The organism is Amycolatopsis sp. NPDC104587, assembly GCF_055583645.1.
Map to the genome: position 1 here is coordinate 679532 of NZ_JBVJNO010000002.1, position 110675 is coordinate 790206.

Genomic DNA, 110675 nt, shown 5'->3' on the forward strand with positions numbered 1-110675 from the left:
CTCCCCCCGCCCGGGAAAAAAAAAGGAGAGGAAAAAACCCCCCCCCCCCCCCCCCCCCCCCCCCCCCCCCCCCCCCCTCCCCCCCCTCTCCCCCCCCCCCCCCCCCCCCCCCCACGACCGGGCCAGCCATTCGTCGCGGGTGATGGCGTACTCGACCTCGCCGTGCTCGCTGCCCGGCGCGCGCTCGTGCTCCGGGAACTCCTCGAAGTACGTGCGGACGAACCGCATCCCCAGTTTCTCCATCACGCGCCACGAGCGCCGGTTCACCGTCATGGTGAACGCCGTGACGCGCTTGACCCCCAGCTCGGTGAAGCCCTTCGTGAGCAGCGCCGCGGACCCTTCGGTGCCGTAGCCCTTGCCCCAGGCCTTCCGGTGCAGCCGGTACCCCAGCTCGGGCTCGTCGACCGGGTCGCCGGGCCGCGGCCGGAAATGGAACCATCCCAGGAAATCGCCGGTGCTCTTCTCGACCACGGCCCAGAAGCCGTAACCGGGGAAACGCTCGTAGTAACCGAGGAACGCGGGGAGATCCAGCGTGGCGATCTCGGCGCGGTCCGCGGGCCGGCCCCCATTGAGGTACTTCATCACGGCCGGGTCGTCGTAAAGCTCGAAGAGCGCGTCGACGTCGTTCTCGGTGAACCGGCGGAAGATCAGCCGCTCGGTTTCGAGGAATACCTGCATCGGGTGATGCTGACAGTGACCCCAGTGTGTGGCAACACGATTACGCGGCGAGCGCGTAGTCCTCGCCCAGTGCCTGCGACCCGGCTTCGGTGAGCAGCGCGGGCACGAGCTGGCCGCGCTTGCCGTCGCGGGCCGGCGCGATCAGGCCGAGCCGCGCGAGCCGGTGCGCGGTGGACTGGTCGCAGCAGCTCAGGCCGTCGATGAAGAGGTCGGGCTCGCAGCTGCAGCTGATCTCGGCGTGGCCCCCGGCCACGGCTCTCAATGTGGCCCGCTCACGATGGTTCAGTTCGGTGATCATGGCGGCGCCTCCTTCCCGTCCCGCTCATTAGACCTCCGGACACCGACATTTTCCCCCTCTCAGCGTGCGAACCCGGGTATTTCAGGGGTGCGCGTAGGGGTGCGTGTCGGGTTTTTCCGGGTGATTCCCGGATACCCCTAGCGCAGGGGCTCAAGCGTGGTCTTGCGCACGTGGCGGAAAACGATCGACGTGCGGAAGCCGACGATCTCCCGGCGCAACGCGAGCCGGTCGGTGAGGAATGCGTGCAGGCCGTCGATGTCGCGCGTGGTCACTTCGATCAGGAAATCGTCACTGCCCGCGGTCACGTATACGGAGAGTACTTCCGGCAGTTCGGCGATCGACCGCTGGAAGGAGTCGATCACCGCCCGGCTCAACGGCCGCACCTGCGCCGTGACGAGCGCCCGGACGCCGCGGTCGAGGCTCGCCAGGTCGATGTCGGCGTGGTAACCGCGGATGACGCCGCGTTCCCGCAGCAGCCGGATCCGCTCCAGGCAGGTCGACGGCGCGATGCCGACCTTCCGGGCGATGTCCCGGTTGGTCTGGCGGGCGTCCTCCTGCAGGTGGCGCACGATCGCCGAATCAAGTTCGTCCAGCACGGGGACCTCCGGTTCGGCGCCGAATTTAGTTCGGCGACAAGTCGACAACGCCGTTCATCACTCTAGCTTCGGTCGGTATGACCGCACATGAACAGCTTGTCGCCCGGCGTGGCCGTCGTTCCGGCGTCACCACGATGGTCGCGATCCACTCGAGCGCCCTCGGCCCGGCCGTCGGCGGCTGCCGCTTCAAGCCCTACGCGACGACCAACCAGGCGGTCGACGACGTCCTCCGCCTGTCGGCCGCCATGACGGCGAAGTGCGCCGTCGCGGGACTCGCCTTCGGGGGCGCCAAGAGCGTCATCGCGCCGGAGCCGGGGCGCGTGCTCTCGCCGGCGGACCGGCGGGACGTCCTGCTGGACCACGCGGACCTCGTCGCCGAGTTCGGCGGCCGCTACCTGGCCGGCCCGGACGTCGGCACCGGCCCGGCGGACATGCTCGTCCTGCGCGAGGTCTCGCCGTACGCGTTCTGCACCCCCGAGTCCGCGGGCGGCACCGGCTCCTCCAGCGGCCCTACCGCCGTCGGGGTGCTCGCCGCCCTGCGTGCCGCCGCGACCGCCGTGTTCGGCTCCCCGGACCTGGCCGGCCGGCGGGTGGTCGTGAGCGGCTACGGCTCGGTCGGGGCCCACCTGGCGGCGAGCCTGCACGACGCGGGCGCCGAAGTCGTCGTCTCGGACATCGACCCGGCGAAGCGCGCGGAAGCCGAGGAACACGGCCTGACCTGGGCCGAGCCGGAGAAAGCGCTCACCCTGACGGCCGACGTCGTGGTCCCGGCCGCCGTCGGCGGGGTCCTGAGCCCCGAGAGCGTGGCCCGGCTCGACACCCCGCTGGTGGTCGGCCCGGCCAACAACCAGCTCACTGCCGACGCCGTCGCGGACGACCTGGCCGCCCGCGGTGTCCTGTGGGTCCCGGACTACGTCGCGAGCGCCGGCGGGATCCTATACACGCTCTCGCGCGAAGCGGAGGGCCTGGACCACGAGGCCGCTCTCGGCCGCGTCGAGACGATCGAGAAGACCGTCACGGATCTCCTGCGAGCCGCGAAGGCCGGCACGACCACCCCGCTGCGGGAGGCGGCCGTGCTGGCCGAGCGGCGGCTCACTTCTGGAGCGGCGCCACGTACTCCGGAGCCTCGGACAACGGCTTGACGTACCGGACGCCGCCCTCGGGCTCAGCCGACGGCGGCTTCCCGCAGCGCGGCCAGGACCTCCGGGGACGTCGTGTGCTCGCCGAGGCGCACCGGCTTGCGGTCACCGTGGAAGTCACTGGACCCCGTCCCGAGCAGCCCCAGCTCGGCGGCGACGTCCAGCAGGCGTTCGCGGACTTCCGGCGGCTGCTCGGGGTGGTCCACCTCGATCCCCGCCAGCCCGGCCGAAGCGAGCGTGGCCAGCTGGGCGTCCGAGACCGACGCGCGACGCTTCGCCGAGCGCGGGTGGGCCAGCACCGCCACACCCCCGGCCGCGCGGACCAGCCCGATCGCGTCCGCCGTGGCCAGCACGTGCTTGGGCACGTCGGCCCGGCCGCCGTCGGCGATCCACTCCGGGGTGAACGCGTCGGGGATGCCCGCCGCGGCCAGCGCCGCCGCGATGTGCGGACGTCCGAGCGGCGCGCCCGCGGCGATCGTCTCGACCTGCGCCAGCGTGATCGGCGCGCCCAGCTCGCGGCAGCGTTCGACCATCCGCACCGCGCGGCGGGCGCGGTCGGTGCGGATCAGCTCCAGCTCGGCTGCCAGGGGCTCGTGCCCGGGGTCGACGAAGAGGCCGAGCAGGTGCACCTCGGCGTCGTCGAGCCGGCACGAGATCTCGACACCGGGGACGATCTCGACGTCGGCCGCGCTTTTTGCCGCCTCGGCCAGCCCCGCGACGGTGTCGTGGTCGGTGAGCGCGAACACGCTCAACCCGGCCTCGGCGGCCAAGCGCGGCAGGTCGGCGGGCGGCGTCGTGCCGTCCGACGCGGTGCTGTGGGTGTGCAGGTCGATCGTCACACAGCGGATCGTCGCACCGATCGACTTGAATGGGGGTGTGGAGATCCTCACCGACGCCGCCACGCTCGCCCTGTACACGACCGACGCGTCCAACTACCGCCACGTGCCCCGCGGCGTGGTGCTGCCGGAGTCCGTCGACGACGTGGTCGCCGCGGTCGCCGAGGCGCGCGCCCGGGACCTGCCGGTGATCGCCCGCGGCGGCGGCACGAGCGTGGCCGGGAACGCGTGCGGGCCGGGCCTGGTCATCGACACCTCGCGCCACGTCGGCGGAGTGCTCTCGCTGGACCCGGAAACCCGGCTCGCGCGGGTGCTGCCCGGCACGGTGCTCGACGACCTGCAGGCGCTCGCGGCGCCGCACGGGCTGCGGTTCGGCCCGGACCCGTCGACGCACAGCCGTTGCACGCTCGGCGGCATGATCGGCAACAACGCGTGCGGCTCGCACTCGGTCGCGTGGGGCCGCACGGTCGACGTCGTCCGGTCGCTGGACGTGCTGCTCTACGACGGCACGCGGCTGCGGGTCGGCCGCGACGAGCCCACCGAGGGCCGGATCTTCGACGAGCTGCGCGCGCTCGTGCGCGACAACTTGGCGTTGCTGCGCAAGGAACTCTCGACGTGGCCGCGCCGGGTGTCCGGCTACGGCCTGGAACACCTGTTGCCGGAGAACGGGTTTGACGTCGCGAAGGCGCTCGTCGGGTCCGAAGGCACCTGCGTCACGATCCTCGAAGCGACGGTCGAGCTGGCCGAGCTGCCCGCTCGCCGCGTGCTGGCGGTGCTGGGGTTCCCGTCCGACATCGCCGCGGCCGACGCCGTGCCGCGGATCCTGCCGTGGTCACCGCTGACCGTCGAAGGGGTCGACGCCGAGCTCGTCGCGATGCTGCCCGGCCGCGCGGGTGACCTGCCGCCGGGCGGGGCCTGGCTGTTCGTCGAGCTGGCCGGCGACGACCCGGCTTCGCGGGCCCGCGCGCTGGCGGCGTCGCTGGAGCTGACCGGGTTCACGATCGTCGACGACCCGGCCGCGCAACGCGGGCTGTGGCGCATCCGCGAGGAGGGAGCCGGGCTGGCGACCCGGCTCGTGGACGGTTCGGAGGCCTGGCCGGGCTGGGAGGACGCGGCCGTCCCGCCCGAGCGGCTCGGCGCGTACCTGCGCGAGTTCAAGGAGCTGATGCGGGCGCACGGGCGCCGCAGTGTCGTCTACGGCCACTACGGCGAGGGCTGCCTGCACCTGCGGCTCGACTTCGACCTGCTGTCGGCCTCCGGCGTCGCGGACTTCCGGCGGTTCCTGGAGGAGGCCGCGGACCTCGTCGCGGCGCACGGCGGTTCGCTGTCCGGTGAGCACGGCGACGGCCAGGCGCGCTCCGAGCTGCTGTCCCGGATGTACAGCCCGGAGATGATGGACCTCTTCGCCCGGTTCAAGGCGATCTTCGACCCGGCCGGGCGGATGAACCCGGGCATCCTGGTCGCGCCGCGGCCGGTCGACGCCGATCTGCGGGTACGGACCACGTCAGCGTCCTTTGAGGACAGTGTTTTCCTCGGTTACCCCGAGGACCGGGGCAGTTTCGGACAGGCGATGCGGCGTTGCGTCGGCGTGGGGAAGTGCCGCAACACCAGCGGCGGCGGGGTGATGTGCCCGAGCTACCGGGCCACTCGTGAGGAAAAGCATTCGACGCGCGGGCGGGCGCACCTGCTCGCCGAGATGATCAACGGCGAAGTGGTCACCGACGGCTGGCGATCGTCCGAAGTGCACGAAGCCCTGGACTTGTGCCTGTCCTGCAAGGGATGCCTGTCCGACTGCCCGGTCGACGTCGACATGGCGACGTACAAGGCGGAGTTCCTGCACCAGCACTACCGGCGGCGGCTGCGCCCGGCGTCGCACTACTCGATGGGCTGGCTGCCGCTGTGGTTGCGGCTCAGCGCCCGGGCGCCGCGGCTGGCCAACGCCGTGGGGCGGTCGAAGCTGGCGGGCCTGGTGAAACGGCTCGGCGGGATCGCGCCGGAACGCGCGCTGCCGTCGTTCGCTCCTTCGCCGTTCACGTCGTCACGGGCGGATCTGCGGCGCCGGGCGTCGGGGGAGCGTCGGGTGGTGTTGTGGCCGGACTCGTTCAACAACTACCTGACCCCCTCGGTGCTGGAGGCGGCTCACGAGGTCCTGACCGCGGCGGGCTACGACGTCGTGCTGCCGGACCGGGGAGTCTGTTGTGGACTGACGTGGGTGTCGACGGGCCAGCTCGGGGTCGCGCGCCGGGTGCTCACGCGGACCCTGGACGTGCTCGCGCCTTACCTCGACGACGGGTGCGAAGTGGCGGGCCTGGAACCGAGCTGCACGGCGTTGTTCCGCGGCGACCTGCCCGCGCTGCTGCCGGGTGACGCGCGGGCGGAGCTGCTGGCCTCCCGGACGTTCACGTTCGCGGAGCTGCTCGAGCGGGCGCCGATCCCGTTCGCGGCCCTCGACGTCGACACGATCACGCAGGTCCACTGCCACCAGCACGCCGTCCTGGGCTTCGGCGCCGACGAGTCGGCCCTGGCCGCGGCGGGGGTCCGCAACACGACCCTCGACTCGGGATGTTGCGGACTGGCCGGGAACTTCGGCTTCGAGCGTGGCCACTACGAGGTGTCGAAGGCGGTGGCGGAGGACCGGATGCTGCCGGCGATCCGCGCGGCGGCCCCGGAAACCGTGGTGGTGTCCGACGGGTTCAGCTGCCGGACGCAGATCGCCCAGGAGTCCGGCCGGGAAGCGGTGCACCTGGCCGAACTCCTGAGGCGTGCGCTGCCCTAACCGGAAACGCGGATCGCGGCCGCCGGGCAAGTGAGCTCCGCCTGGCGGACCGCGTCCTGCTCCGCCTCGGCCGGCTCGGCCGCGAGGAGGACGACCGTGCCGTCCTCCTCGTTCTGGTCGAACGTCTCCGGGGCGAGCAGGACGCACTGCCCGGACGCGACGCAGCTCGTGGTGTCGACGTCGACCTTCATCACCAGATCACCGGAACCGCGTCGACCCCGCCCGCGACGCGGTTGACCCGCACCGGGATGTCGTTGACGTCCACCGCCAGCCGCAGGCCGGGGAAGCGGCGGAAGAGCTTCGGGAACACCGTGCGCAGCTCGGTGCGGGCCAGGTTGGCGCCGATGCAGACGTGCGCGCCGGTGCCGAAGGCCAGGTGGACGTTCGGGGCGCGAGTGGGGTCGAACTCGTCGGGGTCGGCGAACACCGACGCGTCGCGGTTGGCCGCGTCGCTGGAGACGAGCACCGCGTCACCACGGGCGATCCGGACGCCCGCGATCTCGACGTCCTCGTGCGCGTACCGCAGCAGGCCGGTGCCGCTGGTGGCCGTCAGCCGCAGGATCTCCTCGACCGTCTGCTGCACCTGGCCGTCGGGGTCGGCCTCGAAGCGGTCGCGGCGGCTGGTGTCGGCGAGCAGGAACAGCGTGCCCATCGCGATCCGGGTGGACGTCGTCTCGTGGCCGGCGAACAGCAGGCCGGCGCCCATCCGCGCGAGGTCGTCGTCGGTGAAGGTCGGGTCGTCGGCCTGGACCGCGACCATGTCGGAGATGACGTCGGGCTGCGGGTCCGCGCGCTTGGCGTCGGCCAGCTTCGTCATGTACGCCTTGAACTCCGTCATCGCCGCCTGCGCGTCGGCGCCGCCGTCCATCATCGCGATCCGCTCGGACAGGGCGCGGAAGTGCTCACGGTCGGCATAGGGGACGCCGAGCAGTTCGCAGATCACCAGCACCGGCAAGGGGAACGCGAGGAAGTCGGTCAGGTCGACCGGCTCGCCGGGGTTGGCGTCGTGCGCGGCCTGCAGGTCGTCGAGGCAGCGGTCGGTCAGCTCCGCGATCCGGTCGCCGAGCGCGCGCATGCGGGGCGCGGAGAACGCGGGAGCGAGCATCCGGCGCATCCGCTTGTGTTCGGCTTCTTCGGTCTCGAAGTCGCCGCTCGGGCCGTCCTGGATCGCGGCGCCGGAGATCCGCGACGCCTGCTCGGGCGCGGGGTGCGAGCGGCCGAAGCGCTTGTCGCGGAAGACTTCCTTCGCCTCTTCGTACGACGTCACCAGCCACGCGGGGTCGCCCGCCGGGGTGAGCACGCGGCTGATCGGCGACCGCTGCCGCAGCACTTCGTAGTCCGAGGCGATCTCGAGCGCGTTGGCGCGGCTGAAGGGGAGGCGGGGCGCCTCTTCGGTGGTGGTCATGCGTCGCTCCTCGGTTCGGGGCCGTGGGTCTTCAGGTCGGACAGCCAGCGGTGTTCGGTGTCGAAGGTCCGGCAGACCTGCCGCAGCACCGCGCGGCTCCACGGGTCGGCCTGCTCGGCGGCGAGCCGGGTCAGCCGGTCGCGCTCGGCGGTGAGCGCGCGCTCGCGGACGTCGAGCACCCGCGCCCGTTCGTCTTCGCGCAGCCAGCCGAAGTTCCCCACGCGGGAGAGGAACTCCGTGTCGTTGAGCGCCAGGTCGGCCGGGAAGTCCGCGAGCATGTCGTGCAGCAGCTCGCGGCCGACGTCGGTGATCGTGTAGACGTGCCGCGGCGGTTTGGCCTCCTGCTCCTCCGCGCTGCGGCTCACCGCGCCCGCGTCGACGAAGCGCCGCAGCGTCGGGTACAGCGAGTTGTTCGACAGAGTGCGGCCGGTCGACGCCTCGACGGCTTTGCGCAGCTCATAGCCGTGCAGCGGCTCGCGGGCCAGCCTCGACAGCAGGAGGATTTCGATCCACACCTAGGTCACCGTAACCTAGGTTCTCGTGACCCGGCAATGGCCGACCGTGACATCCGGACGGAAACTTTCCGTTACTGTGGTGACTCTGGGTGAGTGATCTGCTCCTCGACGTGAGCGTCGATCACGGTTAGCGTTGGTAAGCGAACTGATTTACGACGTCGATTCCGGGGGTTCCCGCATGACTGTCACCCACACCGAAGCGCTCTCGTACCCCTTCAACGAAGAGGCGGGCCTCGACCTCAACGAGGCCTACACGGCCGCTCGTGAAGCCGAGGGCATGGTCCGGGTGAAGATGACCTACGGCGCGCCGGCGTGGCTGGCCACCCGCTACGCCGACGCCCGGCTGGTGCTGGGCGACCGCCGGTTTTCGCGGGCGATGGAGAAGGAGAAGGACGCGCCGCGCCGCTCGCCCGTGCAGCGCGACGGCGGCATCCTGCAGATGGATCCGCCCGACCACACGCGGCTGCGGACGCTGGTCGCGAAGGCGTTCACGATGCGGCGCGTGGAGCTGCTGCGGCCGCGCGTCGCCACGCTGGCCGGCGAGCTGATCGCGGACATGAAGGCCGCGGGCCCGCCTGCTGACCTGGTCGACCGCTACGCGTTGCCCATCCCGGTGGCGGTGATCTGCGAGCTGCTCGGCGTCCCGGTCGCCGACCGGCCGAAGTTCCGCGTCTGGAGCGACGCGGCGCTGTCCACGAGCGGCCTGACGCCCGAGGAGTTCGAGCGCAACCGCGAAGAGCTGCGCGACTACATGCGCGGGCTGATCGCCGAACACCGCGCGGCGCCCCAGGACGACCTGATGACGGCGTTGATCGAGGCGCGGGACACCCGCGACCGGCTGACCGAGCTGGAGCTGGTCGACCTGTGCGTCGGCATCCTGGTGGCCGGACACGAGACCACGGCGAGCCAGATTCCGAACTTCGTCTACGCGCTGCTGGACCGGCCCGGGCAGTGGGAGCGGCTGCGCGCCGACCCGGACCTGATCCCGGCGGCGGTCGAGGAGCTGCTGCGCTTCGTGCCCCTGGGCGCGGGAGCCGGCTTCGCCCGGTACGCCACCGAAGACGTCGAGGTCGGCGGGGTGCTGGTGCGCGCGGGCGAGCCGGTGCTGGTGGCGGTCGGCGCGGCCAACCGCGACCGGCTCCAGTTCGACGACGCGGACCAGCTGCGCTTCGACCGCGAGGAAAACCACCACCTCGGCTTCGGCCACGGCGTCCACCACTGCCTCGGCGCGCCGCTGGCCCGGCTGGAGCTGCAGGAGGCGCTGCGCGCGTTGGTCACCGAGCTGCCGGGGCTGCACCTGGCCGGCGATATCGTGTGGAAGACGCAGATGCTCGTCCGCGGACCGCGGTCGATGCCCATCGGCTGGTGACTCGGAAGGTGACCATGAGCTGGCACGTGGAGATCGACGAACACACCTGCATCGGCTCGGGGATGTGCGCGGCGCTGATGCCCGAGGTGTTCACGTTGGAGGGCGCGGTGGCCCAGACGGTGGTCTCGGAGGTGGACGGCGACGAGACGGTCCTGGACGCGGCGGACTCGTGCCCGGCGATGGCGATCACCGTGACTGATGGGGGCCGGGAGATCGGGCCGCGGCCTTAAGACCTGGTCTCGAAACTCGAGGGTGTCACTGCCGGTCCTGGTCGTCGATCGTGGCCCCGTCACCACGAGGGGCCGCCTCGTCAGAGGCGTTCGATGCGGTCGGCCTGCGGGCCCCGGTCGCTCTGACGCACCGCGTACCGGACCCGGTCACCCTTCCGCAGCGGCTCCGACCCCATGATCACGGACGCGTGGGCGAAGAGATCGTCGCCGCCTGCGTCCGGGGTGATGAAGCCGAAGCCGCGGTCGTCGTCGTAGCGCGCGACGACGCCCTCGCCGCCTCGTACGGGCACCTCCCGCGCCGCCGGTCCTGCGGCCGCGGCAGGCGCCGGCCGCTGCGGCGCCGTCTGGGGCTCGGCGCCCCGGACCAGGTGCACGTCGCGGGCCTGCGGGCCCTTGTCTCCACTGGCCACCTCGTAGGCGACGCGGTCGCCCTCCGCGAGCCACGTCAGCCCCTCGGCCAGGGCCCGGGCGTGCACGAAGACGTCCCCGGCGCCGGAGTCGGGGTTGATGAAGCCGAAGCCCTTGTCCTCGTCGTACCAGGCCACCGTGCCGTCGGCACCGTCCGCGGTACCGGCCGCGGCGGGTGAGCCGGTCCCTGCTCCCAGCGGGATCACGTGCCCGGCCTGCGGGCCGCGCTCGCCTTCGACGATCAGGAAGGCCACCCGCTGCCCCTCGGTGACCACGCCGCCGGTCACGATGGCGGAGCTGTGCACGAAGATGTCGGCGCCGCCGCCGTCCGGCGACGCGAAGCCGTACCCCTTGCCCGGCTCGTACCAGTTGATGGTGCCGAGCAGGCCCACGGCGCTGCCGGCGGCCGCATCGGCGGTGACGCGAACGCGCAGTGCCTGGGGCCCGCGGTCGTTCTCGCCGACCTCGAACACGACGGCCTGACCCTCGCGGAGCAGTTTCGCGCCGCCGTCCCCGACGATCTCGGAGGCGTGCACGAACACGTCCGGCGAGCCGTCCTCGGGCGCGAGGAAGCCGAAACCCCGTTCGGCGTCGAACCAGCGGACGGTTCCTTGCGGCATCAAAGACTCCAGGTCGAGAGGGCGGGCACTGGCCCCCAGTCTCTCTGACGGACCTCCGGTCCGTCGGGCCGGGCCCCGTAGGCGGGCGTGGTTCACCTGGCGACACGCCGGGTTTTGAGACCAGGTCTAAGGGACGAAGCGGCCGTTCTCCGTCACCACGGCGGTGATCAGCGCCGCCGGGGTGACGTCGAACGCCGGGTTGAACGCCCTTGCCTCCGGTGGGGTGATCGGTGTTCCCGCGTACTCGGTCAGCTCGCGGGCGTCGCGTTCTTCGATGACTATTCCCGTGCCGTCCGTGAGCTTGCTGTCCACTGTGGAGGATGGCGCCACCACCACGAACGGCACTTCGTGGTGGCGGGCCGCGATCGCCAGGCCGTACGTGCCGATCTTGTTCGCGACGTCGCCGTTCGCCGCTATCCGGTCGGCGCCGACGAGGACGCCGTCGACCAGGCCGCGGGACATCGCCGCGGCCGCTGCCGAGTCGGGCAGGACCCGGTACGGGACGCCGGCCTGCTCCAGCTCCCACGTCGTCAGCCGGGCGCCCTGCAGCAGCGGGCGCGTCTCGCCGACGAGGACCTCCTCGACCAGGCCGCGCTCGTGCAGGTGCCAGACGACGCCGAGCGCGCTGCCCCAGCCGACCGTCGCCAGGCGGCCCGCGTTGCAGTGGGTGAGCAGCCGCAACGGCCTGCGCGGGCACTCGGCCAGCACCAGCTCCGCGGCGTGCGCCGACGCCGTCTTGTTCAGCTCTTCGTCTTCGGTGAGCAGCGCCTGCGCTTCGGCGAGGACCGCCGCCGGGCCGCCGGGGAGCTTCGCCAGCGCCCGCTCGACACCCCAGGCCAGGTTCACCGCGGTCGGCCGGGCGTGGGCGAGCAGCGCCGCGTCCGCCCGGACGTCACCGCCGAGCCGGGCCGACAACGCGACCCCCAGCGCGCCCGCGGCGCCCAACGCCGGCGCGCCGCGGACGGCCAGCCGCTTGATCGCGTCGACCAGCTCGCCGACGGTCCGCAGCTCGAGCAGCCGGAACCCGGTCGGCAGCGCCGTCTGGTCGATGATGACGATCGCGCCGTCCGCCCAGTCGATGGTCCTGCGCATGCGCCCTCCCGCCGAATCCGCTTGCCGCCCTCGCGATGATGCGAACGTGACCATTGAACGGCAGAACCCGCCCGGCCTGCACACACCGCCCGGCTACCACCACGTCACCGTGACCGAGGCGCGCCGCACCGTGTACCTCGCCGGCCAGTGCCCGCTCGCCGCCGACGGCACCGTCGTCGACGGCGGCCTCCTCGCCCAGACCGACCAGGTCGTCGCCAACACGGCGGCCGCGCTCGCCTTCGCCGGCGCCGGCCCGGCTGACGTGGTCCGCACGGTCGTCTACGTGGCCACCGACGACCGCGAGACGCTCTCGGCCGTGTGGGACCGGCTCACCGCGTCCGGGATCGGCGCGGCCTTCACCTCGGCGAGCACCCTGCTCGGTGTCGCCCGGCTGGGGTATCCGGGGCAGCTGGTCGAGCTGGACGTGACCGCCGCCCTCGCCTGATCAGAGTCCGGCCATGAGGTCCGTTTCCGTGATCCCCGGGCCCTGGCCGGCGCGGATGAACCACTCGGTGCCGAAGGCGAAGCGGAACGCCTCGTCCGACATCGCCAGCATGAACGAGTCCTCGCTGATCTGGCTGGGGTGCGCCCGCATCGCCGCGCGCTTCACCGAGACGTACTTCGCCACGTCGACGGCCGCGGTGATCTCCGCCTCGGGCTTGCCGATCTCGAGGTTCTCCGGCCCGTCCGGCATCTCTTCGGGCGGGATCAGGCCCTGGTCGACGGCGTCCTTGAAGCCCCGCCGCATGAACTCGCGGTTGAAGGTGCCCTGGAAGACGCGCCCGGTGCCGGCCAGCTCGGCCGCGCGCAGGCCGACGCGGTGCACCTGGATGTGGTCGGGGTGGCCGTAGTCGCCGTTGTCGTCGTACACCGTGAGGACGTCGGCCGACTCCTCGCGCAGGATGACCGCGAGCTGCTCGGCGGCCCGTTCGACGTCGGCCTGCCAGAAGCAGTCCGGGTGCTCGTTCGTCTCCTCGCCCATCATCCCGGAGTCGCGGTAGCCGAGGAACTCGACGCGCTTGACCCCGAGGATCTCGGCGGCGGCGTGCGACTCCTGCACGCGCCGCTCCCAGAGCTGCTCGCCCTCGGCGAGGAACCCCTCGGGCACCTCGCCGACCTCGCCCCTGGTGGCGACGACGAGCACGACCCGGTGCCCGTCTTCGACGGCTTTGCGCATGACGCCCGCGGTGCGGAGGCATTCGTCGTCCGGGTGGGCGTGGAAGGTGACCAGTGTTGCCATGCCCGCGACGGTACCGGGTGGGTCCGACAAAAACCGCCCGCGAGTGTGCGGACCTGCCGCTAGCGTCTCCGGTCGTGGCCGACGGTGAGAAGCGGGCGTTGCTGGGGTTCCTCCAGGCCCAGCGCGACAGTGTCCTGGCGATCCTCGACGGGCTGGCCGAGACGCAGCTGCGAATGACGCCGGTGTCTCCCGGCTGGAGCCCGCTGAGCATGGTGGAACACCTCGGCGACGCCGAACGGTACTGGTTCCAGGAGATCCTCACGGGGACCGCGGACCCGTTGCCCTGGCCGGACTCGACGCGGACCCCGGAAGCGGTCTTCGCGTACTACCGCGCGCAGTGGCGGCGGTCGGACGAGATCCTCCTCGCGACGCCGTTGACGACAACGCCGGTGGGGCGCCACCCCGGGCCGCTCGGGGCGGAGACCACCGACCTGCGCGGGGTGGTGCTGCACATGATCGAGGAGACGGCCCGGCACGCGGGACACCTGGACGTGGCCCGCGAGCTCCTCGACGGCCGGACCGGGCTCGGCCCGCGCTGACTAGGCCTGCTCCCGCGAACACCACCAGGTCGAGCGGCCCCCGACCGTCCCGTGGGCCATCTCCGCGCCGCACCTCGGGCAGTGCTCGCCCGGGCGGCGGTGGCCGATGATCTCGCCCGTGTGCACCCCGCCGTGCCTGATCGCGGCGCGCAACGCCTTGCGCAGGGCCTTGTGGAGGTCCGTGAGCTCGGCTTCGGCCAGCTCGTTCACCGGCCGGGACGGGCTCAGCGCGGCCTGCCACAGCGTCTCGTCGGCCAGCAGGTTCCCGACCCCGGCGAGCACGGACTGGTCCAGCAGCCGCGCCTTCAGCGGCGCGCGCCCGCGGCCGACGCGGGCGCGGAAGTCCGCGCGCGACACCTCGCCGGCGTCCGGGCCCAGCGCGTCGAGGTCCGGGTCGAGGCGGACGCGGCTGAGACGGCGGGTGTCGAACAGGCGCAGCTGTTCGCCGTCGGCGAAGGTGATCCCGAACCGGAACCACTCGGGTTTCTCTGCGCGGCCGCGGAACCGCTTCGGCCCGGGCGGCCCGCTTTCCCCGCCGAACCGCAGCTGCCCGGCCATCCCCAGGTGCAGGCCGAGGTTCGGGCCCGGCTGCCCGTCACCGCCCTCGGTTTCGCACCACAGCGTCTTGCCCCGCCGGTGCGCTTCGGTGAGCCGCCCGCCCCGCAGCGCCGCGGCCAGGTCGCCGGGCGCGTGGGGCCGGCAGACCCAGTCGTCGTGGTCGTCGACGTCCCGGATCATCCGGCCGAGGGCACCGGCGAGGACTTGGCGGGCGAGCTCCACTTCGGGCAGTTCCGGCACGCCGACCAGTCTGCCGACTCCCGGCCCCGGCCGCCTATCGGCTCTCGTGCCGGACCGGCGTGGCGCTCTCCCAGGCGAAGCCGTCCGGGTCGGTGAACGGCTCGGCCGCGGTGTGGACGGCGATCCGGTGCGAACCGGAGCCCTCCGGGGCGACCCCGGCGTCCTTGGCCAGGGCCTTGCGCCGGTACAACGCCAGCTTGACCGAGCCCGGGCCGGACTCGAACTCGACGTACATGCGGCCGAAGCTCTTGCCGACGGTGAAGCCGTGGTCGACGTAGAACTTCTTGGTCGCGGCGACGTCCGCGACGCCCAGCAGCAGCACGATGTCGCCGATCGCCCGGCCGGCCGGGCCGGTGTTCTTCTTCGCCGAGGTCGCGATCTTCCAGAGGGTGCCGTCGGGGGCCCGGAGGGTGGCGCCGTAGCCCCACACGGACTTCGCGACGGGCTTGATCGTCGTCGCCCCGGCTTCGAGGGCGCTGCCGACCAGCGCGTCGACGTCGGCCGGCTGCGCGACGGTCAGGGAGAGGGTGAAGCCGCGGAACCCGTCGGACGGGGTTTCCGAGGTGCGGAAGCGCAGCTGGCTGTCGAGCCCGAAGGCGGTGGTGTAGAAGCGTTCGGCGGCGGCGGTGTCGGCCACCTCGAGGGTGATGCCGGTGATTGAGGTCATGGCGGTAACGCTAGGCGCGGCGCGCTGACCAGCGCTTCTCGATTCCTGATCGGTCCGCGGGCAATTCGTTGGACGCCCTCGGGCGCGCGCTGATAGCGTTCCGCCCGACCGTGAACCGGCCCGAGGAGGTGAGACCCATGAACGTTGCATCGAAGTGGGTGCTCCCCCTCGGCGTCACGGTCGGGCGACTTACGTAGCGGTTGCCGGGAGCGCCTCGAGAAGGCACTCCCGAAAGGCAGCAACCATGCACTTCACCGCGCAAAGATCGTCAGCCGGTGTCCTCGAACGCGACTTCACGGTGGGCGACGCGCCCGGCGTGCTCTGGTCGCCCGAGGGCGCCGCCGAGCCCGCGCCCCTGGTCCTCATCGGACACGGCGGCGGCCGGGACAAGAAGGCGCCGCCCGTGGCGGGCCGGGCCCGGCTTTTGGCCACCCGGCACGGATTCCACGTCGCGGCGCTGGACGCACCAGGGCACGCCGGCCGCCCGCGGACGGCGGCCGACGAGCGCGAGGTCCCCGCGATGCAGGAGGCGATGGCGACCGGCGCGGCCGTCGGCCCGATCGTCACCCGGTACAACGCCGACATCGCCGAACGCGCCGTGCCGGAGTGGCGAGCGGCCCTGGACGAGCTCGAAGAACTGCCCGAGATCGCCGGTCCGGTCGGCTACTTCGGCCTGAACATGGGCACCGCGATCGGCGTCTCGCTGACGGCGGCCGAGCCGCGGATCGCGGCCGCGGTCTTCGGCATCTTCTGGCACGACACCCTCGTCGAGACGGCGAAGCGGGTCACCGTGCCGGTCGAGTTCGTCCTCCAGTGGGACGACCAGCACATCCCGCGCGAGTCGGGGCTGGCGTTGTTCGACGCCTTCGCCTCGGCGGAAAAGACGTTGCACGCCAACGCGGGCCGGCACAAGGACGTGCCGAGGTTCGAGGCGGACAGCGCGGCCCGGTTCTTCGCCCGGCACCTCGGCGGCTGCCGATGAACCTCCTCGAAAGCCGCCGGTTCCCGTCCGGCCTGGTGGTCACGCGGGTCGGGGAACGGCACTGGCACGCCCTGGAGGACGACCGGGTGGTCGGGCGCGGCGAGGCGACCCGCCGTCCCGACGGCCGGATCTTCCTCAGCATCGACGCGTGGCACGACGAAGTCTTCGACGTGCTGGCGTCGATGATGCCGCCGGACCTGCCGCGGCCGCTGCACACCGTGGTCGATGAAGCCGACGCGCAGCTGACGTCCCTTTGGGAGCGGGCCGGGTTCACGATCCGGCGCCGCGAATGGGAGTACGTCGTGCCCACCGGTGTTTTCCCCGGTTCGCCGGACGTGATGATCGGGCCCGCGCGGGAAGCTCCGCTGCGCGAGCTGGACCGGGAGATCCGCGCCGAAGTCGCCGCGACGGTCGGCTGGCCGGAGATGCCGGCCGAAGTGGTGCTGCGGCCGGAGTTCGACCCTTCGCGGTACACGGTCGCCACGGAATCCGGCCGGTACGTCGGCCTGGTCCGGGTCATGCCGGTGCGGCAGCCGAGGATCGGCCTGATCGCGGTTCGCCGGGACTGGCAGCGTCGCGGGATCGCCCGCGCGTTGCTGGCCGACGTCCTGGGTTCGCTGCACAGCCGTGGCATCACGGCGGCGTCGGCCGAAGTGACCGAAGCCAACTCGGCGGCCATCGCGCTGTTCGAAGGCTTCGGCGCCCGCCGGGCCGGCAGCAACCTCGAGCTGGTGATGCGCTGATGGCCAAGACCGCAGGAAGCATCGAGGTGGAGGGCACCGTGCTCGAGTGCCTGCGCAACGCCACTTTCCGCGTGGAGCTGGAGAACGGGCACAAGGTGCTCGCGCACATCAGCGGCAAGATCCGGAAGAACTACATCAAGATCCTGCCGTTCGACCGGGTGCTGGTGGAGCTGAGCCCGTACGACCTGAGCCGGGGGCGGATCCTGTTCCGGTACCGGAACTAGGTCCGCGGGAGGCCGTCGCCGAATTCCGGCGACGGCCTCGGGCCGCGCATGACAGGCTGCGGTGGTGACCCACCCTTACGACCTGACCTGGCGTGCCGTCGACCCGCGGCGGCACCCGTTCGACGCCGCGACCGCGCTCGAGGTGATCCGCTCGCTCGCCCCGGCCGCCCGGGTGCCCACCCGGCCCGGCGGCCCGGCGGCCGACCCCGAGGTGATCGCCTGGTCCGGCCGCGACGGCGCCGCGTGGACCGACGAGCTGACCCAGGCCCTGACCGACCGCTTCGGCGCCTGGGCCGGCGGCTGGCGCTGGGCGCACGACGAGGGCGACGTCGGCGGCGGCCCGGTGGCGAGCTGGTGCTGTCCCCGGGACTCGATCACGACCCCGGAGGCGACGCTGGAGCGCGTCGCCGAGGCGCTGTGCGAGTGGCGGGGCTGGCTGGAGCACCTGACCGGGCAGTTCGACCGGTACCCCGTCGACGGGGAGCGGGCCTGGGAGCGCGCGACCACGGCGCTGGTGACCGCCGTCGTCGAGCGGACCGGCGCGGGGGACGCCTGGTACATCCACGCGAAGCAGGTGCTCACCTGGTACCTGACCCGCTGGGACGTCCCCGCCGCCGAAGACCTGGTCGAGCGCGCGGTTTCCGGCGAGTTCGAGAGCTGGACCGCGCCGGAGAGCGACGTCCTGGACGACGTCGCGCTCCGGCTCGCGGAGTCGGTGCGGCCCTGATGGCTCCCGATCACCTGCGGGTGTGGCTCGCGCTCCGGGATTCCGTTCCGTGGCAAGGGGTTCGTGAGGTCGCGCCCGTGGGTGTCGTTCCGCGGCGCGACGGGCCGGTGCACGACATCGGCACCCGGGACCGTCTCCGCGACCCGGCCCGCGCCGAACGTCTGCGGGCGGCGCTCGCCCGAGCTCGTGCGGACGCCGAGTCCGGGGTGGAGCTGAGCTTCGAGGTGCTCGGCGCGTGGCAGCGGCTGGTCTTGGGGGTCGCCGAGGCGCCGTTCCGGTCCCGCCCGGCGTTCGCGAAGGCCGGTCGCGAGCGGTACGGCGTGAGTCCCGGCCTGCGTGGTGAGTTCGACCGCTGTCTGGCGCAGGCCCACGCCGCCGACCTGGGTCTGCCCGCTCGTGCCGCGCGGGTCTACCTCGACGTCTGCTTCTTCCACCCGTTCGAGGACGGGAACGCCCGGGCGGCCTTCCTGGCGCTCACGTTCCTGCTGGCCGGGGTGGGGATCACGCTCGACCAGGTGGGTCCGATCCGCGCGCTCGCCCGGCGCGCCGACGATCCGGCGGACGCGGTGGCGCTGGCGGAGCTGGTGGCCGTCCTCATCACGAACACGGCGCGCCGGTCCGGCGTCAGTACTCGTTCTTGATGACGAAGTAGGAGCCGCGGATGGTGCCGGCCAGCTTCGACTTCTGGCGGGCGAACTTGAAGGCGGCGAGCTCCTCGGGAACGTCCATGCCGTCGGAGAGCTTGAACCCGACCGCTCGTTTCCCCGCGTCCTCGAGCGTGTACATGACGTTGATCGACAGGCCGCTCCGGTAGAAGACGTAGGCCATCCGGATGTTCTCGACCTGGAAGCCGGTGGCTTCGAGCGCGGGAGAGGAGACGACGATGTCGCGCTCCTCCTTGAGGATCCGGTGCACCCAGTCGACGGTCGAGGCGGCGTCGGCGGCGGGCTCGACCGTGAAGACGTGGTCGTACTTGTTCTTGAAGTACCGCGCCTCGTTCGCCCGCAGCCCGGCAAGCGCATCGGCAACCGGCGACGACTCGAGGCCGTCGGTCGACACGGTGACGAAGTCCACGGTGCGGGGCATGGTTCCTCCGGGGTCGAACTCGGCGTCTGCGCTGGTGGCGACTGTAGACGACACCGGTGTGGGATCACCGGGTCAGGAACTCGTCCGGGCGCAGGGCGTGGTCGACGATCCGGACGTCGCCGATCCAGCCGTGGAACACGTTGTCGAGCGCGCCGCCGTACTCGTGGCCGCCGAGGAGCCACGTCAAACCCAGGGACGCGATGCCGACGGAGTCCGTGAACGGGTTGTCGGCCACCGGGGAGCTCTCGACGTACACCTTCGTGTGGTGGCCGTCGTTGACGACCGCGAGGTGCCACCACTGGTCTTCGGCCAGGCCGTGGCTCCAGTTGGTCGTCGGGTAGGTCTGGCTGAGCGGGTAGCAGTTGAACTGCACCTCACGACCGTTGTTCGTGGTCATGAGCTGGGCCACCGGCTCTTTCGGGTCGGTGTTCTTCCCGTGCTTGCCCGCGTCGCCGGACGCGCCGCGGCGGACCAGGACCGGCATGTTGCCGTTGGCGCCGCCGTCCCAGTCGCGCGGGATCTTGACGAACGTCTCGATCGTGTAGCCGCGCTTGAACGTCTCGGTGTTCAACGGCGCGCGCGAGCCCGTGGTCAGGTACGCGCCGTGCAGCGGGTTCTTGCCGCCGGCGAAGCGGAGGCTGGCGTGGCCCGGCTGGTCGGGGTGGTGGTCGTCGGTCCAGGTCAGGGCATCCGGGGCGGTGCCCGCGACGGACTGCAGCGTGAGGTCGTTGCCGTGGCCCGACAGGTCGCGCACGCGCTGGCTCGCCGTGACCGCGCTGCCGTTCGCGCCAACGTTGTCAAAGCGCCAGTACGCGAGCGTGCCCGGCACGAGCACCTTGTTCGCCGGCCGCGCCGGGCGGACCGGCACCGGGATGAAACCGGCGAAGCGCTGCTCGAAGTCGAAGGGCATCGAGAACCGGTCGACGGCCGTGGTGAGCCGCGACTCCAGGACCTCCATGCGGTTGCGCTTCGCGGGGTCCTTCTCGAGGATCCACGGCGAGATCGTCTCGACGTCGATCGTGTCGCGCTCGAGGTCGAAGTGGTACAGCCGCAGCATGCCGCCGCCGCTCATGTACCGGTTCTGGTAGTTCGTGATGTGCAGGTGCACGTCGTGGCCGGCGGTGTTCTTCTTCGTCGTGCGGCCCGAGGGCCAGTAGTGGCCGTTGAGCGTGAGGAAGATCTGGTCGTTGTCCTTGATCAGCGAGTCCCACACGGTCTGGCCGTACCCGGAGAGCTCGGCGTTGTTCTCGGCGTCACCCGACTCGTACGGGTAGACCTCGTCGCCGTAGGTCGGCGCGACGATCTCGTGGCAGGTGAGGATCACCGGCAGCTGCGGGTACGTCCGGATGACATCGTTGGCAAACTCGAACCCCGCGGCCGACGTGCGCCAGTCCATGGCCAGCAGCAGCCACTCGCGCCCGCCGCCGCGGAAGACGTGCGCGGTGTTGTAACCGCTCGCGTCGGAGCCGAGGAACGACTTCTGCCGGCGGAACCGCTGCGGGCCCATCGTCTGCAGGTACGGCGTGGTGCCGCGGGTGTCGTCCCCGGACACGTCGTGGTTGCCCGCGAGCACGCTGTAGGCGATGCCGCCCGCGTCGGCGATCTTGAACGTCTTGTCGACGGCCTGGAACGACGTGACGTCGGCGTCCTGCGTCAGGTCGCCGAGGTGGGCGAGGAAGACGATGTTGCGGTCCGGTTTGCCGCTGTTCTCGATGACGTACCGCAGCGACGCTTCCTGCGGCTCCGGGTTGATGCTGTTCTGGCTGCCCCAGTAGAGGTACTGGGTGTCCGGCATCACGGCGACGGTGAACTGGCGGCTCTCACCGTCGGGGCGCCACCGGCCCCGGTCGGCGCTGGTCGCGGTGTCGGCCTCGGCCGGCGCGGCGCCGAGCGCGCTCAGCGCCGTCGCGCCGACACCGGCCAGCCCCGCGTTGCGCAGGAAGGACCGTCGGTTCGGTCCGGCCTGGTTTTCGCGCATGATCTGCCTCATTCGGTTTTCAAGGGAGTCCTCCGGCGACCGGACGGTATGCCCGCCTGCTTGAGCCGACGCGAACAGCAGGTGGCCTGCTCACGTCGGCTCCCTTACGGACGGCATGATCTCGGCATGGATCGTGAGCACGACCGGTGGACCGCGGCCGAACCCGGCCGCGGGTACCTCCGCGCCCGCCTGCGGCTCTTGACGGCGGCGGAGGGTGGCCGTCGCACCCCGATCCACTCCGGTTACCGGGCGCACTGGGTCTTCCCGCCGGATGTCCACCCGGAAAGCCACGACGCGCCTTTGACGCTGGAGTCGGTGACGACCCTTGCGCCTGGGGAAGAGGCGCTGGTGCGGCTGCACCCGCTCGTGCCCGAGCTGTGGCCGCCGGTCGTGCCCGGGTGGCGGCTGTCGATGGCCGAGGGGCCCCGGATCGTCGGTTTTGCCGAGATCGTCGAGACGGTGCCGCCGACCGAGCACCGGCAACCTTGAGGGGTACCGCTGCGCCGAAGACCAGCACCCGCGGCGGCTCCGCCGATGGGCCGCTTCGCGTGGGTCGTCGACGTCCGGCCGGGCCCGGACTGCGGGCCGGTCCCGGCCGGGGACGCGTGGCGGCGGCTGGAGGCAGCGCGACAAGATTTCGGGTGTGAGCCGCCCGCCGGACACTGCGCCAAGGCGTGGGTCGCGCAGGCCGAGGTCCCGGGCGTGCGACCGGAACTGGCTGATCCGCGACCTGCGGCCGCCACACCGGCCCCGCGAACCGCGTCGCCGGCCGGCCTTCCCCCACCGCGCTCTGCCGGCATCTCACTCCTGCGTGAGGCCCCCCGGCGTCGGCAGGGTGCGGCCCAGGAAGTCCGTCGTCAACATCCACGCCCGCGCCGCCGCTGCCGGGTGGTGGAACATCGGGGCCACGTTGTTGTGGAACGCGTGTCCCGCCTCCTCCTGGACGTGGATCTCCGCGCCCGGGTGGGCGGCCACCGCGGCCTCGACCACCGCGACGTCCGAGCGGGGAATGTACGGGTCCTGCCCGCCGAAGTGGAACTGGATCGGGCACGTGATCTTCGCCAGGTCCGCGATCTGCGCCGGCACCGTCGAGCCGTAGAACGACACCGCGACGTCCGGGTCGCCCGCGGCCGCCGCCGCGAACGCCAGTGAGCCGCCCAGGCAGAAGCCCAGCACTCCCACCCCTCCGGTGACCGAAGGGTGGGACCGGAGGTGCGCCACCGCCGTCAGGACGTCCGCGAGCCCCAGCGCCGGGTCGAACTCGCCGGCCACCGCCATCGACGCCGCCACGCCCGCTTCGTCGTGCGTGGACGACCAGCCCGGCGCCGTCCGCCAGAACAGCTCCGGGACCGTCACGACGTACCCGGCGGCGGCCAGCTCCGCCGCCACCGAGCGCAGGTAGCCGTCCAGGCCGAAGATCTCCTGGACCAGCACCAAGCCGGGCCCGCGCCCGGACGGGGGCACCCACTCCGGCAGGGGGAGACCGCTCATGCCATGACCCTTTCCAGGATGCCGGCGACCAGCGCGGCCTGGCGGCCGTCCGGGTCGAGATCGGGGTCGAACACCGTCAGCTCGAAGCCCGCCGCGCCCGGGATGGCGAGCAGGCCGCGCAGCAAGGTGACCAAAGTGGACGGATCGAGGCCGCCGGGGTCCGGGCTGTCCACTGCGGACACGAACTCGGGGTCGAGGACGTCGATGTCGACGTGGACCCAGAAGCCGTCCAGGCCCGAGAACGCCGCCGACGCCGCGGCCAGCGCGGCCGGTACCGACAGGTTTTCCGAGGTGGCGTAGGAGATCCCGGCCGCGCGCAGCTCGGCCGACTCCGCCTCGCGGACGCCCAGCACGACGACGTCGCTGTCGCGCACGTACGGGCGCAGGCCGTCGATGTCGGCGAGGTCGTCGGCGCCGCGGCCGGTCATGATCGCCAGGTCCTCGCCCGCCGCCGCGCCGACGTGGTCCGCGACGCCGAGGTGGCGGAAGTCGTCGTGGCCGTCGAGGTAGGCGATGCCGAAGCGGCCTTCGCGGCGCAGCGCCAGCATCGCGCCCAGCGAGATCGAACAGTCGCCGCCCAGCACCACCGGGAAGCCGCCGGACGACCGGACCGCCGCCACCCGCGTCGCCAGCGCCCGGGTGTAGGACGCGATCGCCGCCGAGTTGCGGACGCCGTCCCCCGGCTGCCAGGTGCCCACGTACCGCCCAGGCGTCACGACTCCGCCGTCGGAAGCGCCCAGGCGGTCGAGGATGCCGAGGTCGCGCAGCACGCCGGGAGTCTTGTAACAGCCGGGCGCCGCGCCTTCGGCGGGCGGGCGCAGGCCCAGGTTGGACGGAGCGTCGATCAGCACCAGGTTCCCCACCCGGTCACCGTACTGGCTCCGCGGGCGCGCGCGTCCTAAGTTGGGAGACCGACCAAGGAGGCGCGATGGCTGAGCAGACCAAGTACGTCCTGGACGAGGCCGATCTCCCCACCCGGTGGTACAACGTCGTCCCCGACCTTCCGGAGCCGCCACCGCCGCCGCTGCACCCGGGCACCCGCGAGCCCGTCGGGCCGGCGGACCTGGCGCCGCTGTTCCCGCAGGCGCTCATCGAGCAGGAGGTGACCGGGGAGCGCTATGTCGACATTCCGGAGGAGGTCCGGGAGGTCTACAAGCTGTGGCGCCCGTCGCCGCTGTTCCGCGCGCGACGGCTCGAGAAGGCGCTGGGCACGCCGGCGCGGATCTACTACAAGTACGAGGGTGTCAGCCCGGTCGGCTCCCACAAGCCGAACACCGCCGTGCCGCAGGCGTTCTACAACGCGCAGGAGGGTGTCGCCCGGCTGACCACCGAGACCGGCGCCGGCCAGTGGGGGAGCGCGCTCGCGTTCGCCTGCGCCCAGTTCGGGCTGGAGTGCGAGGTCTGGCAGGTCCGCGCGTCGTACGACCAGAAGCCCTACCGCAAGCTGATGATGGAGGTCTTCGGCGCGACGGTGCACCCCAGCCCGTCCGAGCTGACCGAGTCCGGCAAGGCCATCCTCGCGGAGAACCCCGGCTCGACCGGCAGCCTCGGCATCGCGATCAGCGAGGCCGTCGAGCAGGCGGCGCAGGACCCGGACACGCGGTACGCGCTGGGCAGCGTGCTCAACCACGTGCTGCTGCACCAGACGATCATCGGCGAAGAGGCGCTGAAGCAGTTCGAGCTGGCCGGCGACACCCCGGACGTCCTCGTCGGCTGCACCGGCGGCGGCTCGAACTTCGGCGGGCTCGCGTTCCCGTTCCTGCGCGAGAAGCTCGCCGGGAAGATGGACCCGGTGATCCGCGCGGTCGAGCCGGCCGCGTGCCCGTCGCTGACGCGCGGGAAGTACGCGTACGACTTCGGCGACACGGCGGGGCTCACGCCGTTGCTGAAGATGCACACGCTCGGCCACGAGTTCATCCCGGACCCGATCCACGCGGGCGGCCTGCGCTACCACGGGATGTCCCCGCTGATCTCGCACATCTACGAGCTCGGCCTGATCGAGGCGATCGCCGTCGGCCAGCAGGAGTGCTTCGCGGCGGGCGTCCGGTTCGCCCGGTCCGAGGGCATCATCCCGGCACCCGAGCCGACCCACGCGCTCGCGGCGTGCATCCAGGAAGCGTTGCGGTGCAAGGAAACCGGTGAGGAGAAGGTGATCCTCACGGCGTTGTGCGGCCACGCGCACCTGGACCTCCCGGCGTACGGCGCTTATCTCGCCGGGGACATGGTGGACAACGAGCTGTCCGAAGCCACGCTCGAAGAGTCCCTCGCCACTCTGCCCTGACCCGAGCGCCCCGAGGCGGCCTTCGGTGCGTCAGACGCAACCAAGGCCGCCTTGGGCGCTTACCGGGCGTCGGGGATTTCCGGGCGGGTCAGCTCGCTCCGGGCGTCGGCCAGGACGACCCGGTCGCGGCCCGCCGCCTTCGCTTCGAACACCGCGTCGTCCGCGGCCTGCAGCAGAATTGTGTACTCGGTGGCCGTTTCCGGGTACACCGCCGCGCCGATCGACGCGGTCAGGCCGCTGATCACCTCGGGTTTGCCCGGGCGGATCACCGGGACGCGCACCTCGACCCGGGCGATCGACGCCCGGATGCGGTCGGCGATCGACGCGATTTCGGCGCTCGTCGCGCCCGGGAGCAGGACCACGAACTCGTCGCCGCCGAAGCGGCCGACGTAGTCGCCGCCGCGGACCGAGCTCTGGATCGCCGCCGCGATCGCGCGCAGCACCTCGTCGCCGGCCAGGTGGCCGTTGCCGTCGTCGATGGCCTTGAAGTGGTCGATGTCGATCATCAGCACGCCCGCCGTCGACGACAGCTCGGCGGCGCGCGCCAGCTCGTTGTGCGCCAGCTGGACCCAGAACTCCGGCGCCAGCAGCGCCGTCTTGGAGTCCGTGCGCGCGGCGGCCTGGAACTGCGGCAGCAGCAGCCCGACGTGCAGCGCCACCGGCGTCACCATCAGCACCGGCAGCAGCCACGGCCGGACCGTCATCACCAGCGCGATACCGCACCCGACGCCGACCGCCGCCAGCACGATCAGCACGTCGGAGGGGTTGCCGAACGCCTGCCGCGGCGGCTTGCCCGGGTTGCTCAGCACGATCGCCAGGATCACCAGCACGTAGTTGAGCCCGAAGTACACGATTCCGGACACCAGCAGCGCGAGCATCCCGCCGAACCCGTCCAGATAAGGGACGTAAGGCGCGAGCTCGCCACCGGTTCCGGCGGAAAGCACGGCGCCCGCGGCCGTGCAGGCGAGGATGACAGTGGCGCCGGAGAACACTTTCCGGTGAATTACGCCACGTCGTTTGTACACCCGGACCCAGGAATGGACGTAACTGACGACGATGACGAGCGTGGCCAGCGGCGGGGGCAGCAGGAGCAGCCCGGCGAAGATCCAGATCGACTGCAGGTGCATGTGCGGCCGGCCGTCGGCGGCCAGCTCGCGGATGCGCTCGATGCGTTGCGCCGCTTCGAGATGCACGACTTCGCCGGCCAGGATCAGTCCACACCAGAGCGCGGACTGACCGGTGATCGGCACCAAGCCGGCGGTCGCCGCGATCGCGACCAAGGCCAGTGTGTCGACCACCAGGACATAACCGAACAACGGCGTGGGCAGCTTCCATACTGCCCACGTACGGAGACCTGATCGTGGACGTTCTGAGCTGGGCTTTCGCCCTTGGGACCCGGACAATCCCACGAAACGCCCCTCTTCTCAGGACGGAACTTCGCGGAAATCGTCACTGTAATCGAATGAACGCGGTGTGTCACTAGGCTGGTCGGGCTACCGATCGGTCACGCACCGTGCAAGATTCGTACGAACAGGAGAAATCATGTCGCACTTCCTGCCCAACGCCAACATCGTCCCGTCCCGCCGTCGCGCGCAGCGGCCGACCGACTGGACCCGGCAGCTCCCCACCGACTGGACCCGCGCGATCCCGACCGACTGGACCCCGCGGCAGCTGCCGACCGACTGGACCGCGCGCGAACTGCCCACCGACTGGACCGCGCACCAGCTCCCGACCGACTGGGCCGACTCCGACGTCTCGTCACGCCTGCCCGCGTGCCCGACCGACTGGACCGGGCGCCAGGGCCAGCGGCCGACCGACTGGACGCGCTTCTGAACAGCACCCGATGACCCGGCGCCCGGTGACTGCGCCCCCGTGGCGGGGCCGGTCACCGGGGGCGCCGGCTTCACGCCGGTTCGGGTCGCGGTTGCGCGCGCCGCAGCGGGCGACCACTCCGCGCGGGCGCCGGCTTCACGCCTGTTCGGGTCGCGGCTGCGCGCGCCGCCACAGCGTGGCCGCCCCCGCCGCGGCGAGCACTCCGATGGCCCCAGCCGCCGCGACAACCCCATGCGGGGCCGTGCGTTCCGCCGCGAGCCCGGCCAGCACCACACCCAGGCCCTGCGACACCCTCAGCGCCGTCAGGGCGAAGCCGAACGCCTGCGCGCGCTGGGCGTCGGGGGTCAGCTGCACGAACGTCGTGTTCGCGATGAGGTTGTACGAGCTCGCCACGCCCGACAACGTCAGCAGCACGAGCGTGCCTTCGAGGTCCGGCCGCAGCGCGCAGCCCAGCAGCGCCGCGCACGCCAGCACCGCGAGCGGCCCCAGCAGCCGGGCGCGCCGGGGCGGCGGCACCCTCGACAGGGCGGCCATTCCCAGCACGTTGCCCAGCGCGTACGACCCGAGCAGCAGCCCGACGACCACCGCGCCGCCGCCCAGCTCGGCCGCGTACGGGGCCGCGATCGCCTCGCCCGCGATGTAGATCCCGGACACGCAGCCGAGCGCGACCAGCGCGAGCCGTCGCCGGTCGCCGACGACCACCGTCCAGCCCGCCCGGACGTGCCGCCACCAGCGCACGCCGGCCTCGGCCCGTGGCGGCCGGGCGCGCACCCCGGCGGCCAGGAACACCGCCGACAGCGCAAAACTCCCCGCGTCGGCGAGCAGCGCGCCGCCGGTGCCGGCGGCGGCCACCAGCAGCCCGCCGAGCGCGAACCCGGCGACCTGGCCCGCCTGCACGAGGATCATCAGCAGGCCCATCCCGGGCACGAACGCCTCGTCCGGCAGCACCTGCGGCAGCAGCGCGGCGCGCGCCGAGTTCCACACCGGGTTGAGCAGCTGGACGCCGACGAGCAGAGCCGCCACGGCGGGCAGCGGCATCCCGGGCACGGCCATGACCGCCACCGCGCCCGCGCGCAGCAGGTCGGCGGTGACCATCACCGTCCGCGGCGGGTGGCGGTCGGCCAGCCCGGCCAGCAGGGGCCCGCCGACGAGGTCGGGCAGGAACGTCAGCGCGTAGGTCAGCGCGGCCCAGCCGGGCGAGTTCGTGCGGTCGTACACCAGGATCGACAGCGCGACCCGCGCCAGCTGGTCCCCGGTGACCGTGACCAGCTGCGCCGAGAACAGCGCCCGGAACTCCGACACTGCGAGGACGTCGCGGAAGCTGACCGCTCGTGCCGCCATGGCGCCTCCGGTGGCTCGCCGGAAGCACTCACTGTACCTGCGCGTACGCGCTGGGTGAACGGCCGTTAGGAGGGGTCGCAGGTGATTTTCGGTTGCGGGTTGTAGTGGACCGTCCGGGTCGAGCGGCCGACTTCACGGCCGGTCGCGACGTCCTTGAGCACGCGGGTGTCGCTCGTGGTGAACCCCGGCGCGCCGTTGGAGGCGTGGCAGTTCTCGGCCGGGCCCGGCTTGGCCTGCGGGTCGCTCGGGTTGGAGCGGCCGCCGGGGATCGACTCGACGGTGTAACGCTTGGTGCCCCACAGCTTCACCGTGATCGACGACGGCGACCAGATCGCCTGGATCGCGATGCCGGTCGGCGAGTCGTTGGTGAACTTGAGGTCGATCACGCTGGAGCCGTTGGGGTTCTGGAACACCGTGGCCTCGCGCGCGGCCGGGTAGCGGCTGATGTAGTAGCTGTGCTCCTTGTGCCCCGCGTCCTTCATGCCCGCGAAGTACGACGCGTTGTACAGCGTGGTCGCGAACTGCGAGATGCCGCCGCCGACCTCGCGCCCCGGGGCGCCGTCCTTGATCACACCCGCCTCGACGTACCCTTGCGGCTTGCCGCGCGGGCCGGTGAACCCGTTGAGGCTGAAGGTTTCCCCGGGCTTGACGATCGCCCCGTTGACCTTCTGCGCGACGACCTTGATGTTGGTGCCGGAGTCGGCCGCGAAGCCGCCGGTGGTGAACTCGCCGACGACCTCCTTGACGCCGAGCTGGTTCGCCTGGTCGGTCGTGACCTTCGCCGGGGCGTCCTTGTAGATCGCCGGGACCTCGCGCCCGTCGGCCTTCTTGAGGACGTCGGGCAGCGGCTTGAGGCTGGGGTCCCAGTCGATGGTGCGGCCGTCGGTCGACGGGTCCACCGTGGGCTTGCCCCCTTCGAAGACGATGGACGCCTCCTTGCCCTCCTTCTCGGTGGACTTCAGCTGCGGCCCGGCGGCTTCGACGATCTTCGTGTTGTCGATCTTCGGGGTCAGTCCGCCGCCCTCGGCGGGCTCGAAGGTGAGCGCGGCGGCGATCGCGTCCGGCTTCACGGTGGCGTCCTTGCCCTCGCCCTTGACCACCAGCGGGCCGGCGACGGCGGGGCGTGCGAACTGCTCCAGCGCCGCCTGGACGCCTTCGGGCGTGGTCCGGACCGGCGTGCTGGTCACCGGCAGCGCCAAGGTCTCCCCGCGCGCCCACTTCTCGACGACGGCGGCCTTCGCGGCCTCGACGTCGAGCTTCTGCCCGGGCTTCGGCAGGACGGCGACCGGGTTCGTGCCCTCGAACTTCACGGTGCCTTCGGCGGGCTCGCGGTCGACCTGGCCGCGGAGGCTGTCGAGCGCGGCGGCGAGCTTGGTGTCGTCGGCGTGGCTGACGACGCCGACCTCGCGGCTGGAGAACAGCGACGACAGGCGTGTGAAGGGGTTCAGGGGCTGCTCGCCGGCCTGGTCGAGGGTCTGCGCCCAGTCGAGCTTCAGCCCGGCGAGCGTCGGCGACAGCGTGCCCTGGACGTCGCCCGCGCTGACGGCCAGCGGGCGCGTGAGCCGCGGCTCGATCTCCCCGCGCAGCTGCTGCTCGGCGGCGTCGCGGTCCATGCCGCCGACGTCCACCCCGGCGACGGTCACCCCGCGCGGGACGCTGCCCTGGCTGACCAGCAGGTCGACGCCGTAGATGACGACCAGCAGGCCGAACACGCCGCCGGCGATGAGGCCGGCCTTGCGCAGGTTCGGCTTCTTGGCGGCCGGCTCGGGTTCGGTGTCGGGGCGGACGACCGGCAGGACGTCCGTCTGCTCACCGTGTGTCTCGGGCCAGCGCGGTTCGTACGGCACTTCTCCACCCCTTCAACGCGGCGACGGTTCGCGCCGGTGACGGCCTCAGCGTACGGGGCACCCGGACAAGACGTACGACTCGCCCTAACGGGGGATGAACCGGTCACGGACGGGTACCTCAGCCCGCGTCGGGCTCCGGGTTGTGGCCCGCGCGGGCCAGGAAGTCGAAGTCACAGCCTTCGTCCGCCTGCGTGATGTGGTCGCTGTAGAGCACCCCGTAACCGCGCTCGAACCGCGGGGCCGGTGCCACCCAGGCGGCGCGACGCCGTTCCAGCTCCTCATCGGACACGTCCAAGTGCAACCGTCGCGACGGGACGTCCAGGGTGATCAGGTCACCGTCGCGGACCAGCGCCAGCGGCCCGCCCACGTGGGACTCCGGGGCCACGTGCAGCACGCACGCGCCGTAGCTGGTGCCGCTCATCCGGGCGTCCGAAATCCGGACCATGTCGCGGACCCCCGCGGTCAGCAGGTGCGAAGGGATCGGCAGCATCCCGTACTCCGGCATGCCCGGGCCGCCGAGCGGGCCCGAACCCCGCAGCACCAGCACCGAATCCGCCGTGATCGACGGGTCGTCGATCCGCTTCTTGAGGTCCGGGTAGTTCTCGAACACCACCGCCGGGCCGGTGTGCGTCAGCAGGTGCGGCTCGGCCGCGATGTGCTTGATCACCGCCCCCGACGGCGCCAGGTTGCCGTGCAGCACCGCGACCCCGCCCTCGGCCGCGACAGGGTTGTCGCGCGGCCGGATGACGTCGTTGTCGTGCACCCGGGCCGCCGCGAGGTCGGCGCCCAAGGTGCGGCCGGTGACGGTGAGCCGGTCGACGTGCAGCAGGTCGGTCAGCCGCGACAGCAGGCCGGGCAGGCCGCCCGCGTAGTAGAAGTCCTCCATCAGCCAGTCGCCGCCGGGCCGGATGTTCGCCAGCACCGGGACGCGCCGCGCGATCGTGTCGAAGTCGGCGGGCGACAGCGGGATCCCGCTGCGCCCGGCCATCGCGATCAGGTGGATCACGGCGTTGGTCGAGCCGCCGAGCGCGAGCACCGTGGTGATCGCGTCCGCATACGCCCGCTTGTCGAGGATCTGCCCGATCGTCAGGTCTTCCCAGACCATGCCGACGATCCGGGCGCCGCTCGCCGCGGCCATCCGGTGGTGGGCCGAGTCGACGGCGGGGATCGACGCCGCGCCCGGCAGGGTCATCCCCAGCACCTCGGCGGCCGACGTCATCGTCGACGCCGTCCCCATCGTCATGCAGTGCCCGGGCGACCGGGCGAGACCGCGCTCCAGTTCGGACATTTCGGCGTCGCCGATCAGGCCGGCGCGCTTGTCGTCCCAGTACTTCCACATGTCGGTACCGCTGCCGAGGACCTCGTTGCGCCAGTGCCCGCGCAGCATCGGCCCGGCCGGGACGAAGATCGCGGGCAGCCCGGCGCTGGCCGCGCCCATCAGCAACGCCGGCGTGGTCTTGTCGCAGCCGCCCATCAGGACGGCGCCGTCGATCGGGTAGGACCGCAGGATCTCCTCGGTCTCCATGGCGAGGAGGTTGCGGTAGAGCATCGGGGTCGGCTTCTGGTACGTCTCCGACAGCGTCGCCACCGGGAACTCCAGCGGGAAGCCGCCGGCCTGCCAGACGCCGCGTTTGACCTGCTCGGCGCGTTCGCGCAGGTGCATGTGGCAGGGGTTGACGTCCGACCACGTGTTGAGGATCCCGATGACCGGTTTGCCGAGGTGCTCTTCCGGGTTGTAGCCGAGCTGACGGCTGCGGGCGCGGTGGCTGAAGTTGCGCAGCTCGTCGCCGCCGAACCACCGGTGGCTGCGGAGCTCCTCGGGTCGTTTCATGTCGTCAGTATGGCATCTGATATATGATCTGGTGGGCCTGGTTGAATGGTCTTCGACACGACCGAGGGAGCGCGCCATGACCGGGACGTTCAGCCTGCCCGCCTCCCGGACCGAGGTGGTCCTGGAAGAGATCCGCCGGGGCATCCTCACCCGCGAGCTGGTGCCCGGCCAGCCGCTGGTCGAAGCGGAGCTGGCCGCCCGGTTGGGGGTCTCCAAGACCCCGGTGCGCGAGGCGCTGAAGGTGCTGTCCAACTCGGGCCTGGTGACGTTCAGCCCGTACAAGGGCGCTTCGGTCTGCGTGGTCGACGCCGAGCTCGCGAAGTCCGTCTACGACGTGCGGATGGTGCTGGAGCCGGAGGCCGTCCGGCGGACGGTCGAGCGGCGCGACCCCGAACTGCTCGAAGACGCCGCCGAGGCGCTGAAGGAGGCGTCGGCGGCCATCGCCGACAAGGACCAGGCCGCGCTGAGCCTGCTCAACCGCCGGTTCCACCGCGCCCTCTACCGCGGCTGCGGCAACCCGCTGCTGGTGAGCATCCTCGACGACCTCAAGGACCGCGCCGCGCTGATCAGCGTCGTCGGCTGGGAGGCCAACCCCAGCTGGAAGAAGGAGTGGACCGAGCACAAGGCGGTGCTCGCCGCGGCCAAGAAGGGCGACGCCGAGGGTGCCGCCGCGCTGCTGCGCGACCACATCGGCGGGTTCCTGGAGCGGGTGCTCGAGGCCATCGGATGAAGCTGCTCCTGATCTCCGACACCCACCTGCCGGGGCGCGCCCGGGTGCTGCCCGAGCAGGTGTGGCGGGAGGTCGAGGCGGCGGACGTCGTGGTGCACGCCGGCGACTGGGTCGACGTCGCCGTGCTGGACGAGCTCGAGGCCCGCAGCAAGCGGCTGATCGGCGTGTACGGCAACAACGACGGCGCGGACCTGCGCGCCCGGCTGCCGGAGGTCGCCCGCGCGGACCTCGGCGGCGTCCGGCTGGCCGTGATCCACGAGACCGGCGGGAAGGACGGCCGCGCGCAGCGGTGTGACGCGCGGTTCCCGGACACCGACGTGCTCGTCTTCGGCCACAGCCACATCCCGTGGGACACGACCACCCCGGCCGGGCTGCGCCTGCTCAACCCGGGCTCGCCCACCGACCGCCGCCGCCAGCCCTTCTGCACCTACCAGACCGCCCGCGTCGACGGCGGCGCGCTGGTGGACGTCGAGCTGCACGAACTGCCCCGGAAGGGGTAGGAAGGTCCCATGGATCCGGCATGGGCGTTGCGGGAGATCGCGTTCCAGCTCGAACGCGCGGGTGAGCCGACCTACCGCGTCCGCGCGTTCCGGAAGGCCGCGACGACGGTCGAGAAGACCGACGCCGGGCACCTCGCGCAGATGGCCGCGAACGGCACGCTGACCTCGCTGCCCGGGATCGGCAAGGCGACCGCGGGGGTCATCGAGGACGCGCTGGCCGGGCGCGACCCGGCGTACCGGGAGAAGCTCGTCGAGGCGAAGCTGCCGGACGGCGAACCGCTGCGCTCGGCCCTCAAGGGGGACTGCCACACGCACTCCGACTGGTCGGACGGCGGCAGCCCGATCGGCGAGATGGCCGTCGCGGGCCGCGAGCTGGGCCACGAGTGGATGGTGCTGACCGACCACTCGCCGCGGCTGACCGTCGCGAACGGGCTCTCGCCGGACCGGCTGCGGACGCAGATGCAGATCGTGGCGAAGGCCAACGAGCTGATGGCGCCCTTCCGGCTGTTGCACGGCATCGAGGTCGACATCCTCGACGACGGCGCGCTCGACCAGGAGGAAGAGCTGCTGGCCCAGCTGGACTTCGTGGTCGCGAGCGTGCACTCGAAGCTGCGGATGCCGGCGAAGGGGATGACCCCGCGGCTGCTCGCCGCGGTCCGGAACCCGCACGTCCGCGTGCTGGGGCACTGCACCGGGCGGCTGGTCACCGGCCGCGGCCGGCCCGAGTCGGAGTTCGACGCCGAGGCCGTGTTCACCGCGTGCCGCGAGAACGGCGTCGCCGTGGAGATCAACTCGCGCCCCGAACGGCTCGACCCGCCGATGAAGCTGCTGCGCCTGGCCGCGGAGATCGGCTGCGAGTTCGCGATCGACAGCGACGCGCACGCCCCCGGCCAGCTCGACTGGCAGGGCTACGGCTGCGAGCGCGCGATCAAGGCCGGGATCGGGCCGGAGCGGATCGTCAACACCCGCACGGCCGAGGAGCTGCTCAGCCGCTGATCTTGACCTCGGGGTGCAGCGCCGGGTCGAGCCAGCGCAGCAGCGCGTCGAGGTCCGGGGCCGGGACGGACACGCAGCCCGCGGTGGGTTTGCCGTTGCCGACGTGCAGGAAGAACGCGGACCCGGCGCCGGGCACCACGGGTGAGCGGTTGTAGTCGAAGACGACGGCGTGGTCGTAGACCGGGCCCGCCTGACCCAGGTTCTCGCCGGCGGCCTCGTCGAACGGGCACGTGCCGGGTGCGCACGAGAAGTGCGTGTTGTAGTGCGGGGACCGCACGTCCGAGACCCACCAGTCCGACGTCGTCACCTGCCGGTAGGGCAGCTTGGTCGTGGCGGGCCGGATGCCGAAGGCCTCGGTCAGCGTCCAGGTCCCGGCCGGGGTGCGGGCCGCCGACTCGCTCGCCTGGCCGATGCCGTCCCGGCCGACGAACGCCGCGACCGGGCCGTACGCCTTCACCCAGTGGCCGCCGGTGCGCTGCCACGCCGTGAGGACGGCGGTGGTCGCGCCCGCCGAGTCCGCGACGACCGTGATCCGCTGCGCCGGGCCGGCGTGCTCCGGCGCGGCGGCCGCGGTGCTCAGCACGGCGGCGGTGGCCAGCAGCGCGGCCGTGGCCGACGTGGCGCCGAGGAGTCTCCGGGACATGCCCGCGACCCTAGCGGCGCCACGCCGGTGCGTGCCAGGTCAGTTGATGGTGTAGGAGTCCCCGTAGACCTTCCACTTCAGCGGGGTGTGCAGGTCGAAGTTGCCCGCGTTGAGGAACACCAGCTGCTCGGTGTCGACGCGCGAGGTGTCCGAGTGGGCCTCTTCTTCGTTCATGACGACCTTGCGCGCGGCGAAGAACGCCTTCAGGTAGGTCGTCTCGTTGCCGCCCTGGGACGGCGGCTTCGCCTTCTTGATCGCGGCCGCGCGGATGCCGCCGAAGCTGCTGTGGTCGGTGCCGGGGCCGTGCATGACGATCGCGTCGTAGTAGGCGAACTGGCCGAGGTTGCTGAGGCCGTCCGTCTTGCCCTGGGCCACCGCCGGGTTGAAGTACACGCGGTCGCGCTCGTTGTTCTGCGCGGTCTGGAACGCGGTGGTGGCCGCGGCCTGCTTCCACGCGCTTTCGAACGCCGAGCCGAGTCCGCTGTGCGAGTCGGTGCCGTTCACCTTGCGCAGCGCGGGAAGGTACTTCGCGAGCGGGTTGTCCGGCACGGCGTTCGTGTACGCCTCGACGAGGTCGAGCATGTCACCGGTGCCGGAGCAGAACCCGACGATGCCGGCGGTGTACCCCCGGCCGTCGCCGATGTCCTCGATGTACTTGTACTGCGCTTTCCAGTCCAGGGACGAGTTTTCCGCGCTGGAGACCAGCTTCATCGCGATCTCCTTCTTCGCCGCGACCGAAAGGTCGCCGGTGGCGAGGACGGAGGCGCTGTTCGCGGCCGGCGGCGCGGGGGCCGCCGAGGAAAGCGCGGGCGTGGTGATCACCAGGGCCGCGACGGAGGCCGCGCCGAGCGCGCCGACGAGGACCGGCCGCAACTTCTTGCTCATGGGAGAAAACCCTTTCCGCGGAACGAGCCGTGGGGGAGCACGGCTTTCTGGGCATGGCGGACAGCACCCGGAATTCGGTGGCCCTTCGGCCGCCGGAAACGGGTTGCTGGTGGTGCTGCGGCGTAGCGCCACGGTAGCGAAGGGTCAGCACCACCACAAGGGGGAGGAAGTTGTTGGCAAATAGGGAAAAAAGACCGGGGAGAGTAGACGGTTTCGCCGTGGTCAGCGAACCCCGGCGAAGAGGCGGATGACGTCCGGCAGGACGTTCACCGGGATCGTCGGGTCGATCGCGCGCTGGACGCCGAGGCCGATGCCGAGGCTGAGCAACGCCGTCGCGGCGTCGTCGGCCGACATCGGGAGCGTGATCCCGAACCGGTCCGCGTACCCGGTGAGCAGGCCCGCGATCGTGTCGCGGATGGCCTTGTCCCGCGCGGCGAGCTCGGCCCGCACGTGCGGGTTGCGCCGGGCGTTCGTGGCGAACTCGACCTCCAGCGCGGTCCACGCCTCGTCGCCGATGCTGCGCTCGGCCCACACCTGGAACGCCGCCAGCAGCCCGTCCATCCCGTCGGCGCCGACCAGCGCCCCGGCGACCAGCTCGACCTGCTCGTCGTGGATCCGGTCGAGCACGGCGAGGCAGAGCTCGTCCTTGTTGCGGAAGTTCGAGTACACCGCGCCCTTCGAGTACCCGGCTTCGTCGGCGACCTTCTCCAGCGACGTCACCGAGTAGCCGTCGCGCAGGAACAGCTGCTTGGCGGTCTCGATGAGCTGTTCGCGGGTGCGCGCCTGGCTTTCCGCGCGGGTGAGTCGGGCCATGGGGAGCACTCTAGTCAGTCCGGGAATCGGGGTACCGCCAGTATTGAGATACTGTTAGTCTCCGAAAATGGAACAACGCCACTTCGCGGTCCTCGTCGTCGGCGCCGGGGCGTCGGGGCTGGGTGCGGCCATCCGCCTGGGCCAGGCCGGCGTCGACGACCTCGCCGTGCTGGAGAAGGCCGGGTCGCTCGGCGGGACCTGGCGCGACAACATCTACCCCGGCTGCGCCTGCGACGTCCCGTCCGCGCTGTACTCGTACTCCTTCGCGCCCAACCCCGGGTGGACCCGCGCGTTCGCCGGGCAGGCCGAGATCCGGGCCTACCTGCGGGACACCGCCGACCGGTTCGGCGTCGCGGGGAAGATCCGGTACGGCGTCGAGGTGACGCGCGCGCAGTGGAACGAGCGTGACGCGCGCTGGGAGCTGGAGACGTCCCGGGGGCCCTACACCGCGCGGATCCTGGTCGCCGGCACCGGGCCGTGGCACGAGCCGAAGATCCCGGACCTGCCCGGCCTGGCCGGGTTTCCGGGCGAGGTCTTCCACTCCGCGCGCTGGAACCACGACCACGACCTGACGGGCCGGCGGGTCGCGGTGATCGGCACCGGCGCGTCCGCCGTGCAGTTCGTGCCCGAGATCGTCCCGCGGGCCGGGCGGCTGCACCTGTTCCAGCGCACCGCGCAGTGGGTGCTGCCGAAGCCCGACCACCACGTCCCCGGTGTCGAACGGTTCCTGCTGCGGCGGTTCCCGGCGCTGCAGCGGGCGTTGCGCAGCGCGGAGTACGGCGCGATGGAGACCCTGGGCTTCGGCTTCCGGCACCCGTGGCTGATGCGGCAGGTGCAGCAGATCGGGCTCGCCCACCTGCGCCTGATCGTGCGGGATCCCGTGCTGCGCAAGGCGTTGACCCCGGACTACACCCTCGGCTGCAAACGCCTGCTCATGTCGAACACGTACTACCGCGCGCTGACGAAGTCCACAGTGGACGTCCACCCGACGGCGGTGCGGGCCGTCGAGGGCAACCGAATCCTCGGCGCGGACGGCTCGGCGGCCGAGGTCGACACGATCATCTTCGGCACCGGTTTCCACATCCTCGACATGCCGGTGTCGGCGCGCGTGTTCGACCACGACGGCCGCAGCCTCGACGACCACTGGAAGGGCAGCCCGCAGGCCCACCTCGGGACGACGGTGGCCGGGTTCCCGAACCTCTACCTGCTGCTCGGGCCGAGCCTCGGCACCGGGCACTCGTCGGCGTTCATGATCCTCGAGGCGCAGCTGCGGCACACGGTGGCCGCGGTGACCCGCACGCTGCGTTCGAACTGGGCCTCACTCGCGGTCCGGCCCGAGGCGCAGGCGGCGTTCAACGCCGACGTCCAAGCGGCGCTGCCGGGCACGGTCTACCAGTCCGGCGGCTGCTCGAGCTACTACACCGACGTCAACGGGCGCAACAGTTTCAGCTGGCCGTTCTCGACCGGGCGGCTGCGGTCGCAGGTGGGGTCGTTCGACGAAGCCGACTACGAGATCAGGAGGGTCCATGCGGTATCCGGCGATTGAGCTCCGGGACGCGGTCGTCGCGGTCACCGGCGGCGCGCGCGGCATCGGCCGGGCAACGGCGGCGGAGTTCACCGCGCGCGGGGCGACGGTCTGCGTCGGCGACCTGGACGCGGGCGACTTCCCGCTGGACGTCACGGTCCGCGAGTCGTTCGACGCGTTCACCGCGGCGGTGACCGAGCGGCACGGGCGGCTCGACGTGCTGGTCAACAACGCCGGGGTGATGCCGCTGGGCGACTTCCTCGAGGAGCCGGACGCGGTCGGCCGGACCACGATGGACGTCAACGTGCAGGGGCTCGTGCACGGGCTGCGCTCGGTGCTGCCGGGGATGATCGCGCGCGGGCGCGGCCACGTCGTGAACGTCGCGTCGATGGCGGGGAAGATCCCGCTCCCGGGCATGGCGGTGTACAACGCGAGCAAGTTCGCGGCGGTCGGCCTGACGGCGGCGGTCCGGCGCGAGTACGCGGCGACCGGGGTCAGCGTGAGCGCGGTGCTGCCGAGCGCCGTCCGAACGGAACTGGCGTCCGGGGTCCGCCTCGGCGGCGCACTGCCCACAGTGGACGCCGAAGACGTCGCCCGCGCCATCGTGGGCACCCTGCGGACCCGGCGCGCGGAGACGGCGGTGCCCCGGTGGGTCGGCGGCTGGGACCTGCTCGCCGCAGTGACCCCGGAGCCCGTGCTGGCGCTGGCCCGGCGGCTCGTCGGGGACGACCGCGCGTTGCGGGAGCTGGATCCGGCGGCTCGCGCGGCTTATGTGGCGCGGGTTTCGGGGCAGGTCAGGGACCGCCGGGTGCCGTGACCGCCGTGCGGAGACGGCGGTGCCCGGGTGGGTCGGCGGCTGGGACCTGCTCGCCGCGGTGTCCGCCACCGGAGCCCGCACTTTCACGTGAAAGTGCGGATCCCGAGGCGGACCTTTCACGTGAAAGTGCGCCCGCGGGGGAGGCCCGCGCCCGATGACCCCGCGTCCGACCTGCTCGCCGCGGTGACCCCGGAGCCCGTGCTGGCGCTGGCCCGGCGGCTCGTCGGGGACGACCGCGCGTTGCGGGAGCTGGATCCGGCGGCTCGCGCGGCTTATGTGGCGCGGGTTTCGGGGCAGGTCAGGGACCGCCGGGTGCCGTGACCGGCGCGCTCAGTCCCACTCCCAGCTCATGCCGTACACCCCCGGCTGGGCGTCCAGCACCGCGACGTGCCCGGTCAGGCTCGGCCCCACCGGCAGCTCCGGCTCGCTCCCGGCCGCGCCGCCGTCCCGTGGCTGGTGGTAGCGGTAGCAGCGGGCCGGCACCGCCGCCGGGTCGAAGCACGCCTGCAGCACCAGCTGCCGGGCCGGGGCGCGGATGCCGAACTGGAGGAAGCTCGTCTCGGGCGGGGCGCCGTCGTAGCCGAACTCGAAGTCGAACACGTACGTCTCGCCCGCGCGCAGCGGGTAGTCGAACCGCAGCTCGAGCGCGACCAGCTCGGACGCGGCGTCCCGGCGCACGCGGCCCGGGCGGCAGCAGCGCGCCGAGCGCAGCACCGGCCGGTGGCCGCCCCCGGACTGGGGGCGGAAGAACGACACCCAGCGGTCGACGCCGTCTTCGCGGCTGGTCACCACCAGCTCCGTGTGCACCGAGCGCTCGGTGCGGTCCGGGCCCAGCACGGCCCGCTGGTGCACCGAAGCCAGCGCGAGCCGGGAGTTGCCGTCGAGGTCGATGCCGTCGCAGGAGGCCAGCTCCGTCGGCTCCGAACCGAGCGCGCTGGCCAGGCCGATCCCGCCGGGCCACCGCGGGGTGTCGCGCACCCGCGGCCGCGCGACGAGCCGGGTCAGCGTCTCGGCGGGCAGGCCCAGGCAGCCTTCCGCGACGCCCACCGCGTGCAGCGAGCGGTGGCCCTCCGGGTGCCGCCGGCCGCGGCGCCAGTAGCTCAGCGTCGCCAGGCTGACCTGGGCGCCGTGGGTGGCCATCCGCCGCTGCAAGGCCTCCAGGCTCAGCCCGCGGTGCCGGATCGCCAGGTCGAAGGCCACCTCGAACGGTCCTTCCCGGACCGCGTCGGCGACCGCGGTGTCGTCCTCGGGGAACACTTCCATCCGGGTAAGCATGAATACCGGACGCAGCCGGCGCAACGAGGCCTGCCACCAAAGTAGGGGGCAGGCCTCGTCGGGGGGATCAGCCGAGCGTGACCGCCGTGTCGTCCACGGCGAACGACGTCTGCAGCGACTGGTCCTCCGTCCCGGCGAACTTCAGCGTGATCGTCTGGCCCGCGTAGGAAGACAGGTCGAGCGTCTTCTGCGCGTACGCCGAGTTCCGGTCCAGGTTCGAGTACGTCGCCAGCGTCGTCGAACCGGCGGACACCACCAGCTTGTCGTACACGACGTTCTCGGTCTCGGCCGTCCAGACCCGCAGCCAGAACGTCAGGCTCGCCCGGCAGCCGGCGGGGACGGTGACCGCCTGCGAGAGCGTGTCCGTGTGCGCCGAACCCCAGCCGCCCAGCCACGAGTCGTAGCTGCCCGAGCGCGCCGGCGCCTGGGCGCCCCACTGGCCGATCGTCGTGTTCGGGTCGGTCCACGACGCCTTGCCGGACTCGAAGCCCGGGTTCTGCACCAGCTGGCCACTGCACCCGCCCGGGGGAGGCGTGGTGGTCGTGGGCGGGGTGGTCGTCGGCGGGGTCGTCGTCGGCGGGGTCGTCGTGGTCGGCGGGGTGCCGGTGCACGTCGGGTCGCCGGACTGCGCCGGGACGCTCACCGCGTTCCACGCCGCCTTCACGGCGTCGAACTCGGCGCAGCTGTTCGGGTACAGGTTCTTCGCCGCCTGCAGCGTCCAGGTGCGGTAGCGCAGGTAGCTGCTGCCGGACGTCTTCAGCTGCACGGCGCCGTGCATGATGTTGATCGCCTTGCGGATGCCGAGCCCGGCGACCGTGCTGTTGTTGCACGTCGAGCTGGTCGGCTGGCCGTTGGTCGGGTTGCTGCCCTCGGCCAGCAGGTAGAACCAGTGGTCACCGGGCCCGGCCGCCTTGTGCACCTCGGCGTTCGGCGTCGAGCTGGAGTAGCAGCTCGGGTCGCCGACCTTCGACGGGTCGTACATGTAGCGGATCGCGCCGGTGCCGACCAGGTTGACCTCTTCGCCGATCGCGTAGTCCGGCGGGTCGTACTGCGACGGCTCGTTCGCGTAGAACTCCGTCGCGGTGCCGAAGGTGTCGGCGATGAACTCCTGCGTGCCGCCGCCGGAGAAGCCGCCGGAGCCGGAGTAGTCGTCGACGCCGTGACCCATCTCGTGCCCGAGGATGTCGAGCGAGCCGACCCACTCACCGCTCGGGTTGTGCCCGAGGTTCACGTAGGCCGGACGGGAGTTGTAGTAGTACGCGTTCTCGTCGTCGAGGCCGACGCGGATCTTCCACGCCCCGCCGTTGCCGGTGAAGCCGTTGCGGCCCACCCACTCCGACAGCATCTTCTTCTCGGTCTGCGCGACGAACAGCGCGTCCGCGCAGCCGGTTTCGATGTTCGTGCCGGTGCCGTTGCCCCAGCTGTCGTCTCCTCCGGTGAGGACGGTGTCGCTGCTGTAGTTGCGGCAGTCGAGGTTGGGCGTGTTCGGGTCGGCCATCGAGTACGTGCTGCCGGACTTCGTGGTGTTCAGGGCCAGCGGCGACGGCCCGTTCCACTTGCCGGTCCCGGTGCCCGCGGCGACGTGCTGGACGCTGCGCAGCACGCGCCCGTCCACGGCGTCGACGTAGACGCTCAGGCTGCTCGGCTCGCCGTGTTCGTCGGTGCCTTCGACGTTGCTCTCGTACGCCAGGCGCCCGCTGCCGTCGGCGACCACGACGAGCTTCCCGCCGGGCAGGCTCTTCGGCCCGCGGACCTGCTTGCGCGCCACGGCTTCCGCTTGCGCGGCGGTGAGCTTCGCGCCGTGGACGTCGAGGTCGCCGAGCGGCTGCTGCTGCGCGACGGACGTGGTCTTGACGGCGCCCGTGGCGTCGGTGGCGATGACCAGGTCACCGCCGACCACGGGCAGGCCGTCGTAGGTGCGGTCGTAGACGACGTAGGACAGCCCGGCCGCCGAGCGCACGTCACGCTGGACGAACTTGTCGTGCGCGCCGGCGAACAGGGCGGCGGGCCGGGCGTTGACGAGGCTCGCCGCCGCGCTCGTGGCGTTGGCCTGGGCCTGCGCGGCGGACGGCGGCGGGGTGGGCGTGGGCTGCGCGGGCGCGGCGACGGCGATGCCGACCACGACCATGCCCGCCGCCGTCGCTCCGCCGAGCGCGGCGAACCGTTGGGGCACTCTCATGACGCTCCTTGCGAAAACGCGATGGGGAAGGGAGAACCCGATCGACGCTAAACGCGGCCCACGAGCGGTGAGAAGATTCATCACAGCACCGGAATTTCACGCTCGGCGCTGTGAAAGCGTGAAAGTCAGAGCGTCGAGAACCGCATTCCGGCTTTGGTGAGCCGGTCGATCAGGGCGTCACCCATCGCCGTCGCGGTGGTCACCTGGCCCGCCGTTTCCGGCAGTTCGTCGGTCGCCAGGCAGAGGGCCGACTCCGCGAGCATCTTCGCCGTTTCGTCGTAACCCGGGTCGCCGCCGGACACCTCCGTCACCACCCGCGAGCCGCCGCCTTCGCCGACGAACCGCACCGAAAACCACGAGCGGGCACGGCGTTCGGGGCTCGGGCCGTTGCCGGGCGCCATCAGCCGGGAGAGCGCCCGCCGGGCCGGCGGGACCTGCGCCGCGGCGAACAGCGCGCCCGCCCCCGCGACCCCGCCCGCCAGCACCGGCAGGTGCTTGACGGCGGCGAAGTGCCGGTAGGTGAAGTCCGGCCCGTACCGCTCGGACGCGGCCGCCGACCGGCGGACGACCTCGGGGTCGATCGTCGGCAGCGGCACCGCCCACCAGCCCGCTCCGGCGACCCGGTGCGGGCGGCCGAGCGGGGCGTGCGCGAACCGGCCGGCCGGGCGCGGCTCGGCCGCCGTGCGCTCGCGGGCCACGCGGGCGCCCGCCGGCAGCCGGGACATGATGGTCAACGCGCTGAGCAGCGTGCCGCCCGAGGGCATCCCGCTCGCGCGCACGTAACCGTCGACGCGCAGCGGCACGCCTTCGGGCAGCTGCCGCACGGTGAACCAGGCGCCGAGGTCGTGCGGGATCGAGTCGAACCCGCACGCGTGCACCAGCCGCGCCCCGGTTTCGCGGGCGCGGCGGTCGTGCCTCAGGTACATCAGGTCGACGAACTCGGCTTCGCCGGTCAGGTCGACGTAGTCGGTGCCCGCCTCCGCGCAGACCGCCACCAGCGGTTCGCCCTGGGTGAGGTACGGGCCGACGGTCGTGATCACGACCTTCGTGGCTTCGGCGACGGCGCGCAGCGAGGCGGGCTCACCCGAGTCGGCGACGAGCAGGTCGAGCGCGGCGAACCGGTCGTCGGCCTCGGCGAGCCGCGCGCGGACGGCTTCGAGCTTGCCGAGGTTGCGCCCGGCGAGGGCCCAGCGCAGGTCCGCGGGCGCGTGCCGGGCGAGGTACTCGGCGGTCAGCCCGCCGGTGAACCCGGTGGCGCCGAACAGGACGACGTCGTACGCGCGCATGTCTCCTCCAGGAGCCGGTTTCGGCGGACGCGCTCAGGTTACCCGCGAGTCACTTCCGGTCGCGGGTGGTCGTGAGTGGCAATCAGGGTTCTAACCCGAATCGCCACTCACGACTGCTGTGCCGCTCGACGGTCACTTCCGGTCGCCGGTGTAGACGACGGCCGCGGCCACCGCCGCCACCCCGCTGATCACGTCGGAGATGCGCCGCGGCAGGCCCTCGTGCGTGTCGGCCATCCAGGCCCGGACCTGCGCCCGGCCGAGCTCCGGCTCGCACAGGTCGTCGACGCCCGCGGTCCACGCGAGCAGCGCCAGGCACGTCGAATGCGGGTCGGGCCGGTCGACGCCGAACACCGCGGCCCGCGCCTTGTGCCGCGCCGTCGTCGAGACGAGCAGGTCGGCGGGCGGGTAGCGGTGCGTCCGGCGCAGGAACACCCGGTCGGGGGCCCGGCGGACCAGCCCGAGCGCCACCAGGTTGCCGGCGGTGGTCTCCGGCAGCTCCTCCCGCAGGTGCCCGACCCAGTCGCGCACGCTGTGCGCCGCCGTTTCCGCGGCGATTTCGGAAAACACCCGGTCGAGGGTCGGAATGCCCGGCGGCCGTTCGGCGATCGGGCGGACCTTCCGGTCTTCGACCGTGATCCGCTCGGTGAACAGCAGGTCGCACAGCACCGCGCCGGCCAGCCCGATACCCAGCGACGTCCGGCTGAGCACCGGGCGGCCGGTGAACTCGTCGTGCCCGAGGAAGAAGAACGAATCGACCAAGGTGAGCCGGCGCATGACGGAAATGGGCCCCCTGGGCGATTGTGGTGAGGGTGTCGAACATAGCGGTGCGGCATCGGCGGGCTTTCGGTGCCATCACGGTTACCCCCGAACGGACGTACCGTCACCCGGGTGAGACCCCCTACTCTGGGGCGCCGCCAAGATCACGAACGGCACGGGGGAAAGGTCCATGGGTACCCACACGCCGGGGCGCGGCCTCGGCAGCAGGCGGCTCGGCGCCGCCCAGATCGTCTTTTTCGTCGTCGCGGCGGCCGGTCCGCTGTACGCGATCGCCGGCGGGGTCTCGGCGACGTACGCGGTGACGGGCAGCGTCGGCGTCCCGCTGTCGTTCGTCCTGCTGGCCCCGGTGCTCGCGCTGTTCGCCGTCGGGTACGCCGCGATGAGCCGGTACATCACGAACGCCGGCGCGTTCTACCCCTATGTGGCGCACGGGATCGGGCGCTCCGCCGGCACCGCCGTCTCGTACGTCACGGTGCTCGCCTACAGCTCGATCCAGGTCGGGGTCTACGGGCTGTTCGGCCTTTCCGTGTCGACCTGGCTGGAGACGGTCTTCGGGCTGAGCGTGCCGTGGTGGCCGGTCGCGCTGCTGATGGTGCTCGTCGTCGGCGCGGGCGGCGTGCTGCGGATCGACCTCAACGCGAAGGTCCTCGGCGTCGCGCTCGGGCTCGAGGTCGCCGTGCTCGTGGTCGTCGACGTCGCGTTGCTCGGCCACCCGGCCGGCGGGTCGGTGTCGTTGGCGCCGCTCTCGCCGTCGAGCTTGTTCACCGCGGGTGTCGGCGCCGTTTTTGCCTTCTCCATCGCGGTTTTCACCGGCTTCGAGGGCGCCGCGACCTACGGCGAGGAGTGCCGCGACCCCCGCCGGACCGTCGGGCGCGCGACGTTCATCGCGATCGGCCTGACCGCGGTGCTGTACATCGCGTCGTCGCTCGCGATGGCCGTCGCGACCGGTCCGGACCACATCGTCGAGCGGGCCGCGGCCGAAGGGCCCGGCCTGCTGTTCGGGCTCGGCGCGCAGCACGTCGGCACGGTGTTCGCCGACGTGGCGTACGTGCTGTTCATGACCAGCCAGTGCGCCGCGCTGCTGAGCTTCCACAACGCCGTCGCGCGGTACTTCTTCGCGCTCGGCCGGGAAGGGCTGCTGCCCGAGGGCTTCAGCCGCACGAGCAAGCGCACCGGCGCGCCGATCGGCGGCTCGCTGGTCCAGACCACGATCGCGCTGGTCGTCGTCTCGGTGTTCGCGCTGGCCGGCCGGGACCCGTTCACCGACCTGTTCACCTGGACCGGTGTCACCGCGTCGACCGGCGTCACGATCATCATGATCGCGGTTTCGCTGTCGGTCATCGGGTTCTTCCGCCGCCACCCCGGGCGCGAGACGTGGTGGCGGCGCGTGGGCGCGCCGGCGCTCGCGGCCGTGACGCTGACCGCGGTCCTGGTGCTGATCATCGTCAACTTCGACGTCCTGCTCGGCCCGGCCGGCGCCATCCCGTGGCTGCGGTGGGGGCTGCCGGGCCTGCTCGTGCTGGCCGGCCTCGCCGGGTTCCTGCGGGCCGAGGCGCTGCGCACCCGGCGTCCGGAGGTCTACGCGGGGATCGGCGGCCCGCTGCGGGAGGACGAAGACCTGGTGAAGGCACGGTGACGCGGGTACGGACCGCCACACCGTCCGAACTGGACACCGTGCTCGGGATCCTGGTCGAGGCGTTCCAGGAAGACCCGCTCAGCCGCTGGGTGTTCCCCGGCGACGAGCGCCGCCGCACCGGCGCGCACCCGGCGTTCTTCCGCGAGCTGCTCGGCATCGGGTTCGCGGCGGGCAGCGTCGACGTGACCGACGACCATTCGGCGGCGGTGATCTGGACACCACGAGCGGGCGAGGACGCCGACGACGGCCCGGTCGCCGGGCTCGAGCCGGCGGAGCTCGAACGGCTGGGTGTGCTCCTCGGCCTGATGGCCGAGCGCGAGCCGCCGGAACCGCACTGGCACGCGCAGTTCATCGGCGTCCGGCCCGCCCGGCAGCGCGAAGGCCTCGGCGCGCGGCTGGTCGGCCACGGCCTCGCCCGGTACGACGCCGACGGGGTCTCCACCTACCTCGAGGCCAGCTCGCCGGACAGCGCGCGGCTCTACCGGCGGCTCGGGTTCCGCGACCACGGCCCCGCGTTCACCCCGCCCGGCGGCCCGCCGGTCCAGCCGATGCGGCGTGCCCCGGCTCACGTCGTTACCGGCGGGTAAAGTCCCGACTCGAACGCGAGGAGGCAGACGTGACCGAACGCTTCGGCAGCTACCAGAACGAGCTCTACCTGCAGGGTCTCGGTGGGGTGCTGCCGCCGTGCTCGACCGACGCGACGAAGCTCGAAGCGTCGGCCCGCGAGGTCATGGCGCCCGGCCCGTTCTCCTACGTCGCGGGCTCGGCCGGCTCCGGCGCGACCGCGCGCGCGAACCGCGAGGCGTTCGACCGCTGGCGCATCGTGCCGCGGATGCTGACCGGCGCCACCGACCGCGACCTCTCCACCACGGTGCTCGGCACCCGGCTGGCCGCCCCGGTGGCCGTCGCGCCCGTCGGCGTCCAGTCGATCGTCCACCCGGACGCGGAGTCGGCGACCGCCCGCGCCGCGGCTTCGGTGGGCGTGCCGTTCACGCTGTCCACAGCGTCGTCCACCGGAATCGAAGACGTAGCCGCGGCCAACGGCGACGGCCCGCGCTGGTTCCAGCTGTACTGGCCCGGCGACCCGGACGTCTGCGCGAGCCTGCTGGCCCGGGCGAAGAAGGCCGGCTTCACGGCGCTGGTCGTCACGCTCGACACGTGGACGCTGGCCTGGCGACCGTCCGATCTGGACCAGTCGTACCTGCCGTTCCTGCAGGGTGAGGGGCTGGCCGTGCCGTTCACCGACCCGGTGTTCCTCTCGCAGCTGGAGAAGACGCCGGAGGAGGACCGCGGCACGGCGATCCTGCGCTGGATCGGGATGATCACCGGCACCGACCGGACGTGGGACCAGCTGCCGTTCCTGCGGGAGCACTGGGACGGCCCGATCGTGCTGAAGGGCATCCAGCACGTCGCCGACGCGCGCCGCGCGGCCGAGGCCGGCATGGACGGGATCGTGGTGTCCAACCACGGCGGCCGCCAGGTCGACGGCGCGGTCGGCGCCCTGGAGATGCTGCCGGGCATCGTCGCGGCGGTCGGCGACCGGCTGGAGGTGCTGTTCGACTCGGGCGTCCGCACGGGAGCGGACGTGCTCAAGGCGGTGGCCCTGGGCGCCCGGGCGGTGCTGGTGGGGCGCCCGTGGGTGTACGGCCTGGCCCACGCGGGCGAGGACGGCGTCCGCCACGTGCTGCGGAGCCTCCTGGCCGACTTCGACCTCACGATGGGGCTGTCCGGCCACCGCACCCTGGCCGACCTCGGCCCGGACTCCCTCCAGCGCACCCGCTGACCCCGAGCGCCCCAAGGCGGCCTTGGGTGCGTTGGACGCACCGAAGGCCACATTGGGTGCGTTGAACGCACCGAAGGCCACATTGGGGCGCTCGGAGCCGGGTTCGGGTGCCGCCGGTCACGCGGCGGGGATATTCGGAGGCCCGCGTCGTCACCCACGGCTATCCTTGGCCCAAGTATGTCCACGCCATCCCCCCTCGAAGCGCTGCGTGCGCGCCTGCCCGAGCTGATGCCGCGCGACGAGCAGCGGCTGCGCCGGCGGCTCGACGGCGCCCGCAAGGCCCGCGATCGTGACGCCGCCTTCGCGCAGATCTCCGCCGACATCGACAAGGCCGAGCTGCGCGTCCAGTCGCGCCGCGAAAGCGTGCCCGAGATCGAGTACCCCGAAGAGCTGCCGGTCAGCAAGCTCAAGGACGAGATCGGCGCGGCCATCGCCGCGCACCAGGTCGTGATCGTCGCGGGGGAGACCGGCTCCGGCAAGACCACCCAGCTGCCGAAGATCTGCCTCGAGCTCGGCCGCGGCATCCGCGGCCAGATCGGGCACACGCAGCCGCGGCGCCTCGCCGCCCGCACGGTCGCCGACCGGATCGCGAGCGAGCTGAAGACCGAGCTGGGTGACACCGTCGGCTACAAGGTTCGGTTCACCGACCAGTCCGGGCAGGACACGCTGGTCAAGCTGATGACCGACGGCATCCTGCTGGCCGAGATCCAGACCGACCGCTCGCTGCGCCAGTACGACACGCTGATCATCGACGAGGCCCACGAGCGCAGCCTCAACATCGACTTCATCCTCGGCTACCTCAAGCAGCTGCTGCCGCGGCGTCCGGACCTCAAGGTGATCATCACCTCGGCGACCATCGACCCCGAGCGGTTCTCGAAGCACTTCGACGACGCGCCGATCGTCGAGGTCTCCGGCCGGACCTACCCGGTCGAGACGCGCTACCGGCCGCTCGTCGACCCGGACGACCCCGAAGGGGACGACGAGCGCGACCAGACGCAGGGCATCCTCGAAGCCGTCGAGGAGCTGTGCGCCGAGGGCCCGGGCGACGTCCTGGTGTTCCTCTCCGGCGAACGCGAGATCCGCGACACCGCCGACGTCCTCAACCGCGCGAACCTGCGGGGCACCGAGGTCCTCCCGCTCTACGCACGCCTGTCGGCGGCCGACCAGCACCGCGTCTTCCAGCAGCACATCGGACGCCGGGTGGTGCTCGCGACCAACGTCGCCGAGACGTCGCTGACCGTGCCGGGCATCAAGTACGTCGTCGACCCGGGCACCGCGCGCATCTCGCGCTACAGCCACCGCACCAAGGTGCAGCGGCTGCCGATCGAGCCGGTGTCGCAGGCGTCGGCGAACCAGCGCAAGGGCCGCTGCGGCCGCACGTCCGACGGCATCTGCATCCGGCTCTACTCCAAAGAGGACTTCGAGGCGCGGCCGGAGTTCACCGACCCGGAGATCCTGCGGACCAACCTCGCGTCGGTCATCCTGCAGATGACGTCGCTGGGGCTGGGCGACATCGCGGCGTTCCCGTTCGTCGAGCCGCCGGACCGCCGTCAGGTCACCGACGGGGTCGGGCTGCTGCAGGAGCTGGGCGCCTTCGACAGCGTGAGCTCGTCCGACCGGCGGCTCACCGACACCGGCCGCAAGCTCGCGCAGCTGCCCGTCGACCCGCGGATGGGCCGGATGGTGCTGGAGGCCGCGCGCAACGGGTGCGTCCGCGAAGTGATGATCATCGCCGCGGCACTGTCCATCCAGGACCCGCGCGAACGGCCGGCGGAGAAGCAGCAGGCGGCCGACCAGCAGCACGCGCGGTTCGCCGACCCGACGTCGGACTTCCTGGCCTACCTGAACCTCTGGGAGTACGTCTCGGAGCAGCAGAAGGCGTTGTCCGGCAACCAGTTCCGCCGGATGTGCCGCACCGAGTACCTCAACTACCTGCGGCTGCGCGAGTGGCAGGACATCTTCAGCCAGCTGCGTCAGCTGGCCAAGCCGCTCGGCATCTCGCTGAACACGACCCCGGCCGACCCGCAGCGCGTGCACACGTCGCTGATCGCCGGGCTGCTCTCGCACATCGGGCTCAAGGACCCGGCGAAGGGTGACTACCTCGGCGCGCGCGGCGCCCGGTTCGGCATCTTCCCGGGGTCGGCGCTGTTCAAGAAGCAGCCGCGGTTCGTGATGTCGGCCGAGCTCGTCGAGACGTCACGACTGTGGGCGCGGGTGAACGCCCGGATCGAACCCGAGTGGGTCGAGCCGCTGGCGGGGCACGTCGTCAAGCGGAACTACTCGGAGCCGCACTGGGAACGCAAGCAGGGCGCGGTGATGGCGACCGAGCGGGTGACGCTCTACGGCGTCCCGCTGATCGCCGACCGCCGCGTCAACTACGGGCGGATCGACCCGGAGATGGCGCGTGCGCTGTTCATCCGGCACGCGCTGGTCGAGGGTGACTGGCAGACGCGGCACCACTTCTTCGCCGAGAACCGCGCGCTGCTGGAGGAGGTCGAGGACCTCGAGAACCGGGCGCGGCGGCGCGACATCCTCGTCGACGACCAGACGCTGTACGAGTTCTACGACGCCCGCGTGCCGGCGGACGTGGTTTCGGTGCGTCACTTCGACACGTGGTGGAAGAAGACGCGTCACACGGACCCGGATCTGCTGTCGTTCGAGAAGTCCATGCTCATCAACGAGTCCGCGGGCGGTGTCCGCGAGGGTGACTACCCGGACTCGTGGACGCAGGGCACGCAGGTCTTCCCGCTGACCTACCAGTTCGAGCCGGGCGCGGACGCGGACGGCGTCACGGTGCACGTCCCGCTGCCGGTGCTGAACCAGGTCACCGAGGACGGCTTCGACTGGCAGGTGCCGGGGCTGCGCGCCGAGCTGGTCACGCAGCTGATCAAGTCGTTGCCGAAGGCGGTGCGGCGCAACTTCGTCCCGGCGCCCGACACGGCCCGGGACGTCCTTTCGCGAGTGTCCCCTTCGGACGGTCCGCTGCTGGAGGTGCTGGGCCGCGAGCTGCGCGCGTTGCGCGGGGTGACGGTGCCCTATGCGGACTGGGACCTTTCTTCGGTGCCGGAGCACCTGAAGATGACGTTCCGGGTGGTGGACGAGCGCGGCAAGCGCGTGGCCGAGGGCAAGGACGTTTCGGCCTTGCAGCGGCAGCTGGCCCCGAAGGTCCGGGCGACGATTTCGAAGGCGGCCAACACACTGGAGAAGGCCGGGCTGACGAAGCCGTCGTTCGGCGCGCTGCCCCGGGTGTTCGAGTCGACGCAGCGCGGCCACGACGTCAAGGCGTACCCGGCCCTGGTGGACGAAGGCGCGTCGGTGGCGGTGCGGCTGCTGGACACCCCGGCGCAGCAGGAGCACGCGATGTGGGCGGGCACGCGGCGGATGCTGCGGCTCAACCTGAGCTCGCCGATGAAGTTCATCACGCGGTCGCTGTCCAACTCGTCGAAGCTGGTGCTGAACAGGAACCCGCACGGCAGCGTGGCGGCGTTGCTCGAGGACTGCGTCGACTGCGCGGTGGACGCCCTGATGACGGCCGGCGGCGGCCCGGTGTTCGACGAGACCGGCTTCAAGGTGCTGCTGGAGAAGGTCCGGGCGGGGCTGCACCCGGAGGTCCTGGCGGTGCTGACGGACGTGGAGAAGATCCTCCGCGCGGCGAACGACGTCGAGGTGGCCCTGCCGTCGACACGCGGGCCGGCGGAGTCCCTGGCGGACATCCGAGCTCAACTGGCCGGCCTGGTGTACCCGGGCTTCGTGACGGCGACGGGTGCTTCGCGGTTGCGGAACGTGGTGCGGTATCTGCAGGGAATTTCGCGCCGGTTGGAGAAGCTGGTTTCCGAGCCGACGCGCGACCTGCAGCGCACGGCGGACGTCGCGTGGGTGACGGCGGAGTACTCGGACGCGGTGGCTTCGCTGCCGCCGGGGACGTCTTCGCCGGCGTTGCGCGAGGTGCGGTGGATGATCGAGGAGCTGCGGGTTTCGTTCTTCGCCCAGACGCTGGGGACTGCGCACCCGGTGTCGGTGAAGCGGATCACGAAGGCCATCGACGACGCGTTGGGCTAGCGGTTCACGCGAAGAGGCTGACGATGAGGGCGAACAAGGCGGAAAAGATGGCGCCGGTAGCCAGGTAGAGGGCCAGTGCACCGCGAACACCGCTGTACCGGCCGCGGGCGAGACCGGACCAGTAGCCTCGGCTGCGAACCAATGCTCGTTTTCTCGGTCCGTGAGCGGTTTCGCCGCATACCGCGAACACGCCGAAGGTGTTCTTCTCACAGAGCCCGCCGCGACTCCGTTCGGCGCAGCACCAGGTCGGCATCCGGCTGAGAACGACAACGGCGAACAACAGTGAAGCAATGGCGACGATACGCCGGTCCAGGTCGGTCCATGCCCACGACAACGCGACCAGAATAGCCCCGGCAATGATCACCGAATCGGCTTCCTTCTGCCTTTTTGTCCTCCCCATCCCCGCGACGTTAATCCGCTGGTCGACGATGAGGTAGCTCCACTCGGATGACCCATCGGCGAGCGGCGTGCGGGGCTGCGTCACCTCAGGTGACAGCAGTTTGCGCCATGTGGTGAATGATTCGTTTGAGGGTGGTCACTTCGCGTCGGCGTAGGTGTCGACCGGGGCGATGTGCAGGGGGAAACGGACCGGGCACGCCGGGCCGAACAACATCCGCGCCGCCTCCGTCACACTGTCCACAATGGACTTCGACACCTCGGGCGCCAACGACGCCGGGGTGTGCACGATGACCTCGTCGTGCTGGAAGAACACCAGGTGGGCCGGGGCCGGGAGGCGCTGCCGCAACGTCGCGAGCAGCACCGCCGTCATGTCGGCCGCGCTCGCCTGGACGACGAAGTTGCGCGTGAACCGGCCCCAGCCGCGGGACGCCCGGCGCGCCTTCAGCTCCGCCGCCTCGTCCGAAGCCAGGCCGCCGGTCAGCTCGCGCCACGCCGCCGACGGCGCCGGGGACGTCCGGCCCAGCCGAGACCGGACGCGTTCGCCGCGCTCGCCCGCCTGGGCCGCGTGCTCCACGTACGCGACCGCGTCCGGGAACCGCTGCCGCAGCAGCCCCAGCAGTGGCCCCGCCTCGCCGGACGTGCCGCCGTACATCGCCGACAGCATCGCGATCTTCGCCCGCGCCCGGTCGTCGCGGTCGTCGTCCGGGGACAACGGGACCCAGTGGGCGCCGGAGAACAGCGCCTCGCCCAGGCGGGCGTACAGGTCCGTCGCCGCTGCGACGTCGGCGAGGCGCCGGTCGCCCGACAACGCCGTGAGCACCCGGGGCTCCAGCTGCGCCGCGTCGGCGACCACCAGCTTCCAGCCCGGGTCCGCGCGCACGCACGTCCGCAGCACCTTCGGGATCTGCAGCGCCCCGCCGCCCCGGCTCGCCCAGCGCCCGGACACCACTCCGCCGACGACGTAGTGCGGGCGGAACCGGCCGTCCGCGACCCACTCGTCGAGCCACGCCCAGCCGTTCGCCGTGTACAGCCGCGAAAGCTCCTTGTACTCCAGCAGCGGCCCGACCGCGGGGTGGTCGACGCCCTTCAGGAAGTACTTCCGCGCCGAGGGCACCTCGATCCCGGCGCGCGCCAGCGCCCGCACGACGCTCGGCGGCGAGTCCGGGTTGACCGGCCGCCCGCCGAACGCCTCGCTGATCTTCGCCGCCAGCTCCACCAGCGCCTTCGGCCGCTCGCCGGGGCGCACCCGCGGGCCCAGGCGCGACGCCAGGAGCTCCTCGTGCAGGTCGGCTCGCCACGGCAGGCCGTCGGCCGACATCTCCACCGCGGCCAGCGCGCTCGCCGACTCCGCGGCCAGCAGCAGCCGCAGCCGCTCCGGGTGCTCGGCCGCGGCGACCCGCCGGTCCTGCTCCGCGAGCACCCGCTGGACCGCCGTGACGACCGTCACGCCCTCGGGCAGCGTCGGGGCCCGCGTGTCGAACAGCGTCGGCTGCGCCAGCTCGACGGCCACCGAGTCGACCGGCGCCTCCTCGCCGTTCGCCCTGGCCCAAGCCGCGAGCAGGCTCCGCGACTCGCCCTCCCGCCCCTCGTACGCCAGCAGCAGCCCCTCCGCCAGCGCGACGTCGTAACAGCGCTGCACCCGCACCCCGGCCGCCACCAGCACCGGGTACAGCAGCTCGGCCGACGGGAACACCCAGCGTGGCCGCAGGGACGCCTCCAGCTCCCGGGCCACCTCGGCGAACCGGGCCTCGTCCAGGCCGTTCACCGTCGAGGACGGCGAGCGCACGGTGAAGCTCCCGTCCTCCTCCCGCCCGGCGATCACCTGCACGAAGACATTGTGCCGACCACCACCGACAGTTTCGGAGCCGTCGCGGCTGGTGCGTTCCCGGTGGGCTTGGTTTACTCTCCAGTAGCCCCCATACCGCCGGTACGCCGTGCCGTCGGCATGGGCTCTCTTCCCGCAGCAACGGAGGTGCCTGGATGAGTCTGGTCGCGCTCGCCACGCAAGTGGCGGACAAGGTGGCCGAGACGGCCCGCAGCGTCGACGTCATGCGCCGTGCCGGCCTCGTTCCCTTCCCCAGGCTCGACGAAGGGGTCCGCTCCCTGGTCGCGCTCCGGAAGTTCGGCCCGTTCGCCGGCGCCAACCACATCTCCGCGCGCCGCGACCCGACCGCCGTCGGCATCGTCGACGAGCTCGGCCCGCTCACCTACAAGCAGCTGGACGACCAGTCGAACGCGCTCGCCAGGACCTGGTCGCAGCGTGGCATCAAGCCCGGCCAGGTCGTCGCCGCGCTCTGCCGCGACCACCGCGGCCTGGTGCTCACCATGGCCGCATCGGGCAAGCTCGGCGTCCGCCTGCTGCTGATGAACACCGGCTTCGCGAAGCCGCAGCTGGCCGACGTCGCCCAGCGCGAAGGCGTCACCGCGCTCGTGTACGACCAGGAGTTCACCGGCCTGCTCGACGCCATCCCGGCGGACGTCGACCGTTACCTCGCCTGGGTCGACGCCGACAGCGACCTGAGCGACCGGGCCGTGCCGGTGCTGTCCGAGATCATCGCCAGCACCGACGACCGGCCGTGGCCCGCGCCGGCCAAGCCGGGCGGTTTTGTGCTGCTGACCAGCGGCACCACCGGCACCCCGAAGGGCGCGCCGCGGCCGCACACCTCGGCGCTGGCCTCGGCGCAGTTCCTCGACCGGATCCCGCTGCGGTCCAACGAAGCGACGTACATGGGCGCGCCGCTGTTCCACGGCACCGGCCTGTCGCAGTTCATCCTGTCCTTCGCGCTCGGCTCGAAGGTCGTGATGCGCCGCAAGTTCAGCCCGGAAGAGACGCTGCGCGGGGTCGCCGAACACCGCTGCACCGCGCTCGTCCTGGTGCCGACGATGCTGCAACGCATCGTCGACCTGCCGAAGGAGGTCCGCGAGAAGTACGACACCTCGTCGCTGCGGATCATCTTCGTCGCCGGCTCGGCGCTGTCCCCGGACCTCGGCAACCGCGCGAACGAGGCGTTCGGCCCGGTCGTGCACAACCTCTACGGCTCGACCGAGGTCGCCGTGGCCACGGTCGCGACACCGGCGGACTGGGCGAAGGCGCCGGGCACGGTCGGCCGCGCGCCGGTCGGCTGCAAGGTGGCGCTCTACGACCAGAACGGCGGCCGCGTCACCGAGCCGAACGTGACCGGGCGGGTGTTCGTCGGCAGCGGCCTCAGCTTCGGCGGGTACACCGACGGCCGCCACAAGGAGATCATCGACGGTCTGCTCTCCAGCGGCGACGTCGGCCACTTCGACGAAGACGGCCTGCTGTTCATCGACGGCCGCGACGACGAGATGATCGTCTCCGGCGGCGAGAACGTGTTCCCCATCGAGGTGGAGAACCTGCTGGTCGAGCGCGAGGACGTGCTCGAGGCGGCGGTGGTCGGCATCGACGACCCGGAGTTCGGCCAGCGGCTCAAGGCGTTCGTGGTGCGGGCCGAGGGCTCCGACCTCGACGTCGACACGGTCCGCGAGTACGTCAAGGCGAACCTCGCGCGCTACAAGGTGCCTCGCGACGTCGAGTTCCTGGACGAGCTGCCGCGCAACGCGACCGGGAAGGTGCTGCGCACCAAGCTGTCATGAGCCGCGCTGGACGTTGACGATCCGCCAGCGTCCCTCGCGGCGCTCGGCGACGACGGTGCACGCGGCGCCGTCGCGGCGTCCGGTCGCGACGCCGACCGTCGGGGTCACCTGCAGGCGGCTCCACCGGAACGCGCCCGCCGGGGCGTGGTCCGGCCAGGTGTCCCGGTCGAGCACCACGCCGGCCGGGCCGTCCCCGCGGAAGCCGTCGGCCAGCAGGGACGCCAGTGCGCCGGGGTCACCGCGGGCTTCGGCGTCGCGCCAGCGGGCCAGCAGCTCTTCGAAGGTGTCCACGTTCCGAAGGTCGCAGCCGCGGCTTTCCGGGACATCTGCCACCTGGCCGAGATCCGCTGGCAGACTGGCCGGGCCATGACCGAACCGAACCTCTTCCCCGCCGGCACGGTGACCATCCTGTGCGCCGGCGACGCGCCCCCGCTCGCCTTCGCGACGCCCGAAGAGGCGCTCGCGGCGGTGACCGAGGGGCCGGCCGCCGTGCACACCGGCGAAGCGCTGGTCCGCGAAGACGGCACGCCGGCCGGGCCCGCCGTCCGGCGGTGCGAGCTGCTGCGCGAGCTGGCCGACGGCCGGACACTCGTCTCGGCGCGCGCCGCGGCGGCGTTCGAGGAAGCCGTCACCCTGCACGACCTCGGGGTGCACCGGCTGGCCGACCTCACCGCGCCCGAGCGGATCTTCCAGCTCGGCGGGACACCCACCCCGCTGCGCTCGCTCGACGCCGTGCCGAACAACCTGCCGGTGCAGCTGACCGGGTTCGTCGGGCGGGCGGCCGAGACCGCGGACGTCCGGCGGCGGCTGGCCGGCGGCGGGCTCGTCACGCTGGCCGGTCCGGGCGGCAGCGGCAAGACGCGGCTGGCCGCGCAGGTCGCCGCCGCGGCCGCGCCCCGGTGGCCGGACGGCGTGTGGTGGGTCGAGCTGGACACCGTCACCGGACGGGACGCCGTCGCCGAGCTGGTCGCCGCCACCCTCGGCGTGCCGGTGGAGCCGCACGCGGGCGCCGCGCGGTCGGTCGCGACCGAGCTGCGCGACCGGCGGGTGCTGCTCTGCCTCGACAACTGCGAGCAGGCTCTCGACGGTGTCGCGGACGTCGCCGTCGAACTGCTCCGGTCCTGTCCCGAGGTCGCGCTGCTGACGACCAGCCGGGAACCGCTCGGCGTGCCGGGGGAGACGGTGTGGCGGGTGCCGCCGCTGGCCGTCGAGGAGGCCGTCGCGCTGTTCGTCGAACGCGCGGGCGCGGTGCGTCCCCTGTTCACTTTGGACACTTCGAGCGCGGTCGCCGTCCGGTCGGTCTGCACCCGCCTCGACGGCATCCCGCTGGCCGTCGAGCTCGCCGCCGCGTGGCTGGGAACCCTTACCCCGCACCAGATCGACGCCGGGCTCGGCGACCGGTTCGCCCTGCTCACCCGCGGCCCGCGCGGCGTCCCCGAGCGGCAGCGGACGCTCGAAGCCTCGATCGCGTGGAGCCACGACCAGCTCGACGACGGCGACCGCGCGGTGTTCCGGCGGCTCGCGGTGTTCGCCGGCGGGTTCACCCTGGACGCGGCCGGCGGCCCGGCCGAGCTGCCCGCGCTGGGCCGGCTGGTGGACAAGTCCCTCGTGGTCGCCGAGGACGGGCGGTACCGGCTGCTGGAGACGTTGCGCGAGTACGCGGCGGTCCGCCTCGCCGAGGCGGGCGAGGCCGACGCCGTCCGCGAGCGCCACCTGGACCACTACCTCGCGCTCGCCGAGGCCGCCGAGCCCGACCTGGACCGGGACAAGGACGCCTGGCGGGCCCGGGTGGAACCCGAGCGCGACAACCTGCGTGCCGCTCTGGAATGGGGGCTGACGCGGGAAGATCCCGGCCGCGGCCGCCGGCTCGCCGCCGCCGTCGCGTGGTTGTGGAACCTGCGGGGTCGGGGGCACGAGGGCCTGGCGTACCTGAAGCGCGCGGTGGCGAGGCGCCCGGACGAGCGGTCGCCGCTGCAGGCGCGGCTGTTCACCGGCATGGGCCTGGTCGCCGACACGACCGCGCCGTTCGACCTCGAAGCCGCGCGGCAAGGCCTGGAACTGGCCACCGAACTCGGCGAAGCGAGCCTTCGCGCTCGTTGCCTTTCGCTCACCGCGCTCGGTCACCTCTACTCCGACTTCGACGCCGCTGAGGATCTCGCTGTCGAAGCGGAAAAGGTGGCCGAAGCCGCCGAAGACGGCTTCGCGCGCGACAGTGCGTTGATGCTGCGAGGAATCATCCAGTTCGCGCGCGGCCGTCACGGCGAAGCCGCGCCCCTGCTCGCCGAAGCGGCCGAAGGGCTGCTTCGCCGGGGTGACCGCGGGCTCGGCTCGACCGTCCTGAGTGTCCGGTCCGGCATCGCGCTCGCCGCGGCGGACCTGCCGCGGGCGCGGGAGTTCGCTGATCAGGCGGTGGCGGTGGCCGCGCCGCTCGGGGACTTCCACCGCGTCAACACCACACTGAGCCGGCTCGCGCTGGTGCACTGCTTCGCCGGTGACGACGAGGCCGGGTTCCGCGTGATGGAGCCGTTTCTGCGGCTGCTCGAGACCGCCGGCGACGTTTTTGTGCCCGGCATGGCGCAGGTGATGGGGGAGCTGCACTGGCGTCGCGGCGACCACGAGGAGGCTGCGAGCTGGTTCGAGCGCGAAGCCGTTCCGGGGACGTACATGGCGTCGCAGGGACTGGTCGAGCGCGGCGCCCTGCTGCGCGCGCTGGGCCGCACCGAGGAAGCCGCGGAGGTGCTGGCCACCGCCGTCGAGCTGACGCGCCGGTGGTCGCTGCCGTCGTCCCTGGCCGACGCGCTCGACCAGCAGGGGCACCTGGCCGAGCCGGAGCGGGCCGCCCAGCTGCACCACGAGGCGTTGACGCTGCGCCTCGACCACGGTCTCCGGCTGGGTGTCCTGGCGAGTCTGGACGCGCTCACCGTCTTGCTCGACCGCACCGGACGACCGGGAGACGCCGCCCGCGTGCTCGTGTCGGCGGACCGGGCCCGGGCCGAGCTGGGTTTCCCACGCCGGGCGGGAGAGCAGGCCGAGCTGACCGGGCTCGGGCTCACCACGGAAGAGGCGCCGATGAGTCTCGACGACGTCGTCGCGTTCGTGCGCCGGACGCGGGGTGCGCGCGGCCGTCCGTCGAGTGGCTGGGGCAGCCTGACGCCGACGGAGCTGGAAGTCGTGAAGCTCGCCGCGACCGGCTGCAGCAACCCCGAGATAGCCGGGCGCCTGTTCATGAGCCGCGGCACGGTGAAGACGCACCTCGCGCACGTCTACGCCAAGCTGGGCATCGCGAACCGCACGGAGCTCGCCACGGTCGCCGCGCCGCACCTGAGCTGAAGGCGGGCGCTCAGTCCCAGTCGATGCCGAAGACGCCCGGGCCGAAGTCCAGCGCCACCGCGTGCACGCCGTCCCCGCCGTCGAGCTTCAGCGGGCGGCGGCTGAGGGAGCCGGTCGAGCCGTTGCGGGAGTACTGCCAGCAGCGCTCGGGCGCGGTGCCCGGCGCGAACCGGACCTCCAGCAGGTACTCCCGCACCGGCCGCCGGAACTCGCGGTAGTGCGTGTTGCGGCACTCCGGGTACGGCGGCCCGCTGTTGGTCAGCGTGTACTCGATCAGGTGCGTCTCGCCCCGGTCGATCGGCTGGCCGAAGAGCAGTTCGGCGACGATCAGGCCGTGCGCCTCGTCGACCTCCGCACGCCCGACGCGGCAGTTGCGCACGGCGTGCAGCTCCGGCGGCCCGGCCGCCGGGTCGTCCTGGGTGTAGACGAGCAGCCAGCGGTCCTGGCCGTCCGCCGCGGCCTGGAACACCGCCCGCGCGGTGACCGCGCGCTGGCCGCCGTCCGCGGCGATCTCGCACCGGTCGTGCAGCCCGACCAGCTTCAGCGGGTGCTGGTGCTCGAGCGCGTCCGGCGCGCCGACCTTGTCCAGCAGCGGCTGCAGCACCTCACGCGGGAACGCCATCGGCTCGGCCGGGCGCTTCCCGGCGCCGCCGCGCGGCCGCGGCGGGGGCAGCAGCCCGAGCAGGGCGCCGGCGGGGACGTCGAGGATCTCTTCGAGCGTGCGCACCGCCGAGAGCGAGCTCTGCCGCTCCGGCTGCCGCTTGCCGGACTGCCAGTAGCTGAGGGCGGTGACACTGACGACCACCCCGCGGGCCCGCAGCCGCGCCTGGATCCGGTCGAGCGACAGCCCGCTGGTGGCGATGGCCGCGCGCAGCTGGGTGGCGAACGCGGTGCGCCCACCTTCGTGGCCGTCACCGGCCGTGCTGCCCGCCATTGCTGATCCGACCCGCCCCGTGCCGTCCCCCGACGATCCCCGACACGGAGCACGTTACCAATCCGACCGGAAGCAGGCGGACACAGTCCGCAGCCGATTTGCACAAAGTGCCGGTTTCCGCCGTGGCTGCTGTCGGATTGGTAACAATCGGCACAGCAGCAGGATTCACCCGGTCGACCGCGTCCCTCTTCGCCGGGGTCGCCGATGACCGCCGGACGCGCGGCCACCCGGCCGAACGGGCTAGTACTGGCAACTGTGAACCATTGCCCCGGCCTGGGCGGACGCGCTTGTATGACTTGCCTGCGCCGGTGGCACCGCCTCCCCCTCACGGCCCATCCGGGCGCCGGCGAAGAAGCCGTGGACAACGGCTCCGGCTCACCCGGCCGCGTTGTGCGACCGGCCGGGGTGGCCGCGCGATGACCGGTGGCCCGGCGACGCCCCCAGCGCCGGGCCACCGGTCTTATTACTTCCGGGTAGCCTCCGCCTTCCTCCCCACCACCACCCTCAACCGAGGCGCTTCGCGCCGCTGTAAGTTCTGGGCATGACGCTCCGCAAGAACATCCTGATCACGGGCGCGAGCAGCGGACTCGGCGAGGGCATGGCCCGCCAGTTCGCCGCGAAGGGGCGCAACCTCGCGTTGTGCGCGCGGCGCACCGACCGGCTCGAAAAGCTGGCCGCCGAGCTGACCGCGGCGCACCCCGGGATCAAGGTCGTCACGCGCAAGCTCGACGTCACCGACCACGACAGCGTCTTCACCGTTTTCGAGGAGTTCCGGGCCGAGCTGGGGTCCCTCGACCGGGTGATAGTGAACGCCGGGCTCGGCAAGGGCCAGCCCGTCGGGAAGGGCCGGTTCGACGCCAACCGGCAGACCCTCGAGGTCAACTTCGTCGCGGCCGCCGCCCAGATCGAAGCCGCCGCCGGGATCTTCCGCGCGCAGGGCGCCGGGCACCTCGCCGTCGTCTCGTCGTTCAGCGCGATCCGCGGCCTGCCGGGCAACCTCACCGCGTACGCCGCCTCGAAGGCGGGGATCTCGGCGTTCGTCGACGGCACCCGGCTGGAGCTCAGGCGCAAGGGCATCACCGTCACCGACATCCGGCCCGGGTACATCGAGTCGGAGATGAACGACCGCATCGGCCGGAACCCGCTGCTGGCCAAGGCCGAAAGCGGGGCGCGGGCGCTGGTCAAGGCGGTCGAGGCCGAGCGGGCGCGGGCCTACGTCCCGGCGTGGCCGTGGGTGCCGCTGAGCCTCGCGATGCGCGTCGTGCCGGCCTGGATCCTGAGGAAGTTCGCGTGACCACCGTCGAGGTGCGCGAGGAGGACGCCTTCGACGCCGCCGCGGTGCACGAGTGGCTGTCCGCGAAGGTCGAGGGCCTCGGCGCGGAGCCGCCGTCCGTCCGGCAGTTCCCCGGTGGTGCGTCGAACCTGACGTACCTGCTGAGCTACCCGGACCGCGAGCTGATCCTGCGCCGCCCGCCGGCCGGGCACAAAGCCGCGTCGGCGCACGACATGCGGCGCGAGTACCGCGTGCAGCACGCGCTCAAGCCGGTGTTCCCGTACGTGCCGCGGATGCTGGCCTTCGGTGACGACGCGGCCGTGCTCGGCGGCGACTTCTACGTCATGGAGAAGCTCGACGGCCTCATCCTGCGCGGCAACCTGCCCGAGGGCATGACCCTGACCCCGGAGCAGGCCCGCGAGCTGTCCGGCAAGGTGGTCGACCGGCTCGTCGACCTGCACGCCGTCGACGTCGAACGAGCCGGGCTGGCCGACCTCGGCAAGGGCTCCGGGTACGTCGAGCGGCAGATCCGCGGCTGGTCGGACCGGTACGTCGCGGCGCGCACGGACAACGTCGGCGACTTCGCCGAGGTGCGCTCGTGGCTGGCTTCGAACCAGCCCCCTGAAGTGAAGATCTGCCTGATCCACAACGACTACCGGCTCGACAACCTGGTCCTCGACGGCGCGTCGACGCTGAACATCACCGGCGTGCTCGACTGGGAGATGGCCACGCTCGGCGACCCGCTGATGGAGCTGGGCAGCATGCTGGCCTACTGGGTGCAGGCCGGCGACGACGACGTCATGCAGGCCGGCCGCCGCCAGCCGACCCACCTGCCCGGCATCTTCACGCGCGAAGAGTTCGTCGCGCGCTACGCCGAAAAGACCGGGCTCACGATCGGCGACTGGCGGTTCTACGAGGTCTACGGCCTGTTCCGGCTCGCCGCCGTGCTCCAGCAGCTCTACCGGCGCTACGTCGACGGCGCCACCCGCAACCCGGCGTTCAAGGACTTCTGGCAGTTCGTCGGCTACCTCGACTGGCGTTGCCGGGAGATCATCGCGAAGGGGAGTGTGTAGGTGGGCGCGATCTACCTGGTCCGGCACGGCCAGGCGTCGTTCGGCGCGGCCGACTACGACGCGCTGTCGCCGCAGGGCTTCGAGCAGTCCACTGTGGTCGGTGCGGAACTGCTGCGGCGCGGCGTTTCCTTCAGCCAGGTCCGGTCGGGCACGCTGGCCCGCCAACGCGACACCGCGGCGACGGCGCTGAAGGTGCTCGGCCTCGACGCCCCGGTGGTCGAGGACCCGCGCTGGAACGAGTACGACCACGTCGACATCGCGCGGCACCACGCGGGCGGCGCGCCGCAGGAGGATTCCCGGGCGTACCAAGAGGTTTTGGACGCGGCGCTGACGGCATGGACGTCGGCCGGCTCCGGCGGCCCGTGCGCCGAGACGTGGCCGGCGTTCCTCGCGCGCTGCCGGGACGCGCTCTCGGACCTCGTGGCGTCGCTGGGCAAGGGGGAGCACGCGGTCGTGTTCACCTCCGGCGGGGTGATCGCCACGCTGTGCGGGCTGCTGCTGGGGACCCCCGAAGCCGGGCTGCTCAAGCTCAACCGCGTCACGGTCAACGGCGGCATCACGAAGCTGGTTTCCGGGCGCGGCGGTGTCACCCTGCTTTCGTTCAACGAACACCCGCACTTCGAGGCGGCCGCGGCGCGGCTGCTCACCTACCGTTAGGAGCGGTTGATGCGGTTCGGCGAGGTCACGGTCATCCCGGTCAACGGGCACGGCCCGGAGGACGTCGTGGTCGACGGCGAAGGCCGGATCTACACGGGCGTCGACGACGGCCGGATCCTGCGGCTCTCCCCGGACGGCCACCGCATCGACGTCATCGCCGACACCGGCGGCCGCCCGCTCGGGCTGGAGCTGTACGGCGAAGACGAGCTGCTGATCTGCGACGCGCGGGCCGGGCTGCTGGCGGTGCCGCTGTCGGGCGGGAAGCCGTCGGTGCTGGCCACTTCGGCGCTGGGCCTGGACTTCGTGTTCTGCAACAACGCGGCGGTGGCCGCCGACGGGACGGTCTACTTCACGGACTCCTCGCGCCGCTTCGGCATCGACAACTGGCGCGACGACCTGATCGAGCAGACCGCGGGCGGCCGTCTCCTGCGACGGAACCCGGACGGCACGATCGACCTGGTCCTGGACGGCCTCCAGTTCGCGAACGGCGTCGCACTGGCCCCGGACGAGTCGTTCGTGGCGGTGGCGGAGACGGGCGGGTTCAGCGTGTCACGCGTGTGGCTGCGGGGTTCCCGCCAGGGCCGGTCCGACGTGTTCGTGGACGGGCTGTGGGGGTTCCCGGACAACATCGCGACGGGCTCGGACGGCCTGATCTGGATCACCCAGGCGTCTCCGCGCGTGGCGGCACTGGACGTGGTGCGCCGCCTCCCGGCGTTCCTGAGGGCGGGCGTCCGAGCGCTCCCGACGTCGCTCCAACCGAGCCCGGGCCGCGAGGTGGGCGTCCTGGGCGTGGCCGCGGACGGCAAGGTGGAGCGGGAGCTCCGCGGCGAGATCCCGGGCTTCCACATGCTCGTCGGGGTGCGGGAGTGGCAGGGTCGGCTGTACTTCGGTTCGCTGGAGGAGGACGCGATCGCGGTGACGGCTCGCTGAGTTTCAGGCTCGGCGGAGGAGCCGTTCCAGCGTTGTTCCGTGCCTCGAGAGCCGCGCGCCCCGCCGCGACCAGGACCGCCCGGCGGCGTCGACGAACTCGAACGAGCAGTCTTCGTGCGTCTCGAACAACACAGTGGTCTCGCCGGGTCTAGCGGCCGGTCCACCGGGGTTCGCGCCCCGCGGACCAAGCCGCGTAGAACTCCTTGTGGTCCTTCGCCGTCATCAGAAGCGCCTGGGTCATCGCCTCCAGCTCGATCGCGCTGCCCAGGTCCATGTCCAGTTCCCGCGTCAGCAGCACCTTCGTCGTCGCGTACGCCAAAGCCGGGCCGTCCGCCAAACGACGCGCCAGCGCGGTGGCCGTCGATGCCAGCGAGTCGTCCGGCACCACCTGCGTGGCCAACCCGATCTCCGAAGCCCGCGAAGACGACACCTTGTCACCCAGGATCAGCAGTTCCGTCGCCCGGCCCAAGCCCACCAGCCGCGGCAGCAGATAAGCCGACCCCATGTCGGCCCCCGCCAAGCCCACCTTGGTGAACAGGAACGCGAACTTCGCCGACTCCGCCAGCAGGCGGAAGTCGCTCGCCAGCGCGATCACCGAACCCGCGCCCGCCGCGACGCCGTTGACCGCCGCGATCACCGGCAGCGGGCATTCGCGCAGCGCCTTCACCACCGCGCCCGTCATGCGGGTGAACTCCAGCAGCTGCGCCGTCTCGAACTTCTGGAGCTCGCCGATGATCTCCTCGACGTCGCCGCCGGAGCAGAACCCGCGGCCCTGCCCGGTGATCACCAGCACCCGGACGTCTTCGTGCTGCGGCAGCTCCAGCACGAGGTCGCGCAGATCCGCGTATACGTCGAACGTCAGTGCGTTGAGCTTCTCCGGCCGGGTGAAAGTCACGGTCGCCACGCCGTCGGAAACGGTGAACTCGAAGTGTTCCCACTCCTTCGTCAGCGGTGCGGTCGCGCGGAACGGGCTCATGACTGGATTCCTCCGCCGTCGAGTACGAGGGTCTGGCCGTTGATCGCGGCGGCTTCGGGGGCCGCCAGGAAGGCGACGGCGAACGCCACCTCCGAAGGTTCCAGGAGCCGGCCGAGCGGGGACGCCGACGCCAGCGCGGCCTCGGCCTCCTCGGAAGCCCGGCCGGTGCGCTCCTGGATGCGCGCCACCGACGTCGCCGTCATGTCGGTGCGCACGAACGCGGGGCAGACCGCGTTCGCCGTGACGCCGGTGCCCGCCAGCTCCGCCGCGACCGCCCGCATCAGCCCGGCCGCCGCGTGCTTCGACGCCGTGTACCCGGCGGTGTAGCGGTAACCGACGTGCGACGCGGTCGAGGCGACCGTGACGATCCGGCCGCGGTCCCGCGAGCGCATCCCCGGCAGCACCGCGCGGGTGCACAGGAACGCGCCGGTCGCGTTGACCTCCAGCTGCGCGTGCCAGTCGGCGAGCGAAGTCCGGGAAACCGGTGCGCTGGAAGAAATCCCGGCGTTGTTCACCAGCACGTCCACCGGACCCGCCGCCTCGAAATAGGCGTTGACGGCGTCTTCGTCGGTGACGTCGCACTCCGCGCGCCCCGGCGCGAGCACGGTGTCGCCGGCCGCGGAGAACCGCGCCGCGATCGCCGCGCCGATGCCGCGGGTGCCGCCCGTGACGACGACCAGGCGGCTCACGGGCGGGCCGCCAGGGCGCGTCGGTCGAGCTTTCCGTTGGCAGTGCGGGGAAGTTCGGTCACGAAGACCACCTCACGGGGGTACTTGTGCTTGGCCAGGTGGGCTTTCGCGTGGTCCTTGAGCTCGTCCGCCGACACCGCACCGCCCGGCCGCAGCACGACGTACGCGCGCGGCACGACGAGGCCGCCGGTCTCGTGGCCGACCACCGCGCAGTCCATCACGGCGGCGTGCCCGAGCAGGCAGTCCTCGATCTCGCCGGGCGCGACGAACACCCCGCCGACCTTGAGCAGCGCGTCGGCCCGGCCGTGGTGGCGGAAGTACCCGTCGGTCCGGCTGAACAGGTCACCCGAGGTCAGCGTGTCGCCGTCGAACGTCCGCGCGGACTTCTCGGCGTCGCCGAAGTACTCCAGCGCGATCGTCGGCCCGGTCACGCGCAAGGGCCCGATTTCGCCGTCGGGCAACGGGTTCCCGAGCTCGTCGACGACCTGCGCGGTGTACCCGGGCACCGGCGTGCCGAGCGTGCCGAGCCGCGCGGCGCCCGGCCGGTTCGACAGGTAGATGTGGTAGGCCTCGGACGAGCCGATCCCGTCCACCACCGGCACCCCGAAGGTCGCGTCCCACTTCCGGTGCAGCTCCGGCGGCAAGGCTTCGCCGGCGGACGTAGTCATGCGCAGGCAGCTGAGGTCCTGCGCGGCCGCGGCCGGGTGCGCGACCATCGCGCTCATCATCGTCGGCACGTTGACCAGCACGGTCGGTCGGTGGCGGGCGATCAGCTCGAAGATGAGGTCCGCCGTGCTGCGCTCGGGGAACGCGATCCCGGCCGCGCCGACGCCGAACGGGAACAGCGCCACCAGGTCGCGCGCGTAGCCGAAGAACAGCTTGGGCACGGCGAGGACCCGGTCGTCCTCGCGCAGCCCGAGCACCTGGACGGCGTACCGCTCGAAGCTCTCTTTCGCACTGCGCAAGGGATGCACACACGCTTTGGGCGCGCCGGTGCTGCCGGTGGTGAACTTCCAGATCCCGACGTCGTCGAGGGTTGTCGGCGCGGCTTCGAGAGTGTCCGGCGCGGCGTCGACCAATGTCCGGAATGGACGCTCGCCCGGCCGCAGCTCGCTCTCCGGAACCCCGGTGACCAGCAGGTTCCGCGCACCCGCCGTCCGCAACGCGGGCAGCGTGACGGCGTCGGCGAGCACGGCGACGGCTTCGGTGTAACCGAGGTAGTACGCGTAGTCCTTGGGCTGCAGGAACGGGTAGACCTCGGCGGTGACCGCGCCGATCTTCTGGGCGCCGTACCAGGCGGCGACGAACTCCTCACCGTCGCTCAGCGCCAGCAGCACCCGATGTCCTTTTTGGACACCCGCGTCGCGCAGCACGTGGCCGGCGCGGTTGGCGAGCGCCGCCAGCGACGCGTAGCTGACCGCGCGGTCCCCGACGAACAGCGCGGTCCGGTCACCGCGGCCCTCGGCCACGTGCCGGTCGAGGAAGTGCGTGGCGAGGTTGAACGGCTCACTCACGGGCCAGCTCCCGGATCGCTTCCACCAGCAGGTCGGTCAGGGTCGAGAAGGTCGACACGCCCTCCTCCGCGGTCGCTTCGGCCGGCGCGCCGCAGTAAGCCTCCGTCATGCCCATGGCCAGGAAACCACCGTCGTCGGGCGCGGAAGCCAAGCTGACGGGCACGTGCGGCAACGTCCGCATCAACGGCTGGTCGACGAGCTCGGGCCGGTCGGCCAGCACCAGCGACGTCTCGTACCGCCCGGCGTGGCACTCGCCCGACCGGAACTCCGCGGTCAGCCGCTGCGCGTGGTTGCGCCGGACCAGGTCGAGCAGGGCGGCACGCCCGTCGTAAGCGAAGTTCAACGTCTCTACCGCGCGCCGGAGGGTGACCAGGTGCGCGGGCTCGAAGTGGTTGTTGACCAGCAGGATCCGGCGCAGGCGCTGGCCGATCAGCGCGGCCCCGATGTCGACGAGCAGCGAGTGCAGCGTCTCCTCGCCGACGTGGACACCGCCGGCGAACCCCGCGGCGAACCGCGTCACGCCGTAGGGGACCTCGGGCAGGACCAGCACGTGGACGTCGTCGTCGGCGGCCAGCCGCTCGGCCGCGCGCTCGCACATCCCGCGCGAGATCAGCGGGTCGGTGCCCAGCGGCGCGTGCGGGCCGTGCGGCTCGACCGCGCCGAGCGGGAGCAGCAGCACGGGGACGCGTGAGCCGTCCGGGAGGGCCGCGACCTGCCGCGAGCTGAGGTCCGCGAAGTACGTCACGCAAATCAAGCTACACCGCAGCGGCCTGAGGTGTATAGAGTTGTCCCCATGCCCGGAGAAGCGTTCGACGCGAGCCCTCAGGAGCTGGTCCTGACGCTGCTGGGCAGCTACGTGCACCCGCGCGAGACCCGGCGCGTGTGGTCGGGCGGCCTGGTCGCGGTGCTCGCCGAGCTGGGCTTCTCCGACGGCGCGGCGCGGATCGCGCTCACCCGCATGGTGCGCCGCGGCCTGCTGCAGCGCCACCGCGAGGGCCGCACCGTGCACTACTCGCTGACCGGCCGCACCATCGCCCTGCTCGCCGACGGTGACCACCGGATCTTCTCGCTCGGCCGCCGCGAGCGCGCCGCCGAGGAGTGGACGGTGCTCTGGCAGAGCATCCCGGAGAGCCGCCGCCAAGCACGGGAACGCCTGGTCAGGCGGCTGCGGTTCCTCGGGTTCGGGCCGTACCAGGACGGCACCTGGATCGCCCCGCACGACCGCGAGGCCGAGGTCGTCGCCCTGCTCGTCGAGCTGGGGGTCACCGAGCACGCGGCGCTGCTGCTCGGCCGGCCGTCGGCCGCGCTGGACGTCCGGCGCTTCGCCGGCCGGGCCTGGGACCTCGACGAGCTGGCCGCGCGCTACACGGTGTTCGTCGACCAGTTCGGCGGGTACGCGGGAAGGGACATCCCGGACGCCGAAGCCTTCGCCGTCCGGACGCGGCTGGTGCACACCTTCCGCGCGTTCCCGTCCTTCGACCCCGAGCTGCCCGCCGACCTGGTGCCGGCGCCCGAGCACCGGGCGGCCGCGGTCGACCTGTTCCACGATCTGTACACCGCGCTGGCCCCCGCGGCCCAGCGCCACTTCGACGAGGTGACCCAGGGATGACCGACATCAACGCCCAGACCCAGGAAGCATTGAGCTACACCTCGTACCTGGCGCTCGACGAGGTGCTCGAGGCGCAGCGCCCGCGTTCGGACGAGCACGACGAGCTGCTGTTCATCGTGATCCACCAGGTGTACGAGCTGTGGTTCAAGCAGATCCTGCACGAAGCCGCGTTCCTGCAGAAGAACCTCGAAGCGGGCAACACCGCGCACTCGATCCGGATCCTGCGGCGGATCCTGACGATCCTCAAGGTCGCCGTCGCGCAGATCGACGTGCTGGAAACCATGACCCCCAGCCAGTTCACGAGCTTTCGCACCCGGTTGGACGCTTCGAGCGGCTTCCAGTCGGCCCAGTTCCGCGAGCTGGAAGCGGTGCTCGGACGGCGCGACGAGCGGGTGTTCGCGCACTACCCCGAAGACGGCGAGCAGCGGAAGAGCATCGCCGAAGCGATGGCGCGGCCGTCGTTGTTCGACTCTTTTCTCGCGTACCTCAAGGCTTCTGGCTACCCGGTCGGGTGTGACCGAGACGTCACTCTCCCGGTGGAGCCCTCCCCGGCCCTGCAGGCGATATTGCTGGACGTGTACAGCGACGACGGCGGTCCGTCGGTCGTCGCGGAGTGTCTGGTCGATCTCGACGAAGGGATGCAGGAGTGGCGCTACCGGCACGTGAAGATGGTCGAACGCACCATCGGCGACAAGACCGGGACGGGAGGGTCGTCCGGCGCGACTTACCTGCGTACCACCCTTTTCCAGCCGATGTTCCCGGATCTCTGGGCCGTACGGAGCCGACTTTGACCACCTTGGACGATCTGCGGGCCGACGACAACGCGCTCGCCCCGCACTACACCCGGTTCTCCGTCCGGGAGCGCCTGCTGCTGTCCGGGCATTCGCACCAGGCCTGGCCGGACATCGCCGAAGAAGGGCTCCTGGAGTCCTTCGCCGACGCCGCCCGTGATGTCGACGAGAAGTGGGGCCGCGCCTTCGCGAAAGCCGACGAGCTGCGCGCGGGCTTCCGCCTGCTGCTCGGCGACCCGCACGGCGAGTACGCGCTCGGCGCGAGCACGCACGACCTCGTGCTGCGCTTCCTCTCGGCGATGGAGCTGCCCCGAAGACCGCGTCTCGTCACCACCGACGGCGAGTTCCACACGCTGCGCCGCCAGCTCGCGCGCCTCGAGGAGGAGGGCGTCGAGGTCGTCCGGGTGCCCCTGGACCCGGTGACGACGCTCGCCGAGCGGGTCGCCGGCGAAGTCGACGACAACACCGCGGCGGTGCTCGTCTCGGCCGTGCTGTTCGAGACGTCGCGGCTGGTGCCGGGGCTCGCGCACCTGGCCGACTCGTGCCGAGCCCGGTCGATCGAGCTGGTCGTGGACGCCTACCACGCGCTCGGCGTGGTGCCGTTCGCGCTGCACGACCTGGGGCTCACCAACGCGTGGGTGCTCGGCGGCGGGTACAAGTACCTGCAGCTGGGGGAGGGCAACTGCTTCCTGCGGCTGCCCGCGCACGCCCAGGAGCTGCGGCCGGTGATCACCGGCTGGTACGCCGAGTTCGGTGCGCTCGCCGACGAGCGGCACCCGGGCGCGGTGCCGTACGCGACCGGTGGTGACCGGTTCGCCGGCGCCACCTACGACCCGGCCAGCCACTACCGCGGGGCCCGCGTCCAGCGGTTCTTCGCCGAGCAGGGGCTCACGCCGGAGTTCCTGCGCGAGGTGTCGCAGCACCAGGTGGGCCTGCTCGCGGAGGTGTTCGACAAGCTCGGGCTGCCCGAGGACGTCGTCACGCGGGATCGCGAGACGCCGCTGGCCCAGCTCGGCGGGTTCCTTTCCCTGCGGGCCCCGGACGCCGCGGGCCTGCAAGCGGCGCTGGCCGCCGAGGGCGTCCGCACCGACAGCCGCGGTCACCACCTGCGGTTCGGCCCGGCGCCGTACCTTTCGGACACCCAGCTGGAAACGGCGATGGCGACCCTCGGCTCGGTGGTCCGGGGCTGATCTCCGCGTTACCAGTCCGTATCGCGAGACCTCCCCTGGTCCGCCTCGGGCGAGGGATCTAGGTTGGGTCCCGGATGGGCAATCAGGCGGACGACCTCCGCCCCGCCCGCCGGTCAACCTTGGAGCGCGTCCCGGTCACGAACCGGGCGCGGGAGACGAAGGAGTCACCACCGTGACCGAAGGAGTGTTCGCCCGGAACTCCGGGCACGAACAGGTCGTGTACTGCCACGACGAAGCCAGTGGCCTCAAGGCCATAATCGGCATCTACTCCACGGCGCTCGGACCCGCGCTGGGCGGGACGCGCTTCCACCCCTACGCCACCGAATCCGACGCGCTCGACGACGTGCTCGCGCTGTCCAAGGGCATGGCGTACAAGAACGCGCTGGCCGGGCTCGACCTCGGCGGCGGCAAGGCCGTCATCATCGGCGACCCGAAGACGCTCAAGTCCGAAGCGCTGCTGCGCGCGTACGGGCGCTTCGTGCAGTCCCTGGGCGGCCGCTACATCACGGCGTGCGACGTCGGCACGTACGTGCAGGACATGGACATCGTGGCGCGGGAGTCCCGGTACGTCACCGGCCGCTCGCCCGAGGACGGCGGCGCCGGCGACTCGTCCGTGCTGACCGCGTTCGGCGTCTTCCAGGGCATGCGGGCCTCGGTCGAGCACCTCTGGGGCAGCCCGGACCTGGCCGGCAAGCGGGTCGGCGTGGCCGGCGTCGGCAAGGTCGGGCACATCCTCGTCGGGCACCTCGTGGAGGCCGGCGCGCAGGTGACGATCACCGACGTCTACGCGCCCGCGCTCGCCCGGACCCAGTCGATCTACCCGACCGTGCAGGTCGTGTCCGATGTGGACACCCTGGTGCGTGCGGAGCTGGACGTCTTCGCGCCCTGTGCGCTCGGCGGCGCCCTGAACGACGAGACCGTGCCGGTGCTCGGCGCGAAGATCGTCTGCGGCGCGGCCAACAACCAGCTCGCGCACGCCGGGATCGACAAGCAGCTCGCCGACCGCGGGGTGCTGTACGCGCCGGACTACCTGGTCAACGCGGGCGGCGTGATCCAGGTCGACGACGAGCGGCACGGCTTCAACTTCGAGCGCGCCAAGCGCAAGACCACGGCCATCTTCGACACGACGAAGGCCGTGTTCGAGCTGGCCGTCGCCGACGGCGTGCCCCCGGCGACGGCGGCCGACCGGCTCGCCGAGCGCCGGATGGCGGAGGTCGGCCGGCTGCGGTCCATCATGGCCGGGTGACCCTTTCGGACATCTTCGCGGCGGCGGGCGTGCGGGGCTTCCTGCACGTCCGCCGTCTCGGCTCTGCCGAGTGCGTGGGGCTGGACGCCGACGAGCCGGTCGTGCTGGCGTCCGTGGTGAAGGTGCCGCTGGTGTACGAGTTCGCCCGCCAGGTGGCGGCCGGTCTGCTGGATCCCACGGACCGGGTGCGCGCGTCCGCCGCGGACCGCCTGGGCGGCAGTGGTTCGGCGGGCTTCGCGGACGACGTCTCGTACAGCCTGCGGGACGCGGCTCTGCTGGCGTTGTCGGTGTCGGACAACACGGCCGCGGACCTGCTGTTCGACCGCGTCGGTGTGGAGAACGTCCGGTCGCTGCTGGCGGAGCTGGGCCTGTCGCGGACGTCGGTCATCGGCGCGCCGCGCGACCTGCTGCGCACGATCATCGAGGACACGTCGGCGGAGGTTCCGCTGCGGGCGCTGGACCCGCTGCGGACTTCGGCGACCACGCCGCGCGAGATGACCGCCCTGCTTGCCGCGATCTGGGCCGACCCGGCGGCGGCCCGGCTCCGCGAGTGGATGACGGCGCAGGTCAGCTGGCACCGCTTGACGGCGGGCTTCCCGCCGGAGGTGGCGGTGGCCGCCAAGACGGGCACGATGCCGGGGATCCGCAACGAAATCGGCGTCGCCACCTACCCGGACGGAACCTCCTACGCCATCGCGGTGTTCACGGTCGGCGGAGCAGAGACGCTGCGACGGCCGGACATCGACCGCGCGATCGGCGACGCGGCCCGCACGGCGGTGGAGGAACTGCGCTCGGAGAACCTCGGCGCGCCACCGTGATGCCCCGCCAATCACGCATGATGCCCGCCTGGTCACGGGCGATGCCCCGCCGGTCGCGCGTGATGCCCGCTTGATCACGGGTGATGCCCCGCCGGTCACGGGTGATGCCTGTCTGGTCACGGGTGATGCCCGCCTGATCACGCGTGATGCCCCGCCAATCACGTGATGCGCCGCCAATCACGCGTGATGCCCGCCCGATCACGCGTGCGACCCCGGCCCGCCCTCAGCCGCGGTCGTAGAACACGTCCCACGGCCGCGCCCCACCCGGGTCCGGCGGCACGATCCGCGACACGCCGTCGTCGCGCAGGACCTCCGCCGCGATCTCCGCCAGCGCCGCCGCCTGCGGGTGCGGGCTCGACGACGGCCACGCGAACGCCGTCCTCGCGGGCAGCCGGTCCTCGAGCGGCCGCCACACCACGCGCGGCTCCTTGCGGGCCCTCGGCTCGAACGCGACGCCGTGCCCGGCGAGCACCAGGCCGAGCGCGAACTCCGGGTTGCGCGCGTGCCGGATCGTGGCCGGGCGGAAGCCGTGGTCCCAGCACGTGCGCAGCAGCGCGTCGTAGCTCCCGGGCGCCGCCGCGCGGGGTGCGTGCACCAGGCCTTCGCCCGCGAGGTCGGCCAGGGCCAGCGACGCGCGGCGCGCCAGCGGGGAGTCGCGGGGGAGGACCACGCCCAGCGGGGTGTCGATCGCGGGCCCGAGGTCAAGCCCGACGACGTCGACCGGCAGCTGCAGCAGCCCCGCGTCCAGCTCGCGGCCGGCCAGCAGCCGGGTCTGCTCGGCCGTCGTCAGCTCCTGGAGGTCGAGGCGGACGGCCGGATGGCGCTCGGCGAACGCCGTGAGGATCGCGGCGAGCACCCGCCCGGACAGCTCCGGCGGCACGCCCGCGCGCAGGGCGTCCAGCTCGCCGCGGTCGGCCTTCGCGACCAGCGCCGTCATGCGGTCCCAGCGGGAGAGCAGGTCCCGCGCTTCCGTGCGGAGCACTTCGCCGGCTTCGGTGAGCGTGACGCGGCGGCCGCGGTCGAACAGCTTCGCGCCCAGCTCGGCTTCGAGCCGCTTCACGCGCTGGCTCAACGGCGGCTGCGCGATGCCGAGCCGGTCGGCCGCGTGACCGAAGTGCAGTTCTTCGGCGACAACGAGGAAGTACCGCAGCGAACGGAGGTGGTCCACGCTGCGACGATACCTGTCCGCATATCGACATGCCGCCGTGCCGATCTTGGACAGCGCGGCGCGGTTCGTGGTCGGCTGCCCGGCATGGACACAGGATTCAGCAGGCGAGGGCTGTTCGGCGCGGGCGCGGTGGCGGCGACGGTCCTCGCGGGGGTGACGCCGGCGGCCGCGAGCCCCCGCGCGTCGCGGATGACCGTGCGGTGGTGGGGAAACAACGGCTGGGAGGTCCGCGTCCCGAGCGCGGACGGCGCCGGCACGAAGACCGTCCTCATCGACCCGTGGCTGACGCGCTTCAAGACCGGGACGTACACACCGGCGGGCGCGGACCCGAAAACCCCGCTGTCAGTGAACAAGACGCTCATCGACGGCCACCTCGACCGCGGCGAGCTGCGCGCGGACCACATCCTGGTGACCCACGGCCACTACGACCACCTCACCGACGTCCCCTACCTGGCCAAACGCACCGGCGCGACGGTCATCGGCACCGAGACCCATTTGAGTCTCATGGCGGCCCTGGGTGCCCCGGAGGACCAGCTGGCGATCGCGAGCGGCGGTGAGGACCTGACGTTCGACGGCTACTCGATCCGGATCCTGAGGTCCCTGCACTCGGCGACGGGCGAGCGCGCGCGGGTGCCGTTCCCGGGCTCGCGCCCGCTGTCGCGCCGCGACCGGCCGAAGGTGATCGAGGACCTGGTGGAGGGCGGCACGCTGGCGTACGCGGTCACCGGCGGCGGCGCCACGCTGCTGGACTTCGGCGGCTCCAACTACGTCGAGTCCGAGCTGGCGGGCCTGCGCCCGGACGTCGTGTGCGTGCCGGCGGGCGGCGCGAAGGTGACGCAGTACGTGCCGAGGCTGCTGCGTACGCTGGGCAACCCGAGGTACGTGGCTGCGACCCACTGGGACGACTTCGACCTGCCGCTCGGCCAGGCGAAGGACCCGAACGGCGGCCTGGAGGTGCTGCGCAAGGCGGTCGCGGCGGCGAGCCCGGCCAGCCAGTTCGTGGCGCTCGACCATCTGGGCTCGTTCACGCCCTGAACACGGTGAAGGCCCCCACCGCGCGCGGTGGGGGCCTTCACGGGCTCGGCCGGGGCTCAGCCGCTCTTGCGGCGGAACGTCCGCTTGTTGGCCGCCGGGCCGTGGGCGTGCTGGTTCTTGCCGCCGGCGTTCTCGTGGGACGCGCCCGAGCGGGCGTGCGCCTGCTTGCGCTCCAGCGCCTCCCGGAACTTGCGCTTGACGTCGTCCTCCTCCTCGCCGCTGGGCGAGGGATTCGGTTCACTCATGGTTACCTCCGGGACTGACGACGTGTGACCGCTCCAGCCTGGCAGTGGCCGGGCCGCTTGGCGAGTCGATTACGTCACCGCTTCGGTGTGGGCACTCCGCCGAACTGCACCGACTGGCGCGTCAGCGGACGGCCGCAGTGGTCGCACAGCAGGATCGGCCGCAGCCGGTTGCCGCACTCGACGTGGTTCAGCGTGATGTCCGGCTCCTGGCCGGTCACCTCGAACCCGCGCGACCACTCCGCGATGAACGCCAGCGCCGGGAAGAACGCCAGCCCCTTCGCCGTCATCCGGTAGTCGCGGGCGTCGGTGCGGGTCTTCGCCGTGCCGGTGCGCAGCACGCCGACCTCGACGAGCTTGCTCAGCCGCGCCGACAGCACGCTCGGCCCGATCCCCAGCTCACGCTCGAACTCCGAGAAGTGGTGGCAGCCGAGCAGCGCCGACACCAGCAGTCCCGTCGACCACCGGTCGCCGAGCAGCTCCATCGTGTCGGGGAAGAACATCATCGGGTCGCCGGCCAGCGACTCCGCGTCCTTGCGGCGGAAGCGCTTGGACGCCGTCGCGGCGGCGACACCGGTGCTGTCCAGCCGGGTGGCCCGCACGTCACGGGCGTCGACCCGGCGGCCGCAGGCGCCGCAGCCGAGGGGCGCTGATGTAGCCAGCTCGCAGTCGAGGTGGACGAGCGTCGGCAGCACCTCACGGCGGCCTTCGACCCACTCGCGTTCCCAGGCCCAGATCGAAATCAGCAGCGGCCACAGCTCCAGGCCGCGCTCGGTGAGCCGGTACTCGTGCCGCGTGCGCCGCGCGTCGCGGTAGGGCACGCGCGTGAGCATGCCCGCTTCCACCATGTCCCGCAGCCGCCCGGACAACGCCGTCGGCGAGATGCCCAGCCGCAGCCGCAGCTCCTCGTACCGCCGGAAGCGCAGGAAAAGGCTTTGCAGGATGAGCAGCGTCCACTGGTCGCCGACCAGTTCGAGTGCTCTCCGGAGCGGATCCCCCGCGGGCCGCATGCGTTGGGCAGTCGCCTCGGTCACCGTAATTCCCCCTGTCCAAGAACGGCCTCAGCGTACACCTGGCTACAGCAAAAGAAGCCTATTGACACCTGACTACACAAATCATAGTCTCATCCCCATCAGCCAGCGCGGTGAGCCCGACATCCAGGGAGAAGCCCGATGACCAGCACCTCCGAACAGCCGCTGATGGTGGCCCGGACGGCGGACACCGGCGAGGCGAACCCCTACCTGCTCGGCGTGTACGCCCCGGTCGACACCGAGATCGACGCGGAAGACCTGCAGGTCATCGGCGAAATCCCGAAGGACCTCAACGGCGTCTACCTGCGCAACGGCCCCAACCCGCGGTTCGCCCCGGAAGGCCGCTACCACTGGTTCGACGGCGACGGCATGATCCACGCCGTCCACCTGGAGAACGGCAAGGCGCGCTACCGCAACCGCTGGGTCCGCACGAAGGCCTTCGAGGCCGAGTCCGAAGCCGGCAAGGGCCTCTGGACCGGCGTCATGGAGAACCCGAAAGGCAACCCCTTCGGCAACCACCACGGCCTGGGCCTCAAGGACAACGCCAACACCGACGTCGTCTTCCACCGCGGCCGGATCCTCGCGACCTGGTACCTGTGCGGCTCGCCGTACGGCATCGACCCGCTCTCGCTCGAGACGCTCGGCGCCGAAGACTTCCTCGGCACGCTGGTCGGCGACATGATGGCCCACCCCAAGGTGGACGAGGCCACCGGCGAGCTCTTCTGGTTCGACTACGGCCCGCGCCCGCCGTACCTGCGCTACGGCGTCATCAGCGCGGACGGCCAGGTCGTGACCACCACCGAGATCGAGCTGCCCGGCCCGCGCCTGCCGCACGACATGGCCATCACCGAGCACCACGCGGTGCTGATGGACCTGCCGCTGGTCCAGGACCTCGAGGCGGCCAAGCTCGGCCGCCACAAGCTGCACTTCGACCGCTCGATGCCGAGCCGCTTCGGCGTCATGCCACGCTACGGAGACGGTAGCCAGATCAAGTGGTTCGAAGCTAGCCCGTGCTACATCTACCACGTCGTCAACGCCTGGGAAGAGGGCGAAGAGGTCGTCCTCGACGTCTGCCGCGTGCGCAAGCCCGCCCCGCGGGCCGACGCGCACACGCCGCTCGCGAAGATGCTCTCCTACCTGCGCCTCGACGCCCAGCTGCACCGCTACCGCTTCAACCTGCGGACCGGCGTGTGCCGCGAGGCCCCGCTCGACGACGACAACACCGAGTTCCCGACCGTCGACTCCCGTGGGGTCGGCGCCCGGAACCGGTACTCCTACGCGGTGCACATCTCGCCCGAGTCGACGCTGAAGTTCGACGGGCTCGTGCGCTACGACAATCTTGCCGGCTCCAAGACCGAATACCGGTTCGGTCCCGGCCGGTGGGGCAGTGAGGCCCCGTTCGCACCCCGCGACGGAGCAGCCGCCGATTCGGCGGACGGTTATCTGGTGACGTTCGTGCAGGACGAGCGTGAGGGACGCTCGGAACTGGACATCTTCGACGCCGCCGATCTCGCTGCCGGACCCGTGGCCAGGGTCCTGTTGCCCCAGCGTGTCCCGCTCGGTTTTCACGCGACCTGGGTCCGGGCGGACCAGCTGGAAAACCTCCGTTCATGAGATGCCATCGAGAGGGTCGCGCCCGGGACTTCCGGACGCGGGGATGGTGGAGTGCGGAGACGATCGACCGGCTCGTGAAGGAGCGGGTCAGTGCCGACCCGGAGGGTCTCGCGCTGGTCGATCCACCGAACACCACCGCACTGGTCGGACGCGACCCGGTGCGGTGGACCTGGAACCGGCTCGACGAACGTGTCGACGTCCTGGCCGCGTTCCTGCTCGCCAGAGGGGTGCGAGCAGGTGACGTCGTGGCCGTGCAGCTGCCGAACTGCTCGGCCCTGGTCCAGGCGTTCCTCGCGATCGTGCGGATCGGCGCGGTTGTCACCCCGTTCCCGGTGTCCTACCGGGAGCACGAGACGGGCCCGATGTGCCGGCGCACCGGGGCTGTCGGGGTGGTCACCGCATCCAGATACGGCGAGCACCCGCTCGCCGGGGCGGCCCTTGGGCTCATCGGCGCTACGGCGCCGTCGGTCCGGTTCGTCGTCGCCCGGGGGGACGACGAACCGGCCGGCGCCCTGGCCTGGCCCGAAGACCCACTGTCCGAAGCGGACCAATCCACTTTGGACGACTATCTGTCCACACTCGACACCGACGTCAACGACTGCGTGACGATCTGCTGGACGTCCGGCACCGAAGCCGAACCGAAGGCTGTCCCGCGCTGTCACGGCGACTGGCTCGCGACGGCGGGCGGCTGCGTCCAGGCCGCGGGGATCACCCGTGACGACGTCCTGCTCTCGCCGTTCCCCATGACGAACATGGCCGGCATCGGCGGGATGTTCCTGCCCTGGCTGCTGACCGGCGCGGTGTTCGTGCCGCACCACCCGTTCGACCTGCCGGTGTTCCTCGGCCAGCTCGCGGCCGAGCACGTGACGTACACCCTCGCGCCACCCGCGTTGCTGACCATGTTGCTGCACAACGAGAAGATCCTGTCCGGAGTGGACATTTCGAGCGTCCGGAAGATCGGGTCCGGCTCGGCGCCGCTCTCGCCGTGGCTCGTGCGGACCTGGGCGGAGCGCCACGGGATCGACCTCATCAACTTCTTCGGCTCCAACGAAGGCACCGCGCTGCTGTCCGGTCCCGTCGACATCCCGGACCCGGACCAGCGCGCGAGCTACTTCCCGAACTACGCCTCCGGCGTCACCTGGTCGACGCCCGTCGCCGGCTGGACCTCGGTGCGGCTGCACGACCCGGTCACCGGCGAGCGCGTGACCGAACCCGGGCGCCCCGGCGAGCTGCACATCGCCGGGCCGACGGTGTTCGCCGGCTACCTGACGTCGATCGGCGAGCTGCTGGACACGTCGTCGTTCGACTCCGGCGGGCACTTCCGCACCGGCGACGTCTTCGAGATCGCCGGCGACCGCGGGGAGTTCCTGAAGTACGTCGACCGCGCCAAGGACCTGGTCATCCGCGGGGGGATGAACATCTCGCCCGCCGAGGTCGAGGGCCTGCTGGCCGGGCACCCGGACGTCGCCGACGTCGGGGTGGTCGGGGTGCCCGACGACGTCATGGGTGAGCGCGTGTGCGCGGTGGTCGTGCCCGGCGACCGCAAGCCGTCGCTGGAGGACCTGGTCGAGTACCTGCGGGAGAAGAAAGTGGCCGCGTTCAAGCTCCCGGAACGGCTCGAGTACGCGGATTCCTTGCCCCGCAACCCCGTCGGGAAGATCCTGAAGCGGCAGCTGCGGGAAAGTCTGGAGTGAAACGATGACGGTGTTCGTGCTGGGCGGGGCGCAGACCGACTTCGCGCGCAACTACACGAAGGAAGGCAGCGGGATCCTCGAGCTGTTCGCCGAGGTGGTCCCGGCCGCCCTCGCCGACGCCGGGGTGACCGCCGCGGACGTCGGGGTCGCGCACGTCGGCAACCTCGCGGCGGAGCTGTTCACCGGGCAGGCGCAATTGGGCGGGCTGCTGGTGGCGGCGGTGCCCGAGCTGGACGGCGTCCCGTCGACCCGGCACGAGGCCGCGTGCGCGTCCGGCAGCACGGCGGTCCTGGCCGCCTGCGCCGACCTGGAGTCCGGCCGTTACGACCTGGCGCTGGTCGTCGGGGTCGAGCTGATGCGCAATGTCGACGGGCAGCGGGCCGCCGAGCACCTCGGGTCGGCCGCCTGGGCCGGGCACGAAGCCGTCGGCGCGAAGTTCCCGTGGCCCGCGCTCTTCGCCGACGTCGCCGATGCCTACGACGAGCGGTACGGGCTCGACTCCGAGCACCTCGGGCAGTTCGCTTCGCACGCTTTCGACCGCGCGGCACGGAATCCGCTCGCCCAGGCCCGGGACTGGCGGTTCCCGGCCGGCGCGTTCGGGCCCGACGACGAGCTGAACCCGGTCATCGAAGGGCGCCTGCGCAAGCAGGACTGCGGCCGGATCACCGACGGCGCCGCGGCGGTCCTGCTGGCCTCGCCGCGGTTCGCCGAACGGCTCGGCGGCGGCTTCCCGCGCATCGCGGGCTTCGGGCACCGCACCTCGCACCTCGGCCTGGCCGAGAAGATCGCGTCCGGTGGCGAGTACCTGTTCCCGCACCTGCGCGGCGCGGTCGTCGACGCCTACGAGCGCGCGGGCGTGGCCGGGCCGGACGCGCTCGACGTCGTCGAGCTGCACGACTGCTTCACGATCACCGGGCTCGTCGCGCTGGAGCACCTCGGCGCCGCCCCGCCCGGCGACGGCGGCAAGTTCATCACCGACGGCGGCCTCGAGACCGCCGGGATCAACCCCGGCGGCGGCCTGATCGGCCTCGGCCACCCGGTCGGCGCGACGGGTGTCCGCATGCTGCACGACGTCGCGCGGCAGGTGACGGGGAAAGCGGGCGAAACGCAGGTCGAGGGCGCGCGGACGGCGTTGACGCTGAACGTCGGCGGCTCGTTCACCACGGTCGTCACGCTGGTGGTCACCGCATGAGGCTTTCGGTGTCGCTGGGGCTCTGGCAGGACCGCCCGCCGGAGGAGGCCCTGGAAACCGCGCGCGCCGCCGAGGCCGCCGGGTACGAGGAGCTGTGGATCGGCGAGATGGCGACGTGGGACGCGTTCGCGCTGGGAACCGCGATCGGCGCGGCGACTTCGTCGCTCTCGCTGACCTTCGGGCCGCTCGCGGTGACCGTCCGGGACCCGGCGACGATCGCGATGGGCGTCGCGTCGGTCGCGGCGCTGACCGGCCGGACGACCGGCGTCGCGCTCGGGACGTCCAGTGACGTCGTGGTGCGGGGCTGGCACGGCCGGTCCCGTTCGCGGGCGGCCACCGCGCTGGAGGAGTCGGCGATCGCCGTGCGGCAGCTGGTCTCCGGGGAGAAGTCCACTGTGGACGGATCGGTGGTCGGGTCCCGGGGGTACCGGTTGCGGCTGGCCGCGCCGAAGTCGCCACTGACGATCGCGGCGTTCGGCCCGCGCGCCCTCGACGTCGCCGCGCGGCACGCCGACCGCATGGTGGTCAACCTGGTCAGCCCGGCCGCGGCCGGCGAGCTGGTGCGCGGTCTCCGGGAGGCGGCCGCGCGGGCGGGCACCGCACCGCCGCCGGTGGCCGCGTGGGTCGTCGGCGCGGTGGACCCGGGCCCGGCCGAGCTCGACCAGCTGCGTCGCGGCGTCGTCGGGTACCTCGCGGCGCCCGGCTACGGCGAGATGTTCCGCGCGGCGGGGTTCGGCGACCTGGTCGACTTCGCACGCACGCGGCCGCACCCGCGTGAGCTGCTGGCTGCCGTGCCGGAGGCGGCGATTGCCACCGTGGGCCTGCTGGGCTCGCCCGCGGAGATCGCCGCGAAGGCGCGGGAGTACGCGGAAGCGGGGATCGACGAGCTGGCGATCGTGCCCGCCACCAGCGACAACGACCCCGGCGGGAAGAAGACTCTCGCCGCGTGTCGATCCGCCGTCGGCCCGTTCGACGCGTAGGCATGACTGAGCCGACAAAAACCAAGAACCTCGACCAGAACGGGAACGCGGCACTGCCGTGGAGCCGGGCGCGCGACCTCCTCGCGACCCAGACCCCCAAGGAGGACCTGACGTTCTTCGTCGGGACCGTCCGCCCCGACGGCCGGCCGCACGCCGCCGGCGTCGGCGCGATCTGGGTCGACGACACCCTGTACTTCGTGAGCGGGGCCGGCACGCGCCGGGCCCGCAACCTCGCGGCGAACCCGGCGTGCAGCGTCTCGGTGCGCCTGAACGGCCTCGACCTCACCATGGAAGGCGAGGCCGAGCACGTCACCGACCCCGTCACCCTCGAGCGGGTGGCGGCCGTCTACCGCGACGGCGGCTGGCCCGCGACGGTCGAAAACGGCGGCTACAACGCGTCGTTCATGGCACCGAGCGCCGGACCCGCGCCGTGGCTGCTGTACCGGCTCGTGCTCACCCGGGCGATCGGGGTCGCCTCCGCCGAGCCGCACGGCGCGAGCCGCTGGGACTTCAGCCGCTGACCGCCCCGGCCACCAGCGCGCCGATGGCCCGCATGCCGTCGGCGTTCGGGTGCAACGGCGCCGCGACCGACGTCGGGATCACGCTCTCGAACCACTTGACGCCCGGCAGTTTGCAGACGTTGTGCCCGATCGACGCCGTTCGGACGTCGACGAAGTGCGCGTTGTGCGCGGCGGCCTGCCGGGCGAGGGCGGCGTTGGTCTTGTCGATGCTGCCCTGGATGTAGTTGGCGTCGCGCGGGGTCAGCGGCGCGACCGGCCAGCACCCGTTGCGCGGCAGGTAGGTGCCGTACCCGGCGACGAAGACCGCGGCGTTCGGCGCGTGCGCGTGGATCGCGTCCAGCAGCGCGCCCCACGTCGGTTCGAACGCGGCGATCTTCTCGGCCAGCTGGTCGTGCCCGCCGGCGGTGTAACGGTCGACGCAGTCGGGGGTGATGCCGGGCAGGAGGGTGATGCAGCTGGTCGCGGCGCCGACCAGGCCGACGTCGTTGCCGCCGATCGTCACCGTCACGGTCTTCGTGCTCGCGCCGAGCGCGTCCAGCTGCGGCGGGACCGCGCCGGTCTCCGTCGACTGCGGCGCGTACATGTCCGCGGTCGTCGCGCCCGAGCACGTGACGTCCTTGAGCGGCAGGCCGAGCCTCTTCGCCGCGACGTGCGGGTAGTTCACGAGCGAGCGGAGGCAGCCCGGGGACGAGAGGTCCGGGGGCAGGATCAGCGGACCGGCGGCGGCCGAGTCCCCGAGTGCCACGTACTCCCCGGCGGTGCTCGCCGCCGCCGTGCCCGCCGTCGTGACCAGGGCCGCGACCAGGATCGTGATGAACGCCGTTGTCCTCACTCGCACGCCGTCCTCCTTGACGTTGTGCTTACGGTTGGTTTCCGTGACACCATCGGCACCCAGCGTGCCCGGATTGACTGGGAGTCCGGGCAGAGAACGGGGGGATCGGTTGTGACGGAGCACAAGCCCGGCGGCGACCTCACCCTCGGCGGGCAGCGGGTGCACGAGCGGCTCACCCGGGAGGAGCCCGAGCTGATCGCCCGCGTGCTGGCGCGCATCCAGGGTGAGGTCGCGGACTACCGGCGGATGCCGGTCGAGGAGCTCGCCGGCGACATCGCGCGCATCACGCAGCAGGCGGTGCGCGCGTTCGCCCGGAGCCTGCGCGAAGACCGTGAGCTCAACAGCGCCGAGCTGCAGCAGATCGGCGCGTCCGCGGTGCGCCGGGCCGAGGAGGGTTTTCCGCTGGAGGCGGTGCTGACCGCGTACCACCTCGGCGCGCGGGAGATCTTCACCGTCGGCTCGGCGGACGCGGGCAGCGCGGACGTCGCCGACCTCCTGGACGTCGCGGACCGCGTGCTCGCGTTTGTCGGCACGGTCGCCGGCGCCGTCACGCGGGGATACCTGGAGGAGCTGCGCACCAAGGTGGGCCAGGAGCACACCGCGCGGCGCACCCTGCTGTCGGTGCTCGTCGACGGCGGTCAGGTCGACGTCGTCGCGCGCAGTGCGGGGATCACGCTGCCGGCGCGATACCTCGTGCTGAGCGTCGAGCTCGGGCCGCACGCCGACGAGGCGTCACCGGGCGTGGACGCGGAGATCGCGGTCCGTCGCAAGCTCCGCCGGTTTCTCGCGGCGTTCGAGCAGGCGTGCGGTGACGGCGTTCTGGCGTCGCTGGACGGCCCGGGCGGGTTGGTCCTGCTGCCGCTCGGCGGCCGGCTGTCGTCGCTGCCGGAGTGGCGGGCGCTGCTGGCCGCGGCGGGCCGCGCGGCGGACGTGGAGGTGCTGGCCGCGGCGGAAACCGCGGAGCCGTCCGACGTCCGTGAAGTAACGGTCCGGACGGCCGAGGTGCTGGAGGTGCTGCGCTGGTCGGGCCGCCCGCCAGGGCTCTACCGCCTCGACGACGTCCTGCTCGAGTACCAGCTGACCCGCCCGGGCGCGGCCCGCGACCGGCTGGCCGCGGTGCTGGAGCCGCTGGACGCGCACCCCGAGCTCGTCGAGACGCTCGCGGCGTACCTCGAACTGGACACGAACCGCCGCCGCACGGCGACGAAGCTGCACGTCCACCCCAACACGGTCGACTACCGCCTCCGCCGCGTCCGCGACCTCACCGGCATCGACCCCCTCCACCCGGCGGGCCTCCCGCGCATCATCGCGGCCCTCGCGGCCCGCCGGGCCTCGGCCCCTCGCGCCACCTGACGTGTCGTCCGTTCGATCACGCGTGTCGACCTCCTGATCACGCGAGTTCCGCCTTCAATCACGCGAGTTCCGGCTCCGATCACGCGAGTTCGGTTTACCGGAACGGCGAACTCGCGTGTCTGGAGGGTCGACACGCGTGATCGGAGGGTCGACACGGTGGTCAGGTCGCCGTGCCGACCGGGGTGCGGGACGCGACTTCCGCCGGAAGCCGAGGTGCGGGGACCCGCACCGCAACCGGAGCCCGGCTGACCACCGCCGCGACCGAACCCACCGCGAAAGCCGCGCCGAACACAAGAGCCGCGACGCCGGAAGCCGCGGAAAACGTCAGCTCGCCGGCGCGGCCCAGGACAAAACCGTCGTGCAGCGCCCAAGCCACCACCGCCACCCCAGCGGCAGCGAAGGCCGACGTCCGGAACGCCGCCGCCAGCACGACCACGCCCAGCGTGACCAGTGAGTACCACGGAGCCGGCCCGGCCAGGGCCGCCAGGACCACCGCCACCACCGCCGCGACGCAGCCGATCGGGAACCCGAAACCACCACTCATGCGTCCAGCAGAGCCCGGCCGGCAGCCAAAAACATGACCCAGGACACATTCCCTACACCCGGACCCCGGATCTTGACGCGCTATTGACCCGTCACGCGCCCGATCGCGTCGGCGATCCGGGGCCAGACCGCGCGCGGCAGGTTGTGGCCCATGCCCGGCACCACGACCAGCTCCGCGCCCGGGATCGCCGCCGCCGTCGCCTTGCCGCCACTGACGTTGATCAGCGGGTCGGCGTCGCCGTGCACGACCATCACCGGCAGCCGCACGTCACGCAGCCGCGACGTGCGGTCGCCCGACGCCATCACCGCCGCCGCGTGGCGCAGCGTGCCGACCGGGTGGCGGGCGCGGTCGAAGTGCAGGGTCGCCTTGGCCAGCAGGAACGCCTCGTCGTCCGGGTAACCGGGGGAGCCGAGGCTCCGGTAGCCCTCGACGCTGTCGGCGAGCGCCTGCTCGCGGGTCGTCGCGGGCGGGCGCGTCAGCACGGCCAGCGCCCACGGCTCGGCCTGCCCGACCGACGGGTCGCCGGTGGTCGACATGATCGAGGTGACCGAAAGCAGCCGGTCCGGGTGCTCGATGGCCAGCTGCTGGACGATCATCCCGCCCATCGACGCGCCGACGACGTGCGCGCGGCCGATGCCGAGCGCGTCGAACAGCCCGATGGCGTCGCGGGCCATGTCCGACAGCGTGTACGGCGCCGTCGTCAGGTCGCCGGCCGCCAAAGCGGCCAGATCCGGCGCCGGGAGGTCGTCGAGCCACGTCGAGAGCCCGACGTCCCGGTTGTCGTAGCGCACCACGAAGAACCCGCGGGCGGCGAGCAGCTCGCAGAAACCGTCCTCCCAGGTGATCATCTGGGCGCCCAGGCCCATCACCAGGACCAGCGGCGGCCGGTCCGGATCGCCGAACGTGTCGTACTCGAGCTCGAGACCGTTGGCCTGTGCGCGTGCCATGCCCCGATCTTGCCGTACCCGTGCGGAGCTGGCACCGGAACGGCCCGTGCGGTTACCGTTACCCCCCATGCCGACCTCATCCTCGGGCACCGGACAGCGCCCCCGGTCACGGGCCGCCGCGGGTCTGCCGGCGCTCACGGCCGACCGGATCGTCAGCGCGGCGACGACCCTCACCGGCGAACGCGGCCTCGACAACTGGACGCTGCGGGAGCTCGCCCGCTCGGTCGAGGCCTATCCGGCGGTGATCTACCACCACGTCGGTGACCGGGACGCGGTGGTGAACGCCGTGGTCGACCGGGTGGTCGGCCTGCTGAAGCTGCCCGACGGCGAGCTGCCGTGGCAGGAGTGGTTCACCGAGCTGCTGGCGAACCTGCGTGCGGTTCTGCGCGCCTACCCGGGCTGCGCGAGACGCCTCGCGTTGTTCGGCCCGTCCGTCGAGGCGGCGACGCGCAGCATCGACGCCGGCGTCGGGGTGCTGTTGAAGGCCGGCTTCGGCCGCGAGAGCCCGATGGCCTACAACCTGCTGCTGATGACCGCGTGCCAGTTCGTCGCGATGGAGGACGACCGCGACGGCGCGCTCGCGCTGCGGATCGACAACACCGAGGCGTACGCGGCCTACCGCCGGCGCGACGACCTGCCGGGGATGGCCGAGCTGGGCTCGGCGATGCACGACCTGATGGGCGATCCCGACCTCGCCGCGGGCTATTACGCGCAGCTCTACGACTACGCCGTCCGGCGGTGTCTCGACGGGCTCGCCTGCCGGCTGGACGAACTGCGCGAATCGGACGGCGAGGGGTTGACAGCGACTTGACAGTGCTCCGGCGTACCGTGAGCGTGCGTCGGTGGTTCGTCCATCGACCCGGAGCCCCTGGCGCCCTCCTCCCCCTCGTGGCGCCGGGGGCTTCGGTCTTTCACGCCTCGGTGCGTGGCGGCTCCTGCTGAATCGCCGGGAAGATCTCGCCGACCAGCGTCACCAGCGACTTGGACAGCAGCAGGTGCACCTGCTCGCGGGTCAGCGACCCGCGCACGAGCCACTCCCGGCCCGCCGCCTTCACCATCCCGCCGAACGCGCGCACGAGCGCGTTCAGCTCGGGGCCGTGCTCGCTCTCCCGGGACAGCCCGACGGCTTCCAGCACGCGGTCGGCGGACTCCCGGTCGGCCTCCTCGAGGATCCGCTCCACCTCGAGGTCGCGGCCGATGCCCTCGGGCGCGATCGCGGCCAGCCACATCCGCTCCTGGCTGGTGACCATGTCGAGGAACCATTCGATGGCGACGTCGGCCCGCAGTTCCAGCGGCCCGTCCGGCAGGATTTCGACGGCCAGCCGCGGCACGGTCAGCGCGCGCCGGATGATTTCCAGGTACAGCTCGCGTTTGGTGCCGAAGTAGTGGTTGATCAGCCCGCGCGCGACACCGGCCGCGGCCGCGATGTCCGAAGTGGACACTTCGGAGTAGGGCCGGTCACCGAACAGCCGCGCCGCGCAAGCGTAGATCTGTTCCCTCCGCTCGTCCGGTTCCAGTCTTCGCCATCTCGGCGCCGGCTCGGTGTTCATCCTCCCATCGTCGCATGAGCCGTTGCGCCGGGCAGTTCAGCGCGCGCGATGCCGATCGCGCGGTGCCCGGTTACCACGAAAGGGGCACGGTCAGTCCGGCAGCGTGATCGGCGCGATGTCGGCGAACCCGTCACCGGGGCCCGGGTTCGCGCCGTGCGTTTCACCGCCGAAGTGGTGCAGGACGCCCCACACCGCGTTCAGCGCCGTCTGGACCGCGCCTTCGGCCCAGCCCGCCGTCCACGAGATGTCGTCACCCGCCAGGAACAGCCCGCGGTAGCGGGACGGCAGCGAATCCTGCATGAAGTGGGTGAAGAGCCGGTGCTGGTAGCGGTAGTGCCCGGGCAGGTTCGCCTTGAACGCGCCCATGAAGTGCGGTTCCGCCTCCCACGACACGGTCACCGGGTCACCGGTGATGTGCCGCCGCACGTCGACGCCGGGGTAGATCTCGCGCAGCGACTGCAGCATCACCTCGACCCGCTCGCCCACGGTGAGCGGCAGCCACTTCAGCGAGTCGTCGGCCCAGGTGTAGGACAGGCAGATCACCGCGGGCCGGTCCGGGTCGTCGCCGAGCAGGTAGGTGCCGCGCGGCATCCGGTCGGTGAGCGTCATGCTCATCGTGTCGCGGCCGGTCGCCGGGTCGGGGTCGAGCCAGAACGGCCGGTCGACCGGCACGAACACCTTCGACGACTCCATGTAGTGCGTGCGCTCGATCGCGGTCCAGTGGTCGATCGGGAAGAGCGCTTCGTCGCATTCGATCTTCGACAGCAGCATCCAGCTCTGCGCGGTGAACACGGCCGCCGGGAACGTCCGGATGTGCCCGTCGGTGTCGGTCACCGTGATGTTGTTCGGCGCGGTCCGGTGCAGCCGCGCGACTCCGGGGCGGGGCCGCCCGCCGTGCAGCGTGCTCAGGCTCGTGCCGGCGGGCCAGAAAGCGATTTCGGCGGGTGTGTGCTCCCACAGCCGTTGCGGCAGCTGCTGGCTCCCGCCGACGATGCTGCGGTGCTCGTCGTCGGCGCCGGTGTAGACCACGCGCAGGATTTCCAGGATGGAGTTGGGGAAGTCGGTGTCCCAGCCGCCGGTGCCGAAGCCGACCTGGCCGAAGATCTCGCGGTGGCGGAAGGAGGCGAACGCGGGGGAGGCGCACAGGAAGCCGTAGAACGTCTGGTCGTCCAGCCGCGGGACGAGCTCGTTCCACAGCCGCTTGATCGTCTTGGCGTCCCGGTCGCGGATCGCGGTCTGCATCTCGGCGAACGACGCGTGCTCGGCCAGCGTCCGGTCCCAGGCCGCGGCGACGTCACGGAAGACCTCCGGCAGCTCGGCCGGCGTGCGCGCGTAATGGCTCTGTCCCTTGAGGTCGACCACCGTGCTCGGCGTCTCCGGCGCCAGCGGGTTCGGGAACGGCGTGGTCGCCAGCCCGACCTTGTCGATGTAGTGGTACAGCGCGGTCGACGCGGGCGGGAAGCGCATCGCGCCCATCTCGGCGACGACGTCGTCCGGGCAGCCGGGGAAGTGCACACTCCGCAGCCGGCCGCCGATTTCGGCGATTTCGTAGACCACCGGCCGCAGGCCGAGCTTCATCAGCTCGTACGCGGTGACGATGCCGGAGAGGCCACCGCCGATCACGGCGACCTCGGTGCCGTGCCGGCCGGCGGGCAGCGCGCCCAGCCCGGCCGGGTGCGCGAGGTAGTCGTCGTAGGCGAACGGGAAGTCGGGGCCGAACATCGTGATCGGGCGGCCCGCCGGTTCGTCGTGGTGGATCGCGGTGGGCAGGGCGGAGGTCATGCGGTGGTTCCCCGGTACAGGTCGGGCCGTCGGTCGGCCAGGTGGGTGTTTTCCGCTCGTGACGCGAGCAGCGCGGCACGGTCGACGTCGGCGGTGAGCAGCTCGGGCCCGGCGCCGGCGCGCGCCAGCACTTCGCCGGTCGGCGCGACGACGCAGGAGCGTCCGCAGTACGTCAGCTCCTGCTCGGTGTCACAGCGGTTCGCGTAGGCGACGAACAGCTGGCTTTCGTAGGCCCGCGCGGGCACCAGCGTGTCGGCGACGAGGTGGTACGGGCTCATCAGCGCGGTCGGCACGACGAGCAGCTCGGTGCCGGCGAGCGCGTGCGCGCGGACCAGCTCCGGGAACTCGACGTCGTAGCAGATCAGCAGCCCGGCCCGGACGCCGCCGAGGTCGGCCTGCACCACGGCTTCGGCGCCGGGGGTGAACCACGCCTTGTCGAGGTCGCCGAACAGGTGCGTCTTGCGATAGTTCGCGAGCCGCCGCCCGGTGTTGCCGACGAGCTGGACGCTGTTGTAGACGTCGCCGCCGTCGAGCTCGGGGTAGCCGTAGGCCAGCGCGGTGCCGGTTTCCTTGGCCAGCTGGGACATTCGCGCCGCGGTGGGGCCGTCGGCGGGCTCGGCGAGCTCACGCGTGCGCGCGCCGATGTGGTAGCCGGTGGTGATCATCTCGGCGGCGACGACGAGGTCGGCGCCCGACGCGGCGACGGCGCGGGGGAGGTCCGTGACCGGTCCCTGGTGGATCGCGACCTTCATGCCAGCTTCGACCTCCGGATGCCGTAACCGAAGTAGATCACCAGGCCGAGCGCCATCCAGCCGCCGAAGACGACCCAGGTGGCGCCGTCGAGGCTGAGCATCATGTAGCCGCAGCAGAGAACGCCCAGGATCGGCGTGACCGGCGAGAACGGCACGCGGAACGAGCGCGGCCGGTCGGGCTGGCGGCGGCGCAGCAGCAGGACGGCGACGTTGACCAGGCCGAACGCGAAGAGCGTCCCGATGCTGGTGGCGTCGGCCAGCTTCCCGAGCGGGATGAACGCGGCGAGGGCGGCGACGAAGCCGGACACCACCAGGGTGTTGACCCGCGGGGAGCCGGTCTTCTCGTCCACTTTGGACAGCACGCCCGGGACCAGGCCGTCGCGGGACATCGCGAACAGGATGCGCGTCTGTCCGTAGAGGACGGTCAGCACCACGCTGGAGATGGCCACGATCGCGCCGACGGCGAGCAGCCCGGCCCAGAACGGGTTGTCCGACACGACCCCGAGCACGTGCGAGAGCGCGGCCTCCTGGCCGTCGAACTGCTGCCACGGCAGCGCGCCGACCGCGGCGACGGCGACCAGGCAGTACAGCACCGTGACGATGCCGAGGGAGAGCAGGATCGCCCGCGGCAGGTCGCGCTGCGGGTTCTTCGCCTCCTCGCCGGCGGTCGACGCGGCGTCGAACCCGATGTAGGAGAAGAACAGCTTGGCGCCGCCGGCGCTCAGCCCGGCCAGCCCCAGCGGCAGGAACGGTGTGAAGTTCTTCGCCTTGACCGCGGTGAAGGCGATCGCGCAGAACAGCACCAGCGTGCCGATCTTGACCACGACCATGATCGTGTTGGCCCGTGCGCTTTCCTTCGCGCCGGACAGCAGCAGGAGCATCGCGAGCAGCACGACGAGGATCGCGGGCACGTTGACGACCCCGCCGGAGCCCGGCGGCTGGCTGAGCGCGTCCGGGATGGCGAAGCCGAAGGCCAGCCGCAGCAGCTCGTTGAGGTACTGCCCCCAGCCGACGGCCACCGACGCCACCGAGACGCCGTACTCGAGCACCAGGCACCAGCCGCAGACCCAGGCGACCAGCTCGCCGAGGGTGGCGTACGCGTAGGAGTACGACGAGCCGGACAGCGGGATCATGCCGGCGAGCTCGGCGTAGGAGAGTGCCGAGAACAGCGCGGTGACGCCGGCGAGCACGAACGAGAGCACCACGGCCGGGCCCGCCACCGGGACGGCCTCGCCGAGCACGACGAAGATGCCGCTTCCGAGCGTCGCGCCAATGCTGAGCGTGGTGAGCTGCCCGAGGCCGAGCGACCGCTTCAACGTGCCATGATCACCTTCGGCGACGAGGTCGGCGACCGGTTTCCGCCGCACCGTCGCGGCTCGCAGAGTCATGCCGACGACCGTATCTGCCGCCGTGGCCGCAGATAACAGGGGAACATTGCGCAAAAAGATGAATCACAGGTGATTCATTGCACAACACGAGCGAATCATGGCGAATCGTTCCGCCCGCCCCGACCCGCCACTTTCGCCGTGAAAGTGATGCGGAGAGCCTCCCTCCACATCACTTTCACGGCGAAAGTGATGTGGAGATTGTAACTCCGGATAGCTTTCACGTGAAAGCTCCGGGGTGGGTCAGGGGGCGGGGGGTGGGTCGGCGGTGGGGAGGAGGAGGGTGAACGTCGGCGGGTGGGGGCGGCTCAGGCGGAGCCGGCCGCCTTCGGCCTCGGCCAGGCTGCGGGCCAGCCGCAGGCCGATGCCGTGCCCGGTCGCCGCGGCCGCGAACGGGTCGGTTTCGCCCAGGTCGGGACCCTCGTCGGCGACGTCGATGGCCAGCGCGTCGCCGGCGTCGCGGGCCACCACCGTGACCGCGCCGCGCCCGTGCGTCGCCGCGTTGTCCAGCAGCACCCCGAGCACCTGGCGGACCGCCGCGGCCGCCACCCGGGCCGGCGGCGGGTCGTCGCGGGTGATCCGCAGTGCGCGTCCGTGCGGCTCCAGCAGCGCCTCGCCGGCCTGCCGGATCTCCTCCAGGAGCGCGTCGAGGTCGACCTCGGCCCGCGGCGCCCGGCGTTCCCGGCCGAGGGCCAGGAGGTCCTCGATGGTGCGTTCCAGCCGGTCGGCGGACGCGATCCCGGCGCGGATCGCCGCGTGCGGGTCGGCCCCCGGCGTCTGCAAGGCCGCTTCGAGCTGCAGGCGCAGCCCGGTCAGCGGGGTCCGCAGCTGGTGCGACGCCTCCGCGGAGAACGCGCGTTCCCGTTCCAGGGTCTCGCCGATCCGGGCCGCAGTCGCGGCCAGCGCCTCGCCGACCCGGTCGATCTCGGCGATCCCGGCCCGCGGACCGCGCGCGGTGAAGTCGCCGTCGCCGAGCTGCTCGGCCGCGCAGACGAGCTCGTCCAGCGGCCGGACCAGCCGCGTGGTCAGCCGCCGGGCCATCAGCAGGCTCGCCCCGACCGCCGCGACGGCCAGTCCGGCCATGCCGAGCCAGGTCAGCCCGATCCGCAGCGTCAGGTCGGACGTCGGCAGCGCGGCGCGGACCACCCCGGTGGTGCGGGCCCCGCTGAGCACCGGGACGGCCAGCACCAGCTCGTCGTTCTCACGGCCGGTGACGACGTCAGTCGTGGCGCTCGCCGCCTGCCGCTCGAGGGCGCCGGCGACGGCGGGTCCGTGCCCGGCGAGCAGCCGCCCGTCCGGGGAGTAGATCCCGACGTCACCCTCGGCCTCGTCGCCGGGCGGGGGCGCCTGCGGCGGCAGCCCGGCGTTCAGCTCGTGGGACACGGCCAGCGCGGCGGCGTCGGCGGCCCGCTCGAGGTCGGACATCGTGTCGTCGCGGTAGTACTTCATCACCGCGAAACCCAGCGGCAGCGCGAACAGCACGGTGGCGACCAGGGCGGCGAGCACCGTCAGCGAGATGATCCGGCGGCGCACGCCTACCCCTCGGCGAGGGTCCGGGTCGGGTCCTCCAGCCGGTAGCCGTGCCCGCGCAGGGTGGCGATCCGCGGCACCTCGGTCCCCGGCCCGGCCGCCGACGCGAGCTTCCGGCGGACGGCGGCGATGTGGACGTCGAGCGTCTTCGTCGAGCCGTACCAGTGCGCGTCCCAGACCTCGGCCATCAGCGTCTCGCGGCTGACCGCGACCCCGGGCTGCTCGGCCAGCCGGGCCAGCAGGTCGAACTCCTTGGCGCGCAGCACGACTTCGTGCCCACCCAGGGTGGCGCGACGGCCCGCGATGTCGACGGTCAGCTCCCCGATGGTCACCGGCGGCCGGGCGCCGGCCGGCGCGCCGCGGCGCAGGTGCGCCCGCACCCGGGCCAGCAGCTCGCCGAGGCGGATCGGCTTGGTGAGGTAGTCGTCGGCCCCGGCGTCGAGGCCGACGACGACGTCCATCTCCTCCTGCCGCGCGGTGAGGATGACCAGGACGGTGGCGGGCAGCGCGGCCCGCAGCCGGCGGCAGACGTCGACGCCGTCCAGGTCGGGCAGGCCGAGGTCGAGCAGCACGAGGTCGAACTCACCGGCTTCCGCGGCCTGCAGGGCGGTCCGCCCGTCACGCCGCCAGCACACCTGGTGACCGTGCAGCCGCAGGGTCGATTCGAGCACGCTGCCGATCGCCGCGTCGTCTTCCACCACCAGCAGGTTCGGCATGCGCGGAGCCTACGTTCCCCGTCGCCGAGACGCTCAGGCCACGTGCCGCTCGAACGCCGCGACGGTTTCGGCGAGCACCTCCGCCCCCGGGCGGGCCCACAGGCCCGCGTTGAACACCTCGACCTCGATCGGCCCGGTGTACCCGGCGGCTTCGACGTGTTCACGCAGGTGGCGGTGGTCGATCGGGCCGTCGCCGGGCAGCGCGCGGCCCAGCAGCGGGTCGGGCAGCGGCACGAGCACGTCGCACACGTGGAAGCCGGCGATCCGGCCGGCCGCGGCGGCGATCGACGTCTCGATCCGCGGGTCCCACCAGACGTGGAACTCGTCGACGATCACGCCGACCTGCCCGGCGGGGTGCTCGGCGGCGATCGCCAGCGCCTGCTCCACAGTGGACAGCACCGACCGGTCCGCGCACTGCATCGGGTGCAGCGGCTCCAGGCCCAGCCGCACCCCGCGCTCGCCGGCGTAGGGCGCGAGCTCACCCACGGCGTCCGCGACCCGCTGCCGCGACGCCGCCAGGTCGCCGCCCGCGATCCCGCCGACGACCAGCACGAGGACCCCGGCGCCGAGCGCGGCGGCTTCGTCGATCGCCTCCCGGGTCTGCGCCACACCGTCCACAGGGGACCCCTCCGGCGTCACGCCGGTGAAGAACCCACCGCGGCACAACGACGAAACCCGCACCCCGTGCTCCTTCAGCAGCCGCGCGGCCTCGTCGACGCCGGTTTCGGCGACCTTGTCCCGCCACAGCCCGATCCAGCCGACGCCGGCGGCCGCGCACCCGGCCACCGCTTCGGGCAGCGACCAGGCCTTGGTGGTGATCTGGTTGAGGCTGAACCGCGGGTCCATCAGCCGACCCCCGCCGCCTGCAGCAGCGGTCGCATCCGCGCCTCGGCCCGCTCGGCGTCGGCGAGCACCCCGGCCTCGTCGGCCAGCCGCAGCAGCGTCGCGAGATGGGTGATCGTGCGCGCGGACTCGCTCCCGGCGAGCATCCGGAAGTGCTCTTGATGACCGTTCAAGTAGGCGAGGAAGACCACGCCGGTCTTGTAGTGCCGGGTCGGCGCGCGGAAGATCTCGCGCGCCAGCGCGACGGTCGGGTCGAGCAGGGCGTGGAAGCCGGCGCGGTCGCCGTCGTCCAGCCGGCGCAGCCCGGCCGCGGCGACCGGCGCGATCGGGTCGAAGACGCCGAGCAGGGCCTCGCTGTGCCCCCGCTCGTCACCCGCGATGAGCTCCGGGTAGTGGAAGTCGTCCCCGGTGTAACACGCGACGCCGTCCGGCAGCGCCCGCCGGAACTCCGTCTCGACGTCGGCGTCGAGCACCGAAACCTTCACCCCGGCCACGGTGCCGGCGTGCTCGGCGCACAGCGCGGCCAGCTCGCGGGCCGCGGCGCGGACGTCGCCGTGGCCCCAGTAACCGGCCAGCGCGGGGTCGAACTGCTCGCCCAGCCAGTGCAGCAGGATCGGGCCGCCCGCTTCGGACAGGAGTTTCCCGTAGGTCGCGTGGTAGTCCTCGGGGCCCGCGGCGGCCGCGGCCAGTGCCCGGCTGGCCATCACGACCGGGACCGCGCCCGCGCCGCCGACCAGGTCGAGCTGCTCGCGCCAGGCGTCCACAATGGACGCGAGGCCGGCCGGCCCGGCCGGCAGCTGGTCGGTGCCGACCCCGGCGCACCACCGGCGCCCGGCGGCGGCCGCGCCGGTGCGGGTGACCAGCTCCCGCGTCGTGGCCCAGTCGAGGCCCATGCCGCGTTGCGCGGTGTCCATCGCCTCCGCGACGCCGAGCCCGCACGCCCAGAGGTGCTCGCGGAAGGCCAGCGTGGTGTCCCAGTCCACGGCGTCCGGCTCGTCGGCCAGCGCGTCGGCGACGACGTGCGCGGCGGCGTAGGCGATCCGCGACGACGGTGGCGCGCCCGCCGGCTCGGGGGGTGGTGGGCCGGACGGCGCCCAGTTCGCGAGCCCGCCGCCGGGGACCGGGAGCAGGAGCATCGGAAACCTCCGCAAGTCAGAAAGCGCTTTCTGAATCCCACGGTAGGGCCTGCGCCAGGACGCGACAAGGCCCGACCGGGTCAGCGCTTGGGACGCGCGGTGCTCTCCCGCAGGACGACCTCGCCGGAGAGCCGGACCGTCCGCGCCCGGGTGCCGCCGGCGCCCTTGATCGCCAGGTCCATCGCGCGTTCGCCCAGCTCTTCCAGCGGCAGCCGCACGGTGGTCAGCGCCGGGGCCAGGTCACGGACCACCGGGATGTCGTCGAAGCCGGCCACCGAGATGTCGCCGGGCACGGACAGGCCCTCCTCGCGCAACGCCGTCAGCGCGCCGATCGCCATCACGTCGGTGACGGCGAAGACGCAGGTCGGCAGCTTCCGCTTGCGGCCGGCGAGCAGCCGCTTCGTCGCCTCGTAACCGCCGTCGCGGGTGAAGGCCGCCTCGACGACGTCTTCCTCACGCAGGGTGATGCCGTGCTCGGCGAGCCCGTCGCTGAAGCCGGCCAGCCGGTCGATGACCGTGCTGAGCCGGCGCGGCCCGGCGAGCACCGCGAACCGCTTGTGCCCCAGCCCGGCCAGCGCCTTCGCCAGCGCCGCGGCGCCGCCCTTGTTGTCCGGCTGCACGGTGTCGATCTTGAGCCCGCGGTGCCGGCTGACCGCCGCCACCTGCCCGCCGCCCCGGCGGTAGGGCTCGAGCTCGGCGGCCATCGCGCGTTCCCACGTCCGGTCCTCGAACGCCGAGCCGATCAGCAGGATCGCCGCGGCCCGCTGCGCGCGCAGCGTCGAGACGTACGCGACCTCGCGGTCCGGATCGCGGAACGTCCCGGCGAGCATCACCAGCAGCCCGTTGTCGGTGGCCACGCGCATCACCCCGCCGGCGATCGCGGCGAAGTAGGGGTCGCTGACGTCGTGGCAGATCACGCCGACCGTGCGGTGCGTGCCGCCCGCGAGGGCCTGCGCGTGCGCGTTCGGGGCGTAGGCCAGCTCGGCCGCGGCGGCGGAAACCCGTTCCCGCAGGTCGGCGCGGACGGACGCGGTGCCGTTGAGCACCCGCGACGCCGTTGCGAGGGAGACGTTCGCGCTGCGTGCCACGTCTTCCAGTGTCACGTGCGGCCGGGCCTTCATGGCTGGCTCCTCCAAGGGTCGGTCTCGGTGTCCGCGTGCTCGGTCGGTGCAATCTACTGGGCGGGGGGTGGGCGGGGAGAAGCCGCTGGCCGGGGGACCCGACCCGTTCGAGTGAATCGACGGAAGATCGGCGGTGTCGCGTGCGTTGCAAACAAGGAGAACGTTCAAGTAGTGGGTACGCCACTGCGGATCGACCCTGAAAGGACACACCCCATGCTGTTCGGTGACGAGCACGTCCGCCGCTACGAGGAGACCGACGGAGAGGTCGGCCACGAGTGGAAGGAAGGCGTCCCGACGCTGGTGCTGACCACGAAGGGCCGCAAGACCGGCCAGGAGCGCAAGTTCGCCCTGATCTACCAGGAGATCGAGGGCGACGTGGTCGTCGTCGCCTCCAAGGGCGGCGCGCCCAACCACCCCGGCTGGTACTTCAACCTCGTCGAGCACCCCGAGGTCGGCGTCCAGGTCGGGGCCGACCGCTACCGGGCCCGCGCCCGCACGGCGGCCGGCGAGGAGCGCGCCAAGCTGTGGGACGCGCTCGCCGCCGTCTGGCCGGACTACAACGAGTACGCGAAGAAGACCGACCGCGAGATCCCCGTGGTGGTCCTCGAGCGCGTGTGATCTGCGCCGCGTTCGGCGCGCGCGGGGGCCGATCCGGCCGGTCGTCGGCTACGAATGACAGTCATGGACCGCTGGACCGCCCTCGACACCGAGGGTGAGCTGCTCACCCGACGTCAGATGATCGCCTACGGCCGGCGCTTCGCCCGCGCCGGCCGGGGCGCCTGGTACAGCTTCGCGATCGAAGTCGTCTGGCAGCTGCTCGTCCAGACGACCCGCTTCCGCGTGCGCGGTTCGCGGCACATTCCGGACAGCGGCGGGGTCGTGGTGGCGTCGAACCACCTGTCCTTCGCCGACCCGACGACGCTCACGGCGTTCTGCCTCGCCGCCGGCCGGGTGCCGCGGTACCTGGCGAAGGCGTCGCTGTGGAACCTGCCGGTGGTCCGCTCGGTGATGCGGTCCGGGCGGCACATCCCGGTCTACCGCGGCGTCGCGACGGCGTCGGAGGCCTTCCGCGACGCGGTCAAGTCCGTGCGCGAGGGCGAGTGCGTCGCGATCTTCCCGGAGGCGACGTTCTCGAAGGACCCGGCCGGCTGGCCGATGCGCGGGAAGACCGGCGCCGCGCGGATCGCGCTGGAGACCGGCGCGCCGGTGGTCCCGGTGGCGAACTGGGGCACCCACCACCTGCTGCCCGCGACGGCGTGGCTCCCGCGCGGGCTGCCGCGCAAGACCGTCGAGCTCGTCGCGGGACCGCCGGTCGACCTCGCGGACCTGCGTGACCGCCCGCTCACCCGCGAGGTGCTGGAGGAGGCGACGGCCCGGATCATGGCCGCCGTCACGGCGTTGCTGGGCGAGATCCGAGGTGAGGTCCCTCCCGTGGAGGGTAAGTTCGCCTCATGAGTGCACAACACTTTGATGTCGTCGTGCTGGGCGCCGGGGTCGGCGGATACGTCGCGGCGATCCGCGCGTCCCAGCTGGGGCTGAGCGCCGCGGTGGTCGAGGAGAAGTACTGGGGCGGCGTGTGCCTGAACGTCGGGTGCATCCCGTCGAAGGCGCTGCTGCGCAACGCCGAGCTCGCGCACGTCGTGACGCAGGAGGCGAAGGCGTTCGGCATCTCGTCCGACAGCCCGATCCGCGTCGACTACACGGCCGCCTACGAGCGCAGCCGCAAGGTCGCCGACGGGCGCGTCAAGGGCGTGCACTTCCTGATGAAGAAGAACAAGATCACCGAGTTCGACGGCCACGGCACGTTCGTCGACGACCACACCCTCGAGGTGAACGGCTCGCGGCTGACGTTCGGCCACTGCATCATCGCCACCGGGGCGACCACGCGGTTGCTGCCGGGGACGTCGCGTAGTTCGCGGGTCGTGACGTACGAAGAGCAGATCCTCTCGAGCGAGCTCCCGTCGAGCATCATCATCGCCGGCGCGGGCGCGATCGGCGTCGAGTTCGCCTACGTGCTGCACAACTACGGCGTCGACGTGACGATCGTCGAGTTCCTCGACCGGATGGTGCCGCTGGAGGACGCCGAGGTCTCGGCGGAGCTCTTCCGGCGGTACCGGAAGCTCGGGATCAAGGTGCTGACGTCCACCCGGGTCGAGTCGATCGATGATTCCGGCTCGTCGGTCCAGGTGACGGTGTCCTCGGAGAAGAACGGGCAGCAGGTCCTCTCGGCCGACAAGGTGCTGCAGGCGATCGGGTTCCAGCCCCGGGTCGAGGGGTACGGGCTGGAGAAGACCGGAGTCGCCTTGACCGACCGGGGTGCGATCGCCATCGACGGCCGCGGGCGGACCAACGTTCCGCACATCTTCGCGATCGGCGACGTGACGGCGAAGTTGATGCTGGCGCACGCTTCGGAGTCGATGGGCGTGGTGGCGGCGGAGACGATCGCCGGTGCGGAGACCATGGAGCTCGACTTCCCGATGATTCCGCGGGCTACCTACTGCCAGCCTCAGATCGCCAGCTTCGGGTGGACCGAGGAGCAGGCTCGTGCTCAGGGGTTCGACGTCCAGGTGGCGAAGTTTCCCTTTACCGCCAATGGGAAGGCTCAGGGGCTCGGCGACGCGGGCGGGTTCGTGAAGCTGATCAGCGACCGCACGCACGGCGAACTGATCGGCGGCCACCTGATCGGGCCGGACGTCACGGAGCTGCTGCCGGAGCTGACTTTGGCCCAGCAGTGGGATTTGACGGTGCACGAGGTGGCCCGGAACGTGCACGCGCACCCGACGCTGGGGGAAGCGGTTAAGGAAGCGGTGCACGGCCTCGCGGGGCACATGATCAACATGTAGCCGGTCGCGGGAGCGGTCAGGGCGCCGGTGAGTCCGGCACGTCGAAACGGAGCTCCGGCCGCTCCCAGCGCACCTTCGGGGGTTTCGGCGGGATGGTGCCGGTGCGTCGCGCGCCCACGCGGAGGTAGAACGCCAGCGCGGGCGGGTGCGAGACCACGCGGATGCTGGGCATGCCGTTCTTGCGGGCTTCGCCGAGCATGTGGGTGACCAGCAGCCGGCCGATGCCGAGTCCCTGGGCGTTGTCTGCCACGAAAAGGATGTCGAGTTCGTCGCCCCGGAGTGCGTAGAAGCCGCGAAGCTCACCGTCGGTGGCGGTGAAGGTGGGGTTGGCGGTGATGTACGCCGGGGTGACTTCGTAGCCGTCCAAGATGGACGCGTAGTCGCCTTGGTACGCCGAGGAGGCGTGCATCACCGCGGTCAGGGCGCCCGCCTGGGAGGTCGTGGCGCGGTGGATCTCGATCTGCCCCATGCCGCGAGCCTACGACGAGGGCGTGACGGACTTCGAACCGCTTGACTTCAACATAGGTCGAGGTATCAGGCTGAACTCCGACAAATCGGAGGGAAGCCATGAAAGCCGCAGCGTTCACCGAGTTCGGCGGGCCCGAAGTGCTTAAAGTCGTCGACCTGCCCGAGCCGCACGCCGGGCCCGGGCAGGTGCGGGTGCGCGTCAAGGCTGCCGGGGTGCAGCCGTACGACGCTGCCGTGCGGGGTGGGTGGGAGCCGCCCGGGCTGAAGCTCGGCTGGCCTCGCGTGCCCGGCAACGAGTTCGCCGGCGTCATCGACGAGGGTGACGGCGTCGGCGCCGAAGTCCTCGGCTTCACCGCCGTCCAGGCCGCCGCCGAATTCATCGTCGTGCCCGCCACCGACGTCACGCCGAAGCCGCCCGAAATGCCGTGGGAGGTCGCCGGCGGGTTCAGCGCCGGGACGCAGACCGCCTCCATCGCCCTCGAAGTGCTGCGGCTGCGGGCGGGGGAGACGCTGCTCGTCCACGGCGCCGCCGGGTCGGTCGGGACCGCCGCCGTCCAGCTCGCCCGGCTCCGGGGCGCCCGGGTGGTCGGCACCGCGAGCGCGGCCAACCAGGACTACCTGCGCGAGCTGGGCGCGATCCCGGTCGTCTACGGCGAAGGGCTGAAGGACCGCGTCGCGCCGTTGGGGATCGACGTCGTGCTCGACGGCGCCGGTGGGCACGCTCTTGATGTCTCACTCGAACTGGTGAAGGACCGGACGCGGATCCTCACGCTCGTCGACCATGGACGGGCCGCGGAGCTCGGGGTGCTCGTCTCGAAGTCCGGACGCTCCGCCGCGCGCCTCGCTGAGCTGGCGGCCCTCTACGCGAAAGGCGACTTGCGATTCTTCGTGCGCCGCGCATACCCGTACACCGAAGCCGCCGCGGCCCATCGGGAGATCGAGACCGGGCACGGGCGCGGAAAAATCGTTCTCACGTTTCCCTGATCGTTCCACCATGTGGACGACCGGACGTTCCCGACTTTGGTCGCTGGTCCGCCGCACGGTCACTACTTAGATTCTCCCCAGTACACCGGTCGGGTGTCATTCGGTCGAGCGACCGAGTACTCCAGGGAGACATCGATGGTGAGATTCAGCCGGGTCGCCGCACACGCGGTACCGCTGACGGTCGGCGCGTTGCTGCTGACGACGGGGGTTTCGGCGGCGCAGCCGTCCACGGTGGACGCGGCGACCGCGCGCACCGAGGCGGGCATCAACGCGCTGCAGAGCATCAAGAAGAGCCTCAGTCCCGCGGAGCGCAAGCAATCGAGCCAACTGGTCGTCGAGAAGCGGTTGCGCGCCGACCGTTCGCTCGCCGCGAAGCTGCCCGAGTACCGCTCCGGCGTCGGTGTGAGCACCGCCGGCACGGTCGCGGTCGACATCGCCGCGCACGGCCAGGCCGTCGCGAACGCCGTCCGGGCCGCGGGCGGCACCGTCCGCTTCGCCGCGCCGGACGGGGCCGTCCGCGCCGACCTGCCGCTGTCCGCCGTGGACACGATCGCCGGGCGCGCCGACGTCACCGACGTCAAGCCCGCCGCCCAGGCCACGACGTGGCACGAGCCGGGCAACCGCGACGCCGGCGTGACCGCCGCGGTGCAGGCCGCGACCCAGGTGTCCCAAGGCGACAAGGCGCACGGCGCCGACACCGCCCGCACGACCTACGGCGTCAGCGGCTCCGGCATCAAGGTCTGCGTGCTCTCCGACGGCGTCGACTCGCTCGCGAAGTCCCAGAGCGCAGGCGAACTGCCCGCGGTGGACGTCCTGTCCGGCCAGAAAGGCAGCGGCGACGAGGGCACCGCGATGCTCGAGATCATCCACGACCTCGCGCCGAACGCGACCCTCGGTTTCGCGACCGCGTTCACCAGCGAAGCCAGCTTCGCCGCCAACATCCGCGCGCTGCGCACCACCGGGCACTGCCAGGTCATCGTCGACGACGTCGCCTACTTCGACGAGTCGCCGTTCCAGGACACGCAGGTCGCGCAGGCGGTCAACGACGTCACCGCGGCGGGTGTCCTGTACTTCTCCTCGGCGGGCAACTCGGGCAACGCGACCGACGGCACCAGCGGGTACTACGAAGGCGACTTCCGCGCTTCGTCGACGAAGATCACCGGGGTCACCGGCACGCCGCACGACTTCGACCCCAGCAGCACCACGCAGAACTTCGACGCGCTTTCGGCGGGCTCGCTCGGCAAGCCGGTGACGCTGTTCTGGTCCGACCCGTGGGGCAAGTCCGCCAACGACTACGACCTGTTCATCCTGAACTCTTCGGGCAGCGTCGTGGCCTCCAGCGAGAACGGCCAGTCCGGTTCGCAGAACCCGTACGAGGTCGCGAGCGTGCCGACGACCGGCTCCGGCTACAAGGTCGCGGTGGTCAAGTACAGCGGCGCCGACCGGTTCATCGCGCTGAACGTGATCCGCGGCCGGTTCGTGGCGTCGGGTTCGCTGAAGGCGTTCAGCACCAACGGGGTCACGAACGGCCACTCGTCCGCGGCGAACGCCTTCAGCGTGGCGGCGGCCCCGGCGGGCCCGGCCTTCACCCGCCCGCTGGAGACCGGTGACCCGGCCAACCCGGCCGGCCCGTACCCCGGCCTGTTCAGCGCGTCGAGCAAGTGGGAGCGGTTCTCCTCCGACGGCAAGCGGCACCTGTTCTACAACGCGGACGGCACGGCGATCACGCCGGGCAACGTGTCCTCGACGGGGGGCACGACGCGGAACAAGCCGGACATCACGGCGGCGGACGGCGTGGCGACCTCGGTGACCGGCTTCCAGCCGTTCTTCGGGACGTCGGCGGCGGCCCCGCACGCGGCGGCCATCGCGGCCCTGCTGCTCTCGGGCAAGCCGACCGCGACCCCGGCGCAGATCCGCAGCGCGCTCGTGTCGTCGGCGATCGACCTCGGCGCGCCCGGGTTCGACACGGTGACCGGCAACGGCGTGATCATGGCCGGCCCGGCGCTCGCCGCGCTGGGTGTCCAGCCGAAGTAAGTGCGCATTGGCTGACGAAGAGGGCCCGGTGTTCGCCGGGCCCTCTTTCGTTAGGGTCGGGGGCATGACGAAGACGGCGGTGGTGACCGGGGCCGGTTCGGGCATCGGGCGGGCGGTGGCGCGGGCTCTGCTCGCGGACGGCTGGTCCGTCGCGCTCGCCGGACGGCGGGCCGAGGCGCTCACGGAAACCGCCGCCGGGTACGACGACGCGCTCGTCGTGCCCACCGACGTGTCCCGCGAAGACTCCGTCGCCGAGCTGTTCGCGGCGGTCCGCGCCGAGTGGGGACGGCTCGACCTGCTGGTCAACAACGCCGGGATCGGCGCGGCGGGCACGATCGCCGACCTGTCCGTCGAGGACTGGAAACGGACCGTCGACGTCAACCTCACCGGCATGTTCCTCTGCGCGCGGGAGGCCGTCCGGCAGATGAAGGACCAGGACCCGCGCGGCGGCCGGATCGTCAACAACGGCTCGATCTCCGCGCACGTCCCGCGGCCCGCGAGTGTCGCCTACACCGCAACGAAGCACGCCGTCACCGGGCTGACGCGGTCGATCTCGCTGGACGGCCGGGCCTGGAACGTCGCGTGCGGGCAGATCGACATCGGCAACGCCGCCACCGAGATGACCGAGCGGATGGCGGCGGGCATCCCGCAGGCCGACGGCCGGGTGATCGCCGAGCCGACCTTCGACGTCCGGCACGTCGCCGACGCGGTCCGGTACATGGCGGGGCTGCCGCTGGACACCAACGTCCAGTTCCTCACCGTCACGGCGACGACGATGCCGTTCATCGGCCGCGGTTAGGGGATCACCCGCGCCTTCCGGAACTCGTCGAAGAGCCGGTAGAACATCTGCTCCGTCTCCACAGAGGAATGAAAACCCGCGCGGCGCGACTTCGAAGTGTCCGCGAACATGTCGTAGTCCCAGCCGAACACGAAGTCACCGAACGTCCATGAGCGGGAAACGTCCTGGTAGGACGCGGACAAGCCGTGCCGCTCCATCATGGACGTCCACAGTGGAGCCTTGTCGGCCATGACGTCCACAAGGGACATCCGCAGTGGTGGCGCGACCTCCAGCCCGAAGTACGCTGCCAGCTTCGGCCACAGCTCGCGCCAGCGGAACAGGTCGCCGTTCGCGATGTTGAACGCGCCTTCGTGGCCCGTCGCCCAGATCGTCGCGTCGGCCAGCAGGCCCGCGTCCGTCATCTCCAGCAGGCTGTCGTACGCGCCCGGCTTGCCCGGGAACCGCAGCGGCAGCCCCAGTTCCTTCGAGATCGACGCGTAGACCGCGATCACCAGCGCCAGGTTCATCGGGTTGCCCAGCGCGGTGCCGCCGACCACCGACGGGCGGATCGCCGACCACGAGCCGCCGCGCCGCTCCAAGAAGCGTTGCTGGTCGACGTTGAACTCCGGTGGCATGTGGCCCGCGTCCGTCTCGCGCGCCGGGGTCTTGAACGGCCCGAGGTGCGCGCCGTAGACCTTGTACCCCTGCATCAGGCTGACGTGCTCGAGCCGCGACGACGCCAGCGCTTCGACGACGTTCGTCAGCATCGCCAGGTTCGGCGCCACCAGCTCCGCCCACGTCGGTTTGTCCTGGTAGGCGGCGTAGAAGAGGTGCGTCGTGGCGGTCAGCGGGCCGACCTTCGCCCGCGTGTCGGCCGGGTCGAGCAGGTCGACGGCGACATTTCCCGGGCCGCCGCGGCGCGACAGGCCGACGACGTCCCAGCCGCCGTCCGCGCGCAGGTGCTCGACGAGGTTCTGGCCGATGATCCCGTTCGCCCCGGCCACCAGGGCTGTCTTGCGTTCCATGAGACCAGCCTGTGCAGCGCCGTGCGATAAGTCCAAGGCTTAGTTGTCACGTCAGCGATAAGCTGTGTTCATGACAAGTCTCCGGCAGCTCGAGTACCTGGTCACGGTGGTCGACACCGGCTCGTTCACCCGCGCCGCGGAGCAGCTGCACGTGACGCAGCCCGCGCTGTCGCACCAGATGCGGGCGCTCGAGCAGGGCCTCGGCGGGCCGCTGCTGGAACGGCTGCCGCGCACCGTCCGGCTCACGCCGATGGGCCGGGCGATGCTGCCGCACGCGCGGGCGGCGCTGGCCGACGCCGAACGCGCCCGCTGCGCCGCGCGGCTCGCGTCCGGAACGACGGCGGGGGAGCTGCAGGTCGCGACGGTGTATTCGGTGAGCCTCGGGGTGCTGCCGCCGGCGTTGCGCGTGTGGCGGCGCGACCGGCCGGACGTCGACGTCCGGCTGATCGAGTTCCGGCACGCCGACGAGCTGCGCGACGCGATGGCCGCGGGCGAGGCCGACGTCGCACTCGGCCCGCGGCCGTCCGGCTGGGCCGGACCGGTGCGGGAGCTGGGGGTGGAGGAGTTCGTGGTCGTCCTGCCGGCGGACGGGGCGTCGGAGGACACCACGGCGGGCGTGGTCGACCTGGCCACGCTGGCCGACTGCGCGTGGGTGCACTACGCGCCGGGCAACGGCCTGGCCGAGCTGGTCGACACGACCTGCGCGGCGGCGGGCTTCCGCCCCCGGGCGGCGGTCCGCACCGAGCAGACGGCGGCGGCCCCGATCCTCGCGGCGGCGGGCCTCGGGCCGGCGCTGGTCCCGGCGAACGTCCTCCCGGCGCGGTTCGACGGCCGGGTGCTGCGCCCGAGCGTGCCGGTCTGCAGGACTCTGGTCGCCTACACCCGCGCGGAGCCGGACCCGCTGACCGCGGCGTTCATCGAGACCCTGGTGGAGCACGCCACGATCTAGAGCCGGTCGAGCCAGGGATGGCCCGGCTCCAACGCCGTCGCGAGCCAGCGGCGCTGAGCGTCGTCGAGCACCGGCAGCGCTTCAGCGAAGTCCCGCTCGTCCTTGGGCCGGGTGCCGCGCGCCTTGGCGAACAGCTGGACTTCCGGTGCCAGATAAGGGATCCCGTCCGCGGTGACCGCACCCAGGTCGGCGACGGCCCGCCGCACGGCCGGGTTGTGGCGCGCGAACCAGAAACCGTCCTCGGACTCGTCGAGCATGATCTGGATCCGCCACGGCGCGGACGCCGACGGCCGGCACCAGACGTCGTCGACCCCGCGCGGCAGGAGCTCGCCGCGGCGCCAGGGGCGCAGCGTGCCCGGTGGGTCGGCCGCCCACCACTCCCACGTCGGCAGCGCCTCCTGCACCGCGAGCTGGTCGCGGCGGAGCAGCAGGACGTCGACGTCGCCGTGCTCGCGGAACGCGTGCCCGACGGCGAATTCGATCGCGTACCCGCCCGCGATCCACCACGGCGCGCGCATCCCCGAGAACAGTGCCGCCACTTTGGCCGGGGAGGCCGGGTCCCAGCTCACGAGACCGAAATCCCCGCCAGCACCGGACCGGTGAACGGCGTCGTCTTGACGTCGTGGGTGCGGGACGACCAGACCGCGTGACCGTGGCCGGACCACAGCGGGGCCGCCGGGAGGTCGCGCAGCAGCTGGTTCTCCGCCAGCCGGTACAGCTCGCCCGCCTCCTCCGGGGTCGCCGCCGCGTCGGCCAGGGCGAGGTTCTGGCGGAACACCTCGTCGGCGTAACCCGACTCGGCCGCCAGCTCGGACAGCAGTTCGTACGGGCTCGCCGTCGCCAGGCGCACGTCGACGGCGGCCGGGCCGTCCAGGGCGCCCGCCGCTCGGGCCTGCGCCGTCACCGAAACGTCCAACGCCTTGTGCAGTCCCACGACCAGACTGCGCGTCCACTCCTCGCTGCCGGGTCCGAAGTAGACGGTCGCGCCGCCCGGGAAGGCCGCCTGCTTCAGCAGTGCCTTGCCCGCCGCCGCGTCGAAGCTGCATGGGCGGCACGTGCCGGAGCGTTCCCCCGGCGCGTCCGCCGGGGGCAGCAGCGCCTTGGCCGGGTCGACCTGGTGCGCGAGCGGCCCGGCTTCGAGGGCCGCGCGGTCGACGCCGAGGGCGAAGCCGTGACGCACCGTCGCGTCGGCGAAGCGAGGGTTCGTCACCGGGAACACCAGGTAGGCCGCTCGCGGCAGGTCCCACGTCGTGTGGCGGTCGCCGAACTCGTGCATCGCCTCGTGCTTCTCGCCGGGGACCTCGGTCGCGAGGTCCAGCGTGCCCGCCTTGACCTCGTCGTACTGGGCGGCCGGATCGCCGACGCGCAGGTCGATCTCCTCGGCCTTGCCCTCGCCGACGCGCTTGAGCGTGCCGCCCGACCCGGGCTTCCACGGCCCGTCGAGGCGGTACGGGCCGTTGCCGACGGGCGCCGCGGCAAACCCGGTCCAGTCGCCCGACGCCAGCACCGACGCGGGCAGCGGCACCAGGCCGGGCGCCGACAGCAGCGCGGGCACCTGGCCGGACGGCCGGTCCAGCGTCACCGTGATCGTGTCCGGAGTGGACGCCGTGATCTCGCGGGCGCGCAACAACTTCGTCAACACGGGCGCGGAAGCCCACTGTGAAGAGGCGACCGCCTTCCAGGTGTCCACATAGGACTGCGCGGTGACCGGCGTGCCGTCGTGGAACTTCGCCGGCCGCAGCTTGACCGTCCAGTGGACCCGGTCGGCGCTCTCGATCGACTCGGCCGCGCGCGGCGTGACCTTCCCGGACGCGGCGTCGTAGTCGGCGAGCGGGGTCCACAGCGCGCCGGTCAGCAGCCGGCCGGCCTGGTCGGTGACGTCGGCGGGCAGCAGCGTCGCGGGCTCCCGGATCCCCGCCGACAGGACACCCGGGCGGGCCGGGTCGGATCCGGAACAGCCCGTGACGGCGAGAGCCAGGACGGCGGCGAGGGCGAGCAGGCGCATGGGCCAGTCCTACCAGTCGGATGCAAACCAAAGACGGTTGTGTCCGGTTGATCTCCGTCGTACCGTTCGGTTGGTCACGCTTCGAGCGTTCTGGGAGGTTCGCGTGCGCACCTGGTTACGAGCGTGCTTCGCCGCCGTCACCGTCAGCGCCACGCTGGTCGCGACCGGGCTCCCGGCCGCCGCCTGCGGCGAGGACGACAAACCCGCTGCTCCCGCCGCCCGCACCCTGGGTGACCCGGGCGCGGTCAAGAACGTCAAGGCGGTCGGCAACGTGCCCGACGCCGCCGGCGCCATCTCGATCAACTTCCTCGACTACGGCCGCCGCGACGTGATGGTCGTGTCCGGCGAGTTCGGGCTGAAGGTCTACGACCTGACGAAGAACCCGGCCGCGCCGAAGCTGGTCGGGCAGGTCAGCCTGCCGGGCCTGTGGGAGACCGAGGACACCGAGGTCGACCAGAACCGCAAGCTCGTGTTCCTCTCCCGCGACCCGCGCGCGTTCGCGGGCAACACGCACACCGGCGAGTCCGGCATCTACGTCGTCGACGTCGCGAAGCCCGAAGCGCCGAAGATCATCAGCTACGTGAAGGCGCCGGCCGGGCACACCACCAGCTGCGTCGACAACTGCCGTTACCTGTGGACGGGCGGCCCGGCGAAGGCCGACGACCAGCCGGCAGACTGGGGCGGCCGGCCGATCTGGGTCACCGACATCCGCGACCCGCGGCACCCGAAGGTGGACCCGCGGCCGATCGAACTGGCCCGCAACGACGGCAAGACCGACTACGTGCACGACGTCCAGGTCGACGACAACGGCGTGGCCTGGGTGTCCGGGCGCGGCGGGGTACGCGGCTACTGGACGAACGGGATCCACCGCGACCCGGTGACGAACAAGATCCGCCGCGCGACCGCGCACGAGCCGGTCCCGTACGCCGGTGGCGGCATCGCCGAGACGGCCGCGCCCTCGCGGTTCATGCACAACAGCTTCCACCCGGCCGGCCACCGCATCGGCGACGGCGCGTGGCGTGGCCAGGACCTGATCTACGCGACGGAGGAGAACTTCGTCGACGGCTGCGCGGGTGACGGCGTCCTGACGATCTCGTCGCTGAAGGGCTCCTACCACGGCGAAGGCTGGCGGTCGACGCCCGAGCAGCCGTTCCGCCTGGAGAGCGTCGGCACCTGGGGCGTGAACGGCCAAGAAGGCAGCGACCCGGCCTCCGACGACTGCTCCGCGCACTACTTCGACGTCCGCGGCAAGATCCTGGTGCAGTCGTTCTACGCGCAGGGCACGCGGTTCCTCGACGTCAGCGACCCGACGAACCCGCGCCAGATCGCGTACTACCGTCCGGGCGACGCGAGCGCGTGGGCGCCGTACTGGCACGGGAAGTACGTGTACGTGGCCGACAACGCGCGCGGGGTCGACGTCCTGCAGCTCACCCGGTAACAACTTTTGGTGGTCCCGCGTGGGCACCTTCCGCCGTAGCGGCGGCGGGTGCCCACGCGTTTTGCTGGGGGCATGGTCAAAACACGATCTACCGGGTCCCGCGTGGTCGCGTTCGCCGTCGCGGTGGTGCTCATCGTCGGTGGCATCGCCGGGTTGTCGGCGGGAAGCCACCTGGTGGCGAGCACGATCGGCTCGGCCGTCGCGGTCCTCGCCGGGCTGCTCTTCCTGCGCATCGCCGCCCGGAAGCGGTGATCCACCGGAGGCCGCCGCCGAGTCCGCTCGGCGACGGCCTCCGGTGCGTCCTAGCCGCGCAGCCAGACCGCGGTGTCGGTGGGCAGGGTGTCCGTGACCTCGCCGCTGGCCAGCAGGAGCTCGCCCGCCGGAAGTGCGACCGGGGCGTCCGAGAAGTTCAGCGCGAACGTGAACCCGGACCCGATCCGGAACGCCAGCACCCCCTCACCCAGCGAGAGCCACTCCAGCTCGCCCGCCGGCAGGTCCCGGCGCAGCCGCAGGCCGTTCCGGTACAGCGACAGCATCGACGCCGGGTCCGCCGCCTCCGCTTCCGCCGTGTAGTCCTTCCACTCGCTGGGCTGGGGGAGCCACGCGCCGCCGGAGCCGAAGCCGAACGGCGCTTCCGAACCCGACCACGGGATCGGGACGCGGCAGCCGTCCCGGCCCGGGTCGGTGCCGTTCGTGCGGGCCCACACCGGGTCCTGGCGCAGCTCGTCCGGGATGTCCAGGACCTCCCAGAGCCCCAGCTCCTCACCCTGGTAGACGTACAGCCCGCCGGGCAGCGCCAGTGTCAGCAGCGCCGCCGCGCGGGCCCGCCGGGTGCCCAGCTCCCGGTCGACCGGCAGCTCGTGCAGCCGGTTCGCGAAGCTGAACCCCGTGTCGCCCTGCCTGCCGTACCGCGTGACGTGCCGCGTGACGTCGTGGTTCGACAGCACCCACGCCGCCGGCGCGCCGACGTCGTCGTGCGCCCGCAGCGTGCGGGTGATGACGTCGCGGAAGCGGCCGGCGTCCCACGGGCAGACCAGGAAGTCGAAGTTGAACGCCGAGTGCAGCTCGTCGCGCCGCAGGTAGCGCGCCGCGCGGGACATGTCCTCGAGCCACATCTCGCCGACCAGCACGCGCTCGCCCGCGTAGCTGTCGGCGATCTTGCGCCACGACCGGTAGATCTCGTGCAGGCCCTCCATGTCGGAGAACGGCGTCTCGTCGCCGTCGTCGACGTCCGGCAGCCGCGCGTCCTTGACCAGGCCGTCGGCGACGTCGATGCGGAAGCCGTCCACCCCGCGGTCGAACCAGAACCGCAGCACGTCCTCGAACTCCGCGCGGATGTCCGGGTTCTCCCAGTTGAAGTCCGGCTGGCGCGAGCTGTAGAGGTGCAGGTACCACTCGCCGTCCGGCACCCGCGTCCACGCGGAGCCGCCGAAGCGCGACTTCCAGTTGTTCGGCGGCTCGGCGCCGTCCGGGCCGCGGCCGGGCCGGAACCAGAACCGCTGCCGCTCGAGGGATCCCGGGCCCGCCGCGAGCGCGGCCTGGAACCACCGGTGCTCGTCGGAGCAGTGGTTGGGCACGATGTCGATGATCACCCGGATGTCCCGGGCGTGCGCCTCGGCGATCAGCTCCTCCGCCTCGGCGAGCGTGCCGAAGAGCGGCTCGATG

Annotated in this window: 106 protein-coding genes and 1 pseudogene (1 of these 107 cut by a window edge); 52 read left to right on the forward strand and 55 right to left on the reverse strand. The window is 72.1% G+C overall.

Annotated features, from left to right (window positions below; genetic code table 11):
* Window positions 1-114 precede the first annotated feature (114 nt).
* The 3 genes and pseudogenes from ACZ61C_RS07550 to ACZ61C_RS07560 all read right to left on the reverse strand — a co-directional run.
* Window positions 115-678: pseudogene (locus ACZ61C_RS07550) on the reverse strand (GNAT family N-acetyltransferase); the annotation flags it as partial.
* A 40-nt stretch (window positions 679-718) separates the two neighbouring features.
* Entirely contained in the window at window positions 719-976 is a 258-nt protein-coding gene (locus ACZ61C_RS07555) for a hypothetical protein (RefSeq protein WP_465303938.1), read from the reverse strand.
* A gap of 137 nt (window positions 977-1113) precedes the next feature.
* Window positions 1114-1569 carry an Lrp/AsnC family transcriptional regulator gene (locus ACZ61C_RS07560; protein WP_465304228.1) on the reverse strand — a complete coding sequence of 152 codons (456 nt, stop codon included), beginning with the start codon at window positions 1567-1569 and terminating at the stop codon, window positions 1114-1116.
* A gap of 80 nt (window positions 1570-1649) precedes the next feature.
* On the opposite strand from ACZ61C_RS07560, the gene ACZ61C_RS07565 reads away from it, so the two are divergent.
* Entirely contained in the window at window positions 1650-2714 is a 1065-nt protein-coding gene (locus ACZ61C_RS07565; protein WP_465303940.1) for a Glu/Leu/Phe/Val dehydrogenase dimerization domain-containing protein, read from the forward strand.
* Window positions 2715-2737: 23 nt separating this feature from the next.
* Here ACZ61C_RS07565 and ACZ61C_RS07570 read toward each other — a convergent pair whose 3' ends face one another.
* Window positions 2738-3550 (reverse strand): PHP domain-containing protein, encoded by an 813-nt coding sequence (locus tag ACZ61C_RS07570; protein ID WP_465303942.1) that lies wholly within the window; start codon window positions 3548-3550, stop codon window positions 2738-2740.
* A gap of 37 nt (window positions 3551-3587) precedes the next feature.
* Here ACZ61C_RS07570 and ACZ61C_RS07575 point away from each other — a divergent pair, with 37 nt between their 5' ends.
* The gene (locus ACZ61C_RS07575; RefSeq protein ID WP_465303944.1) at window positions 3588-6323 is read left to right on the forward strand and encodes an FAD-binding and (Fe-S)-binding domain-containing protein; all 2736 of its coding nucleotides are present in this window, start codon (window positions 3588-3590) and stop codon (window positions 6321-6323) included.
* Here ACZ61C_RS07575 and ACZ61C_RS07580 read toward each other — a convergent pair.
* From ACZ61C_RS07580 to ACZ61C_RS07590, 3 genes are read right to left on the reverse strand one after another with little or no spacing between them, the layout of a single operon-like run.
* A complete protein-coding gene (locus ACZ61C_RS07580; RefSeq protein WP_465304230.1) occupies window positions 6320-6514 on the reverse strand; it encodes a ferredoxin in 195 nt (64 codons plus the stop codon). The genes ACZ61C_RS07575 and ACZ61C_RS07580 overlap by 4 nt on opposite strands.
* Window positions 6514-7728 carry a cytochrome P450 gene (locus tag ACZ61C_RS07585; RefSeq protein WP_465303946.1) on the reverse strand — a complete coding sequence of 405 codons (1215 nt, stop codon included), beginning with the start codon at window positions 7726-7728 and terminating at the stop codon, window positions 6514-6516. Before ACZ61C_RS07585 ends, ACZ61C_RS07580 begins: the two co-directional genes overlap by 1 nt.
* Entirely contained in the window at window positions 7725-8243 is a 519-nt protein-coding gene (locus tag ACZ61C_RS07590; RefSeq protein WP_465303948.1) for a PadR family transcriptional regulator, read from the reverse strand. Before ACZ61C_RS07590 ends, ACZ61C_RS07585 begins: the two co-directional genes overlap by 4 nt.
* 178 nt (window positions 8244-8421) lie before the next feature.
* Here ACZ61C_RS07590 and ACZ61C_RS07595 point away from each other — a divergent pair, with 178 nt between their 5' ends.
* Both ACZ61C_RS07595 and ACZ61C_RS07600 read left to right on the forward strand, forming a co-directional pair.
* On the forward strand, window positions 8422-9612 hold the full coding sequence (locus tag ACZ61C_RS07595) for a cytochrome P450 (protein WP_465303950.1): 1191 nt from the start codon (window positions 8422-8424) through the stop codon (window positions 9610-9612).
* 14 nt (window positions 9613-9626) lie between these two features.
* Complete coding sequence (locus ACZ61C_RS07600) at window positions 9627-9842, forward strand: ferredoxin (protein WP_465303952.1); 216 nt, start codon at window positions 9627-9629, stop codon at window positions 9840-9842.
* A gap of 80 nt (window positions 9843-9922) precedes the next feature.
* Here the strand turns inward: ACZ61C_RS07600 and ACZ61C_RS07605 are convergent, their stop codons facing one another.
* A complete protein-coding gene (locus ACZ61C_RS07605) occupies window positions 9923-10870 on the reverse strand; it encodes a cold-shock protein (protein WP_465303954.1) in 948 nt (315 codons plus the stop codon).
* 126 nt (window positions 10871-10996) lie between these two features.
* On the reverse strand, window positions 10997-11962 hold the full coding sequence (gene mtnA, locus ACZ61C_RS07610; protein WP_465303956.1) for an S-methyl-5-thioribose-1-phosphate isomerase: 966 nt from the start codon (window positions 11960-11962) through the stop codon (window positions 10997-10999).
* A gap of 46 nt (window positions 11963-12008) precedes the next feature.
* Here mtnA and ACZ61C_RS07615 point away from each other — a divergent pair, with 46 nt between their 5' ends.
* Window positions 12009-12407, forward strand: a complete 399-nt coding sequence (locus ACZ61C_RS07615) for a RidA family protein (RefSeq protein ID WP_465303958.1) — start codon at window positions 12009-12011, stop codon at window positions 12405-12407.
* On the opposite strand, the gene ACZ61C_RS07620 is transcribed toward ACZ61C_RS07615, so the two are convergent.
* On the reverse strand, window positions 12408-13202 hold the full coding sequence (locus tag ACZ61C_RS07620; RefSeq protein WP_465303960.1) for a PIG-L family deacetylase: 795 nt from the start codon (window positions 13200-13202) through the stop codon (window positions 12408-12410).
* Window positions 13203-13276: 74 nt separating this feature from the next.
* Here ACZ61C_RS07620 and ACZ61C_RS07625 point away from each other — a divergent pair, with 74 nt between their 5' ends.
* Complete coding sequence (locus ACZ61C_RS07625; RefSeq protein ID WP_465303962.1) at window positions 13277-13741, forward strand: DinB family protein; 465 nt, start codon at window positions 13277-13279, stop codon at window positions 13739-13741.
* On the opposite strand, the gene ACZ61C_RS07630 is transcribed toward ACZ61C_RS07625, so the two are convergent.
* The gene (locus ACZ61C_RS07630; RefSeq protein WP_465303964.1) at window positions 13742-14539 is read right to left on the reverse strand and encodes an Fpg/Nei family DNA glycosylase; all 798 of its coding nucleotides are present in this window, start codon (window positions 14537-14539) and stop codon (window positions 13742-13744) included.
* A 34-nt stretch (window positions 14540-14573) separates the two neighbouring features.
* A complete protein-coding gene (locus ACZ61C_RS07635; RefSeq protein ID WP_465303966.1) occupies window positions 14574-15206 on the reverse strand; it encodes a glyoxalase in 633 nt (210 codons plus the stop codon).
* 244 nt (window positions 15207-15450) lie between these two features.
* On the opposite strand from ACZ61C_RS07635, the gene ACZ61C_RS07640 reads away from it, so the two are divergent.
* From ACZ61C_RS07640 to ACZ61C_RS07660, 5 genes are all read left to right on the forward strand, one after another.
* Window positions 15451-16188, forward strand: a complete 738-nt coding sequence (locus tag ACZ61C_RS07640) for a dienelactone hydrolase family protein (protein ID WP_465303968.1) — start codon at window positions 15451-15453, stop codon at window positions 16186-16188.
* The gene (locus ACZ61C_RS07645) at window positions 16185-16931 is read left to right on the forward strand and encodes a GNAT family N-acetyltransferase (RefSeq protein WP_465303970.1); all 747 of its coding nucleotides are present in this window, start codon (window positions 16185-16187) and stop codon (window positions 16929-16931) included. Before ACZ61C_RS07640 ends, ACZ61C_RS07645 begins: the two co-directional genes overlap by 4 nt.
* Complete coding sequence (infA, locus tag ACZ61C_RS07650) at window positions 16931-17155, forward strand: translation initiation factor IF-1 (RefSeq protein WP_465303972.1); 225 nt, start codon at window positions 16931-16933, stop codon at window positions 17153-17155. Before ACZ61C_RS07645 ends, infA begins: the two co-directional genes overlap by 1 nt.
* Before the next feature lie 64 nt (window positions 17156-17219).
* The gene (locus tag ACZ61C_RS07655) at window positions 17220-17882 is read left to right on the forward strand and encodes a hypothetical protein (protein ID WP_465303974.1); all 663 of its coding nucleotides are present in this window, start codon (window positions 17220-17222) and stop codon (window positions 17880-17882) included.
* Window positions 17883-17959: 77 nt separating this feature from the next.
* Entirely contained in the window at window positions 17960-18523 is a 564-nt protein-coding gene (locus ACZ61C_RS07660; protein ID WP_465303976.1) for a Fic family protein, read from the forward strand.
* Here ACZ61C_RS07660 and ACZ61C_RS07665 read toward each other — a convergent pair.
* The gene (locus ACZ61C_RS07665) at window positions 18507-18968 is read right to left on the reverse strand and encodes a phage tail protein (protein ID WP_465303978.1); all 462 of its coding nucleotides are present in this window, start codon (window positions 18966-18968) and stop codon (window positions 18507-18509) included. The genes ACZ61C_RS07660 and ACZ61C_RS07665 overlap by 17 nt on opposite strands.
* A gap of 64 nt (window positions 18969-19032) precedes the next feature.
* Window positions 19033-20946: a LamG-like jellyroll fold domain-containing protein gene (locus ACZ61C_RS07670; protein WP_465303980.1), complete on the reverse strand. Its 1914-nt coding sequence runs from the start codon at window positions 20944-20946 to the stop codon at window positions 19033-19035.
* A 126-nt stretch (window positions 20947-21072) separates the two neighbouring features.
* Between ACZ61C_RS07670 and ACZ61C_RS07675 the strand changes: the two genes are divergently transcribed.
* The gene (locus tag ACZ61C_RS07675) at window positions 21073-21435 is read left to right on the forward strand and encodes a hypothetical protein (RefSeq protein ID WP_465303982.1); all 363 of its coding nucleotides are present in this window, start codon (window positions 21073-21075) and stop codon (window positions 21433-21435) included.
* Window positions 21436-21747: 312 nt separating this feature from the next.
* Here the strand turns inward: ACZ61C_RS07675 and ACZ61C_RS07680 are convergent, their stop codons facing one another.
* Both ACZ61C_RS07680 and ACZ61C_RS07685 read right to left on the reverse strand, forming a co-directional pair.
* Window positions 21748-22437: a dienelactone hydrolase family protein gene (locus tag ACZ61C_RS07680; protein WP_465303984.1), complete on the reverse strand. Its 690-nt coding sequence runs from the start codon at window positions 22435-22437 to the stop codon at window positions 21748-21750.
* Window positions 22434-23300 carry an arginase family protein gene (locus tag ACZ61C_RS07685; RefSeq protein WP_465303986.1) on the reverse strand — a complete coding sequence of 289 codons (867 nt, stop codon included), beginning with the start codon at window positions 23298-23300 and terminating at the stop codon, window positions 22434-22436. Before ACZ61C_RS07685 ends, ACZ61C_RS07680 begins: the two co-directional genes overlap by 4 nt.
* A gap of 65 nt (window positions 23301-23365) precedes the next feature.
* Between ACZ61C_RS07685 and ACZ61C_RS07690 the strand changes: the two genes are divergently transcribed.
* Entirely contained in the window at window positions 23366-24718 is a 1353-nt protein-coding gene (locus tag ACZ61C_RS07690) for a TrpB-like pyridoxal phosphate-dependent enzyme (RefSeq protein ID WP_465303988.1), read from the forward strand.
* A 59-nt stretch (window positions 24719-24777) separates the two neighbouring features.
* On the opposite strand, the gene ACZ61C_RS07695 is transcribed toward ACZ61C_RS07690, so the two are convergent.
* Window positions 24778-26016: a diguanylate cyclase gene (locus ACZ61C_RS07695; RefSeq protein WP_465303990.1), complete on the reverse strand. Its 1239-nt coding sequence runs from the start codon at window positions 26014-26016 to the stop codon at window positions 24778-24780.
* Window positions 26017-26260: 244 nt separating this feature from the next.
* Here ACZ61C_RS07695 and ACZ61C_RS07700 point away from each other — a divergent pair, with 244 nt between their 5' ends.
* Window positions 26261-26551: a hypothetical protein gene (locus ACZ61C_RS07700; protein WP_465303992.1), complete on the forward strand. Its 291-nt coding sequence runs from the start codon at window positions 26261-26263 to the stop codon at window positions 26549-26551.
* 135 nt (window positions 26552-26686) lie between these two features.
* Here ACZ61C_RS07700 and ACZ61C_RS07705 read toward each other — a convergent pair whose 3' ends face one another.
* The 3 genes from ACZ61C_RS07705 to araD all read right to left on the reverse strand — a co-directional run bounded on the left by ACZ61C_RS07705 (window position 26687) and on the right by araD (window position 31570).
* Window positions 26687-27892 carry an MFS transporter gene (locus ACZ61C_RS07705; protein ID WP_465303994.1) on the reverse strand — a complete coding sequence of 402 codons (1206 nt, stop codon included), beginning with the start codon at window positions 27890-27892 and terminating at the stop codon, window positions 26687-26689.
* Window positions 27893-27957: 65 nt separating this feature from the next.
* Window positions 27958-29739 carry a VanW family protein gene (locus ACZ61C_RS07710; protein ID WP_465303996.1) on the reverse strand — a complete coding sequence of 594 codons (1782 nt, stop codon included), beginning with the start codon at window positions 29737-29739 and terminating at the stop codon, window positions 27958-27960.
* A 118-nt stretch (window positions 29740-29857) separates the two neighbouring features.
* On the reverse strand, window positions 29858-31570 hold the full coding sequence (gene araD, locus ACZ61C_RS07715; RefSeq protein ID WP_465303998.1) for an L-arabinonate dehydratase: 1713 nt from the start codon (window positions 31568-31570) through the stop codon (window positions 29858-29860).
* 76 nt (window positions 31571-31646) lie between these two features.
* On the opposite strand from araD, the gene ACZ61C_RS07720 reads away from it, so the two are divergent.
* From ACZ61C_RS07720 to ACZ61C_RS07730, 3 genes are read left to right on the forward strand one after another with little or no spacing between them, the layout of a single operon-like run.
* A complete protein-coding gene (locus ACZ61C_RS07720) occupies window positions 31647-32300 on the forward strand; it encodes a GntR family transcriptional regulator (RefSeq protein WP_465304000.1) in 654 nt (217 codons plus the stop codon).
* Window positions 32297-32800, forward strand: a complete 504-nt coding sequence (locus ACZ61C_RS07725; RefSeq protein WP_465304002.1) for a metallophosphoesterase family protein — start codon at window positions 32297-32299, stop codon at window positions 32798-32800. Before ACZ61C_RS07720 ends, ACZ61C_RS07725 begins: the two co-directional genes overlap by 4 nt.
* Before the next feature lie 9 nt (window positions 32801-32809).
* On the forward strand, window positions 32810-33796 hold the full coding sequence (locus tag ACZ61C_RS07730) for a PHP domain-containing protein (RefSeq protein ID WP_465304004.1): 987 nt from the start codon (window positions 32810-32812) through the stop codon (window positions 33794-33796).
* On the opposite strand, the gene ACZ61C_RS07735 is transcribed toward ACZ61C_RS07730, so the two are convergent.
* The 3 genes from ACZ61C_RS07735 to ACZ61C_RS07745 all read right to left on the reverse strand — a co-directional run bounded on the left by ACZ61C_RS07735 (window position 33786) and on the right by ACZ61C_RS07745 (window position 36137).
* Window positions 33786-34439, reverse strand: a complete 654-nt coding sequence (locus tag ACZ61C_RS07735; protein ID WP_465304006.1) for a L,D-transpeptidase family protein — start codon at window positions 34437-34439, stop codon at window positions 33786-33788. The genes ACZ61C_RS07730 and ACZ61C_RS07735 overlap by 11 nt on opposite strands.
* Before the next feature lie 39 nt (window positions 34440-34478).
* Window positions 34479-35324 carry a chitosanase gene (locus ACZ61C_RS07740; protein ID WP_465304008.1) on the reverse strand — a complete coding sequence of 282 codons (846 nt, stop codon included), beginning with the start codon at window positions 35322-35324 and terminating at the stop codon, window positions 34479-34481.
* 222 nt (window positions 35325-35546) lie between these two features.
* Entirely contained in the window at window positions 35547-36137 is a 591-nt protein-coding gene (locus tag ACZ61C_RS07745) for a TetR/AcrR family transcriptional regulator (protein WP_465304010.1), read from the reverse strand.
* Between the two features lie 67 nt (window positions 36138-36204).
* Between ACZ61C_RS07745 and ACZ61C_RS07750 the strand changes: the two genes are divergently transcribed.
* The 3 genes from ACZ61C_RS07750 to ACZ61C_RS07760 all read left to right on the forward strand — a co-directional run bounded on the left by ACZ61C_RS07750 (window position 36205) and on the right by ACZ61C_RS07760 (window position 38800).
* The gene (locus ACZ61C_RS07750; RefSeq protein ID WP_465304012.1) at window positions 36205-37683 is read left to right on the forward strand and encodes a flavin-containing monooxygenase; all 1479 of its coding nucleotides are present in this window, start codon (window positions 36205-36207) and stop codon (window positions 37681-37683) included.
* Window positions 37664-38479 carry an SDR family oxidoreductase gene (locus ACZ61C_RS07755; protein WP_465304014.1) on the forward strand — a complete coding sequence of 272 codons (816 nt, stop codon included), beginning with the start codon at window positions 37664-37666 and terminating at the stop codon, window positions 38477-38479. Before ACZ61C_RS07750 ends, ACZ61C_RS07755 begins: the two co-directional genes overlap by 20 nt.
* 120 nt (window positions 38480-38599) lie before the next feature.
* Window positions 38600-38800, forward strand: coding sequence for a hypothetical protein (locus tag ACZ61C_RS07760; protein WP_465304016.1), 201 nt, complete (start codon window positions 38600-38602; stop codon window positions 38798-38800).
* Window positions 38801-38809: 9 nt separating this feature from the next.
* On the opposite strand, the gene ACZ61C_RS07765 is transcribed toward ACZ61C_RS07760, so the two are convergent.
* From ACZ61C_RS07765 to ACZ61C_RS07780, 4 genes are all read right to left on the reverse strand, one after another.
* Complete coding sequence (locus ACZ61C_RS07765; RefSeq protein ID WP_465304018.1) at window positions 38810-39742, reverse strand: hypothetical protein; 933 nt, start codon at window positions 39740-39742, stop codon at window positions 38810-38812.
* A gap of 79 nt (window positions 39743-39821) precedes the next feature.
* The gene (locus ACZ61C_RS07770) at window positions 39822-41933 is read right to left on the reverse strand and encodes a M4 family metallopeptidase (RefSeq protein WP_465304020.1); all 2112 of its coding nucleotides are present in this window, start codon (window positions 41931-41933) and stop codon (window positions 39822-39824) included.
* Between the two features lie 125 nt (window positions 41934-42058).
* The gene (locus ACZ61C_RS07775) at window positions 42059-43219 is read right to left on the reverse strand and encodes a saccharopine dehydrogenase family protein (protein ID WP_465304022.1); all 1161 of its coding nucleotides are present in this window, start codon (window positions 43217-43219) and stop codon (window positions 42059-42061) included.
* Between the two features lie 132 nt (window positions 43220-43351).
* Window positions 43352-43993 (reverse strand): GOLPH3/VPS74 family protein, encoded by a 642-nt coding sequence (locus ACZ61C_RS07780; protein ID WP_465304024.1) that lies wholly within the window; start codon window positions 43991-43993, stop codon window positions 43352-43354.
* Between the two features lie 172 nt (window positions 43994-44165).
* Between ACZ61C_RS07780 and ACZ61C_RS07785 the strand changes: the two genes are divergently transcribed.
* From ACZ61C_RS07785 to hrpA, 4 genes are all read left to right on the forward strand, one after another.
* Complete coding sequence (locus ACZ61C_RS07785) at window positions 44166-45632, forward strand: APC family permease (RefSeq protein WP_465304026.1); 1467 nt, start codon at window positions 44166-44168, stop codon at window positions 45630-45632.
* Complete coding sequence (locus ACZ61C_RS07790) at window positions 45629-46219, forward strand: GNAT family N-acetyltransferase (RefSeq protein ID WP_465304028.1); 591 nt, start codon at window positions 45629-45631, stop codon at window positions 46217-46219. Before ACZ61C_RS07785 ends, ACZ61C_RS07790 begins: the two co-directional genes overlap by 4 nt.
* Window positions 46220-46248: 29 nt before the next feature.
* Window positions 46249-47415, forward strand: a complete 1167-nt coding sequence (locus tag ACZ61C_RS07795; RefSeq protein ID WP_465304030.1) for a lactate 2-monooxygenase — start codon at window positions 46249-46251, stop codon at window positions 47413-47415.
* 177 nt (window positions 47416-47592) lie between these two features.
* A complete protein-coding gene (hrpA, locus tag ACZ61C_RS07800) occupies window positions 47593-51474 on the forward strand; it encodes an ATP-dependent RNA helicase HrpA (protein ID WP_465304032.1) in 3882 nt (1293 codons plus the stop codon).
* A 4-nt stretch (window positions 51475-51478) separates the two neighbouring features.
* Here hrpA and ACZ61C_RS07805 read toward each other — a convergent pair whose 3' ends face one another.
* Window positions 51479-51958, reverse strand: coding sequence for a hypothetical protein (locus ACZ61C_RS07805; RefSeq protein WP_465304034.1), 480 nt, complete (start codon window positions 51956-51958; stop codon window positions 51479-51481).
* A 51-nt stretch (window positions 51959-52009) separates the two neighbouring features.
* The gene (locus ACZ61C_RS07810; protein WP_465304036.1) at window positions 52010-53701 is read right to left on the reverse strand and encodes a bifunctional 3'-5' exonuclease/DNA polymerase; all 1692 of its coding nucleotides are present in this window, start codon (window positions 53699-53701) and stop codon (window positions 52010-52012) included.
* A 152-nt stretch (window positions 53702-53853) separates the two neighbouring features.
* Between ACZ61C_RS07810 and ACZ61C_RS07815 the strand changes: the two genes are divergently transcribed.
* The gene (locus ACZ61C_RS07815; protein WP_465304038.1) at window positions 53854-55488 is read left to right on the forward strand and encodes an acyl-CoA synthetase; all 1635 of its coding nucleotides are present in this window, start codon (window positions 53854-53856) and stop codon (window positions 55486-55488) included.
* On the opposite strand, the gene ACZ61C_RS07820 is transcribed toward ACZ61C_RS07815, so the two are convergent.
* Window positions 55483-55779, reverse strand: a complete 297-nt coding sequence (locus ACZ61C_RS07820; protein WP_465304040.1) for a nuclear transport factor 2 family protein — start codon at window positions 55777-55779, stop codon at window positions 55483-55485. The two genes, ACZ61C_RS07815 and ACZ61C_RS07820, sit on opposite strands and share 6 nt — an antisense overlap.
* A gap of 75 nt (window positions 55780-55854) precedes the next feature.
* Here ACZ61C_RS07820 and ACZ61C_RS07825 point away from each other — a divergent pair, with 75 nt between their 5' ends.
* Window positions 55855-58818, forward strand: a complete 2964-nt coding sequence (locus ACZ61C_RS07825) for a helix-turn-helix transcriptional regulator (RefSeq protein WP_465304042.1) — start codon at window positions 55855-55857, stop codon at window positions 58816-58818.
* Between the two features lie 10 nt (window positions 58819-58828).
* On the opposite strand, the gene ACZ61C_RS07830 is transcribed toward ACZ61C_RS07825, so the two are convergent.
* Complete coding sequence (locus ACZ61C_RS07830) at window positions 58829-59752, reverse strand: hypothetical protein (protein WP_465304044.1); 924 nt, start codon at window positions 59750-59752, stop codon at window positions 58829-58831.
* Between the two features lie 541 nt (window positions 59753-60293).
* Between ACZ61C_RS07830 and ACZ61C_RS07835 the strand changes: the two genes are divergently transcribed.
* From ACZ61C_RS07835 to ACZ61C_RS07850, 4 genes are read left to right on the forward strand one after another with little or no spacing between them, the layout of a single operon-like run.
* Window positions 60294-61046 (forward strand): SDR family oxidoreductase, encoded by a 753-nt coding sequence (locus tag ACZ61C_RS07835; protein WP_465304046.1) that lies wholly within the window; start codon window positions 60294-60296, stop codon window positions 61044-61046.
* Window positions 61043-62098, forward strand: coding sequence for a phosphotransferase family protein (locus tag ACZ61C_RS07840; RefSeq protein WP_465304048.1), 1056 nt, complete (start codon window positions 61043-61045; stop codon window positions 62096-62098). The genes ACZ61C_RS07835 and ACZ61C_RS07840 overlap by 4 nt, the downstream gene beginning before the upstream one ends.
* Entirely contained in the window at window positions 62099-62755 is a 657-nt protein-coding gene (locus ACZ61C_RS07845; protein WP_465304049.1) for a histidine phosphatase family protein, read from the forward strand.
* Between the two features lie 9 nt (window positions 62756-62764).
* Entirely contained in the window at window positions 62765-63685 is a 921-nt protein-coding gene (locus tag ACZ61C_RS07850; protein WP_465304050.1) for an SMP-30/gluconolactonase/LRE family protein, read from the forward strand.
* A gap of 148 nt (window positions 63686-63833) precedes the next feature.
* Here ACZ61C_RS07850 and ACZ61C_RS07855 read toward each other — a convergent pair whose 3' ends face one another.
* Genes ACZ61C_RS07855 through ACZ61C_RS07870 form a run of 4 tightly spaced genes read right to left on the reverse strand, consistent with a single transcriptional unit; the run spans window position 63834 to window position 67609 of the window.
* Window positions 63834-64661, reverse strand: a complete 828-nt coding sequence (locus ACZ61C_RS07855) for an enoyl-CoA hydratase family protein (protein WP_465304051.1) — start codon at window positions 64659-64661, stop codon at window positions 63834-63836.
* Window positions 64658-65350: an SDR family NAD(P)-dependent oxidoreductase gene (locus ACZ61C_RS07860; protein ID WP_465304053.1), complete on the reverse strand. Its 693-nt coding sequence runs from the start codon at window positions 65348-65350 to the stop codon at window positions 64658-64660. The genes ACZ61C_RS07855 and ACZ61C_RS07860 overlap by 4 nt, the downstream gene beginning before the upstream one ends.
* Complete coding sequence (locus ACZ61C_RS07865; protein ID WP_465304055.1) at window positions 65347-66864, reverse strand: benzoate-CoA ligase family protein; 1518 nt, start codon at window positions 66862-66864, stop codon at window positions 65347-65349. The genes ACZ61C_RS07860 and ACZ61C_RS07865 overlap by 4 nt, the downstream gene beginning before the upstream one ends.
* Window positions 66857-67609 carry a creatininase family protein gene (locus tag ACZ61C_RS07870; RefSeq protein ID WP_465304057.1) on the reverse strand — a complete coding sequence of 251 codons (753 nt, stop codon included), beginning with the start codon at window positions 67607-67609 and terminating at the stop codon, window positions 66857-66859. The genes ACZ61C_RS07865 and ACZ61C_RS07870 overlap by 8 nt, the downstream gene beginning before the upstream one ends.
* 48 nt (window positions 67610-67657) lie before the next feature.
* Between ACZ61C_RS07870 and ACZ61C_RS07875 the strand changes: the two genes are divergently transcribed.
* The 5 genes from ACZ61C_RS07875 to ACZ61C_RS07895 all read left to right on the forward strand — a co-directional run bounded on the left by ACZ61C_RS07875 (window position 67658) and on the right by ACZ61C_RS07895 (window position 72518).
* Window positions 67658-68473, forward strand: coding sequence for a PaaX family transcriptional regulator (locus ACZ61C_RS07875; RefSeq protein WP_465304060.1), 816 nt, complete (start codon window positions 67658-67660; stop codon window positions 68471-68473).
* Window positions 68470-69264 carry a tryptophan 2,3-dioxygenase gene (locus ACZ61C_RS07880; RefSeq protein WP_465304062.1) on the forward strand — a complete coding sequence of 265 codons (795 nt, stop codon included), beginning with the start codon at window positions 68470-68472 and terminating at the stop codon, window positions 69262-69264. Before ACZ61C_RS07875 ends, ACZ61C_RS07880 begins: the two co-directional genes overlap by 4 nt.
* Window positions 69261-70454, forward strand: a complete 1194-nt coding sequence (locus tag ACZ61C_RS07885; protein WP_465304064.1) for a kynureninase — start codon at window positions 69261-69263, stop codon at window positions 70452-70454. The genes ACZ61C_RS07880 and ACZ61C_RS07885 overlap by 4 nt, the downstream gene beginning before the upstream one ends.
* Before the next feature lie 172 nt (window positions 70455-70626).
* Window positions 70627-71700: a Glu/Leu/Phe/Val dehydrogenase dimerization domain-containing protein gene (locus ACZ61C_RS07890; protein ID WP_465304067.1), complete on the forward strand. Its 1074-nt coding sequence runs from the start codon at window positions 70627-70629 to the stop codon at window positions 71698-71700.
* On the forward strand, window positions 71697-72518 hold the full coding sequence (locus tag ACZ61C_RS07895; protein ID WP_465304069.1) for a serine hydrolase: 822 nt from the start codon (window positions 71697-71699) through the stop codon (window positions 72516-72518). Before ACZ61C_RS07890 ends, ACZ61C_RS07895 begins: the two co-directional genes overlap by 4 nt.
* Before the next feature lie 223 nt (window positions 72519-72741).
* Here ACZ61C_RS07895 and ACZ61C_RS07900 read toward each other — a convergent pair whose 3' ends face one another.
* Window positions 72742-73686 (reverse strand): LysR substrate-binding domain-containing protein, encoded by a 945-nt coding sequence (locus tag ACZ61C_RS07900; protein WP_465304071.1) that lies wholly within the window; start codon window positions 73684-73686, stop codon window positions 72742-72744.
* 84 nt (window positions 73687-73770) lie between these two features.
* Here ACZ61C_RS07900 and ACZ61C_RS07905 point away from each other — a divergent pair, with 84 nt between their 5' ends.
* On the forward strand, window positions 73771-74721 hold the full coding sequence (locus ACZ61C_RS07905) for an MBL fold metallo-hydrolase (RefSeq protein WP_465304073.1): 951 nt from the start codon (window positions 73771-73773) through the stop codon (window positions 74719-74721).
* Window positions 74722-74777: 56 nt separating this feature from the next.
* On the opposite strand, the gene ACZ61C_RS07910 is transcribed toward ACZ61C_RS07905, so the two are convergent.
* Window positions 74778-74966, reverse strand: a complete 189-nt coding sequence (locus tag ACZ61C_RS07910; protein WP_465304075.1) for a DUF5302 domain-containing protein — start codon at window positions 74964-74966, stop codon at window positions 74778-74780.
* A gap of 74 nt (window positions 74967-75040) precedes the next feature.
* A complete protein-coding gene (locus tag ACZ61C_RS07915) occupies window positions 75041-75997 on the reverse strand; it encodes a winged helix-turn-helix transcriptional regulator (protein ID WP_465304077.1) in 957 nt (318 codons plus the stop codon).
* 138 nt (window positions 75998-76135) lie between these two features.
* Here ACZ61C_RS07915 and ACZ61C_RS07920 point away from each other — a divergent pair, with 138 nt between their 5' ends.
* The 5 genes from ACZ61C_RS07920 to ACZ61C_RS07940 all read left to right on the forward strand — a co-directional run bounded on the left by ACZ61C_RS07920 (window position 76136) and on the right by ACZ61C_RS07940 (window position 81995).
* Complete coding sequence (locus tag ACZ61C_RS07920) at window positions 76136-77608, forward strand: carotenoid oxygenase family protein (RefSeq protein WP_465304079.1); 1473 nt, start codon at window positions 76136-76138, stop codon at window positions 77606-77608.
* Window positions 77609-77682: 74 nt separating this feature from the next.
* Window positions 77683-79302, forward strand: a complete 1620-nt coding sequence (locus ACZ61C_RS07925) for a class I adenylate-forming enzyme family protein (RefSeq protein WP_465304081.1) — start codon at window positions 77683-77685, stop codon at window positions 79300-79302.
* Between the two features lie 4 nt (window positions 79303-79306).
* Window positions 79307-80494, forward strand: a complete 1188-nt coding sequence (locus ACZ61C_RS07930) for an acetyl-CoA acetyltransferase (protein ID WP_465304083.1) — start codon at window positions 79307-79309, stop codon at window positions 80492-80494.
* Window positions 80491-81474 carry an LLM class F420-dependent oxidoreductase gene (locus tag ACZ61C_RS07935; protein ID WP_465304085.1) on the forward strand — a complete coding sequence of 328 codons (984 nt, stop codon included), beginning with the start codon at window positions 80491-80493 and terminating at the stop codon, window positions 81472-81474. The genes ACZ61C_RS07930 and ACZ61C_RS07935 overlap by 4 nt, the downstream gene beginning before the upstream one ends.
* 2 nt (window positions 81475-81476) lie before the next feature.
* Window positions 81477-81995: a pyridoxamine 5'-phosphate oxidase family protein gene (locus tag ACZ61C_RS07940; protein WP_465304087.1), complete on the forward strand. Its 519-nt coding sequence runs from the start codon at window positions 81477-81479 to the stop codon at window positions 81993-81995.
* Here the strand turns inward: ACZ61C_RS07940 and ACZ61C_RS07945 are convergent.
* Window positions 81985-82827, reverse strand: coding sequence for an SGNH/GDSL hydrolase family protein (locus ACZ61C_RS07945; protein ID WP_465304232.1), 843 nt, complete (start codon window positions 82825-82827; stop codon window positions 81985-81987). The two genes, ACZ61C_RS07940 and ACZ61C_RS07945, sit on opposite strands and share 11 nt — an antisense overlap.
* Window positions 82828-82938: 111 nt before the next feature.
* Here ACZ61C_RS07945 and ACZ61C_RS07950 point away from each other — a divergent pair, with 111 nt between their 5' ends.
* Window positions 82939-84180, forward strand: a complete 1242-nt coding sequence (locus ACZ61C_RS07950) for a PucR family transcriptional regulator (protein ID WP_465304089.1) — start codon at window positions 82939-82941, stop codon at window positions 84178-84180.
* A 160-nt stretch (window positions 84181-84340) separates the two neighbouring features.
* Here ACZ61C_RS07950 and ACZ61C_RS07955 read toward each other — a convergent pair whose 3' ends face one another.
* Both ACZ61C_RS07955 and ACZ61C_RS07960 read right to left on the reverse strand, forming a co-directional pair.
* Window positions 84341-84724, reverse strand: coding sequence for a hypothetical protein (locus ACZ61C_RS07955; RefSeq protein WP_465304091.1), 384 nt, complete (start codon window positions 84722-84724; stop codon window positions 84341-84343).
* Between the two features lie 80 nt (window positions 84725-84804).
* Window positions 84805-85671, reverse strand: coding sequence for an alpha/beta fold hydrolase (locus ACZ61C_RS07960; RefSeq protein ID WP_465304093.1), 867 nt, complete (start codon window positions 85669-85671; stop codon window positions 84805-84807).
* Window positions 85672-85738: 67 nt separating this feature from the next.
* Here ACZ61C_RS07960 and ACZ61C_RS07965 point away from each other — a divergent pair, with 67 nt between their 5' ends.
* On the forward strand, window positions 85739-86482 hold the full coding sequence (locus ACZ61C_RS07965; protein WP_465304095.1) for a TetR/AcrR family transcriptional regulator: 744 nt from the start codon (window positions 85739-85741) through the stop codon (window positions 86480-86482).
* Between the two features lie 100 nt (window positions 86483-86582).
* Here ACZ61C_RS07965 and ACZ61C_RS07970 read toward each other — a convergent pair whose 3' ends face one another.
* The 9 genes from ACZ61C_RS07970 to ACZ61C_RS08010 form a co-directional block, all read right to left on the reverse strand.
* Window positions 86583-87221, reverse strand: a complete 639-nt coding sequence (locus ACZ61C_RS07970; protein WP_465304097.1) for a TetR/AcrR family transcriptional regulator — start codon at window positions 87219-87221, stop codon at window positions 86583-86585.
* Window positions 87222-87311: 90 nt separating this feature from the next.
* Window positions 87312-89003, reverse strand: coding sequence for a flavin monoamine oxidase family protein (locus ACZ61C_RS07975; protein ID WP_465304099.1), 1692 nt, complete (start codon window positions 89001-89003; stop codon window positions 87312-87314).
* Window positions 89000-89755 (reverse strand): carbon-nitrogen hydrolase family protein, encoded by a 756-nt coding sequence (locus ACZ61C_RS07980; RefSeq protein WP_465304101.1) that lies wholly within the window; start codon window positions 89753-89755, stop codon window positions 89000-89002. Before ACZ61C_RS07980 ends, ACZ61C_RS07975 begins: the two co-directional genes overlap by 4 nt.
* The gene (locus ACZ61C_RS07985) at window positions 89752-91143 is read right to left on the reverse strand and encodes an amino acid permease (RefSeq protein ID WP_465304103.1); all 1392 of its coding nucleotides are present in this window, start codon (window positions 91141-91143) and stop codon (window positions 89752-89754) included. Before ACZ61C_RS07985 ends, ACZ61C_RS07980 begins: the two co-directional genes overlap by 4 nt.
* Window positions 91144-91383: 240 nt before the next feature.
* Window positions 91384-92673, reverse strand: a complete 1290-nt coding sequence (locus tag ACZ61C_RS07990; protein ID WP_465304105.1) for a sensor histidine kinase — start codon at window positions 92671-92673, stop codon at window positions 91384-91386.
* Between the two features lie 2 nt (window positions 92674-92675).
* Window positions 92676-93386: a response regulator transcription factor gene (locus ACZ61C_RS07995; RefSeq protein ID WP_465304107.1), complete on the reverse strand. Its 711-nt coding sequence runs from the start codon at window positions 93384-93386 to the stop codon at window positions 92676-92678.
* 33 nt (window positions 93387-93419) lie between these two features.
* The gene (locus tag ACZ61C_RS08000) at window positions 93420-94232 is read right to left on the reverse strand and encodes a sugar phosphate isomerase/epimerase family protein (RefSeq protein ID WP_465304109.1); all 813 of its coding nucleotides are present in this window, start codon (window positions 94230-94232) and stop codon (window positions 93420-93422) included.
* Window positions 94232-95365 carry a DUF993 family protein gene (locus ACZ61C_RS08005; protein WP_465304111.1) on the reverse strand — a complete coding sequence of 378 codons (1134 nt, stop codon included), beginning with the start codon at window positions 95363-95365 and terminating at the stop codon, window positions 94232-94234. Before ACZ61C_RS08005 ends, ACZ61C_RS08000 begins: the two co-directional genes overlap by 1 nt.
* Window positions 95366-95445: 80 nt before the next feature.
* Window positions 95446-96486: a LacI family DNA-binding transcriptional regulator gene (locus ACZ61C_RS08010; RefSeq protein ID WP_465304113.1), complete on the reverse strand. Its 1041-nt coding sequence runs from the start codon at window positions 96484-96486 to the stop codon at window positions 95446-95448.
* A 213-nt stretch (window positions 96487-96699) separates the two neighbouring features.
* Between ACZ61C_RS08010 and ACZ61C_RS08015 the strand changes: the two genes are divergently transcribed.
* The 3 genes from ACZ61C_RS08015 to lpdA all read left to right on the forward strand — a co-directional run bounded on the left by ACZ61C_RS08015 (window position 96700) and on the right by lpdA (window position 99329).
* Complete coding sequence (locus tag ACZ61C_RS08015; protein ID WP_465304115.1) at window positions 96700-97104, forward strand: nitroreductase family deazaflavin-dependent oxidoreductase; 405 nt, start codon at window positions 96700-96702, stop codon at window positions 97102-97104.
* Between the two features lie 63 nt (window positions 97105-97167).
* Window positions 97168-97941: a lysophospholipid acyltransferase family protein gene (locus tag ACZ61C_RS08020; RefSeq protein ID WP_465304117.1), complete on the forward strand. Its 774-nt coding sequence runs from the start codon at window positions 97168-97170 to the stop codon at window positions 97939-97941.
* Entirely contained in the window at window positions 97938-99329 is a 1392-nt protein-coding gene (gene lpdA, locus ACZ61C_RS08025) for a dihydrolipoyl dehydrogenase (RefSeq protein WP_465304119.1), read from the forward strand. The genes ACZ61C_RS08020 and lpdA overlap by 4 nt, the downstream gene beginning before the upstream one ends.
* 16 nt (window positions 99330-99345) lie before the next feature.
* Here the strand turns inward: lpdA and ACZ61C_RS08030 are convergent, their stop codons facing one another.
* Complete coding sequence (locus tag ACZ61C_RS08030; protein WP_465304121.1) at window positions 99346-99798, reverse strand: GNAT family N-acetyltransferase; 453 nt, start codon at window positions 99796-99798, stop codon at window positions 99346-99348.
* Window positions 99799-99896: 98 nt separating this feature from the next.
* Between ACZ61C_RS08030 and ACZ61C_RS08035 the strand changes: the two genes are divergently transcribed.
* The 3 genes from ACZ61C_RS08035 to ACZ61C_RS08045 all read left to right on the forward strand — a co-directional run bounded on the left by ACZ61C_RS08035 (window position 99897) and on the right by ACZ61C_RS08045 (window position 103614).
* Window positions 99897-100781 carry an NADP-dependent oxidoreductase gene (locus ACZ61C_RS08035; RefSeq protein ID WP_465304123.1) on the forward strand — a complete coding sequence of 295 codons (885 nt, stop codon included), beginning with the start codon at window positions 99897-99899 and terminating at the stop codon, window positions 100779-100781.
* Window positions 100782-100916: 135 nt separating this feature from the next.
* Complete coding sequence (locus ACZ61C_RS08040; RefSeq protein WP_465304125.1) at window positions 100917-102815, forward strand: S8 family peptidase; 1899 nt, start codon at window positions 100917-100919, stop codon at window positions 102813-102815.
* Window positions 102816-102879: 64 nt separating this feature from the next.
* Entirely contained in the window at window positions 102880-103614 is a 735-nt protein-coding gene (locus tag ACZ61C_RS08045) for an SDR family oxidoreductase (protein ID WP_465304127.1), read from the forward strand.
* Here the strand turns inward: ACZ61C_RS08045 and ACZ61C_RS08050 are convergent.
* Window positions 103611-104618 (reverse strand): SDR family oxidoreductase, encoded by a 1008-nt coding sequence (locus tag ACZ61C_RS08050; RefSeq protein WP_465304129.1) that lies wholly within the window; start codon window positions 104616-104618, stop codon window positions 103611-103613. The two genes, ACZ61C_RS08045 and ACZ61C_RS08050, sit on opposite strands and share 4 nt — an antisense overlap.
* Window positions 104619-104688: 70 nt before the next feature.
* On the opposite strand from ACZ61C_RS08050, the gene ACZ61C_RS08055 reads away from it, so the two are divergent.
* Window positions 104689-105567 (forward strand): LysR family transcriptional regulator, encoded by an 879-nt coding sequence (locus ACZ61C_RS08055; protein ID WP_465304131.1) that lies wholly within the window; start codon window positions 104689-104691, stop codon window positions 105565-105567.
* Here ACZ61C_RS08055 and ACZ61C_RS08060 read toward each other — a convergent pair.
* Complete coding sequence (locus ACZ61C_RS08060; RefSeq protein ID WP_465304133.1) at window positions 105564-106136, reverse strand: nucleotidyltransferase domain-containing protein; 573 nt, start codon at window positions 106134-106136, stop codon at window positions 105564-105566. The two genes, ACZ61C_RS08055 and ACZ61C_RS08060, sit on opposite strands and share 4 nt — an antisense overlap.
* A complete protein-coding gene (locus ACZ61C_RS08065) occupies window positions 106133-107572 on the reverse strand; it encodes a peptide ABC transporter substrate-binding protein (RefSeq protein WP_465304135.1) in 1440 nt (479 codons plus the stop codon). Before ACZ61C_RS08065 ends, ACZ61C_RS08060 begins: the two co-directional genes overlap by 4 nt.
* A 103-nt stretch (window positions 107573-107675) precedes the next feature.
* Between ACZ61C_RS08065 and ACZ61C_RS08070 the strand changes: the two genes are divergently transcribed.
* The gene (locus ACZ61C_RS08070; protein WP_465304137.1) at window positions 107676-109010 is read left to right on the forward strand and encodes an LVIVD repeat-containing protein; all 1335 of its coding nucleotides are present in this window, start codon (window positions 107676-107678) and stop codon (window positions 109008-109010) included.
* 102 nt (window positions 109011-109112) lie between these two features.
* A complete protein-coding gene (locus ACZ61C_RS08075) occupies window positions 109113-109262 on the forward strand; it encodes a hypothetical protein (protein ID WP_465304139.1) in 150 nt (49 codons plus the stop codon).
* 50 nt (window positions 109263-109312) lie between these two features.
* On the opposite strand, the gene ACZ61C_RS08080 is transcribed toward ACZ61C_RS08075, so the two are convergent.
* Window positions 109313-110675, reverse strand: partial view of a glycoside hydrolase family 13 protein gene (locus tag ACZ61C_RS08080; RefSeq protein WP_465304141.1) — the 3' portion only. The gene runs 215 nt beyond the window's last position; 1363 of the gene's 1578 nt are visible here — the last part of the coding sequence; its start codon lies off the right edge, out of view — the gene reads right to left on this strand; it ends in the stop codon at window positions 109313-109315.

Bases quoted from the DNA above. Each gene is read 5' to 3' on its own strand.
- ACZ61C_RS07555 (WP_465303938.1), bottom strand. From the start codon at position 976: ATGATCACCGAACTGAACCATCGTGAGCGGGCCACATTGAGAGCCGTG.
- ACZ61C_RS07565 (WP_465303940.1), top strand. From the start codon at position 1,650: ATGACCGCACATGAACAGCTTGTCGCCCGGCGTGGCCGTCGTTCCGGC.
- ACZ61C_RS07580 (WP_465304230.1), bottom strand. From the start codon at position 6,514: ATGAAGGTCGACGTCGACACCACGAGCTGCGTCGCGTCCGGGCAGTGC.
- ACZ61C_RS07585 (WP_465303946.1), bottom strand. From the start codon at position 7,728: ATGACCACCACCGAAGAGGCGCCCCGCCTCCCCTTCAGCCGCGCCAAC.
- ACZ61C_RS07595 (WP_465303950.1), top strand. From the start codon at position 8,422: ATGACTGTCACCCACACCGAAGCGCTCTCGTACCCCTTCAACGAAGAG.
- ACZ61C_RS07600 (WP_465303952.1), top strand. From the start codon at position 9,627: ATGAGCTGGCACGTGGAGATCGACGAACACACCTGCATCGGCTCGGGG.
- ACZ61C_RS07605 (WP_465303954.1), bottom strand. From the start codon at position 10,870: ATGCCGCAAGGAACCGTCCGCTGGTTCGACGCCGAACGGGGTTTCGGC.
- mtnA (WP_465303956.1), bottom strand. From the start codon at position 11,962: ATGCGCAGGACCATCGACTGGGCGGACGGCGCGATCGTCATCATCGAC.
- ACZ61C_RS07620 (WP_465303960.1), bottom strand. From the start codon at position 13,202: ATGGCAACACTGGTCACCTTCCACGCCCACCCGGACGACGAATGCCTC.
- ACZ61C_RS07635 (WP_465303966.1), bottom strand. From the start codon at position 15,206: ATGACCTCAATCACCGGCATCACCCTCGAGGTGGCCGACACCGCCGCC.
- ACZ61C_RS07640 (WP_465303968.1), top strand. From the start codon at position 15,451: ATGCACTTCACCGCGCAAAGATCGTCAGCCGGTGTCCTCGAACGCGAC.
- ACZ61C_RS07645 (WP_465303970.1), top strand. From the start codon at position 16,185: ATGAACCTCCTCGAAAGCCGCCGGTTCCCGTCCGGCCTGGTGGTCACG.
- infA (WP_465303972.1), top strand. From the start codon at position 16,931: ATGGCCAAGACCGCAGGAAGCATCGAGGTGGAGGGCACCGTGCTCGAG.
- ACZ61C_RS07665 (WP_465303978.1), bottom strand. From the start codon at position 18,968: ATGCCCCGCACCGTGGACTTCGTCACCGTGTCGACCGACGGCCTCGAG.
- ACZ61C_RS07670 (WP_465303980.1), bottom strand. From the start codon at position 20,946: ATGCGCGAAAACCAGGCCGGACCGAACCGACGGTCCTTCCTGCGCAAC.
- ACZ61C_RS07675 (WP_465303982.1), top strand. From the start codon at position 21,073: ATGGATCGTGAGCACGACCGGTGGACCGCGGCCGAACCCGGCCGCGGG.
- ACZ61C_RS07680 (WP_465303984.1), bottom strand. From the start codon at position 22,437: ATGAGCGGTCTCCCCCTGCCGGAGTGGGTGCCCCCGTCCGGGCGCGGG.
- ACZ61C_RS07690 (WP_465303988.1), top strand. From the start codon at position 23,366: ATGGCTGAGCAGACCAAGTACGTCCTGGACGAGGCCGATCTCCCCACC.
- ACZ61C_RS07700 (WP_465303992.1), top strand. From the start codon at position 26,261: ATGTCGCACTTCCTGCCCAACGCCAACATCGTCCCGTCCCGCCGTCGC.
- ACZ61C_RS07705 (WP_465303994.1), bottom strand. From the start codon at position 27,892: ATGGCGGCACGAGCGGTCAGCTTCCGCGACGTCCTCGCAGTGTCGGAG.
- araD (WP_465303998.1), bottom strand. From the start codon at position 31,570: ATGAAACGACCCGAGGAGCTCCGCAGCCACCGGTGGTTCGGCGGCGAC.
- ACZ61C_RS07720 (WP_465304000.1), top strand. From the start codon at position 31,647: ATGACCGGGACGTTCAGCCTGCCCGCCTCCCGGACCGAGGTGGTCCTG.
- ACZ61C_RS07725 (WP_465304002.1), top strand. From the start codon at position 32,297: ATGAAGCTGCTCCTGATCTCCGACACCCACCTGCCGGGGCGCGCCCGG.
- ACZ61C_RS07730 (WP_465304004.1), top strand. From the start codon at position 32,810: ATGGATCCGGCATGGGCGTTGCGGGAGATCGCGTTCCAGCTCGAACGC.
- ACZ61C_RS07735 (WP_465304006.1), bottom strand. From the start codon at position 34,439: ATGTCCCGGAGACTCCTCGGCGCCACGTCGGCCACGGCCGCGCTGCTG.
- ACZ61C_RS07740 (WP_465304008.1), bottom strand. From the start codon at position 35,324: ATGAGCAAGAAGTTGCGGCCGGTCCTCGTCGGCGCGCTCGGCGCGGCC.
- ACZ61C_RS07745 (WP_465304010.1), bottom strand. From the start codon at position 36,137: ATGGCCCGACTCACCCGCGCGGAAAGCCAGGCGCGCACCCGCGAACAG.
- ACZ61C_RS07750 (WP_465304012.1), top strand. From the start codon at position 36,205: ATGGAACAACGCCACTTCGCGGTCCTCGTCGTCGGCGCCGGGGCGTCG.
- ACZ61C_RS07755 (WP_465304014.1), top strand. From the start codon at position 37,664: ATGCGGTATCCGGCGATTGAGCTCCGGGACGCGGTCGTCGCGGTCACC.
- ACZ61C_RS07765 (WP_465304018.1), bottom strand. From the start codon at position 39,742: ATGGAAGTGTTCCCCGAGGACGACACCGCGGTCGCCGACGCGGTCCGG.
- ACZ61C_RS07770 (WP_465304020.1), bottom strand. From the start codon at position 41,933: ATGAGAGTGCCCCAACGGTTCGCCGCGCTCGGCGGAGCGACGGCGGCG.
- ACZ61C_RS07775 (WP_465304022.1), bottom strand. From the start codon at position 43,219: ATGCGCGCGTACGACGTCGTCCTGTTCGGCGCCACCGGGTTCACCGGC.
- ACZ61C_RS07780 (WP_465304024.1), bottom strand. From the start codon at position 43,993: ATGCGCCGGCTCACCTTGGTCGATTCGTTCTTCTTCCTCGGGCACGAC.
- ACZ61C_RS07785 (WP_465304026.1), top strand. From the start codon at position 44,166: ATGGGTACCCACACGCCGGGGCGCGGCCTCGGCAGCAGGCGGCTCGGC.
- hrpA (WP_465304032.1), top strand. From the start codon at position 47,593: ATGTCCACGCCATCCCCCCTCGAAGCGCTGCGTGCGCGCCTGCCCGAG.
- ACZ61C_RS07815 (WP_465304038.1), top strand. From the start codon at position 53,854: ATGAGTCTGGTCGCGCTCGCCACGCAAGTGGCGGACAAGGTGGCCGAG.
- ACZ61C_RS07825 (WP_465304042.1), top strand. From the start codon at position 55,855: ATGACCGAACCGAACCTCTTCCCCGCCGGCACGGTGACCATCCTGTGC.
- ACZ61C_RS07830 (WP_465304044.1), bottom strand. From the start codon at position 59,752: ATGGCGGGCAGCACGGCCGGTGACGGCCACGAAGGTGGGCGCACCGCG.
- ACZ61C_RS07835 (WP_465304046.1), top strand. From the start codon at position 60,294: ATGACGCTCCGCAAGAACATCCTGATCACGGGCGCGAGCAGCGGACTC.
- ACZ61C_RS07850 (WP_465304050.1), top strand. From the start codon at position 62,765: ATGCGGTTCGGCGAGGTCACGGTCATCCCGGTCAACGGGCACGGCCCG.
- ACZ61C_RS07855 (WP_465304051.1), bottom strand. From the start codon at position 64,661: ATGAGCCCGTTCCGCGCGACCGCACCGCTGACGAAGGAGTGGGAACAC.
- ACZ61C_RS07875 (WP_465304060.1), top strand. From the start codon at position 67,658: ATGCCCGGAGAAGCGTTCGACGCGAGCCCTCAGGAGCTGGTCCTGACG.
- ACZ61C_RS07880 (WP_465304062.1), top strand. From the start codon at position 68,470: ATGACCGACATCAACGCCCAGACCCAGGAAGCATTGAGCTACACCTCG.
- ACZ61C_RS07905 (WP_465304073.1), top strand. From the start codon at position 73,771: ATGGACACAGGATTCAGCAGGCGAGGGCTGTTCGGCGCGGGCGCGGTG.
- ACZ61C_RS07910 (WP_465304075.1), bottom strand. From the start codon at position 74,966: ATGAGTGAACCGAATCCCTCGCCCAGCGGCGAGGAGGAGGACGACGTC.
- ACZ61C_RS07920 (WP_465304079.1), top strand. From the start codon at position 76,136: ATGACCAGCACCTCCGAACAGCCGCTGATGGTGGCCCGGACGGCGGAC.
- ACZ61C_RS07930 (WP_465304083.1), top strand. From the start codon at position 79,307: ATGACGGTGTTCGTGCTGGGCGGGGCGCAGACCGACTTCGCGCGCAAC.
- ACZ61C_RS07935 (WP_465304085.1), top strand. From the start codon at position 80,491: ATGAGGCTTTCGGTGTCGCTGGGGCTCTGGCAGGACCGCCCGCCGGAG.
- ACZ61C_RS07940 (WP_465304087.1), top strand. From the start codon at position 81,477: ATGACTGAGCCGACAAAAACCAAGAACCTCGACCAGAACGGGAACGCG.
- ACZ61C_RS07955 (WP_465304091.1), bottom strand. From the start codon at position 84,724: ATGAGTGGTGGTTTCGGGTTCCCGATCGGCTGCGTCGCGGCGGTGGTG.
- ACZ61C_RS07960 (WP_465304093.1), bottom strand. From the start codon at position 85,671: ATGGCACGCGCACAGGCCAACGGTCTCGAGCTCGAGTACGACACGTTC.
- ACZ61C_RS07965 (WP_465304095.1), top strand. From the start codon at position 85,739: ATGCCGACCTCATCCTCGGGCACCGGACAGCGCCCCCGGTCACGGGCC.
- ACZ61C_RS07970 (WP_465304097.1), bottom strand. From the start codon at position 87,221: ATGAACACCGAGCCGGCGCCGAGATGGCGAAGACTGGAACCGGACGAG.
- ACZ61C_RS07975 (WP_465304099.1), bottom strand. From the start codon at position 89,003: ATGACCTCCGCCCTGCCCACCGCGATCCACCACGACGAACCGGCGGGC.
- ACZ61C_RS07980 (WP_465304101.1), bottom strand. From the start codon at position 89,755: ATGAAGGTCGCGATCCACCAGGGACCGGTCACGGACCTCCCCCGCGCC.
- ACZ61C_RS07985 (WP_465304103.1), bottom strand. From the start codon at position 91,143: ATGACTCTGCGAGCCGCGACGGTGCGGCGGAAACCGGTCGCCGACCTC.
- ACZ61C_RS07995 (WP_465304107.1), bottom strand. From the start codon at position 93,386: ATGCCGAACCTGCTGGTGGTGGAAGACGACGCGGCGATCGGCAGCGTG.
- ACZ61C_RS08000 (WP_465304109.1), bottom strand. From the start codon at position 94,232: ATGGACCCGCGGTTCAGCCTCAACCAGATCACCACCAAGGCCTGGTCG.
- ACZ61C_RS08005 (WP_465304111.1), bottom strand. From the start codon at position 95,365: ATGCTCCTGCTCCCGGTCCCCGGCGGCGGGCTCGCGAACTGGGCGCCG.
- ACZ61C_RS08010 (WP_465304113.1), bottom strand. From the start codon at position 96,486: ATGAAGGCCCGGCCGCACGTGACACTGGAAGACGTGGCACGCAGCGCG.
- ACZ61C_RS08015 (WP_465304115.1), top strand. From the start codon at position 96,700: ATGCTGTTCGGTGACGAGCACGTCCGCCGCTACGAGGAGACCGACGGA.
- ACZ61C_RS08020 (WP_465304117.1), top strand. From the start codon at position 97,168: ATGGACCGCTGGACCGCCCTCGACACCGAGGGTGAGCTGCTCACCCGA.
- lpdA (WP_465304119.1), top strand. From the start codon at position 97,938: ATGAGTGCACAACACTTTGATGTCGTCGTGCTGGGCGCCGGGGTCGGC.
- ACZ61C_RS08030 (WP_465304121.1), bottom strand. From the start codon at position 99,798: ATGGGGCAGATCGAGATCCACCGCGCCACGACCTCCCAGGCGGGCGCC.
- ACZ61C_RS08035 (WP_465304123.1), top strand. From the start codon at position 99,897: ATGAAAGCCGCAGCGTTCACCGAGTTCGGCGGGCCCGAAGTGCTTAAA.
- ACZ61C_RS08040 (WP_465304125.1), top strand. From the start codon at position 100,917: ATGGTGAGATTCAGCCGGGTCGCCGCACACGCGGTACCGCTGACGGTC.
- ACZ61C_RS08045 (WP_465304127.1), top strand. From the start codon at position 102,880: ATGACGAAGACGGCGGTGGTGACCGGGGCCGGTTCGGGCATCGGGCGG.
- ACZ61C_RS08050 (WP_465304129.1), bottom strand. From the start codon at position 104,618: ATGGAACGCAAGACAGCCCTGGTGGCCGGGGCGAACGGGATCATCGGC.
- ACZ61C_RS08055 (WP_465304131.1), top strand. From the start codon at position 104,689: ATGACAAGTCTCCGGCAGCTCGAGTACCTGGTCACGGTGGTCGACACC.
- ACZ61C_RS08065 (WP_465304135.1), bottom strand. From the start codon at position 107,572: ATGCGCCTGCTCGCCCTCGCCGCCGTCCTGGCTCTCGCCGTCACGGGC.